This window comes from Paenibacillus sp. LC231 (assembly GCF_001860525.1).
GTDB lineage: Bacteria > Bacillota > Bacilli > Paenibacillales > Paenibacillaceae > Paenibacillus_AQ.
This window is the reverse complement of the sequence record NZ_JFOM01000011.1, coordinates 57,672-169,723: the sequence shown is the minus strand read 5'-3', so window position 1 is coordinate 169,723 and position 112,052 is coordinate 57,672. Positions and strand designations below refer to the sequence as shown.

General features: G+C 49.0%; 98 protein-coding genes and 3 pseudogenes (1 of these 101 only partly in view). 34 read left to right on the top strand and 67 right to left on the bottom strand.

Going from position 1 to position 112,052, the window contains the following annotated elements; all coding sequences use genetic code 11:
* Positions 1-260 precede the first annotated feature (260 nt).
* From AK95_RS07900 to AK95_RS07875, 6 genes are all read right to left on the bottom strand, one after another.
* Positions 261-3,041: an endo-beta-N-acetylglucosaminidase gene (locus AK95_RS07900; RefSeq protein ID WP_071219423.1), complete on the bottom strand. Its 2,781-nt coding sequence runs from the start codon at positions 3,039-3,041 to the stop codon at positions 261-263.
* Positions 3,042-3,173: 132 nt separating this feature from the next.
* Positions 3,174-4,694 carry an ABC transporter substrate-binding protein gene (locus AK95_RS07895; RefSeq protein WP_071219422.1) on the bottom strand — a complete coding sequence of 507 codons (1,521 nt, stop codon included), beginning with the start codon at positions 4,692-4,694 and terminating at the stop codon, positions 3,174-3,176.
* Between the two features lie 115 nt (positions 4,695-4,809).
* Positions 4,810-5,757: a carbohydrate ABC transporter permease gene (locus AK95_RS07890; protein ID WP_071219421.1), complete on the bottom strand. Its 948-nt coding sequence runs from the start codon at positions 5,755-5,757 to the stop codon at positions 4,810-4,812.
* A 21-nt stretch (positions 5,758-5,778) separates the two neighbouring features.
* On the bottom strand, positions 5,779-6,708 hold the full coding sequence (locus AK95_RS07885; RefSeq protein ID WP_071219420.1) for an ABC transporter permease: 930 nt from the start codon (positions 6,706-6,708) through the stop codon (positions 5,779-5,781).
* A gap of 469 nt (positions 6,709-7,177) precedes the next feature.
* The gene (locus tag AK95_RS07880) at positions 7,178-8,728 is read right to left on the bottom strand and encodes a response regulator transcription factor (protein ID WP_071219419.1); all 1,551 of its coding nucleotides are present in this window, start codon (positions 8,726-8,728) and stop codon (positions 7,178-7,180) included.
* Positions 8,725-10,626 carry a sensor histidine kinase gene (locus AK95_RS07875; protein ID WP_235613049.1) on the bottom strand — a complete coding sequence of 634 codons (1,902 nt, stop codon included), beginning with the start codon at positions 10,624-10,626 and terminating at the stop codon, positions 8,725-8,727. Before AK95_RS07875 ends, AK95_RS07880 begins: the two co-directional genes overlap by 4 nt.
* A 313-nt stretch (positions 10,627-10,939) precedes the next feature.
* On the opposite strand from AK95_RS07875, the gene AK95_RS07870 reads away from it, so the two are divergent.
* Positions 10,940-12,013, top strand: coding sequence for a hypothetical protein (locus AK95_RS07870; protein ID WP_071219418.1), 1,074 nt, complete (start codon positions 10,940-10,942; stop codon positions 12,011-12,013).
* A 106-nt stretch (positions 12,014-12,119) separates the two neighbouring features.
* On the opposite strand, the gene AK95_RS07865 is transcribed toward AK95_RS07870, so the two are convergent.
* The 3 genes from AK95_RS07865 to AK95_RS07855 all read right to left on the bottom strand — a co-directional run bounded on the left by AK95_RS07865 (position 12,120) and on the right by AK95_RS07855 (position 14,086).
* Positions 12,120-12,308: a hypothetical protein gene (locus tag AK95_RS07865; RefSeq protein WP_071219417.1), complete on the bottom strand. Its 189-nt coding sequence runs from the start codon at positions 12,306-12,308 to the stop codon at positions 12,120-12,122.
* Between the two features lie 29 nt (positions 12,309-12,337).
* Entirely contained in the window at positions 12,338-13,537 is a 1,200-nt protein-coding gene (locus AK95_RS07860; protein WP_071219416.1) for an ArsA family ATPase, read from the bottom strand.
* A gap of 63 nt (positions 13,538-13,600) precedes the next feature.
* On the bottom strand, positions 13,601-14,086 hold the full coding sequence (locus AK95_RS07855; RefSeq protein WP_235613048.1) for a MarR family winged helix-turn-helix transcriptional regulator: 486 nt from the start codon (positions 14,084-14,086) through the stop codon (positions 13,601-13,603).
* 203 nt (positions 14,087-14,289) lie between these two features.
* Here AK95_RS07855 and AK95_RS07850 point away from each other — a divergent pair, with 203 nt between their 5' ends.
* The 10 genes from AK95_RS07850 to AK95_RS07805 all read left to right on the top strand — a co-directional run bounded on the left by AK95_RS07850 (position 14,290) and on the right by AK95_RS07805 (position 25,421).
* Positions 14,290-14,676, top strand: coding sequence for a hypothetical protein (locus AK95_RS07850; RefSeq protein ID WP_071219415.1), 387 nt, complete (start codon positions 14,290-14,292; stop codon positions 14,674-14,676).
* A gap of 174 nt (positions 14,677-14,850) precedes the next feature.
* Positions 14,851-17,484: a family 16 glycosylhydrolase gene (locus AK95_RS07845; protein WP_071219414.1), complete on the top strand. Its 2,634-nt coding sequence runs from the start codon at positions 14,851-14,853 to the stop codon at positions 17,482-17,484.
* A 573-nt stretch (positions 17,485-18,057) separates the two neighbouring features.
* Positions 18,058-19,509 (top strand): AcpB/EbpR/MafR family transcriptional regulator, encoded by a 1,452-nt coding sequence (locus AK95_RS07840; protein WP_071219413.1) that lies wholly within the window; start codon positions 18,058-18,060, stop codon positions 19,507-19,509.
* 136 nt (positions 19,510-19,645) lie between these two features.
* Complete coding sequence (deoD, locus tag AK95_RS07835) at positions 19,646-20,356, top strand: purine-nucleoside phosphorylase (protein ID WP_071219412.1); 711 nt, start codon at positions 19,646-19,648, stop codon at positions 20,354-20,356.
* Positions 20,357-20,430: 74 nt separating this feature from the next.
* Positions 20,431-21,030 (top strand): ECF transporter S component, encoded by a 600-nt coding sequence (locus tag AK95_RS07830; protein ID WP_015738050.1) that lies wholly within the window; start codon positions 20,431-20,433, stop codon positions 21,028-21,030.
* A 44-nt stretch (positions 21,031-21,074) separates the two neighbouring features.
* Entirely contained in the window at positions 21,075-21,824 is a 750-nt protein-coding gene (locus AK95_RS07825) for an energy-coupling factor transporter transmembrane component T (RefSeq protein WP_074961816.1), read from the top strand.
* Positions 21,821-22,681 (top strand): energy-coupling factor ABC transporter ATP-binding protein, encoded by an 861-nt coding sequence (locus tag AK95_RS07820; RefSeq protein WP_071219411.1) that lies wholly within the window; start codon positions 21,821-21,823, stop codon positions 22,679-22,681. The genes AK95_RS07825 and AK95_RS07820 overlap by 4 nt, the downstream gene beginning before the upstream one ends.
* Positions 22,678-23,484, top strand: coding sequence for an energy-coupling factor ABC transporter ATP-binding protein (locus tag AK95_RS07815; protein WP_071219410.1), 807 nt, complete (start codon positions 22,678-22,680; stop codon positions 23,482-23,484). The genes AK95_RS07820 and AK95_RS07815 overlap by 4 nt, the downstream gene beginning before the upstream one ends.
* Positions 23,485-23,507: 23 nt before the next feature.
* Positions 23,508-24,461, top strand: coding sequence for a nucleoside hydrolase (locus tag AK95_RS07810; protein ID WP_083397561.1), 954 nt, complete (start codon positions 23,508-23,510; stop codon positions 24,459-24,461).
* 24 nt (positions 24,462-24,485) lie between these two features.
* Complete coding sequence (locus AK95_RS07805; protein WP_071219409.1) at positions 24,486-25,421, top strand: nucleoside hydrolase; 936 nt, start codon at positions 24,486-24,488, stop codon at positions 25,419-25,421.
* 42 nt (positions 25,422-25,463) lie between these two features.
* On the opposite strand, the gene AK95_RS07800 is transcribed toward AK95_RS07805, so the two are convergent.
* On the bottom strand, positions 25,464-26,063 hold the full coding sequence (locus AK95_RS07800; protein ID WP_071219408.1) for a uracil-DNA glycosylase: 600 nt from the start codon (positions 26,061-26,063) through the stop codon (positions 25,464-25,466).
* A gap of 292 nt (positions 26,064-26,355) precedes the next feature.
* On the opposite strand from AK95_RS07800, the gene AK95_RS07795 reads away from it, so the two are divergent.
* The 4 genes from AK95_RS07795 to AK95_RS07780 are packed head-to-tail and all read left to right on the top strand — an operon-like array spanning position 26,356 to position 29,660.
* Entirely contained in the window at positions 26,356-27,273 is a 918-nt protein-coding gene (locus AK95_RS07795; protein ID WP_071219407.1) for an ATP-binding cassette domain-containing protein, read from the top strand.
* Positions 27,266-28,045, top strand: a complete 780-nt coding sequence (locus AK95_RS07790; RefSeq protein ID WP_071219406.1) for an ABC transporter permease — start codon at positions 27,266-27,268, stop codon at positions 28,043-28,045. Before AK95_RS07795 ends, AK95_RS07790 begins: the two co-directional genes overlap by 8 nt.
* 10 nt (positions 28,046-28,055) lie before the next feature.
* Positions 28,056-28,727, top strand: a complete 672-nt coding sequence (locus tag AK95_RS07785) for a response regulator transcription factor (protein WP_071219405.1) — start codon at positions 28,056-28,058, stop codon at positions 28,725-28,727.
* Positions 28,728-28,748: 21 nt separating this feature from the next.
* The gene (locus AK95_RS07780; RefSeq protein ID WP_071219404.1) at positions 28,749-29,660 is read left to right on the top strand and encodes a sensor histidine kinase; all 912 of its coding nucleotides are present in this window, start codon (positions 28,749-28,751) and stop codon (positions 29,658-29,660) included.
* Between the two features lie 10 nt (positions 29,661-29,670).
* Here AK95_RS07780 and AK95_RS07775 read toward each other — a convergent pair whose 3' ends face one another.
* From AK95_RS07775 to AK95_RS07770, 3 genes are all read right to left on the bottom strand, one after another.
* The gene (locus tag AK95_RS07775; protein ID WP_071219403.1) at positions 29,671-30,447 is read right to left on the bottom strand and encodes an AAC(3) family N-acetyltransferase; all 777 of its coding nucleotides are present in this window, start codon (positions 30,445-30,447) and stop codon (positions 29,671-29,673) included.
* Positions 30,448-30,492: 45 nt separating this feature from the next.
* Positions 30,493-30,621 (bottom strand): hypothetical protein, encoded by a 129-nt coding sequence (locus tag AK95_RS35130; protein ID WP_268801959.1) that lies wholly within the window; start codon positions 30,619-30,621, stop codon positions 30,493-30,495.
* Between the two features lie 130 nt (positions 30,622-30,751).
* A complete protein-coding gene (locus AK95_RS07770; protein WP_071219402.1) occupies positions 30,752-31,306 on the bottom strand; it encodes a TetR/AcrR family transcriptional regulator in 555 nt (184 codons plus the stop codon).
* Between the two features lie 167 nt (positions 31,307-31,473).
* Here AK95_RS07770 and AK95_RS07765 point away from each other — a divergent pair, with 167 nt between their 5' ends.
* On the top strand, positions 31,474-32,922 hold the full coding sequence (locus AK95_RS07765) for a DHA2 family efflux MFS transporter permease subunit (protein WP_071219401.1): 1,449 nt from the start codon (positions 31,474-31,476) through the stop codon (positions 32,920-32,922).
* Between the two features lie 108 nt (positions 32,923-33,030).
* Here AK95_RS07765 and AK95_RS07760 read toward each other — a convergent pair.
* Positions 33,031-33,415, bottom strand: a pseudogene (locus AK95_RS07760) (TMEM175 family protein).
* Between the two features lie 202 nt (positions 33,416-33,617).
* Positions 33,618-33,842: a hypothetical protein gene (locus AK95_RS34095; protein WP_201259366.1), complete on the bottom strand. Its 225-nt coding sequence runs from the start codon at positions 33,840-33,842 to the stop codon at positions 33,618-33,620.
* A 119-nt stretch (positions 33,843-33,961) separates the two neighbouring features.
* On the opposite strand from AK95_RS34095, the gene AK95_RS07755 reads away from it, so the two are divergent.
* A complete protein-coding gene (locus AK95_RS07755) occupies positions 33,962-34,393 on the top strand; it encodes a MarR family winged helix-turn-helix transcriptional regulator (RefSeq protein ID WP_071219433.1) in 432 nt (143 codons plus the stop codon).
* 12 nt (positions 34,394-34,405) lie between these two features.
* Positions 34,406-34,840 carry a flavodoxin domain-containing protein gene (locus AK95_RS07750; protein WP_071219399.1) on the top strand — a complete coding sequence of 145 codons (435 nt, stop codon included), beginning with the start codon at positions 34,406-34,408 and terminating at the stop codon, positions 34,838-34,840.
* A 59-nt stretch (positions 34,841-34,899) separates the two neighbouring features.
* Here AK95_RS07750 and AK95_RS07745 read toward each other — a convergent pair whose 3' ends face one another.
* The 6 genes and pseudogenes from AK95_RS07745 to AK95_RS07725 form a co-directional block, all read right to left on the bottom strand.
* Positions 34,900-36,381 carry a serine hydrolase domain-containing protein gene (locus AK95_RS07745; protein ID WP_071219398.1) on the bottom strand — a complete coding sequence of 494 codons (1,482 nt, stop codon included), beginning with the start codon at positions 36,379-36,381 and terminating at the stop codon, positions 34,900-34,902.
* Positions 36,382-36,432: 51 nt separating this feature from the next.
* Positions 36,433-37,539 (bottom strand): HAMP domain-containing sensor histidine kinase, encoded by a 1,107-nt coding sequence (locus AK95_RS07740; protein WP_071219397.1) that lies wholly within the window; start codon positions 37,537-37,539, stop codon positions 36,433-36,435.
* Positions 37,527-38,198, bottom strand: a complete 672-nt coding sequence (locus AK95_RS07735; RefSeq protein ID WP_071219396.1) for a response regulator transcription factor — start codon at positions 38,196-38,198, stop codon at positions 37,527-37,529. Before AK95_RS07735 ends, AK95_RS07740 begins: the two co-directional genes overlap by 13 nt.
* Positions 38,199-38,337: 139 nt before the next feature.
* Positions 38,338-38,790, bottom strand: a complete 453-nt coding sequence (locus AK95_RS07730; RefSeq protein WP_083397559.1) for an SRPBCC family protein — start codon at positions 38,788-38,790, stop codon at positions 38,338-38,340.
* Positions 38,791-38,896: 106 nt separating this feature from the next.
* A pseudogene (locus tag AK95_RS33390) lies at positions 38,897-39,025 on the bottom strand (MerR family DNA-binding transcriptional regulator); the annotation flags it as partial.
* A 562-nt stretch (positions 39,026-39,587) separates the two neighbouring features.
* A complete protein-coding gene (locus AK95_RS07725; protein ID WP_071219395.1) occupies positions 39,588-40,508 on the bottom strand; it encodes an alpha/beta hydrolase family protein in 921 nt (306 codons plus the stop codon).
* Between the two features lie 159 nt (positions 40,509-40,667).
* On the opposite strand from AK95_RS07725, the gene AK95_RS07720 reads away from it, so the two are divergent.
* From AK95_RS07720 to AK95_RS07710, 3 genes are all read left to right on the top strand, one after another.
* Entirely contained in the window at positions 40,668-41,138 is a 471-nt protein-coding gene (locus AK95_RS07720) for a MarR family winged helix-turn-helix transcriptional regulator (protein ID WP_071219394.1), read from the top strand.
* A 261-nt stretch (positions 41,139-41,399) separates the two neighbouring features.
* Positions 41,400-42,218 (top strand): helix-turn-helix transcriptional regulator, encoded by an 819-nt coding sequence (locus AK95_RS07715; protein ID WP_071219393.1) that lies wholly within the window; start codon positions 41,400-41,402, stop codon positions 42,216-42,218.
* 102 nt (positions 42,219-42,320) lie between these two features.
* Positions 42,321-43,274: an aldo/keto reductase gene (locus AK95_RS07710; RefSeq protein ID WP_071219431.1), complete on the top strand. Its 954-nt coding sequence runs from the start codon at positions 42,321-42,323 to the stop codon at positions 43,272-43,274.
* 100 nt (positions 43,275-43,374) lie between these two features.
* Here AK95_RS07710 and srtB read toward each other — a convergent pair whose 3' ends face one another.
* From srtB to AK95_RS07675, 7 genes and pseudogenes are all read right to left on the bottom strand, one after another.
* On the bottom strand, positions 43,375-44,154 hold the full coding sequence (gene srtB, locus AK95_RS07705; RefSeq protein WP_071219392.1) for a class B sortase: 780 nt from the start codon (positions 44,152-44,154) through the stop codon (positions 43,375-43,377).
* 19 nt (positions 44,155-44,173) lie between these two features.
* On the bottom strand, positions 44,174-50,701 hold the full coding sequence (locus AK95_RS07700; RefSeq protein WP_071219391.1) for a DUF7601 domain-containing protein: 6,528 nt from the start codon (positions 50,699-50,701) through the stop codon (positions 44,174-44,176).
* A gap of 442 nt (positions 50,702-51,143) precedes the next feature.
* Positions 51,144-51,312: pseudogene (locus tag AK95_RS07695) on the bottom strand (phage tail protein); the annotation flags it as partial.
* Between the two features lie 38 nt (positions 51,313-51,350).
* Positions 51,351-53,645 (bottom strand): accessory Sec system translocase SecA2, encoded by a 2,295-nt coding sequence (gene secA2 / locus AK95_RS07690; RefSeq protein ID WP_071219390.1) that lies wholly within the window; start codon positions 53,643-53,645, stop codon positions 51,351-51,353.
* A gap of 25 nt (positions 53,646-53,670) precedes the next feature.
* A complete protein-coding gene (locus AK95_RS07685; protein ID WP_071219389.1) occupies positions 53,671-54,387 on the bottom strand; it encodes an ABC transporter permease subunit in 717 nt (238 codons plus the stop codon).
* Complete coding sequence (locus AK95_RS07680) at positions 54,384-55,229, bottom strand: ABC transporter ATP-binding protein (RefSeq protein WP_071219388.1); 846 nt, start codon at positions 55,227-55,229, stop codon at positions 54,384-54,386. Before AK95_RS07680 ends, AK95_RS07685 begins: the two co-directional genes overlap by 4 nt.
* Before the next feature lie 137 nt (positions 55,230-55,366).
* Positions 55,367-56,299, bottom strand: coding sequence for a LytTR family transcriptional regulator DNA-binding domain-containing protein (locus tag AK95_RS07675; RefSeq protein ID WP_071219387.1), 933 nt, complete (start codon positions 56,297-56,299; stop codon positions 55,367-55,369).
* Positions 56,300-56,737: 438 nt separating this feature from the next.
* Here AK95_RS07675 and AK95_RS07670 point away from each other — a divergent pair, with 438 nt between their 5' ends.
* From AK95_RS07670 to AK95_RS07660, 3 genes are all read left to right on the top strand, one after another.
* A complete protein-coding gene (locus tag AK95_RS07670) occupies positions 56,738-57,913 on the top strand; it encodes a sensor histidine kinase (RefSeq protein WP_071219386.1) in 1,176 nt (391 codons plus the stop codon).
* The gene (locus AK95_RS07665) at positions 57,900-58,544 is read left to right on the top strand and encodes a response regulator transcription factor (protein ID WP_071219385.1); all 645 of its coding nucleotides are present in this window, start codon (positions 57,900-57,902) and stop codon (positions 58,542-58,544) included. The genes AK95_RS07670 and AK95_RS07665 overlap by 14 nt, the downstream gene beginning before the upstream one ends.
* 153 nt (positions 58,545-58,697) lie before the next feature.
* Positions 58,698-59,591: a CPBP family intramembrane glutamic endopeptidase gene (locus tag AK95_RS07660; RefSeq protein ID WP_201259365.1), complete on the top strand. Its 894-nt coding sequence runs from the start codon at positions 58,698-58,700 to the stop codon at positions 59,589-59,591.
* Positions 59,592-59,774: 183 nt separating this feature from the next.
* Here AK95_RS07660 and AK95_RS07655 read toward each other — a convergent pair whose 3' ends face one another.
* From AK95_RS07655 to AK95_RS07625, 7 genes are all read right to left on the bottom strand, one after another.
* Positions 59,775-64,931, bottom strand: a complete 5,157-nt coding sequence (locus AK95_RS07655) for a CehA/McbA family metallohydrolase (RefSeq protein WP_235613051.1) — start codon at positions 64,929-64,931, stop codon at positions 59,775-59,777.
* Positions 64,932-65,079: 148 nt separating this feature from the next.
* A complete protein-coding gene (locus AK95_RS07650) occupies positions 65,080-66,189 on the bottom strand; it encodes an SGNH/GDSL hydrolase family protein (protein WP_071219383.1) in 1,110 nt (369 codons plus the stop codon).
* Positions 66,190-66,203: 14 nt separating this feature from the next.
* Positions 66,204-66,965, bottom strand: coding sequence for a Cof-type HAD-IIB family hydrolase (locus AK95_RS07645; protein ID WP_071219382.1), 762 nt, complete (start codon positions 66,963-66,965; stop codon positions 66,204-66,206).
* Positions 66,962-67,798, bottom strand: a complete 837-nt coding sequence (locus tag AK95_RS07640; RefSeq protein ID WP_071219381.1) for a carbohydrate ABC transporter permease — start codon at positions 67,796-67,798, stop codon at positions 66,962-66,964. The genes AK95_RS07645 and AK95_RS07640 overlap by 4 nt, the downstream gene beginning before the upstream one ends.
* Positions 67,799-67,827: 29 nt before the next feature.
* Positions 67,828-68,778: a carbohydrate ABC transporter permease gene (locus tag AK95_RS07635; protein ID WP_071219380.1), complete on the bottom strand. Its 951-nt coding sequence runs from the start codon at positions 68,776-68,778 to the stop codon at positions 67,828-67,830.
* Positions 68,779-69,076: 298 nt separating this feature from the next.
* A complete protein-coding gene (locus AK95_RS07630; protein ID WP_071219379.1) occupies positions 69,077-70,552 on the bottom strand; it encodes an ABC transporter substrate-binding protein in 1,476 nt (491 codons plus the stop codon).
* A 194-nt stretch (positions 70,553-70,746) separates the two neighbouring features.
* A complete protein-coding gene (locus AK95_RS07625; RefSeq protein WP_071219378.1) occupies positions 70,747-71,331 on the bottom strand; it encodes a YdcF family protein in 585 nt (194 codons plus the stop codon).
* Between the two features lie 329 nt (positions 71,332-71,660).
* On the opposite strand from AK95_RS07625, the gene AK95_RS07620 reads away from it, so the two are divergent.
* A complete protein-coding gene (locus AK95_RS07620) occupies positions 71,661-72,836 on the top strand; it encodes an ROK family transcriptional regulator (RefSeq protein ID WP_071219377.1) in 1,176 nt (391 codons plus the stop codon).
* A gap of 156 nt (positions 72,837-72,992) precedes the next feature.
* Here AK95_RS07620 and AK95_RS07615 read toward each other — a convergent pair whose 3' ends face one another.
* The 5 genes from AK95_RS07615 to pnuC form a co-directional block, all read right to left on the bottom strand.
* Positions 72,993-73,796: a hypothetical protein gene (locus AK95_RS07615; RefSeq protein ID WP_071219376.1), complete on the bottom strand. Its 804-nt coding sequence runs from the start codon at positions 73,794-73,796 to the stop codon at positions 72,993-72,995.
* A 149-nt stretch (positions 73,797-73,945) separates the two neighbouring features.
* The gene (locus AK95_RS07610) at positions 73,946-74,497 is read right to left on the bottom strand and encodes an NADAR family protein (protein WP_071219375.1); all 552 of its coding nucleotides are present in this window, start codon (positions 74,495-74,497) and stop codon (positions 73,946-73,948) included.
* 3 nt (positions 74,498-74,500) lie between these two features.
* Complete coding sequence (locus AK95_RS07605; protein WP_071219374.1) at positions 74,501-75,385, bottom strand: NUDIX domain-containing protein; 885 nt, start codon at positions 75,383-75,385, stop codon at positions 74,501-74,503.
* Positions 75,386-75,439: 54 nt separating this feature from the next.
* Positions 75,440-76,474, bottom strand: coding sequence for an AAA family ATPase (locus AK95_RS07600; protein ID WP_071219373.1), 1,035 nt, complete (start codon positions 76,472-76,474; stop codon positions 75,440-75,442).
* Positions 76,471-77,148 (bottom strand): nicotinamide riboside transporter PnuC, encoded by a 678-nt coding sequence (gene pnuC, locus AK95_RS07595; RefSeq protein WP_071219372.1) that lies wholly within the window; start codon positions 77,146-77,148, stop codon positions 76,471-76,473. The genes AK95_RS07600 and pnuC overlap by 4 nt, the downstream gene beginning before the upstream one ends.
* A 311-nt stretch (positions 77,149-77,459) precedes the next feature.
* Between pnuC and AK95_RS07590 the strand changes: the two genes are divergently transcribed.
* A complete protein-coding gene (locus AK95_RS07590; RefSeq protein ID WP_083397555.1) occupies positions 77,460-78,566 on the top strand; it encodes a PRK06851 family protein in 1,107 nt (368 codons plus the stop codon).
* A 426-nt stretch (positions 78,567-78,992) separates the two neighbouring features.
* On the opposite strand, the gene AK95_RS07585 is transcribed toward AK95_RS07590, so the two are convergent.
* Positions 78,993-79,355, bottom strand: coding sequence for a winged helix-turn-helix transcriptional regulator (locus tag AK95_RS07585; RefSeq protein WP_071219370.1), 363 nt, complete (start codon positions 79,353-79,355; stop codon positions 78,993-78,995).
* A 192-nt stretch (positions 79,356-79,547) separates the two neighbouring features.
* Here AK95_RS07585 and AK95_RS07580 point away from each other — a divergent pair, with 192 nt between their 5' ends.
* Positions 79,548-80,084 (top strand): dihydrofolate reductase family protein, encoded by a 537-nt coding sequence (locus tag AK95_RS07580; RefSeq protein ID WP_071219369.1) that lies wholly within the window; start codon positions 79,548-79,550, stop codon positions 80,082-80,084.
* A gap of 252 nt (positions 80,085-80,336) precedes the next feature.
* Here the strand turns inward: AK95_RS07580 and AK95_RS07575 are convergent, their stop codons facing one another.
* From AK95_RS07575 to AK95_RS07555, 5 genes are all read right to left on the bottom strand, one after another.
* Positions 80,337-80,999, bottom strand: a complete 663-nt coding sequence (locus AK95_RS07575; protein ID WP_071219368.1) for a DUF998 domain-containing protein — start codon at positions 80,997-80,999, stop codon at positions 80,337-80,339.
* A gap of 483 nt (positions 81,000-81,482) precedes the next feature.
* Positions 81,483-81,887: a VOC family protein gene (locus AK95_RS07570; RefSeq protein ID WP_071219367.1), complete on the bottom strand. Its 405-nt coding sequence runs from the start codon at positions 81,885-81,887 to the stop codon at positions 81,483-81,485.
* A 241-nt stretch (positions 81,888-82,128) separates the two neighbouring features.
* Complete coding sequence (gene rlmH / locus AK95_RS07565) at positions 82,129-82,608, bottom strand: 23S rRNA (pseudouridine(1915)-N(3))-methyltransferase RlmH (protein WP_071219366.1); 480 nt, start codon at positions 82,606-82,608, stop codon at positions 82,129-82,131.
* 269 nt (positions 82,609-82,877) lie between these two features.
* Positions 82,878-84,002 carry a cytochrome P450 gene (locus AK95_RS07560; RefSeq protein WP_235613046.1) on the bottom strand — a complete coding sequence of 375 codons (1,125 nt, stop codon included), beginning with the start codon at positions 84,000-84,002 and terminating at the stop codon, positions 82,878-82,880.
* Between the two features lie 77 nt (positions 84,003-84,079).
* Positions 84,080-84,658: a TetR/AcrR family transcriptional regulator gene (locus AK95_RS07555; RefSeq protein WP_071219364.1), complete on the bottom strand. Its 579-nt coding sequence runs from the start codon at positions 84,656-84,658 to the stop codon at positions 84,080-84,082.
* 265 nt (positions 84,659-84,923) lie between these two features.
* Here AK95_RS07555 and AK95_RS33385 point away from each other — a divergent pair, with 265 nt between their 5' ends.
* The 3 genes from AK95_RS33385 (at position 84,924) to AK95_RS07545 (ending at position 85,997) form a co-directional block, all read left to right on the top strand.
* Positions 84,924-85,085 (top strand): DUF3934 family protein, encoded by a 162-nt coding sequence (locus AK95_RS33385; protein ID WP_074961815.1) that lies wholly within the window; start codon positions 84,924-84,926, stop codon positions 85,083-85,085.
* A 57-nt stretch (positions 85,086-85,142) separates the two neighbouring features.
* Complete coding sequence (locus AK95_RS07550) at positions 85,143-85,595, top strand: HEAT repeat domain-containing protein (RefSeq protein WP_481855821.1); 453 nt, start codon at positions 85,143-85,145, stop codon at positions 85,593-85,595.
* Between the two features lie 108 nt (positions 85,596-85,703).
* Positions 85,704-85,997 carry a hypothetical protein gene (locus AK95_RS07545; protein ID WP_071219362.1) on the top strand — a complete coding sequence of 98 codons (294 nt, stop codon included), beginning with the start codon at positions 85,704-85,706 and terminating at the stop codon, positions 85,995-85,997.
* 107 nt (positions 85,998-86,104) lie between these two features.
* On the opposite strand, the gene AK95_RS07540 is transcribed toward AK95_RS07545, so the two are convergent.
* The 3 genes from AK95_RS07540 to AK95_RS07530 all read right to left on the bottom strand — a co-directional run bounded on the left by AK95_RS07540 (position 86,105) and on the right by AK95_RS07530 (position 89,357).
* Positions 86,105-87,139: a GTPase gene (locus AK95_RS07540; RefSeq protein ID WP_071219361.1), complete on the bottom strand. Its 1,035-nt coding sequence runs from the start codon at positions 87,137-87,139 to the stop codon at positions 86,105-86,107.
* 268 nt (positions 87,140-87,407) lie between these two features.
* Positions 87,408-87,575, bottom strand: a complete 168-nt coding sequence (locus AK95_RS07535; RefSeq protein WP_006207301.1) for a CxxH/CxxC protein — start codon at positions 87,573-87,575, stop codon at positions 87,408-87,410.
* A gap of 414 nt (positions 87,576-87,989) precedes the next feature.
* Positions 87,990-89,357 (bottom strand): S1C family serine protease, encoded by a 1,368-nt coding sequence (locus tag AK95_RS07530; RefSeq protein WP_071219360.1) that lies wholly within the window; start codon positions 89,355-89,357, stop codon positions 87,990-87,992.
* A gap of 1,119 nt (positions 89,358-90,476) precedes the next feature.
* Here AK95_RS07530 and AK95_RS07525 point away from each other — a divergent pair.
* Positions 90,477-90,740 (top strand): alpha/beta-type small acid-soluble spore protein, encoded by a 264-nt coding sequence (locus AK95_RS07525; protein ID WP_194540257.1) that lies wholly within the window; start codon positions 90,477-90,479, stop codon positions 90,738-90,740.
* Positions 90,741-90,965: 225 nt separating this feature from the next.
* On the opposite strand, the gene AK95_RS07520 is transcribed toward AK95_RS07525, so the two are convergent.
* The 5 genes from AK95_RS07520 to yycF form a co-directional block, all read right to left on the bottom strand.
* Entirely contained in the window at positions 90,966-91,769 is an 804-nt protein-coding gene (locus tag AK95_RS07520; RefSeq protein WP_071219359.1) for an MBL fold metallo-hydrolase, read from the bottom strand.
* 7 nt (positions 91,770-91,776) lie between these two features.
* A complete protein-coding gene (yycI, locus tag AK95_RS07515) occupies positions 91,777-92,526 on the bottom strand; it encodes a two-component system regulatory protein YycI (protein WP_071219358.1) in 750 nt (249 codons plus the stop codon).
* Positions 92,527-92,564: 38 nt separating this feature from the next.
* The gene (locus tag AK95_RS07510; RefSeq protein ID WP_071219357.1) at positions 92,565-93,845 is read right to left on the bottom strand and encodes a YycH family regulatory protein; all 1,281 of its coding nucleotides are present in this window, start codon (positions 93,843-93,845) and stop codon (positions 92,565-92,567) included.
* The gene (walK, locus tag AK95_RS07505) at positions 93,842-95,596 is read right to left on the bottom strand and encodes a cell wall metabolism sensor histidine kinase WalK (RefSeq protein ID WP_481855823.1); all 1,755 of its coding nucleotides are present in this window, start codon (positions 95,594-95,596) and stop codon (positions 93,842-93,844) included. The genes AK95_RS07510 and walK overlap by 4 nt, the downstream gene beginning before the upstream one ends.
* A gap of 74 nt (positions 95,597-95,670) precedes the next feature.
* Positions 95,671-96,402, bottom strand: a complete 732-nt coding sequence (gene yycF / locus AK95_RS07500) for a response regulator YycF (RefSeq protein ID WP_071219355.1) — start codon at positions 96,400-96,402, stop codon at positions 95,671-95,673.
* Positions 96,403-96,678: 276 nt separating this feature from the next.
* Here yycF and AK95_RS07495 point away from each other — a divergent pair, with 276 nt between their 5' ends.
* The 3 genes from AK95_RS07495 (at position 96,679) to AK95_RS34085 (ending at position 97,587) form a co-directional block, all read left to right on the top strand.
* Positions 96,679-96,975, top strand: a complete 297-nt coding sequence (locus tag AK95_RS07495) for a hypothetical protein (RefSeq protein ID WP_071219354.1) — start codon at positions 96,679-96,681, stop codon at positions 96,973-96,975.
* An 89-nt stretch (positions 96,976-97,064) separates the two neighbouring features.
* Positions 97,065-97,334 carry a hypothetical protein gene (locus AK95_RS34090; protein WP_162487555.1) on the top strand — a complete coding sequence of 90 codons (270 nt, stop codon included), beginning with the start codon at positions 97,065-97,067 and terminating at the stop codon, positions 97,332-97,334.
* Positions 97,318-97,587, top strand: a complete 270-nt coding sequence (locus AK95_RS34085; RefSeq protein WP_162487554.1) for a hypothetical protein — start codon at positions 97,318-97,320, stop codon at positions 97,585-97,587. The genes AK95_RS34090 and AK95_RS34085 overlap by 17 nt, the downstream gene beginning before the upstream one ends.
* A 241-nt stretch (positions 97,588-97,828) precedes the next feature.
* Here AK95_RS34085 and AK95_RS07490 read toward each other — a convergent pair whose 3' ends face one another.
* From AK95_RS07490 to AK95_RS07430, 13 genes are all read right to left on the bottom strand, one after another.
* On the bottom strand, positions 97,829-99,397 hold the full coding sequence (locus AK95_RS07490; protein WP_071219353.1) for a M23 family metallopeptidase: 1,569 nt from the start codon (positions 99,395-99,397) through the stop codon (positions 97,829-97,831).
* Positions 99,398-99,669: 272 nt separating this feature from the next.
* A complete protein-coding gene (locus tag AK95_RS07485; RefSeq protein WP_071219352.1) occupies positions 99,670-100,356 on the bottom strand; it encodes a hypothetical protein in 687 nt (228 codons plus the stop codon).
* 592 nt (positions 100,357-100,948) lie between these two features.
* On the bottom strand, positions 100,949-102,238 hold the full coding sequence (locus AK95_RS07480) for an adenylosuccinate synthase (RefSeq protein ID WP_071219351.1): 1,290 nt from the start codon (positions 102,236-102,238) through the stop codon (positions 100,949-100,951).
* A gap of 406 nt (positions 102,239-102,644) precedes the next feature.
* On the bottom strand, positions 102,645-104,009 hold the full coding sequence (gene dnaB / locus AK95_RS07475; RefSeq protein WP_071219350.1) for a replicative DNA helicase: 1,365 nt from the start codon (positions 104,007-104,009) through the stop codon (positions 102,645-102,647).
* Position 104,010: 1 nt separating this feature from the next.
* Positions 104,011-104,454, bottom strand: coding sequence for a 50S ribosomal protein L9 (gene rplI, locus AK95_RS07470; RefSeq protein ID WP_071219349.1), 444 nt, complete (start codon positions 104,452-104,454; stop codon positions 104,011-104,013).
* Entirely contained in the window at positions 104,451-106,451 is a 2,001-nt protein-coding gene (locus AK95_RS07465; RefSeq protein ID WP_071219348.1) for a DHH family phosphoesterase, read from the bottom strand. Before AK95_RS07465 ends, rplI begins: the two co-directional genes overlap by 4 nt.
* Before the next feature lie 11 nt (positions 106,452-106,462).
* Entirely contained in the window at positions 106,463-107,389 is a 927-nt protein-coding gene (locus AK95_RS07460; RefSeq protein WP_235613045.1) for a DUF2232 domain-containing protein, read from the bottom strand.
* Positions 107,386-107,688 (bottom strand): MazG-like family protein, encoded by a 303-nt coding sequence (locus tag AK95_RS07455; protein WP_174819218.1) that lies wholly within the window; start codon positions 107,686-107,688, stop codon positions 107,386-107,388. The genes AK95_RS07460 and AK95_RS07455 overlap by 4 nt, the downstream gene beginning before the upstream one ends.
* Before the next feature lie 261 nt (positions 107,689-107,949).
* On the bottom strand, positions 107,950-108,384 hold the full coding sequence (locus AK95_RS07450; protein WP_071219346.1) for a CBS domain-containing protein: 435 nt from the start codon (positions 108,382-108,384) through the stop codon (positions 107,950-107,952).
* A 223-nt stretch (positions 108,385-108,607) separates the two neighbouring features.
* Positions 108,608-109,594: an LCP family protein gene (locus AK95_RS07445; protein ID WP_071219345.1), complete on the bottom strand. Its 987-nt coding sequence runs from the start codon at positions 109,592-109,594 to the stop codon at positions 108,608-108,610.
* Between the two features lie 241 nt (positions 109,595-109,835).
* On the bottom strand, positions 109,836-110,807 hold the full coding sequence (locus AK95_RS07440; protein WP_071219344.1) for a D-alanyl-D-alanine carboxypeptidase family protein: 972 nt from the start codon (positions 110,805-110,807) through the stop codon (positions 109,836-109,838).
* Between the two features lie 213 nt (positions 110,808-111,020).
* Positions 111,021-111,986: an ABC transporter ATP-binding protein gene (locus AK95_RS07435; protein WP_071219343.1), complete on the bottom strand. Its 966-nt coding sequence runs from the start codon at positions 111,984-111,986 to the stop codon at positions 111,021-111,023.
* Positions 111,986-112,052, bottom strand: the final stretch of a protein-coding gene (locus AK95_RS07430; protein ID WP_071219342.1) for an ABC transporter ATP-binding protein. 908 nt of this gene lie beyond the right edge of the window; only the last 67 of its 975 coding nucleotides appear in the window; its start codon lies off the right edge, out of view; its stop codon occupies positions 111,986-111,988. Before AK95_RS07430 ends, AK95_RS07435 begins: the two co-directional genes overlap by 1 nt.

Genomic DNA, 112,052 nt, shown 5'->3' with positions numbered 1-112,052 from the left:
TCACTATATCGATTAAAAGTTTGACCTTTCTTCGCTGGCATAACAAAAATCCCCTCCGGTATCCAGTGTTTGAGTTCATTGTAACATGTCCTCTTTTTTCACTGTCTACCATCAGGGGATAATACCAAAATGACTCCATTATTTATCGACTATACGCGCCGGCTTAGGGCCTTAACGGCCGCTATGAGGAGCCCGGACGTTATCAACAACCCCAAAAAAAGAGCGTCCCCCTTATGGGAACGCCCTTCTAGTCATCCGAATTATTTCAAACCCAGTACTTCAAAATCATAAATCCGCGTAGCCGTGTCCCCGCCTTGCGTCGCCTTCTCTATCTGAAGACGCACGTACCGTGCGGAGGTAAGTTCGATGGCATGGCTGCTGACCGCTTTCGTATTGTCTTTGACCGATACCGCGTCCTTCCATTCCTTGCCGTCCGAGCTTACCTGAATGGTAAATGCCCGCGTATTGAACGCGGCCGGCTCGCCTCCGGCCTCCGCATGCTTGATCACGAATTCGCTGAGCTTATGCTCGGCTCCCAGGTCCACCGTCAGCCAGTGAGGCCCGTCTCCAACAGCACACCATTTGGTAGCGGCATTGCCGTCCACCGCAAATGCAGGTGCTTCCTTCTCATTCACGAAGCTGGATGCTGATGTTTCCTTGCCAAGAGCAAGGTTGCCCACGCCATTCTCCGCTTCCCGTGTAACCGTGATGAGCTTCTTCCGAACCAAGTCCTCGCCAACGCTATTGGTAGCGGTTAGCGTCACTTCGTACGTTCCTTCCTCCGAATATGTCACTTTAGGATTCTGCTCCGTGCTGGATGCTGGCTGTCCGCCCGGGAAGCTCCAGCTCCAGGACTCCGTCACTTCCGAGGAAAGATCCGTGAATTGTACCGTTTCTCCCGGTGCGATCAGCGTTTTATCCGCTTCGAAGGCTGCAACCGGCTTCGGATATTCCGGCCAGTCAAAGCTTACCGACGATGCTTTTCCTTGTTCGTAATGGCGGTTCACCGGAATCACGACCATCTTGGTTGCCTGCTCCTTCAGCAGTCGCTTCATTTCCGGCACGTAATATACCGTATTCCCCGTCATGCCCATCAGCTCGTACTTGCCGTCCGGATGAACCCGGTACACCTGGTAGTACATTACGTCCTCAGCCTGTTTCGGTGCCTTCCAAGACAATCGCGCATCTCCATAAATTCCGCCGCGGAAATCATTATCGATGACCTGAAGATCGGTCACCTGGTGCGGTTTCTTCGCCTTATCATTCACCTGAGTAACGGCCAGTTTTCCAATATTGGCCCGATAATCCGCTATATCCGCGGCAGATTCGAATTGCAGCGAGATTCCCACGATCGTGCGGCCTTTATACTTGTTCAGCTTAACGCTGCCCTGCTTCCAGTCCTGATCGGCGCCCGTGGCAGTCCACTTGCCAGGCTCGAAAAATTCATACCGATCCGGTGCATCGGAGAATGCCAAACCAATCTTCACCTTGGCGTCCTTCGCATTGTCCGCATAGACGAGCGATACTTCCGTCGTCGGTTCTACCGGGATATTCGCCTTATACAGCTTGACATGGGTAGAGGAGCCTTTGCTTACCGCACCCGCCACCTGAAGCGAGCTGCCTCCGTAGTAGGATTTGCTGAAGTCAAATCCAGGCTTGAGGGCTTCACCCTTGCCGTTAGTTTCCGTGATCCAGCGCCAGGTCGGCAAAATATCCTGCAGGCTCCGATTGCTCCAGTCTCTGCTCCGCATCACTTTGCCGTCCACCGCGAACATATGGCCGTTGCCGGTATTGAAATGGGTGACAAATTCGGAATCGGTGAGCACGGTTTTGGCAACCACATCATTCGCAATCCCTCTCCAGGCCAGCGGATCGGTCCCTTCAGGCAGCGAGGTATTAGCCGGATTCATGCCAGGTCCCGCCCAGAAGATCTGCTCCTTTTTCATATACTCCTCATGGGTTTCGGAGCTGTTGAACGCCCAATCGGGACGATAAATACCGAGGGAAGTCGTAGCTTTCTTGCCGTCCGGGAATACAACCGGCCAATTGAACTTGCCTTCGTAGCCCTTCGCCTCCACGTCGATGCCAGCGTATAGATCATACGGGCTGCGGCCAAGCTCCGCCGCTTTGGCCGGGGAATTCAGGAACGGAGTAATGTAGTCGTATTGGCCGTTCTTCTCATCCTTGTATTGCCAGCGGAAATCGATAAACATATGGTCGGAAACGCGCTGATTTCCCGCCTGGAAGAACATCTCGTTCTTATCCGTCAAAGCCCCCTGCCACTTCACCGGTCCTTCCTTGATCATGGAATCGTACCAGATCACTTCCATGCCCGGCGCTTTTTTCTGCTGAAGATACGTTAAAAACTGGGCCATCTTGGCGGCATCCTCAGGCGTTCCGCCCTGAGTCTCCTGATTGATGAACCAGCCATCAAATCCGTAATACTTAGCAACCTCAATCAGTTTGTCTGCAACCGGGAAGGATCCATCCTCCCGCTGCTTTAACAGATCATGCATCCACTGGATTTTGCCTCCATGCTCGGTTTGCGGCAAGAAAACGGTTCCAAAAACAGGTACGCCATTCTTGTGAGCCACATCGATCACGTCGGCGCTTGGCGGAACGATCAATCCTTCGCCTGCCGAGCCGCCCCACATCACCAGCTTGTCGATATACTGCCAATTACTGAACGTATAGGTATGGAACTTCTCCGAGCCTTGGGAAGGAGCTCCGCTTGTGCTTGGATACATGGAAGCGATCGATAAAACCTTCACTTCCTCCTTGGCATTGTTGTTTACCTTATGACCCTGGAGACGCTGATCCTCCAGCTTAACCGTTCCCCGATTAAATAGCGCATCCTTATCCGTGGACGGCGACCATTCCAGCAGCGTGTTCGGATACCAATATGATGAGTGAGGCTGTGCTGCTTCGGCTTCTCCAGCAAAACCCGTCAGGGACGCGGCCAGCACTGCCGTGCTCATCCATACCGTCATTCTGCGTTTCCACTGGGCTTTCGTTAAATAATCCGGTTTGATTCGTTTCATGGGAAAACCTCCTGTTTATTTCATGATTTCGTGGTGGACAATGAATGCGTTTTCCATCGAAAAGAAGGAATGACAGAGAGAAACGGCCGCTTTAGATCAGCCGTTTCTACCCCCTCATACACTTTTTATAGATTACTTGTTTTGAGCCTTCCACTCATCAAACTGCTTTTGAGCTTCAGCGATAACCTTGTCAATTCCAGCATCCTGGAACTTTTGTTTTGCTTTTGGCAAGTATTCTTCAGGATCGATGGAGCCGGTGTACAGCGCAGGAATGAATTCTTTCGCTACGTTGGTGATGGCCGCAACCTCCGTTTTTACCGGAGCCGTGTCGAAGTTAAAGCCGAACGTAGGAGCTACCACAGCCGAGCTGTTAAACTTCTCGAATGCTTCCCACTTGTCTTCAGGCTCGCCTTCATGAAGATACGTCAGGAACATATTACCGAGCGCAAATCCAGGCATGGCATAGTTTTCCTGCATAGCAGGCATATCTTCGATGTATGGTCCTTCAAGCTTCTTGTAGTGCGTGCCTTCCAAACCGTATTGAATCATATTGCGCAGTTTCTCATCCGTGTTCAGCAGGTTCAAGAACATCATCGCCCGCTCCGGATTTTTGGAGTAGGAAGAAATCGCCATCATCGAGCCCGCAGCGGAGCTGGTGTAAATGACCGGATCGTGCATCGGTCTTGTCACAATGTCATATCCTGCGTTTCTGGACCAGCCAAGCTCCGCGTATGGCTGTGTGATCTCGCGGTCCACGAGCCATTTGCCAGTTTTGATGTTATCAATGCCGTCGAGCGTCGCTACGTCCTCGCGCACATAACCCGCTTTATAATATTTGCGCATCGTGGTCAGAGCCGATTTCAGTTCAGGTGAATCCAGCAGATTCTCAAATTTAAAGTCTTTGGTGTCAAGGTACATCCCGATTGGAATTTCATCACCAAGCGGGAAGTCGACCGGCAAGTAAGGCTTAAAGCCTTTCGGTACGGCAAGCGGTGTAATATCCGCAGGCTCGTTCTCTTTAATCGTTTTCAGAAGCGGCTCCAGATCCTCAAGTGTTGTCACCTTGGAAATGTCCAGGTTGTACTTATCCAGATACTTCTTATTGAAACGCCATACAAACTGCTGTGCCAATTCCTTGTTGGCCGGGATGCCATAGTTCACGCCGTTCACCTTCGTTCCTTCCAAGAAACGAGGATCCAGCGCTTCCTTAATGCCTTTTCCATATTGATCAAGCAGATCATTCAGCGGCTTAAATGCGCCCTTCGCTGCATTTGGAAGATAATCGAACGCCCATGAGCTAGTGAAGGCGATGTCGTAATTCTCGCCGGAGCTTGTAATAACCTGCATCCGCTGGCTGTAATCGCCCCAGTCGATCATACTGATCTCGAGCGTTGCATTGATTTTTTCCGTCAAATATTTATTGATTTCCTCTTGTACCACGGGAAGATCCTTCTGGTTAGGCCCGATCATGTACATTTTCAGTTTGACCGGATCCAGCTTGGAAGCATCGACCGTGCCGTCGCTCTGAACGGCTGCCTCTTCCTTCGCAGGCTCGCCGGACTTAGCTCCTTCCTTGCTGCCGCAAGCCGACAATACAACCGTCAGCAGAAGCACAAGAGCAAGGGACAGTATAGAAACCTTTTTCTTAAACATGTGTTTTCCCCCTGTATCACTTAATGGTTAATGCTATATTGACACCGCTTACACACCTGAAACATCAAAGCCGGATTTCTCCGGCAGTGTGCGATGCGGGTACAACCATATGAAATTAGCCTTTGACCGAGCCTACCGTCAGGCCCTGGACAAAATATCGCTGGAAGAACGGATACGCCATAACAATCGGCAGTGTCGCCAATACGACCATCGCCATCCTTACCGTCTCTGTCGGCAGGCCGGTTGCTGCATCGAATGAACCAATATTCTGCGCATTCTGCGTCAGGAAATCCATGTTCTTCTCGATCTTCATCAGCATGAACTGCAGCGGTGGCGTTGCCTGTGGATTGTTATAATACAGCAAGGCATTAAACCAGTCGTTCCAGTAACCCAAAGAGCTGAACAAACCAATCGTTGCAATCCCCGGCAGCGAGACCGGCAGCACGATTCGGATAAAAGTCAGAAACTCGCCGGCGCCATCGATTTTGGCGGACTCAATAATTTCATCCGGAATCGTCGTTTGGAAAAAGGTTCGCATGACGATGATGGAGAACGCGCTCAGGGATAAAGGAAATATCAACGCCCAGATCGTGTTTTGCAGATGCAGGAACTGGGTCATCACGATATATCCAGGCACCATACCGCCCGAGAACAGCATGGTAAAGAATGCAAGGAAGCTGAAAAAGCCTCGAAATTCAAAGTTTCGACGAGACAATGCATAGGCATAAGTCGTAACCAATGCCAGACTCACCAGCGTTCCCAGTACCGTGACCAGAAGCGTTAAGCTGAATGAGGACAGCAGCTCGCCTCCCGTTTCAAAAATATATTCGTACGCCGCCGTACTGAACTGACTCGGCAGCAGCCTGAAGCCTTCCAAGACCAGCGTCTGTTCGTCGGTCAAGGAAATAATAATAACAAATAGAAACGGAAAGATACAGGAGAACGAGAAGATGCCGATCACGATATTAAAAATCGTATTCCACAATGGGGAGATGGCGTTGTAGTCTCTCTTCTTTGAACGCTTTGCCGGCTGATTCGCGGTTTGCGTGGATAGCTGCGTCATGAACGGTACACCTCCCTCGGATTAGAAGATCGCATGATCTTTTTCAATTCGTCGAACGATATAGTTGGCGACTAGAATCAGAACCAGCCCTACAAGCGATTGATACAAGCCTGCTGCCGTACTCATTCCGATGTCCCCCATATTGATCAGTCCGCGGTAGACGAAGGTATCGATAACATTCGTTACCGGGTAGAGAGCGCCCGAGTCCTTCGGAAGCTGATAGAACAATCCGAAATCGGAACGGAAGATGCCCCCGATGGCCAATATGGTCAGTATGATCATAAGCGGCTTCAAGAGCGGAATCGTAATGTACCGCGTTTGCTTCCACTTGTTGGCTCCATCGATAACAGCCGCTTCATAATAAGACTTGTCGATCCCTGTAATAGCTGCCAGGTAAATAACGCTGTTGTAGCCCACGCCTTTCCATATGCCGACAAAAACAAGAATGAAGGGCCAATATTTAGCTTCGGCGTACCAGCTGATCGGCTCTCCCCCGAAATAAGTGATGATTTGATTGAGCGTCCCTTTGTCTACGCTCAAGAAGGTGAACGCAAAATAACTGATAATAACCCACGACAAAAAATGCGGCAGAAACATGCCGGTCTGATATACCTTGGCCGTCCGCTTGTTGACAAGCTCGCTTAGCATGATCGCAAAGCCGACCGCAATGATCAGGCCCAGGATAATAAAAGCCAGGTTGTACAGAATCGTATTCCTCGTAATGATATAGGCATCATTGGTTGTAAACAGATATTCGAAGTTTTTGAACCCTACCCATTCGCTGTTGAACACGCTGGCAAAAAATCCGTCCGGGCTTATACGGAAGTCCTTAAACGCGAGAACGGTGCCGAACATGGGCAAGTAAGCAAAGATAAGAAACCAGATGGTTCCGGGCAGTATCATCAGCAGCATAAACCGGTTGCGTATAACCTTTTTGATGAACCCCGACATGAGCACTCCTCCTCTTCCCCGTTAAATACAAGTGATGCGACTGTTCTAGAAGATCCCCCATGATCTATGTCAATGCGGCTATTCTATCACTCACCCTAACTACTATCATTGTGCCAAGTAAGCGCTATCGCGCTCAAGTTGAAAAATACTAGAACGGGATGGATAAATTAAAGAATCCCTTATAAGTGCGTGTTCAAAAAGGCGGGTTTTCAGCACCGAGGCTTATGCTTCCGAAGTGCGTTTTTTCAAAACGCTTTAGGTTGGATGAAGCTAGGGACTGAGGAGCGGAGCGTACGTTTTGGGTACGTGAGCACCAGAAGGCCCGGCTGAATTCAAGATTCGATGCCGAGTTACTTCTTGACTCCCTTCGTGATCAAAAGATGACTTTTTGAACAACCTCTATAAAACAACAAAAAACAGGCCAAAGCTTATCAGCCCTGAGCCTGTCACTAGACGGTTTACGGTTTATTTAGATCCGATACATGGACCTCATTTCAGTTGGAGACACGCCCGTATACTTTTTGAACTGCCTGTAAAAGTACGAGCTGTCCGTATAACCTACGCTGAACGCAATATCCGCCGTCTTTTGATCGGTATGTAAAAGGAGCTGCGTAGCTTTCTCGATGCGGTACTGGTTCAAATAATCCGAGAAGCTTGCTCCGACCTCCTGCTGAAAAAGCTGCCCCAAATAATTCGGATGCATCTGCAGCCGCTGGCTCAGCGTCTTCAGGGAAAGCTCTTCCGGATAATGGTGCTGGACCTGCTCTACAAGGAACGAGACGTGCAGACTATAACCCTGATCCGCTTCTTCCAGGCGCGCAAGGCTGCGCTCGACGATACGCCACACATGATTTCGGAGTCCCTGGAGCGTATTAATCCGGTGCATTGGCGTAAACACCTCGCTGTAATCGGGGTTCTTCTCCATATCCTTCGCCGCGATCATCAGCTGGACTGCCGCATTCAAGCAGGTTCCCCGGGGTACCGTCGGCTCCCCGCTGTCACCGCCGAGAACGGACTCGATATAAGCCTGCAAGGACGGAACGTCTCCCTCGATCAGCAGCTTCGCGAACGTGTCGGGGCGAGCGGACGGCGAAGAAGCCTGAACGGTCTCCGGTTCCGCAGGCGGACTGTACAGCGTCATGTCATCTCCGGCAATCAGGCAGGCGTTGAAGTGGCTCTTCGCCTTCCTGTAGCTCTCCTGAATGTCTTTGAAATCATTGAATCCCGCATTTCCTTCGGAGCACCACATGCGCAAGCCAGTCAGCTCCCTCAGCTTGACCATGGCATTTCTCATACCCTCCCGCGCGGCATCCCTCCGTTCAGTCATCGCGACCGACATCACGACGATATCGTCATCCGCATCGGGGAAGCAGATCACCTCATGATCTCCCCCAAGCTCTTCCGAGAAAGCCCGGCAATACTCATCGGCTAGGCTGGTCAAGCGATAGAGCTGGGATACCGGGCGTTCGTCAGATATGAGCCGCAATACGTAAACCTGGTAAGACACATAATTCAGCGGAATTCCGAGAAGTTCGGCTCTTTGTTTTAATTCCGAGCTTTTGATGTCGCCGTTGACCCAACGCTGCAAAATATTGCTGCGGAGGATCTTCCAATCCTCCTCGGAGCGAAACCGTTTCAATTCCTCGCGCTCCCAATCGCCTCGGATATGCTTAATGGTGGCTTCCAGTTCCTCAATGTTGATCGGCTTCAAAATGTAGTTCTGAATGCCGAGCGTGATCCCCACCTTCACATATTCAAATTCTTCGTACCCGCTCAGCACAATGAATTTGGTGCGGGGATGTATTTCCTTTACCTTCTTGATCAGCTCGAGCCCGTTCATTCTGGGCATCATAATGTCCGTGATCAGCAGATCCACGGGCTCTTCTTTCAACCTCTCAAGCGCCTGTAACCCATCGTTGGCCGAACCAGACACATGCAGGTCGTAGTCCTGCCAATCCACAATGGTGGCCAAGCCCTGAGCGATCAAAGGCTCGTCATCAACAAAAAACACCTTCCTCATGTCGTCTCCCCCTTGCGAAGCATCGGTATTTCCATGCGGACCTCGGTTCCCTGTCCTTCCGTACTGTTTATAGTCACTCCGTAATCATTCCCGTAGTTCAGCACGATTCGTTCATGCACGTTCATCAGCCCGATCGAACGATGGCCCTTTTCGGGAGGCTGGAGAACCTTGTTCAGCGTGCCGCGGATTTGGGGCAGCTTTTCCTCCGGAATGCCCGTTCCATTGTCCGATACGACGATCACGACCCGGTCCCCTGCCCCATAAGCTCGGACTGAAATTTTATTGTTGTCTTCCAGCGGACGAAATCCGTGAACGATATAGTTTTCCACGATCGGCTGGACCAGCAGCTTGATAATGCTGGCACTTTGGATTTCCGGATCCACCTCGATCTCCGTCTCCAGCCGGCCGTCATAGCGAATGCGGAACAAATCGAGATAAACGGAACACATGTCCATTTCCTCTTCAACGGTAACCACCGTGCTTTTCTTTACCATGTTCTTGAACATGACCGACAAGCTGTATATCATTTGCCCCACTTCCTTTGCCCCCACAAAGTACGCCTTCATGCGAATGGATTCGAGCGTATTGTATAGAAAATGGGGGTTGATCTGGGATTGCAGGGCAACCAGCTCCGCGTTTTTTTGCTTGATTTCCGAGGTATACATTTTATCGATGTATTGCTCCAAACGGTCGCCCATGTCGTTAAACCGGCGGGAAATCTGCTGAAGCTCGTCTTCGCCGGACATTTGAATGCGCGTCGACAGATCCCCTTCGCCGATCCGGTTCATCGAGCGGATGATCCGCTGCACTTTTTTGGAGAACTTGCGAACGATCGTAAACGTAATCGCAAAACTGGCCGCCATAAACACCAGGGTGACCAGGATCAGTCCGGTTCTGAGACTCTCCGTGCTCTCTTCGATCAAAGATTGCGACACAATCCCCACCACTGACAAGCCCGCATTGCCGACATTCAAGATGTTGACCTTGGAGGGTTCGTCCAGCTGAACCCAGTCCCCGGCTTTCTCCTGCTCCAGGTTGTAGGGGTAGGTTTGACCGTAGTACTCGTCCTCCGAATCGTAAATCACGGTTCCCTGTGCGTTCAACACCAGGATCCGGCCTTTGACCGAAGCGCGGCTCTCCAGCCAGGATGAAATTTGCCGGGCGTCGAACTCCACATTCATCATTCCCACCCGATTCAGGGTCCACGGGTCCTTCAGCTCTCTCGAATAGGAATACGACCTTGGACTGGAGCCTCCGGATGAACGCGAGGACTCGTTCTGCGGCATGGTATCCCAGCTGTGCTGCTCCCGGCGGGCGAACCAGGTCTCCCACTTGTTCTTGGAGCCCGCTTCATTATTCAGCTGCTGGTTGGTCCGGCTGATATGCATGTAAAAATTGTTCGGATAGCTGTAGATCGACACGCTTTTGGCGCTTGATTCCTGCTCCAGATAATTTTTCAGCAAGTTATTGAAGGAGCGCAAACGCTGTTCTCCTGTCCTGGTGTACAAATCCAGGCGGTATTTCAGGTAACTCTCATATTCGTTGTTCAAAAAGTAGATCAGCTCATCGCTCAGCGTGGCATCTCCGTAAATCTGCTGAAATATATTCTGTATGCCCTCATACTGCCGGCTTAAATAAATATTCAGAACATGCGCGGATTTAAGATTCGCATCGGTCTGCTCACGGAGTATGCGCTGCGTCTGGTATTGATAAACCAGGGTTGCCGCAATCGCAAACAGCACGATCATGACGGTCGAATACAGCACAACGATTTTGTTGAACATTTTTCGCTTCAGATGATTTAAATAGAATTGGCGCAGTCTGAAAATATGAAACACACCCTGTTCTATAATGGTCACTTCGGCACCCAGTGTACACCCTTTCCGTAAACCCGGCAATTGAAATTTGCATCTTTATGAAGCTTAAAGAAATAAATCACGCGCTTTCGAGGAACACGAATGCGGCACTCCGCTTCATGCCACCGAACGCGGCATAAACGTATTCTAGTATGGAATTGATGAATTGCGAAGGCAGCAAGGAATGGCATCCCGTTCGTTCTGACCGAACGCAGCATAGGAATATTCAACTTCGAAGGAATGGAACGGGACAAGTCAGCACAACGCATTTAGTATCGAATAGCAGAGGAATGCCCTTCGATATGTTGAATATGTATATGGAACTAAATCATAAATGAAACCGAGGCTATGAAGGATGAATCTTCAATTACTATATCATGAATATCTGAATCAAAAATTCAATAGAGGATTACCGTCCGTTCCATTGGACGACTTTGAATATGGAATTCTTGAGGAAGATGGCGCAGCATTATTCTTTATCGAACGTAAAGATGTGGCCTTTGTTGAGTGGGCGTACGAATTGCAGCCCCGAGATCCCCATTATGTTGCGAACCCGGACTGGAAGCCTGTGCTCTCGGCTTTTTTCAACCATTTGGACGTCTATGATGAACTGGTACTCTTTTATCTGTTATTTACGATCAACAAGACAACGTCCATCGTAAGGAGCAATCCGATCAATGCCATGAATGATTTCATGAAGAACTATTGTTTCTTTCAGTTAGCTCAATTGGGGGAGACCAGAGGATTAAATGAGGAACAAAGGCAGCAATTAAGGGACTTCTTTTTCTTTTTCTACCTATATGCTCACCCGGTCAACGAGGAGACGCTCTACGCCTTTTCATTCATCGGGCAAGATTTGGTTCATACGAAAACCAATATCCGTATGGAGCAATATTTTATTGTATATCACGATTACTATAGCGAGATTCTCGACAAGCATAGAGATCAATTGTTCATCGCTCCGCATGAAATTCATGCCTGCAAGAATCTTACACTGGAGCTGTTAAGGTCCATGGAGGGTAAATCGCCAAAGCTAACCATGCCTTTGGAAGAAGGTTTAGACGCACTATTACAGCTGATCAATAACGTTGATGATATGATTCATATGAACGTCGAGAATAAAACAACGTTATTCGGTATGATGAGGGACTTTCTCTCGGACAATCGCTCAAACCCCTATCGCGATCATTGCTTCCGTATGCTGCTTCAGAATTACGTTTGTTATATCCTTTATTTTAAGTTTGATGAAATTGATGATTTGGTTGATTACTTTAAAGATACTCCGGTATGGTGCGAAGCGATTATCAATAACATCTTTACCGATGCCATCTTTATTCAGAAGATGATGAGGCAGAACCGGATCGATATAACCAAGTATCCGAACGTGATCAAATTTTTCAATGAGGAGGCCCGGAGGATTTATCTGTAAGCCGATGCACGGCCATTCCACAAGGAATGGCCCATTTGCTATGCACGACTATCGGAGCGCCATCGCCCGATCATACTTGAAGCAGCTTCACCTCATCCAATCGTTGCTACTCTTTTGAAATATTAATTTTGCGGGCTACAGGGGGGGCTTTTTCCTCCTCGATCGTGTCGATGACACTGTCGATCACGGATCGCGAAGCAAGCAGCCATTCCTTGACCGCGTTTTTTACATGCTCCTTGGTTTGATGTCGCTCAAGACTTTCCAACAAACGCTCCACTCGAAGCAGATTTTCCATCACTCGTTCCCTTCTAAGCTCTGCGCTTCTCATTGATCTTCAACCTTTCCTTGTGCAGTCAATTCCCGTTTGCCGAAACGGATGATAAGCCGGTCCTTCGCATACCTTGCGCCTATAACTTCGCGGCCCATCAGCGTTCTTGGCAGGATGACCTTGCGTTTGTAGGCGCCTGCATCTACCGTCAATTCGTCCCCTGTCTGCGTTAAATCAAGATCCGCCTTCTCGACAAAGGGAATGGAAAGCTCCAGCAGCATGTCTCCATCCTCCTCCCGGATCGTCTCCGTTCTACCACGGTACAACATGGCAGAAGGAACCTGCTCTCCATAAACGATATCCGCTAATTCTGCAAGAATAGGGAGTCCGATAACTTCCTTTTGCATCATAGGCGCCTTCAGAATCGGAAGCGGCTGAAAGTTCAATACGATTTCTTCTTCGTATTTCTTTTGAATGTCCCGCCAATGCGCGAAGAATCCTTTCCCTGCCTCATCCGGCAGCACCCGATTAACGATAATGGCATCTGTATTAAACCCGAACAGATTCAAATAGGTAAAGGAGCGCTTCGCTTCGGCAAGCACCATCTTCTCCGGATTCAGCACGATCCTGACCGACGTGATCTCCGGATCCAGAACGAGCCGCTGCATTTCCTCCAAGCCGCGTGCTAACCGCTCGATGCTGTCCAGCACGTCATCCGAAGGAAGATCGATATCCTTTACAATTTTGGCCACGGGCCGCACGATCTTGATCAATTTGCGTTCGGTCGGGAATATCTTCTCCAGCCACCAATTCAATACGTTTGGATAGCTTAGCAGCCGCAGCGTCTCTCCGGTCGGGGCGCAATCGACCACCAGTACGTCATAATGCCCGCTTTCAGCGTGTTCCTTGATTTTCAGCAAACTGAAAAGCTCCTCCATGCCTGGGAACACGAGCATTTCTTCTGTAGTGACATCTTTAAGCTGCGCTTTGTCGAGTAATTTCGTGATCCAGCCCTGGACGGTTCCCCAATTCCGCTCCGTCTCGCGGATCGCGTTCACTTCCTGCCCCCACAAGTTGTCGCTGATTTGAACGGGATCCGGTCCGATCGGTACCGCCAGCGAATCTGCTAAGCTATGTGCCGCATCTGTGCTGAGAATAAGGGTCCGTTTGCCTTGTTTGGCCATTTTCACTGCCGTCGCCGCCGCAATACTCGTCTTGCCGACGCCACCTTTGCCTGTGTAGATGATGATCCTCATATCTATCCGCTCCTTTTAATACGATTTCGTAGTAAATAGCCGGAGGAATCCGGCTTGAACCGGTTATTCCTCAATCTGAATCTTTACAGAGTAACGTTTCTTTTCTTGAAGCGTTACAGGTCCCCCATCCTGGAAGACTCTGGCTGCCTTGAACAGTAGTGTCGTGAATTGCTCCATTTCCTCAGGCGTAAATGCCGTCTCCAATCTGCTCAGCATCGCCATCATGATTTGCTCCCATTCCTTTGCCAGCTGCAGACCTTCCTGCGTCAGCGTGACGAGCTTAACCCGTTGATCTTGTGCAGACGTAGCCCGTGCAATCAAGCCTTTACGTTCAAGCCGTTTAGCTATGCTTGTCATCGAACTTAAAGGCGCTCCCATCTCGGAGGCCAGCTGCGACATCGTCAAATCTCCGCGGAGGAGCAAAATAAGCAGCGTTGACATATCGGAGCGAGTCACTTTTTGTTCAAGCTGAAGCGTATCGGTCATAAAAGCAAACGGACGCAGACCGGTCTTGAGGAAAAGGTCATATAGGTGTTGGATACCGGTCACTCCTTTTCGTACGATTTCGTAATATTACGTCTGCGCCTATTTTAATACGATTTCGTAATAATATCAATCACCTGCCGAATTTTTATACGATGTTTTTATTAGCAGGTAAAACCTGCGATTGACAGCACTTCATTCTCAGTGTTACATTGATTTCCAGTCATTACTACGAAATCGTATTAATATGTTGCTGGAGGTGCATGGATATGGATTGGAGTAGTATGGTTTTGGCAACGGCCGGTGTCATCGGCGGCGGCACGGCAGTGGCACACGGCATTCTCATGAAACGAGTGATCATGAAGCCGATGGAGACGGTTTTTGAAGCGGATGGGCGAATATCTGTGCCGCTGCGAAGGCTTGGGACGCTGCTTTTACATTTCAGCACATTCAACTGGTTACTCAGCGGGCTCTTTTTGATTGCAGCCGCGATCTGGTTCGGGCAGGAGGCAAGGCTCGTGACGGGTCTGCTAGCTGGCAGTTCTTTTCTGTACGGTGCAATCATCTCATTTTGGGTAATGCGTCGCCTTCATCCCAGCTGGATCTTGATGACCGTTGCACTCATTCTGACCGTCTTGGGACTAACGCTGCCATAGGCTCTAGTATATAGCAGTATTATGTAAACCCGAAATTATGGGGCCCAATCAAAAAAATGGTACCTATCCTTCTGATTATGAAATTCGATAGAATAAAGATATTCCTTCGATGTAAGCGTTTTCCATTACGCGCATAGTCTGGGAGAATCCATATTTTTTTAAGGGAGGGTATTTATGAAGCGATCTCAAATTTCGGAAAGGCGGTATAGGCAAAAGGTAGTGAGTCTGTTCTTGGCGGTCATGATGCTGGCTGGCATCGGCTTATCGCCGGCTTCGAAGGTTCAGGCAGCTGACGCTGCTGGAACCACCATCACCTCGATGTCTTATTTTTCAGCTGCGGACGGACCTGTCATCACAAAATCAGGAGTCGGGCAGGCCAGCTACGGTTTTGTCATGCCGATATTCAACGAAGGCTCTGCCACCTGGAATGATGTTGCCCAGGACCTGGGAGTAAATTTGAAAGTAAATGGCAGCTGGGTCGATATCGACAGTGTCGGCAGCTTTGTCTATAACCAGAACTGGGGCCACTGGAACGATGGCGGCTTTACCGGCTATTGGTTCACGCTCTCCGCCACAACGGAGATTCAGCTGTACTCCAAAGCCAATGGGGTCACGCTTGAATATTCACTCGTTTTTGAAAACATCAACAAAACAACCATCACGGCGATGACCCCGACGCAAGGACCGCAAATTACGGCAGGTTTTACGGGCGGTGCCGGCTTTACCTATCCGATATTCAACAATGACCCGGCCATTACCTATGCGGCCGTAGCGGATGATTTGAAAGTGTACGTGAAGCCTGTCAACAGCAGCCAATGGATCGATATCGACAACAATGCAGCCAGCGGCTGGATCTATGATCAGAACTTTGGTCAATTTACCGATGGAGGCGGCGGCTATTGGTTTAACGTCACGGAATCAATTAACGTCAAATTAGAATCGAAAACCTCTTCAGCTAACATCGTGTATACTATCACCTTTAATGAGCCGGTAAGAAACTCTTATGTCCTTACGCCTTATGAAGGAACGACCTTTACAGCTGATGCAAGCGGCGCTATCGGCATCCCGCTGCCTAAGATTGATGGGGGCGCTCCAATCGGCACAGAACTTGGCAATTTCGTATACCAGATTAACATCAACGGGCAATGGGTGGATCTGGACAATTCAAGCCAGAGCGGATTTGTATATGCCGCTAATGGCTACAATAACATGTCCGATGCCAACCAGTGGGGATATTGGGCCGACCATATCTATGGTCTATGGTTCCAGCCGATCCAGGAGGATATGCAGATCCGTATCGGCTATCCGCTAAATGGGCAGGCAGGTGGAAGTGTGGGCAGCAATTTTGTCAACTATACCTTGATTGGCAACCCGGATGCTCCGCGCCCGGATGTAACCGACCAGGAGGATATTCCGATCGGAACGCCAAGCGACTCTGCCATCGAGGGCATGAATCTCATCTGGCAGGATGAGTTTAACGGGACGACGCTCGATAACAGCAAATGGAATTATGAGACAGGTTATTATCTCAATGACGATCCCAATACCTGGGGTTGGGGCAACTCGGAGCTGCAGCACTATACCAATAGTGCGCAAAATGTTTTTGTACAGGACGGAAAGCTTAATATCAAGGCCTTGAATGAGCCAAAATCCTTCCCGCAGGATCCTAGTCGGTATGCACAATACTCCTCTGGCAAAATTAATACCAAAGATCATTTCTCCCTCACATACGGCCGAGTGGATTTCCGTGCCAAGCTGCCTACCGGCAACGGCATCTGGCCAGCGCTCTGGATGCTTCCGCAGGATCATGTGTATGGGACGTGGGCAGCCTCCGGCGAAATCGATGTGATGGAAGCAAGAGGACGATTGCCAGGTGCGACGAGCGGCGCCGTACACTTTGGGGGACAATGGCCGACGAACCGGCATCTTTCCGGTGAGTATCACTTCCCTGAAGGACAAACCTTTGCCAATGACTATCATGTCTATTCGGTCGTCTGGGAAGAGGACAATATAAAATGGTATGTGGATGGCAAGTTCTTCTTTAAGGTAACCCGCGATCAATGGTATTCCGCTGCCGCGCCGAACAATCCGAACGCCCCATTCGATCAGCCGTTCTACCTCATTATGAACCTGGCGATCGGCGGTACCTTTGACGGCGGCCGGACCCCGGATCCGTCCGATATCCCTGCCACGATGCAGGTGGACTATGTCCGTGTTTATAAAGAAGGGCAAGGCGGTGGCCAGAATCCAGGAAACGTGTCTGTTACCGGCGTAACGGTGAATCCGACCACGGCACAGGTGGAAGTCGGGCAGAGTGTTCAACTAAACGCCAGCGTGGCGCCGTCCAATGCAACGAATAAGCAGGTCATGTGGTCGGTTGCGAGCAGCGGCATCGCATCCGTGAGTGCAAACGGTCTCGTGACCGGGCTCGCTCCGGGCACGACAAACGTCACGGCGACAACCGCTGACGGCAATAAAACAGCCAGCGCCACGATTACCGTTGTACCGGCACCATCCACCGTGATCGTCATCGGTGATGAGGCGAAGGGCGTGAAGAAGATCGGCGATGACCTGCTGTTCTATGTCAATGGCGCGACCTTTGCCGATTTACATTATAAGATCAATAATAGCGGGCAATTAAACGTAGCCATGGCACCAACGGGGAACGGCAACTATACCTACCCTGTCAACAACCTGAAGCATGGAGATACCGTCGAGTACTTCTTTACCTATAACCCGGGGCAAGGAGCACTGGACACGCCTTGGCTGACGTATGTTCATGGGGTAACGCAAGGAACACCGGAGTAAACCGGGGAAGCTTTGACAGACATGGCGCTGCAGGTAAACCGGTGCCTGCTCCGGGTTGCAATCGCGCAATGTCAATGAAATCAGGGCAAACAGAAGGCCGTCGACATCATCGACGGCCTTTCTTCAGTTGATCAGCTATGTTTGGTTAGCTGATTCACTTGTCATCATATTTTTTTGCAAATAGCTCAATATTACGAATGTACACTCGCCTCTTCACTCACCTGTCTGGAATGCAAGACTTTCATGGCGTATCTTGCTATAGGCTGTGCGACCAACATTTCGCTGATCATTAGGTCATCAAGCGTTTTACGCCAACATGCGTTAAGTTTCTGATATACCGATTGATTAAAATCCCAAAGCCTATTACGATTACTTATAAGGATACTTGTCCCGAGGCATAGCTATCCTCCAAATAGAAAAAGCACATTGACCTGTAAGCCGCGTGAAACGGGATGCCTTCTGAACGTTTTGTGCGGCTGTTTATAAATACGAACATCCGTCCCATACTTAGGTTTATCAACAGGTGAGACGAATGTCTCTAACCGACTCGTTAGTAAGGGGGAATGCAGACACATGGAAAAGGAATTCATACTGACGCACAAGCTGCTGACCCTGCTCGATTCCGAATATCGCTGGTTCACCCTTGCCGAGATTGAAGAGCAGATTGGCGTATCGGACAAAACCATCCGTAAAATTATCGATGAAGCCAAGCAGGAGCTTCCTCCTTCCATTCATTTTGAAATTTCGCGTGGAAAAGGCGTCATTCTCCACTATGATAAACGAAATGTCGCTATTGGCGAGGTCATCTCCTCCATGTACAGGCAGAGAACCTTCTACCAGCTGCTCGCTGTGCTTTTTGCCGAGGGAGGGCGTTACTCGCTGGAAGAGCTGGCAGACAAGCTGTATATGAGTTCGTCCTCGCTGAAAAAGCTGATCATCCGGCTGAACAACCATGAATTGAAGCCATACCATTTGCGCATTGCGTATTCCATGCCAGAGGTCAAAGGCAGTGAAATCAGTATCCGTTATTTTTACTGGAAAATGTTTTACGATGCCTATGAATTTTCCGGCTGGCCATTTGCCGACATCGACCAAGCCCAGATCCATGAGTACATTACGGCAATCGAGTCGGAGAATGACATCGTGTATTTCCTTAACGCCAAGCGCAGCTTGTCGTTTCTGGCGGCAATCATGATTACCCGAGTGCTGCAGGGCAAATACGCGGATGTTCAGAGCGGGTCATATGACTGGGAGAATCGCATGCTTCACGACTCTGTTGCCACATTGGCCAGAGCGCTGGAGCAGCGGTACGCCATTCATTTGCCGCTGGACGAAATCCGGTTTCTGCAGGCCATGTTCAGCTTGGGCCAATACAATTATTATGATGAAACGAAAGTCAGCGCGATATTATCGAGAGAGAAAGCAAATCTCATGCAAATCGAGGAGGAACAATATCAAATCATCAATCATTTCCTCATGCTGGCACTTGCCGCGTTCCCTGCGATCGATATGAACGACCGGTTCATCTGGGAAATCGGGGATTTCTTCGAGAAGCTCCGGCTGGAAAATGCGCTTCCCGATTTAATCGCCATCTCGGCAAGCAGCCTGACGGAATATGTCCAAAGGGATTGCCGCCCCATGTACCAGATCGTAAAGAGCTGCATGCAGGAATGGAGCCAGCGCTACCCGGGCATTCAGTATAACGACTATCATCTGACGAAGCTGACGCTGTTGATCAGCTCCAGCTTGCGTTATAACAGCAAAAAGGCTTTCCTGCTGATCGGCGGGGAATTCTCCATCCGCCATTACGTCGCCAAGCTCATCAAGAATGAAATCGGTGACGAACTGATCATCAACACCTCCATTATGGAGGGGCTTACCGATGAAATGATTCAGAAGCACGGCATCGATTTTGTGATCAGCACGTTCCCCGTTGAGCTGCATACGGTGCCCGTGGTCATTATTTCAACGATACCAACCAAACGGGATTTAGAAAATATCCGCAAGGAATTAATGCAACCATGAGACCTCATGGTTGCATTTTTCCGTTAAGCTCCGTAACATTCTGGTCTTGGTTATCCCTCCGATTCTGACTATGATGAAGGCAGATCAATAATAAAGCGCTTTCTTAAAAGGGAGGCCAGTAAGCAGGAGGAGCAAGATGAGCATACATTTGGGAGCACAACAGGGAGATATCGCAGAACGCGTGCTGCTGCCCGGCGATCCGCTGCGGGCAAAGTTTGTGGCAGAGCACTTTTTGGAGGAGGTATATTGTTACAACGAAGTGAGAGGCATGTACGGCTACACCGGCCTTTATAAAGGCATTCCCGTTTCTGTCCAAGGTACGGGAATGGGCAACCCGACCATGAGCATATATGCGACGGAGCTGATTCAGGATTACGGGGTCAAAAAGCTGATCCGCATCGGTACCTGCGGCGCCATGCAAAAAGAGCTTCAGGTCCGCGACATCGTACTCGCCCAAGCCGTATCCTCGGACAGCAATCTGATGGAAAAAATATTTCATGGCTGCAATTACGCGCCAACCGCCGATTACGCCATGTTAAGCAAAGCGCATCAACTGGCTCAGGAGAAGCAGGTGAATGTCTTTGTCGGCAACATCTATAACTCCGATGAATTCTATAGGGAAACTTTGGACCGTCTTCATAAATTCATGGAGTTCGGCGTGCTCGCGGTCGAGATGGAAAGCGCCGCCCTATACACGCTGGCTGCTAAGTACGGCGTAAGGGCCCTGTCCATATTGACGGTAGGCAGTCATCTGCTGACCAATGAACGCTCGTCCCATCAAGACAGCGAGAAGTCCTTCCACGACATGGTCGAGGTCGCGCTCCATACCATTTTAGCGGACGAATAGTCTGCCGCAGGTTTGCTTGCATAACAAAAACGTTCGGATATCTTAACAGACTTTGCTCTAGGGGGAAAAAATCAATGGGAATCAAACGCGGATTTAAATATGATTTTTCGTTGTTGGCCATTTTGTTGATCCCGATCGGGATCGCCATCAACTTTGTCGGGGCCCAAATCATTCTGCTGCTCAAGCTGCCGATATACCTGAACACCATCGGAACGATTCTGACGGCCATGATCGCCGGTCCTTGGGTCGGTATGATTACGGGGGCCAGCACCAATCTTGTTGTCGGCATAACGAACCCGGTCTCGTTCGCATTTACGCCTGTACAAATGGCCGTCGGTCTGGTGGTCGGCCTGCTCTCGATGAGAGGCATGTATACGAAGCTGTGGAAAGTCATCTTGTCTTCATTCGCTGTCGTACTGACGGTTCTGATCGTGGCTTCTCCGATCCAGGTGCTGATGTTCGGCGGGGCGACCGGCAACTCTTCGGATGCCGTGGTTGCTACATTCCTGGCCTCCGGTCAGCAGATTTGGACAGCGGTATTCTCAACCAAAATCCTGGTGGAAAGCGTCGACAAAATCATCAGCAACGTCATTGCCTTTGTCATCGTGATGAAGATGTCCCCAAGATACTTGTCCAAGCTCAATTACGGTGCAGCTTTTATCAAAAAGAAATGACGTATAGTCCATAATGGATACGCTTTCATAAGGGAGGGGTTTTTGTGAATAACGAACGGTCCCTGTTAAGCCGTCTTTATCCAACAACCAAGTTTATGATTACCATCGCTTTATGTATGGCCGCATTTATCGTGCCCGGCTACGGGTTCAGCTACGCGATTCTGCCGATTTGTATGGTCCTGGCCTACTTTGCCGGCAGCTTCAAGGAGTTTTCCAATCTGGCGATCAAGGCACTGCTGATGATCGTTGTGTTCATCTTTATCCTGCAGAGCTTCTTCTACCCTGGCAACGACATTCTGTGGAGCTGGAGCATCTTCTCCATCAAGCGGGAAGGACTGGAGTTCGCCCTGTTCCTGACATCCAAAATCGTGGCGGTGGCCTCGGCCTTCATTCTGTTCTTCCGCATCACCAAGGTCAAGGATTTGGTCCATTCCCTGGAACAGATCGGCCTGCCGTCCAAAGTAACCTATGTCATCTTGTCGACCTTACAGCTCATTCCGGAGATGAAAAAGCTGACCCACGTCATTATGGATGCCCAAAAAACACGAGGCGTTGAAACCGAAGGCAGGCTGCTTGTCCGCATGAAGGCCTTCCTGCCCACCCTTAGTCCACTCATCCTCGGATCCGTGGCCAGCACGGAGGAACGGGTACTGACGCTGGAGTCGAGAGCCTTCTCGGCCAATGTCAAAAAGAGCAGCATCTACAAACTGGAGAAAACAAAGCATGACCGGCTGGTTCGAATGCTGCTGGTCGTACTGCTTGCTATCTTAATCGTCTGGAGAGTTGCGCTATGAGTATCATTACGATCAAGAATCTATCCTACCAATATCCGATCAGCGAGTCCGATGCACTCAAGAACGTGAACGTAACGATCGAAAGAGGCAAGCTGTATGCGCTGATCGGAGCCAACGGAGGCGGAAAAACGACCCTGTGCAACGTCATCCGCGGGTTTATCCCTCACTTCTATAAGGGAGATCTGCGCGGCGAGGTGCTGATCGAAGGCAAGGATATCCGCGAATGGGAAATGGGCGAGCTCTCCCAAAAAATCGGCTATGTGTTCCAGAATCCTTTTACACAGATCAGCGGCGTGAAGGATAACGTCTTTGAAGAGATTGCCTTTGGCCTGGAAAATCTGGGCATGGAACCCGAACTTATCCGGGAGAAGGTGGACCAGGTCATCAAGATGCTGGAGATCGATTATTTGCGGGACAAAAACCCGTTCGAGCTCTCCGGCGGTCAGAAGCAGCGGGTTGCGCTCGCTTCCATCATCGTCATGGAGCCAGATGTGCTCGTTATTGACGAGCCGACCTCGCAGCTTGATCCGAAGGGAACGGAAGAAGTGTTCAAGATTATCGAGCTGATGAAGAAAAAGGGGAAAACCATTATTCTCGTCGAGCACAAAATTGAGCTGATTGCCGAATATGCCGACGATGTCATCCTGCTGAACGAGGGTGAGGTGGCCATGCAAGGCAGCTCGAAGGAGATTCTTACTGATGAGCGTGCACTAGCGTTCGGAGCCGCGCTTCCCCAATATTCGCTGTTCGGCCTGGACATGCGCAAGCGGGGAATGGATCTCGGCAGCATCCCATTAACGGAAAAAGAAGCCATCTCAGCCGTGAAGACATGGATGAAGAAGGGGGTTAACGCATGAGCTTTCTTACGTTGACGAATGTTTCCTTTGCCTACCCAAACGGCTACAAAGCGGTGGACGGCGTCAATATGACCTTCCGAAAGGGCGAATCCGTTGCCATTGTCGGTCAGAACGGGGCGGGTAAAACGACCACCGTCAAGATGATGAACGGGCTGCTCAAGCCCTCCGAAGGGGATGTCGTCATCGACGGCTGGAATACACGGGATTATACCACCGCCCAAATATCAAGAAAGGTCGGCTATGTATTCCAGAACCCGGACGACCAGATTTTTCATAACGATGTGTACAGCGAGATTGAATTCGGCCCCCGCAAGCTGGGCCTATCGGAAGAACAGGTCAAAGCAAACGTCATGAAGGCGGCGGAGCTGGCAGGCGTCGTCCCGTTTCTTAAGGACAATCCGTACAATCTGCCCTACTCCATGCGTAAGTTCGTAACGATTGCCTCCGTTATTGCGATGGATTCCAGCGTCATCATTCTGGATGAGCCGACGGCAGGCCAGGATCTTCCGGCTATGGCGCGGCTCGCCCATCTGATTAAGGCATTAAACCAGGAAGGTAAAACCATCATTACGATCACGCATGATATGGAATTTGTCGTGAACAACTTCCAGCGGGTCATCGTCATGGCGAACCGTCAGGTCATTGCGGATGACGACAAGCGGGCCATCTTCTGGAATCTGGATGTGCTGGAGCAAGCGATGCTGAAGCAGCCGCATATCAGCAGGCTCAGCCACTCCCTGGATATCGGCCATAACATCCTGGCAATACCGGAGCTTGCGGACGAGCTTGCCAAGCATAAGTGAGGGAATAAGGGAGTGACAACGATATGGAGCAGGAGCAGGTGAAACACATACTCTTGGATGTGGATACCGGCGTGGATGATGCCCTGGCGCTCATCTTTGCCGTGAAGTCCAATAAGCTGCATATAGAAGGCATTACAACGGTATTCGGCAACGTAGATGTGAAGCAGGCGACGGAGAATACGCTCCGAGTGCTGCAATTGGCGCAGCCCCGCTACGAAATTCCCGTTGCCATGGGAGCGGATGCCCCTTTGTTTCGCCCTCGCCGGGAGAACGTAACCGCCATTCATGGAGCCAACGGCCTGGGCGGATATGAATTGCCGGAGGCGCGTCAATCGCCGGTGAACGAGAGGGCATCCGATTTCATCGTGCGGAAGGTGCGGGAACAGGCGCATGACATTACGCTGGTCTTCACCGGCAGGCTGACCAATTTGGCGGTGGCGCTCGCCAAGGACCCGTCGATCGCCCAGAAAGCCAAGCTGGTGCTGATGGGAGGAGCCATCAAGGTGCCGGGCAATATAACGCCTGTGTCCGAAGCCAACATCCACGGCGATCCCGAAGCGGCACACCGGGTATTCGAGTCCGGAATTCCGATTACGATGGTGGGCCTGGACGTGACCGGAAAGGCCAAGTTCGGCGAGGCTCATTATCAACAGCTCATGAGCGGCTTCACGGAGGAACAGGCAGAGTTAAAAGCTTTCATGCACCACATTTTCACCTTCAGCTTTGAGGCAAGCGACCGCTTGAACGAGGGCAGATATCGGCTGATGCATGATCCGCTGGCGCTGGCTGTCGTCGAGGATGCTTCCCTGGTGGAGATGGAGGATTATTACGTCTATGTCGAGACAAAAGGACGGGTATCTTCCGGTGCAACGCTGGTGGACTTCAGACGTCCGCAGTCACGGACCAATGCCTCTGTCTGCATGCAGGTCCGTGAAGAGTCATTCCTGCAGCATTATATTCGAACAGTGCTGTCATAACCGTCAGAGGAAGGAGCATGATTGATGCATCGAATCGTTTTGGATGTGGATACGGGCGTTGACGACGCGTTGGCGATTGCCTACGCTGTCCGATCCTCGGCACTCGATATCCTTGGAATAACGACCTGTTTCGGAAACGTACCGGTGGAGCATGCGACACGAAATACGCTCCATGTATTGGAGCGGCTTGGCGCAGCCGGGATTCCTGTTGCTATGGGGGAAGCCGCCCCCTTGTTCCATCCCTCGCTCAAGTCGTATCCCGTCCAGTTTCATGGCGAGAATGGACTCGGCAACTTGGCATTCCCCGATCCGGCAGCTAAGCCGGTCTCCACGTCTGCCGCAGCCTTTATGGTGGATCAGATCCGGCGGTATCCGAAGCAGGTAACGCTGATCTGCGTCGGCCCATTGACCAATCTGGCCGCAGCCATTCTGCAGGCGCCGGAGATATCGTCGCTGGTACGTCAGATTATCGTGATGGGCGGAGCCGTGGGCGTGGCGGGCAACCGCCAGATGCATGCGGAAGCGAATGTATACTCCGATCCGGAGGCGGCCCAGCTCGTCTTCCAATCGGGAGCTCCGATTACGCTGGTCGGACTGGATGTGACCATGCAGACCGAGCTCAGTCTGGAGGATATTCAGCGCTGGAGAGACCTGGATTCGGACCTGACCCGCTTCTTGGCCGACATGACTTCCTACTATATTGGAGGCTACCGGGAAGCCTATGGCCACCGGACCGGCTGTGCCCTGCATGATCCACTGGCGGTAGCCGTGGCGATCGACCCGAGCCTGATCGAGGTTCAGCCGATGGTACTCCAGGTCGATCTGGAAGGGATCCACTCCTATGGCAGAACCGTTGCCGATCTGCGTCCGCGTTGTACCGACCAGCCGAATGTCAACGTCTGCACCGGCGTCGACGCCAAGCGGTTCCAGGAGCATTTTATGGAGACCTTGATGAAATAAGCTGCAGCATAAGGAGTGAACGCCGGGTGCGTTCGCTCCTCTTTATGTTTCCTTCCCTGCTCTCTCCTCCCACTTCTCTCTCAACCCTTTCAAATCCTCGACAAAGAACCTTAGCAAATTGGGTCTTCTTCTTACCGCCAGCGGATGATAGGTAAAGCTAATCGGGATGCCCTGGAACTCATGCCAGCTTCCCCGCAGCTCCTTGACGGTGGCGTTCTCCTTCTCGGGGAACAATCCTTCGACTACGACATTCCCAAATCCAAATAGTACGAGCGGCTGCTTCTGAAGGAGCTGCGCCTGCAAATGCGGAAGGCATGCCGCTCGGGTTGCGGGCTTATCGTAAGCACGGATGGGCCGGCGCTTCAGCAAATAGGTGACGTAAACCGAGTTTATATCCATGCCCGCTTCCTTCATGCCGAGTTGAAGGGTTTCCCGGGTCCCGCACAAGAACGGATTTCCTTCCCGGTCCTCCCTGGCTCCCGGGTTATCCAGGATCATCATCAGCGTGCCTTGCGGATTACCTTCCCCCCAGATGACGCGATTCCGCTGTTTGCACAATTCGCAGCGTTCACAATGCTGCATATCTTCGGGCGCTTGCTCTTCTGGCAAGATGACGCAGGGATGATTCATTTCCGTAGACATGCCATTTCTTCCTTTCCGTTAACAAGCAATGGTTCCATTATGCCCACCTGCCACCTAATGTAAAAAATCCCCTCGCGTATTTCCGATCAACTGTATGGTGTTAGAGCCACACTCCCACACTCCCCCATCTCACTTATTCCTTTTCCGATGAATGGCCCTATTATGTCACCTATTCCCCCTGGCACAGTCAAGGCCGGAGTCCATTCTTTACACTTTTTTTATACTTTTCTGGTCCAAATATTTATACCTGCTGCTTATCCTATACCTATCAACATCGAAAGGATGATTGCGGATGTCGGATACGATTCTGAAAGCAACTAACATATCCAAAATATACGGCAAACACAAAGCCCTTGATAAAGTATCAATCGAGATTAAACGAGGGATGATTTACGGCTTGATCGGGGAGAATGGCGCAGGAAAATCAACGTTTATGCGCATTATCATGGGACTCATCACCATCGACGAGGGCGACATCGAATTGTTCGGGCAGACGGGGATGCAGGGATTGCAGCGTGCACGAAGAAAAATGGGGCAATCCATTGAAACGCCGGCACTTTATCCGGAATTAACGGCTCGGGAGAATCTGCAAGTCCAAGCGGCAAACGGCGGCGTAAGCGAGCGGGAGATTGACGATTTGCTTCGCTTAATGAACCTGGGGAATACCGGCAAGAAGAGAGCCAAGAACTTCTCCTTAGGCATGCGCCAACGGCTGGCGATTGCCTCCACCCTGATTACAAACCCCGAGTTCTTGATCCTGGACGAACCGACGAACGGCCTCGATCCGTCAGGAATGGTTGAAATGCGCGAAATCATTCAGCGATTGGTGACCGAACGCGGGATGACCGTCTTGCTATCCAGTCATTTGCTGGATGAGCTTTCACAGGTGGCTACGCATTACGGGATCTTGCATGACGGAAAACTGATCCGTGAATTTTCACGAGAGGAACTGGCAAACGAAACTCGCCAATACATTGAACTGGAAACTAATGAAGTCCATTCCGCCGTCGTGGTGTTGGATGATCTAGGGATCCGGGACTATGAAGTCATCAACGGAACCGAAATTAATATCTACGAACGCCTCGATGACGTTGCCGCCATCAACCGCTCGCTGGTTTTGGCAGACGTGAACGTTTTGCGAATCGGTACAACCAGACAAAAACTCGAGGATTATTTCTTGCAATTAACAGGAGGTGCCCCCCATGCTTAATCTGCTAACCGCCGAAAAAATCAAATTGCGCCGAAGCAAAAAACTATGGATCGTCCTGGGTATTTTATCTTTGCTTCCGATCTTCCAGGTCGCAAATAGCCTAACGGCCGTGCATTATGGCAACGAGCTCGTCCAACCTAAGGATACCGTCATCAATGGAGCGACAGGCATTCTGATGATGGAGAAGAATGGATTAACCATTTTACTCACCATCGGTGCTTTTATCAGCTTCTTGATTGGGGAAGAATTTCAGAATGGGACGATTCGAAATGCGTTGTCATTAGGTCGCAGCCGCACGCATTATTATTTGTCAAAATTCGTGGTAGCCGCGCTCCTCTCGCTCGTTGGTGTCATCATATTGACCGCGCTTGGCATGATCAGCTTTTCCATCGCGTTTGGTTTCGGCGAAGTTGCCGGGATTAACGATTACTTCAGCTATGCGATCCAAGCGTTTGTCACGCTGTACGTATTAATTCTGTCTAACGTATCGATCTATATGATGATTAGCTTCTTAACCAAAAATAGCGGCATCTCGCTGATATGGACTTTTATTTATACGATTGCGACTGGTTTTGGCGCTTCCATCTTCCTGCAAACCGAGCATTTCAAGCAGCTCACCTACTGGTTTTCGTTATCCTTCTTGTTCTATTCCGATTTCGCCAAACCGGCGGATATCGGCAAGTTCCCTGAGATGATATTGGTCAGTCTCATCACGATCGTGTTATCATCAGCTATAGGAATTCTTCGGTTTACACGAACTGACATAAAGTAGGTCGATATGTATGCCAGCGATATTAATCATTGAAGACGATACAGCCATTCATTCACTCATCAAGGAAGCCTTGGAGCTGCATGGTTTTCAAACGCAAAGCGCCTATTCCGGAACGGAAGGGAAGTTGCTGTTCGAGCACCATCCGGTTGATCTGGTTCTCCTAGATTTGATGTTACCGGGGATGGATGGAGATGAACTTCTGGAGCACATTCGGCAAAATTCAAATACGCCCGTGATTGTGATCTCCGCAAAAAATGACCAGCATTCGAAATTGGAGCTGTTGACGCACGGGGCCGATGATTACATCACGAAGCCTTTTGATGTGAAGGAACTGCTTGCACGAATTCACATCCAATTGCGCCATGCAGCCAAAGCTTCAGCCGGCCCTGTGGATGAAATCCGTTACAAGAATATCAGCGTAAACCTAGACACGCGTGAAGTGACAATCAATGAACAGGCGGTTCATCTTACTGGAAGGGAGTACGCTATACTTCTGTTATTCTTAGAGCACCCGCAAAAAGTATTCAGCCGCGCCAATATCTACGAAAGTGTGTGGAACGAGCCATTTTGGGGCAGCGATAAAACGATTAACATGCATATCAGCAATTTACGAAATAAGCTGAACACAGGTGACTCGAATTACATTAAGACGGTATGGGGCATCGGCTTCAAATTTGATTAAAGGGGAAGGAGCGTGAATGGGATGTGGGGATGGATCTTTGTCTTCCTGGCCTTCTCGTTTCTTCTCTATATTTACTTCTTAAAGCGGGAACTGCGGAAATTAAAACATGCGGTCCAAGAGATTCCAACGAACGCCAGCTATGGCTCCAGACTATATGTGGATTTTCGCCAAAAGGCCATCATGGAGCTGGTCGATGAATTGAATCAGATGATCGATGCATTTGAAGAAAAAAATCGTGAGGCTAAGCGGATGGAAGAGAATGTGAAGCTATCCATCGCAGGGCTCTCTCATGATTTACGGACGCCGCTCACATCCCTCCACGGCTATGTTCAGCTTTTCCATGCAGCCACAGATGAGACAAAGAAGGCGCAATATCTTAAGATTATCGAACATTCTGTACGACGTCTGATAGAAATGACCGACCACTTTTACGACCTGGCACGCATTGAAATGAATCAAAAGGAAATGGCATGGTCTTCGCTCTCTCTCTCCAACTTGGTTGAAGAAATCTTCTTGTCCTTCTATGAACAATTTGAGGAAAAGCAGATTGCTCTCCAATTTCCCGAACCAACCCATGACCGGCATATCATTGCAGACCCGTTATTGATGACGCGCGTCATCCAAAATATCGTTCAAAATATCCTTCGTTATGCCAACAGTCAAGCTGTGATCAGTTACCGGGATGAGGGCAACGATCTAATACTTAGCGTTAAAAACGATATCAAACCCGACAGCAAAGTTGCCATCGAAAAGGTGTTTACGCGTTTCTATACCGAGGTCGTCAGCAGAACGAACACGGAATCCAGCGGGATCGGCCTTTATCTGTCTAAACAGTTAGTTGAGAAGATGAACGGGAAAATGGAGGCAGCGCTGCAGGACGGCTGGTTTATTCTTAACATCCGTCTTCCCATTCATCGAAGTCACATTCGATAAAAGTCCTCGTCTAAACGTTGTGCATGGTGTGGTCCAAGGGATGATGATCCGAGAACAAATCCGGATTGTCCTTGAGCATTTCCGTAATGATTTTCGCAACTTTAACGGCATCACAGACCCTAACAACGGCATCGCCAAGATGCCCCTTATGCATCGCTCCCCGACTTTCCAGAACCTCATCGACCTTCCAGAAATGCTCCGACCACGACAACCCGCAATGTCTGCGGGAAGGTACAGCGATTTCTGTTCCATCCGGTAATACGGTGTACAGCATCTCATGGTCATCCGTTAACCTGCCCGGAATGTCCACCCACTCTTCGACTCCATGAATAAAAGTGTTGCGCTTTAAATCAACCCCAACTAACAAGATGGTCGCCCCTCGGTCGAGCAGCTTCCCCCACGCAGAACCTCTAGCGCATGGCGTATCAAAACGATGATCGTCATTTGTGAACGCTATGGCATCCTGACCTAATGCCGCCACGGAATGCGTGGGATGCAGCGAGCGCACCACATCAGGCCGTTTGCGGAAAAGCTCGGGTAAGATCCCGACACAAGAAGGTGACTGATCCACGTAAAATTTTGGATTATCCCCATTGATATAAGACCACGTGTGGGTGGGCAGCACCAGCAGCCCATCCTTCATATACGCTGTGAGAGCATCGAGAACCGTGTCCGCGCCACCCTCAACATGCCCCATACTCTTCATGGAAGAATGGACCAAGAGCGTCCCTTTGCCGTCAATGCCCAGCTGCTCTAATTGCTTCATTAAGCTTTCCCATGTATGCATGTTCTTCTCCCCCCACGCCAGGATATCAAAAACTGGCTGTCACTATTATTTTTCGATGATTTCCCAGTGCAGCTCGGCGGATGTATCGGTTAATAATTGCTGAAGCGATGCATGAGCATGTTCGACCGTGTTCGCCACAGCTCCTTGCCGCTGTTCCTCGTAAATGGTGATCACCGATCAACTCTCCATTGGATAGGCTTTTTACGAAAGATACGTCCATGATATAGAGGGGTGGGAATATTTGCAATGTTTCTATGAATATTGGTTCTAAAGTTGCCAGCTTCGCCTCTTTGCGCCTAATCGGTTACAAATACTTTCTTTTATACATCAGGGTAATTTGATCCGCTATGTATTCAGCGCTATGCTCGGTACCATCCTTAATCCACCACATAATAATCCCGAGAAGTGATGATGCCACAATATCAACGGAGGCAACCCCACTTGTGGAATTGATGTTTCTTGCGTCTCTGCGTTGTTTGATCGTATTTTTCAACAGGTTCGACAAGTGGGTTTTGAAGCCCGTATGCTCAACCAATACAGCGAAAATTTTCCGGTATTCATAAAAATAATTTAAAAATGCAATCAGCTGCTCCCGTTCGTTTCGGCTCTTCACTTGTAATAGCGGCTCGACTTTCATGGACAAGTCGTCAAAGATTTCATGCACGACCTGGCGCAGCAAATCGTTAATATCCTCATAATGCAAATAAAACGTGGCACGATTTAGCTCCGCACGGTTTGCAATTTTTTGGACGGTTAATTGAGAAACTTCCTGATTGTCGGCCAGTAATGAAAAAACGGCCTGTTTCAGCAGCTTTTTGGAGCGAATAGCTCGTGGATCCACTCTTTTATGTTCAGGCATGTCATCCCTCGATTATCGTTTATTTGTCACTTCATCGACCGATCTTCACCATCTGTCGTTTAGTCGACAGTTTCAGCAGAATTGCAAATAGGAATCACTCTTCAATGCTGATAAGATATATTTTATTGACACCGTGTCGAAAAAGCAATGAAGAGAGGACAGCAGCCATGCAAGAAGACATAAAGAAAATAAATAAAGGGATATTACTTACCATCTTAATCCTTGGTTGTTTCTTATCCACGCTCAATCAGACGCTGTTGAATGTCGCCTTAAGCAATCTAATGGATGTATTTGATGTCACGGCAGCCACCGTACAATGGATTTCAACGGGATTTATGCTGGTTAACGGGATATTGATCCCGATTACGGCCTATTTAATGAAACGCTTTACAACGCGTCAATTATTTATAAGCGCCATGTCGTTTCTATTAGTTGGTTCGATCATCTGTGCGGCGGCGCCCAGCTTTGTCGTGCTCTTGTTAGGACGGATGATCCAAGCAGCCGGTGCAGGAATTATCATGCCGCTCATGATGAGTGTTGTGCTCGCCATCTTCCCCGTTGAAAAACGCGGCAGCGCTATGGGACTGCTTGGACTGGCCATGATTTTTGCTCCGGCTATTGGGCCAACGCTCGCGGGATTTATTGTCGAATACCACTCTTGGCGGTGGTTATTTATCGGTCTCATTCCACTTGTCATCATAGTCATCGCATTGGCATTCAAGTATTTGGTCAATGTATCCGAAACAGCCAAGTCAAAGCTTGATGTGGGAAGCGTTCTTCTATCAACCGTCGGATTCGGCTTTATTTTATACGGCTTCAGCAGTGCAGGCAGTAAAGGCTGGGACGATGCCATGGTCATCCTGTTCTTAGGCATCGGGATCGTGGTAACGGCCATATTCTGTATACGGCAAATCAAGTCCGATGATCCCCTGTTGAACCTGTCTGTCTTCAAAAATAAAATCTTTACATTAACGTCTCTTATTAACGTACTTGTCACGATGATGATGTACGCGGACATGATCTTACTGCCTATTTATCTGCAGGATGGTCGTGGTTTTACAGCATTCGATGCAGGACTGCTCTTATTGCCGGGTGCGGTTGTCAATGCGCTGATGTCGCCTGTCACCGGCAGATTATATGACCGTTTTGGTGCGAGGCCGCTGTTCATCATTGGTTTGCTGTTTATTATTCCATCCATGTGGGCGGTAACAGATTTATCTGAGTCAACCACGTATATGTATTTGATGATTCGTACCATTTGCTTGCGAATCGGATTAAGTTTCATCACCATGCCACTCAATACGGCCGGACTCAATGCACTGCCCAAACACCTCGGTACGCACGGTACGGCAGTGAATAATACCGTTCGCCAAATTGCCGGCGCCATTGGTACTGCCGTCGTGATTACGATTTATACCGTGCAGGCAACAAGCCATGCAGCTGATGTGATGCAGAACAATCCTACAACGACTGCTGAGCTCCTTAAATCCCTCACATCCATTTTAGGGGCAAGCGACGCCTATTATTTCATGATGATTCTCTCGGTTGTCGCGTTGGTTATAACATTATTTATGCCTATGAAAAACAAAACCATGATCGAACAAAAGCAATCGTAGTTAGCAAGGAAGACCCTCTATTATAACCAACGCTAACTATCATTGCAGTGTATAAACCAAAAAAAGCTCTTCGAAGCCCGCCCGCATGCGAGAATCGAAGAGCTTTTCTTAGTGACTTCTCAGAACGTGCTCGATTCGCTTATCCGGCATGAACCAGATCACGGCAACAAGTACGAAAAAGAAGCCGGATATCCAAACACTCACATATGCGGTCAAGGCCGCAATCAAGTAGAGTAAAGGAGATAGTTTCCCCTTCCAATCTTTGCCCATCGCTCCGACGAATGGGGAATCCCCGGAATGCTGGTTCATAGTCATACGCTGAAGCAGCCAGTACGAGAACGCCGCTAGTAATAGAATAATACCGTAAAGCGCAGTTGGTCCCGACATATACGAAACTGAGAATATAGCTAACAATTTTTGGGCCAAGTCCGATCAGCGCATGCCAGTCATGGCCTTCCGGCACTTTGAATTCCAGCGCCACGATACCTCTCATGAAACATCCCCGTCACTTATTATGGTCTCCTCGCTGTTTGTAACCACAAGTTTTTTAGGCATCCTTTGAGGGATTGCCTTTGAGATCGCTTTGTTCGACTAACGTCTCCTTTTAGTAGGTCCTTCCATGACCGCATACGTCACCGGGGCAACTCTTCATCAACGGTTACTATAGGGCGAGTAGGCACTGTCGTTTCGGGTGGTTACCGCTCATCAGGCCCCTTACTTGGTCTCAATACAATCCAGTGGGATGGCGCTCTCTTCCAGAGCCGCACGAGCTGCCAGCCAGCTGGAATCGTCGAGGTGCGAAGGTAGTCCAACGTGAGCCACTGAATCAGGGCGACTCGTTCTGGGCTCTCGTCCGTCGTCTCCGCGATGCTGTATCCGGGGATTTCAAAAGTTGTTGCCCATTTGACATCAGCAAGCACAATAAAGTATCTTGTTAATAGAGAATCTTGATAATCAAGATTTATTTAAATTCAAGGAGGACTATCGTTTGCCAAATAATCGACTCGAACAACCCACAGAGCAACAGGAAAAACTTACGATGGGCATGCGCGGATTGGGAACCAGAACGGTACTTTACCAGCAAAGTGTAGCTGCTTCCCTAGGGCTATATAATAATGACTTTTTATCTATCGACATTCTGCATGAAAAAGGCCCCGTCACTGCCGGCGAGCTGTCAAGACTAACCGGGCTGACAACAGGCAGCGTCACCTCTTTAATCGACCGACTAGAAAAAAACGGCTTCGTACGCAGGCAACCGGATCCCCATGATCGCCGAAAAGTGATTATCGTCCCTCTTTATGAGAATAAAGAAGATGTCAGTGCTACGTATCTCCAGCTTCACGCAGCGATGGTCAAACTGGCTTCCTCATATTCGGATGAAGAGCTTGAGCTCATTACACAATTTCTAAACAAAGCAAGCCGCGTGCTAGAGGAGCAAATTCATCATCTTAATTCAAACACTAAACGATAAGGAATGAGTCATATGGCTGTATTAGCTATCTATGCTACGAAAACAGGTGCAACCGAGCAATGCATAAAAATTCTTGCAGATGAAATTCCACATTGTACGATTTGCGATATTCAAACAGAGAAACCGGCAATTGAAAATTTTGACAGCATTATTTTGGGTGCCGGAGTTCGAGACGGGAAAATATATAAGCCCATTCGCGATTTTATCAAAAAAAATCACCAAGAATTGTTGGGAAAGAAAATGGGCTACTTTATTTGCAATGAAAAACCAAAGGAAACAGAAGAAATAATAGTGCGGAATATCCCCGTTGATCTGAGAGAAGCCGCGATCTGCATGGAATCGTTTGGCGGCTATAAGGCCTATGCTGCACCAAAAGAAGGCACCGATCAACTGAAAGGAATTTTCGTGGATAAAATAAAAGAATTCTCCGGAAAATTCAAGCACTAGAAAAACTATTGTTTCTAACGACCCAGGTTTCATACGGATTGAGGTTACCTTGAAGGGTTTCATTGATAAGGTGAGGTGGTTATTCCCTTCATCTTTTTTGCTTGATAATACAACCTGAAACGGCATACCATAACCGTTAAATTTACAAGCGATAATACAACCAGCCATATGATCAGTGATGACATGGCCGTCCATAGTCCATACCAAGGCAATACTCGCCCGGCGCCAATAAATGTTGCTAACGGCGACAGAAACAAGAGTATCAAGATAGGCAGCAGTCCTCCGGCTAATGAAACCATCAATTTCCCGGTTGTCATGGCCTTTTTGCTTCGATGGATACGATAGAGCCTATATATCCCCCAAGCCATCGTCGCAAGCACCAGCAGAATCATAACCGCCTCCATGTTTTTGCTGTTGACAATCGTCGATTCGGTCTTTTCTCCCTTCATAATCTTTGCGATTCCGTCGACAAAAGCCGAATAACCGACAAAGGCGTTTAAACCGGAGTCAAACATCATCGCAATCCCCAGCCGCTGATCCAAATAGATCGTCTCTTCCGCCTTGTACGTCCATAAAATTCCGCTATGGGAAATCGTCCGGCCCCCCTGCTCATCCTCTTCCGCAAGCCACCCCATTCCATACGGGCCCTTCTGCCCGGCCGTTTGGTACTGCTCCATCAGCTCTGGCGTAAGAAGCCTGCCATTATATTGGGCGAGCATCCACTTGGCCATATCTTCGGCAGTCGAAATCATACCGGCGGGCCCGTCAACGAACCAAGACGGTTCAGACTGGCTTACAGGATGGCCTAGCAATACATAATGCCCTCGCGGAATGGCGGAATTCTCATTGATCTGCCGTGTGTTGCTTACATTCAAGGTATCTCTCATTCCCAGAGGCTCAAAGATATGATCCTCCAAGTAATCGGAGAAGTTCTGTCCGCTCATTGTCTCGACCAATAAAGCCAAATATTGATAGTTCGGGTTGTGGTAGCTATAGGCTGCTCCAGGATCATTCGCCAGCTGAACCGTGTTCAACGACTCGTTAACCTGTCGGAGCGATTGATATGGGGACGAACGGGTCATGTCGGGATTCACCTTGTCATTAAGACCGCTTGTCTGGTTGAGCAAATCCCGAACGGTAATATCCCGAATGCGCTCGTCCTTAGGTGCAAAGTCGAGAAAATAAGATGCGTACGGCGCATCAAGCTCGATTAGTCCATTGTCCACCAGCTGAAGGACAGCCAGTGCCGTAAAAGATTTGCTTAACGAAGCAATAGGAAAGGGGGTGCGGTCGTTTATATCACGGCCATCTGACATAGCGCCGTATCCTTGCGTATAGAACACCTCTTCGTTATGAACGATGGCAAGGGCCGCACCCTGAATATGATTGGCGCTCATCGTTTTTTTGACGTACTGATCGATTTCCTGCTGGACTTCGGCTTTGCTTCGGACTTCAACGGCGGAAGCGGGTCTGGCCAGGATGCCCATCAATAGCAGGAAACAACTCAAGACCAGCCACATTTTCTTCTCTACGGTTCTCATACCAGCACTCCTTAATTCATGTTAAGGAAAATGCTAATCGATCTTTTTCAACTATTTATCAACTCCGTACAAAAAACTTGCCGTTACGTTTCCACCGCCATGGAGGCCGTTGGCTACCTGCAGACTACCCTCATGCTTTTCGCAAAGAACTTTGCAAATGTAAAGCCCCAGTCCGTGATGTTCATTGGCATCCCATACCTCTCCTCGATAAAAAGGAAGTACGGCCTTGCGGAGCGCCACTTCGGAAAAACCTGCGCCGTCATCCGCGACGGTTATAGAAAAGAAGCCCTTGCCGACGTTATAATGAACGCTTACGTGACTAGAGGCATATCGCGCTGCATTTACGATCAAATTCTCAAAAACCTGCATCGCCAAATGGACATCGACGGTTATTTCGTTCGCTTCCGCGGCAATGGATGAACCGAAAGTCTTACCATTTCGTCCAGTAACTTGGCGCGCGCTGTCATTCAGCAAGGAGATGAGTTCATCCGTTTCAATCCTACGGCTCTGTACCGGCATATCCTCCAGCTTCTGAATAGAATTCATCGCCTCCGTGTAGCTTTCAAGACGGACGATATGCGCCTGCATCGTTTGAATCGTGTCCAAGAGTTTCTCCTCGGATATCTTGCGCTCCGGCAAGTAAGCGGTCAGAAACTCGGAGTACCCTTTCAGAACGGATAGAGGCGTTCTCAGATCATGGGCAAAAATAGCGTTAAGTTGCTTCCGTTCCTCGACCGATCGCCAGAGCGTTTGGTGGTTTTTCTCCAACTGACCGCGCATGTTCTCAAATACACGGCATAATTCCCCCATCTCATCCCGGCTGTCGTAAGAAATATGAAACCCCAAATCGTTCGCCGAAATTTTCTCCGATGCCTGCATCAGGATTTCAAGCGGTTTTTTCAGTTTCCACCGATAAAACAAGCTGCCCATCAGGACGATGCCGACGGCAACCGTTAACAGGACAACCGCAACGAGGGAAGGCAGCAACCAATCGTTCACGGAAGAATAGCCGGCAAACCGCAACCGTATACTTTCCGCCCATCTAAACTCCAATGTGATGACGACTAGAACGGCGATGAGCGTAAGGCAGCATAATAGGATGAACGATTGCAGCAAGGTTAACCGCTTCAGGCTCAGCCAGTTTATCATTTTCGCCATTTGTAACCCACTCCCCATACCGTTTCAATCCTGTCGTCGAAGCCATGCTCTTTCAATTTGACACGAATTCGCCTGATATGCTCCGCTATTACGGCGCTGTCGCCTTCGCCGTCCAGTCCCCACACTTTTTCAAAAATACGCTCTTTGTCGAACACCATTCCGGGATGCATGGACAATAGCTCTATAATATCGAACTCTTTTTTGGCCAAGGGAATTTGTACATCGTGGATGTAAAGCGCGCGAGCCGAATAATCAATGGCCAAATCTTCGCTAAACCTTACGGACGTTTTCGTTTGGCTTCGCATCTCCCTGCGCAAATGTGCCTCTACCCTCGCGCCCAGCTCATGAAGGCTAAACGGTTTGGCTATATAGTCATCCCCTCCGGCCTGAAATCCCGATATTTTATCCGCATCCTCGCCGCGGGCGGTTAGAAACAGGATCGGACAAGACACAAAATGCCGGATTTTCCTGCATAATTCCAGACCGTCAAGCTCCGGCATATTAATATCCAGCAACACAAGATCCGGTTGATTCTCTATTTGCCGCAGCGCCTCACTGCCATCCTTCGCCGTCATCACAAAATACCCGTTTATTTCAAAGTAATCCGTGAGCAGTTTGCGAAGATCGGCTTCATCATCTACGATCAGTATCTTTTTCATAAGCCCTCTCCGCCTCCCCTATCAACTTCTCTGGATCCAGCATAACAAAAATCGCCGTCCGATTCCCGGTAGGGATCGTGAACGGCGACAATTTTAGAGTCACTACTTATGTAGCAGCCTTTTTGGGTAAATGCAGAGATCACTTTACAAAGCTATCGGCCAGTTCCGCCAGCACCTTGCCAAGCCGGTCAAGCTGCTGTTCATTAGCTTCTATGCAGATAGGCTTAGCTTTTTCAAACTCCTCTTTTTTCTTGAAACGTTGACGGAAGGTGACCTTGGTCCGGCCATCGATGTCCTCGAAGGTAGCCGTTACCCGAAATTCGTGAACGTTTAGATGATCAATCACGACCCGCTCCGTCGGCACGAACTCAACAAAGACATTATGGTTAGGATAATCCACGCCATCTGGTCCGTGCATGGTGAACTTCCACGTACCTCCCGGCCTCATATCGCACTCGTGAAACGTATTCTTAAAGCCTTTCGGTCCCCACCACTTTGCTAATAAATCTGGGGTTGTCCATGCCCGAAACACAAGCTCCTGTGAGACATCGTACTCGCGCGAAGCCATAAGTTCATTCTCACCTAATATCAATGTTCTTACCTCCCCTTCTACTATCTTGCTCAGTGTGTCCAACATGTTGTATGTACCGTGCTCTCGTATTTCCGGCGTATCATGTTCGTCAAAGAATGCACCTTGGCCTGTGGCCGGATTCCGTTTGCCCCAACGGAGTGAACCACCCGATTTGATCATAAAACCGCAAGGTTCGTACGGTAAGCCTCGTCAGCTTGGCAAGGCGCCCGACCTTCCAATGTCGCTTCTGAACCATCCCCACTCTTTGGCGCTAGCTATGTACCGGTATCTCTATTGTAAAACGTTACGTTACGTAAGGTTCAAGTGAAATCGGGGCGCTCTGCCAGAATTTTTTTGCGCTCTAATTTTTGAACACAAGCTATTGGTCCAAGCTTATGACAGCGACATACAATGTCACTACAAGCTCGCAACGAGAGCACCCGCGATAACGGCTGGTCGCGCAGCACATCGACTTCCTAAAGATGAAATCCCCTCTAAGTGGAATGACTGAGTACATGCGCAGCAAAAGTTTGAATGTAACCTGAGGAGACAGAGACATGGGTATTGTGGGAGCCATGTCGCATTATTCATAATCTGGCTCAGCTTAATGAGCCTATCATCATAAAATTGCGAAAGGAGCTGCTGCGGCAGCTCCTCCGTTATATTGTTAAAATATTTAACAATCTATCTGGTAACGACTTCTTTTCTGGCATTTCCTTTGAGCATGTCCTTCAATGACCGTATACGCCACCGACGTTCCTCTTCATCCACGGCTGCTATAAGGGCGGGCCTGACGGGTCGATGCGAACGTCAGTCCCTTATTTGGACTCGATGCGCCCCAGGTGGATGTCGCTCTCTTCTAGAGCCGCGCGAGCTGCCTGCCAGCTGGAATCGTCGAGGCCGAGCTCATTTCGAAGATAGGCCAACGTGATCTGCTGGATCAAGGCGACTCGTTCGGGGCTCTCGTCCGTCGTCTCCGCGACGCTGTAGCCGGGGATCCCGCCAAGCGAGTGCTCGGCTCCGAAGAGGGTGAGCAGGCTCTTGCTGCCTGGGCTCAGGAAGTACGGGTCGGTGAACCAGTCCGGCCCCCGAGTGGACAGTTGGGACTGGTCATGATCTCCCGCTACCACGAGGGTCGGCGTGCTCATCTCGGCGAAGCTCGGGTTCATGAAGGGGAAGTGCTCTGCCGCGAACGGACTCAAGTCAGCACCACCCTTGCCAGTCGTGGCAAGCAGCACGCCCGCCTTGATTCGTGAGTCGGACATATCCTCTCCCGGCTCGCCGTGGGTATCAAGGACTCGTGCGCCGAGCAGCATGCTCACCGTCTGGCCTCCCCAGGAGTGTCCGGCTGCGGCGATACGGCTTCGATCGAGGCGTCCACTGAGACCGGGGACGGAGGCTTCAAGGTGATCAAGCTGGTCGAGGATGCGCTTCATGTCCTCAACTCGGAAACGCCAGATCCGTGGCGTACGGGGATCTTCAGGAGGAAGGTTCAGCGTCCTCGAGTCAAGATGGGTAGGTTGAATGACCACGAAGCCGTGAGCAGCCCAGTAGTCGGCCAACGGACCGTAGCCGTCCAACGACCAGCCAAAGCCGTGCGAGAAAACGATAATAGGCAATTTATTCCCTATGGCGGGCGCAGACACTCGCACTTGCAGATCTTCGCCACGGCCCGGGGCTGATAGGACTACCGGCTTCACCGAAACGACTGGAGTAGGCACACTAACTTTAATTTTCATAATAAATGTTCCTTTCTTGAAAAAAGATTAGCCAAACCGTTACGGGGAGAAAGCGGTCAAGCTGGTTCCTGAAATAAACCGGCAGTTCCAGTTGATATGTCAACCTTCGTCAACTGTAGCATATTGTAGTTGACACGTCAACCATGCTATGATGTTCCTATGAACAAGAACGAGCTAAACCAAGAGGAAATGCGAATATGGCATATGTGGAAGGGCTCCTTTCAGTGCATCTTCGGTCGCGTAATAAAAGAGATGTCCGAGCAGACAGGACTGTCAGAGGGTGATTATGGGGTGTTGGATCGGTTAGTCCTTTTGGGGAACGGCAACCTTCGCCAACAGGAATTAGCCGACTCGATGGACTGGGACAAGAGTCGACTGTCACACCATTTGACGCGGATGGAAAAACGCGGACTTGTGATGAGGAAGCCGTTAGACACGGATCGCGGTGTTCAAGTCATCATCACTTCTATTGGAGAAGCGGCATTGGATGATGCCCGTCCCATAGTTTCCAAGGCAATACGCAAATATTTCCTTGATCATTTAACTGATCAAGACATTGAGTCGATTACCAGGCTTGCGGAGAGTACAAAAACAGGGTCTTCCGCGTCTAGTAAACCACCTACGCCGTGACCCGTTTTTTGAAGTCATTCCTTCAGTGGATAAGTCAATCGTACTCAATAAATAGAACTCTCCAGACGCGGAGAGTTCTTTCTTTTTTTTATCCATATACTTCGCCTTGGCGACAGTTAATCTATTATCCCTAATTATTTTTGCCGCATCTTCATTAACCACATCGAGAGTCTATATATAGTAAAATATTATCGTAGTTCTACAGCGATTATTTGTTATCAAATGAAGCTCAATACCCAACATTCAGGTGGTGATCGATCTATGACTGTGACTAACAGCAAAGCAAAAGCAATGGGAGCGTTTCTCAAATCACGCAGAGAACGACTTTCACCGGAGGATGCGGGCCTGGAGTTCGCGAGCGGACAACGGAAGACGCCCGGACTGCGGCGCGAGGAAGTCTCCTTACTAGCGGGCGTGAGCGTCACCTACTATACGTGGCTGGAACAAGGGCGAGATTTAACTCCGTCTAAAGATGTGGTCGACAGCATCGCCCAAGCACTCCGATTATCTCCAGCCGAGAAGAGTCATTTATATCAGCTCTGGAACCCGCATGCATTCGAGACGCCTTTTGCGGGCCCAGCCGTCGTAGATCCGCATATGCAGAAGATTATAGATCAATTGACATACCCCTCTCACATCACCAATGAGAGAAGCGAAGTGCTAGCTTGGAACAAGGCAGCTCAGGAGACGTTCACCGACTTTGCTTCCATTCCTGTCCAAGATCGTTATTTCATGCGTTTGTTGTTCGAAGATACGGAAATGCGCAATCGCATCGTGAATATAGAAGAATTCTCGAGATATTCGGTGGGCGTGTTCCGAACTTATTACGATAAACACCGCGATGATCCTTGGTTTGAGACGGCAGTAGAGCATCTTACTCAGAACAGCCCCGAATTCGATCGATTGTGGGGACAATACGATGTTCAACTCAAAAAGGTCAACCGGATTGTTTTGCAGCCCCCCGGTACCCATCAACCTGTTGCTTATGATATCCATTCCTTGGTGAATTTGTCTGACCGCCCGGATATCCACATCTGCATTTACACCCCGGCTACAGAGGATCCGGGTTCTGACCGTTAATATTTTTACTAGTAAAAACGTTGTGTGGTTGCCTTGGTAAGGATCGATTAGAATGGGCTCATATTCGAATAATCCTAACGCCAGAAATGAGGGGTACCTATGCTGCAGCAAAGAAAACTAGGAGAAGAAGGACTTGAAGTGTCGGCCATCAGCCTCGGGACGATGATGATGCCTGACAACGACGAATCCGTGCGTACGATTCAGGGAGCATTGGATATGGGCGTGACGATGTTTGATACAGCCGACCTTTATGGGACGGAATACACGCTCGGGCGGTTTGGGGGAAATGAAAAGCTTGTCGGACGTGCACTTAAAGGTCGGCGCGATGAGGCCGTTATCGCCACCAAATTCGGAATCACGCATGGACAAGGTCCGAAAGGGGATCCCGCCTACATCAAGAAATCCGTTGATGCCAGCCTCTACAGTCTGGGACTGGATTACATTGATCTCTATTATCAGCATCGCCCCGACCCCAATACCCCTATCGAGGAAACAGTCGGCACGATGTCTGACCTCGTAAAGCAAGGGAAGATTCGATACATCGGATTGTCGGAGGCGCCAGTCAATATTATCCGACGGGCTCATGCGGTACATCCCTTAACCGCAGTCGAAACCGAATATTCCCTATGGAGCAGGGAAGTGGAGGACGAAGTTCTCCCGGTTCTTAGGGAGCTGGGTATCGGTCTAGTCCCTTACAGCCCGCTTGGCCGCGGCTTCCTGACCGGCCAGATCAAGAAATTTGAGGATTTGCCGGAAGACGACTATCGGCGCTATTACCCGCGATTCCAAGGCGAGAACTTCGCCAAGAACGTTGAAGTTGTCTCCCTGATCGAAAAAATGGCCTCTCAAAAAGGCTGCACCCCCGCCCAATTGAGTCTAGCCTGGCTCCTGGCACAAGGCGAGCAGATCGTGCCGATTCCGGGAACGAAACGATTGGACCGCGTGCAAGAGAACCTTGGAGCGCTGCAAGTGACGCTGTCAGCCGACGATCTGGCGGAGATTGAACGTATATCCCCCAAGGGCGTGGCCGCAGGCGGCCGCTTCGGCGCCTTCTGACAAGCATCCGAACTTTCTGCATCAGAATAAAGCCTAAAAAAATCGCGTCCTCCAAAGGAGAACGCGATATAAAACAGCTTCACTCTTTATTTCAACATCGTCATGAACGTTTTCTGGCGACCACCGCTAACCGGCCGTTTTCGGTCGAGTACTCGCACGTGGACAATACAATAAGCTTGTCGCCATACCGGGCTGTTACGCCCGTGTCATAAAGAGCGAGTTTTTTGATATTCTGAACATACGAATCGAACTCGGTAGGCGTACTTACATTCTCAATCTGGTAGTATTTAAAAACGTTGTCCGATTTGCGATAAACTTTTGACAGAATAACGGCAACAATCTCATACTCTCCCTTTTCGTAAAGCGTGCTGAACTGGAACGTTGCATGCTCTTTATAAAAGCTTTCGTTCTTGTACTTCATTAAATCTTTAAACATCCAGCCGCTTTTCATGTGATGCCCATGAATCAGCATAATGTCCGAACCTTTGGTCCGGCTATGCGCGTCCATAAAAGGGAGGCCGCCTTTGTTTTCCTTTTTATCGAAATCATGATTGAGGTAGTACTCCGCATCCTGTGGATTCTGCATGACCGGGTACTCAATTCGGGTGCCGTCCATCTTCAGCCAGCCGACGATGTCCGAGTTCCTCTCGTAAAGTTCTCGAAATTCGGGAAGCATGACCGGCTCATTCGCTTTATTGAACAAAACGGAGGGGGATGCAGCCCCTCCGCCTTTGTCCGATCCTTCCACCCAAGCTGTTGCCAGCTCTTCGATTTTCTGCTTCTCAGCATAATCCCGCAGGAAAATTCTCGCAACATTGACGAGAGAAAATACCAACACAAGGAAAGAAACGGCGATAAGAATTTTTTTGGTTTTGCTCATTTTCTTACCGCCTTTCCGATCATTGGATGTGCTTTTTCTTCTTGTTTCCGAGTAGACAGAACCCGATTGTCATCAAGGACATCAGCGCCAAAGCCATATAGAAGATTGGCGATACGCTGTTGTCTCCGGTTTCCGGAGCATCGTCCAGTTCGTTATTTCCATTGCCCGCACCCTTATCGGCTAAGTCGCTGACATCAGGCACGTTGTCGATGTTGTTATTCCCATTGTTGACGTTGCCAGGCTCGGAGCCAGGTTGGTCAGGAACAGGGCCTGGGTTTTCCGGCTCTGGTGCTGGGTTGACAGGACCTGGGTTCTCCGGCTCTGGTGCTGGGTTGACAGGGCCTGGATTCTCTGGCTCTGGTGCTGGGCTGACAGGACCTGGATTCTCTGGCTCTGGAGCTGGGCTGACAGGACCTGGGTTCTCCGGCTCTGGTGTTGGATTAACAGGGCCCGGATTCTCCGGCTCTGGTGCTGGGCTGACAGGGCCCGGATTCTCCGGCTCTGGTACTGGGTTAACAGGGCCCGGATTCTCCGGCTCTGGTACTGGGTTAACAGGGCCCGGATTCTCCGGCTCTGGTGTTGGGTTAACAGGGCCCGGTCCGCCGCCGGTGTTTATCGGCTTCATCGGCACGTCGTATCTTACAATGTCAAAATCGACAGAAATCGTATCACTTCTGTAAGTCTCGTATCCGTCCTTCGTGACGATCAGATAATAATCCGCTTCAGGAAACACCATGTACGCATAGAAGCCATTTGCGTCGCTATCTTGCTCCGGGCTCTTGTTGTCGTGCGGAGCAAAATTCGGAACTGAAGGAAGCGTTACTTTCGTATCCGGAATACGGCCGTTATCTCTATTCCGCTTCGTATCCGCATAATACAGTGTAACTTTGGCTCCGGCAATTTTCTTGCCAGTGTTAGCATCTCCTGTCGTTTCATCATAAACCGTACCGTAAGGGTCGACCAATTCCTCGGAAATATTCAGCTCTCCGTTAGCCTTCACGTCCAGTTGCGTCACTTTGAGGAGCAATTCTTCGCCGGTCTCGGCTTTATAGCGAACTTCCATGGTGTACTTCTGCTCGCTTAGCCCTTCCACGGAGAAGGTTCCGTTGGAAGCCATCGGAAACGCCTTGGGACGACCGTTCTCCTGAATATAATTGCCGTCCTTGTCCTTCAAATAGATATGCATCTGGCTGGCAAACGAATTGTTGAATAGCGCTGTTGTTCCATCCAACTGCTTGAACAGAACGATCCCTACCGCCGTAATGTCCGCCGGAACGGTCTCGTCCGTCACGCTGCCGTCTACTTTTGCTTTTTGCGTGAACTCGACAGGAACATCCTTCCCGCCTACCCGATACACCCTAGTATACGTGATCGTATAGTCGGTATCCGCCTCGGCAGGGACGAAATATTCACCCTGCTCATTCGTCCAAATCTTCTGCTGTTCGTTGTTCTTCTTGTTCGTCACGATGATTTCCGCGCTCGGAATGACTTCTCCTGTGTTGTTGTCACGCAGTACGCCTTCCAGATACGGGCGGGTATTGGCAAAGTGCGCTTCAGCCACTTTTTTCTCCGGAATGGTACCTGTGCGAACGAAACTTTCAGGATCCGTCACATAGCCGTCTTTCGTATAATCATCCTGGGTCACCTCATACTGGAGATACGTCGGAAGACCTTCTATAACGATCGTCTGGCCGTCGGTAAGCTCGAAGGTGTCTCCGCTCGTAATCGTTCCCTTGCTGCCGTCCGACTTCTCATAGGCGTAGGATTTGTCCGATCCCTCGCCTGTGAAGGTGAGCGTGTACTGGAACGGCTTCGACTTGTCGTCGTCTTTGCCTTTAACCGTGTTGCTGATGAGCAGGCCTCCTTCGATGACTCGCACGTTCGTGAACGGGGCGTTTTCGTCGTTGCCTTCCATGACTCCGGTATAATATCGTTCCTCAGGGTTGGTCACGTATTCGTCGGCGGTGTAGTCCTTCTCGGTAACTGTGTATTTCAGACCTTCAGGCAGACCCAAAATATCCAGCGTCTCTCCATGCTTGAGTGTGAAGGATTCGCCAGACTTGATCGTGCCCGGTGTACTCGTCGCGCCATCCGACTTCGTATACGCGTAGCTTCCATCCTTGCCTGCTTCTTCAAAGATGACAGTATACTCGAACGCCTTCGTCTTGTCGCCGCCATTGCCCATGACCGTATTGCTGATCGTCAGCTTGTTGACGGTCCGATCATTGGTAAAGCCCGCTTCGCGATCGGCACCCGCCATGACTCCCTCATCAGATAATCCCACAGGGGTAGTCGTGTAGCCATCATTCTTGTAACTGTCCTGGGTGATCGTGTATTTCAAGTTGTCGGGAAGATCCTTAATTTTAAAGATCTCGCCATCCTTGAGCGTGAAAGTATCGCCGGATTTGATCATGCCCGTTGTGCCGTCTGAATGCTCATAATCGTAGGCTTGATCCTTTCCTGCACCGTCAAAGGTCACCGTGTACTTGAACGGCTTGTCCAGTTCTGCGCCGTCGCCGGTTACGGTATTGCTGACGGTCAGATCGTTAACGTATCTCTTGTTGACAAAATCTGCTTTATGGTCGCCTTTATTCACGATTGTGCCGGACAGCTCTCTCGTCTCCGGCTCAGTTGTGTAACCGTCAACGGTCGTATAATCGGCCTCGGTTACGGTATAGACGAGATCCGCAGGCAATGCCGGGAGCGTCACAGATTCCCCGTGCTTCAGGGTAATCTTGTCTCCGCTCTTGATCTTGCCATACGTATTATCTGGCTTCTTATAGGTGTACTCTCCGTCCTTGCCTTCGCCGGTGAAGGTCACGGTGTACTCGAACTCTTTGTCCGGATCGCTGCCGTTGCCTTCCACCTTATTGCTGATGGTCAGCTTACCTTGGGCCGGCGTAGGCACGACCAGCGGATTAGTGCTATCTACCAGATTGCCGTCCACCCAGATAGGGTTAAATGGTGTACTAGACACACGCACGTTATAAACTCGCTCGGTAGGCAGATAGGTCGTCTCGTCGATCCAGGTTTCCTTCAGATCGTAAAGTCCTACCTCGACGTTAAAAATCAGCTCGCCTTTGCTGTCGGTAACTCCCTTGATCGGAGCGCCCTTCTTGTCAAGAGCTACCGTACCGTCCTTGTTATACAGCGTAAACTCTACGCCCTGCAGCGGCTTGCCGTCCGGATCGACCTTTTTCAGCTTCAGAATAGGCTGCCATCCGGCACCGCCACTAATGTCTGCACTTTCTACCGTGTATTCCGCATGGCTGCTGACATCCTTTGCGGCATCGTCGCCCATCATCTGCACATTGTTGCCCGCCTTGTCGCCGACACCGAGTACAGTGCCGTCGATTTCAGTCTGGTAGACGAACAGATACAGCTTGTTCGGGTTCGCCATCTTGAAGGTCAGAGTCGTTGTCCCGTCTGTCTCCTTGTTTGCCGCCACCTTGACCTCGCTGTCCGGAGCGTACAGATCAAGAGCCTCGCCGTCCTGGGCCAAAGCTCCGCTAGCCGTTAGCTTGGCAGGATAGACCGCCATATCGGGAGCCCGGAGCGAGAGTCGGTCAAATTCATCATTGCGCAGTTTAAGTCCCTTGCCTAAGGTATCCTGCAAGTAGGCGGTATCCTTCACGGTAAATGGCGGGGCATATTCCACGGTCCACTCCAGCACCCCAGGCGCTGCTTTTTTCACTGTTTTGTTTATGGACTTTGACGGAGGAACGATGACTTTACGCTGAATGGGCGTCTTGTTATCCCGCTCGACGTCGACTACCGTATTCTCGTCTCCCCATTTGATGCGCAGCTCTGCCTTGTTATATACCGTCTGTTCTGTCTGGCCGGCATCGGCATATTGCTTGAGGGTTGCAGCCGTTGGCCCCGCCTTCACCAAAATCACGTAGGGCTGGTCCAACTTCGTAAAGCTAAACGTCCCCGCGTTGCCTGCGGCAGAAAAGCTTACCAGATTTTCGGGAGCGGCAATAGGTACACCAGCAGTAGCGTCGACCCTTAACCCATAATCGGCTCTTGCCCCTTGATAAATCTCAAATGCTTTCCCCTCGGAATATGGCTTAAACTCCCAGCCCTCGGGGAGGATGTCGACCACCTGAATATTTTGTGCGACATGCGTGCCGCCATGCTTGGCCATTTCCTCGGTTTTGATTCCGTTGGCATTGACCGACAAACGGAAGGTTACCGTGTTGCTCGACCGGTCATAGGCCGCTCTTGTCCAATAGTCCTTCTCATTTCCGGAGTAGATAAAACTGTTGACCTGATTTGGCGCAACATTATCTTCCACACCGGTTGCCGGGTTCACCGGCTTTGACGCAAAGAGCATGCCCTTGGTCAGCATGCCGCTGTTGAAGGCGTTATTGTTCGAACCTGCGCCCATTACATAAGTTCCACCGTCGAACAGAGATACCTGATTGTAAAAATTAGTCCCGAAATTGTGTGCAAAATGCTTCCAGTTCGTCAAGTAAGTATTAAAGGTATACGTATGTACCTTCTCTCCGGTTGTAAGGCCGGTGACGGCCAGGATCTCGGCGACGACCTTGCCATTTTGGGTAATTGTGTAGACTTTTTCGGTTAACCCATCGGCAGAGCTAAAGGAACCTGGCTTATACCGCTGCCAGTATCTTGGATTTGCCGTATTTTTGGTTCGTATTGCCGTCAAGAGTGCCGAATCGATGGGCGGGCTGACCTGAACGTTATTCCAGTCAATGTCGCTTCCATCTCCGTACACGAGCAGGTCATAGATGTTGCCGTCCGGCATCGCGTCCAGCGGCTTAACGGTCACCTTCCATCCTAAAGTACCTGATGTCAAATCACCGCCGTTGGCCGTCTTGCTCAGGCTATTGATCGCTTTGGTGACCATCGCCTGGTCCGTTACCCCGATGTCGTTGTTTTGCCCGTTCCCGTCCGCCTGGTCCAGATTCCACTTGGCGGTAGCCTTGTTAGTAAAGCTGGTTTGCGTGCCGGTAATGTCGGTGACAATGACCAGTCTCACCGGGCCGTCCACATTTCCGAAGGAATAGACATCGTCTGCGGGCTTCGTCGTAATCGTTTTTATACCCGACCATGCATTTGCTTCAGATTTCTGAAACGTTGCAGACTTGAAGGTGAGTCCGGCAGGGATGGCATCCGTTATGACCAAGTCTTGCAGAGGCTTCCTGTTGTATTTGGCATTATGGTTAACCGTAATGGTCCATGTAATGGTGTTATCCTTGTAGTTCTGCACGCCATCCTTCTGAATCCAGACGGGCTTAAGCGCAACAGTCCACAGATTACTTGCTGCCAGCTCCGTATTGTCCGCTTTCAACAATTTTACTGGACTTGTTGCCGTACCAGTTGTCGCACCATTACTTACTTGTTGTGTCGAGCTGAGGTCCCAGCTATTATCATTATACCGATAATGATTATAATATTTTTCCTTTGGAATCCAGGTTTCGAAGATGACGGTTGCCGTATCGCCGATATTGTCAGGGAAGGTGTAGGTCAGCTCGCCCCCATTATAGGTCGGCGTTGCTCCTGCCACAACATTGTTAGCGGCATCCTTTACCTCAAAGGAACCTGTCACATAATTGCCTACATTAGTCAGATCATTGGAAAAGATCATTCCGTCTAGCGGCAGCTTGATGTTGACGTCGTCCATGTCAGTCGCGGTGACGATCGCCTGCCATTTAACTTTGCCGGCTTGAAAATCGGTGTTGGATATCTCCACCCTGGCTCGTTGCTGCGTATAGCTAGCAAAGCTGTCCGTGTTACTGTTGGAGCGCAAGCTGATGCTGTACTTCGCTGTAACTTCCGGGTTTTCCAACATATAGCCGCTCCCGAATAAGGCGAGGGGCTTGGTCGTGCCGTAGTCCATGCCCGCCACGTCTGCCTTTGCGGTGGTGTCGAAGCGGAAGTTAACGTTTGTCCCCTGGAGGAATAGGCTATCGTCGCCGTCAAAAACGACCTTAATGCTGGTCTCGGTGAAATAAGCGGTGCCCAGCTTGTAGTTTTGCCCGAACAGGGTGACGTCCAGAACTTTTGTGGCGTTCGTCAAGGTTACGCCCTTAAAATAATCCGCTTGCTTTAACTCAATGAAGTCGCCCTTCTGGATGTAAGTGTCCGGATTCTTTTCATCCGTTTCACTATCGCTCCGCATCGGCACACGAAGAGTTTCCGACGTGATTGTAAAAGTCTGCCTACCGTTGATCTTGTCAACGATCGGGTCGTAGCCAGGAGCTGTAGTAGACTTTATCTCACTCGAAGGAGTCCCTTGGGAAACCGTCAGCGGAAAAGGGGCGTTTTTGCCCATGAATAAACTCGTCTTATCCGTCGGCCCCACCGCTAACGGCGTGATATCCGGGGCCCCATATACCGCTTCGGTTACCGACGGTTCGGTCGCGTCCGGCGAGCCAACCTCGCTGACTGTTACCGCCCCGGAATCGCTCAGCACGCTCTCCGCATATGCAGCAGCAGAGAACATCACCGTCTGCAACGCCAGCAGAACAGCTAGGCAGAAAGCCATTACAGATTTTCCTACACTACGTTGTCGTCTCAATGCAAAATTCTCCTCCACTCCCTAAATTTATGGCGACATCCAGATCATCCACCCGATATAACGCTCAAGCGAATAGACATATTTCATTGCTTGATCCCAGCGGCCTGCACATCATAAAGTCTTGCAGAATTCCACAAGAACGAGTAAGTTGCCGTTGGAGTGTAGGGTATTGATCAGGCTTAGTATCTTTTCTCCTTTCCTCCGACATTTTTCGCCATTAATTAATGAAAAATCACATATTACGCCAATTCTCTACAGCGCACTCTTCATTTTACTAGAGCTACCTATACAAATTCTCGACAACCATTCGGCAAAGAAGCAAGTTTATGAATGGAAGCACTTCTGTAAATAAGCCAAAAACACGCCGAATCGGCGTGTTTTCTTTGATTGGTTGCTTTACTTCGCCAACTGGAAAGCATAAAGCGTTATATAAAATATTCTCCTTAATGACGAAAAACGTGCCCCGGGTAGGTTCCGGCCAGTTTGGACTTCTGCCTGACAAACTTAAACTTCTCCTCCAACTCCTTGGGTACCTCCATCCCTTCGGAAAGCTTGAAGCCAACCGCCCGCTTCTTCAGGTCGTCGACCGTATACATCACGTTAACCCCCAGGCTCTGGAACATGCCGTTACTTAGAGTACGGTTCCCGATCAAAATTCTGACCACCCGAATACCGGCCTCAACATCTTGCGAATCCAATAAGCGATGATCGTCCCTGGGTTCCATGAACCAGGATTCTGCAAGTACTCCATGTATTGATCGTTAATTATATAAGTCCATGTGGAAGTAGGGCTCTTCAGCCCGAACTCTTCCCACTTCGCCGGATCGTTCGATCCTCCGAGCTTTACGAGCATATTTGCCGAAGCTCTATTTATTTTAGCCGGAATATGCTCGAAGGCCTGGATGATTTGCGTATGAAATTCGTCGATCGGATTGCGGTTAGCAAGTTTCGTCAAATGGATGCTTTCGCGAATGTATGAAACATATTCTAGATGCTCAGCCCAGAACTTGTCGATATAATAAAGCCGTACCCGCTGCTCCGAAGGGCTCATCGGCGTCTCGCCTTTCAAAATTTCGAGCCGTTCCGCGTATAGAATACGTCGCTGTTCCTCCACCATATCCGAATAACCGTTCAGTTCCTGGCGGATATGGAAGTTCTGGCCCATCATAACGCGCTGAATATGCGTAATTTTGCTGTAGAGCACCGACTCTCCGAGTGCTTCGTCCTGCCTAAGATCACGATAGATGGGCGGAATCGCTTTATCGATACCAAACTGAAGGATCAAATCGTCCTCCAAGCTCACAAAAAATATGGAAGCCCCTGGGTCGCCTTGGCGGCCAGAACGCCCGCGCAGTTGGTTGTCGATCCGCACGCTTTCGTGCATATGCGTACCAATCACGTATAACCCGCCCAGCTTGGCGACAACTTCTGCCTGCGTGAGGTTACCTCCGCCGAGCTGGATATCGACGCCGCGTCCCGCCATATTCGTAGACACCGTCACAGCACCGATTTCACCCGCTTTGGCGATGATCTCTGCTTCTCTTGCGTCGTTCTTCGCATTCAGAACTTGGCAAGGTACGCCGGCAGCCGCTAGCGCCTCTGCCAGCATGTCAGACTCCCCAACGCTTGACGTACCAATGAGAATCGGACGTCCCGCCCTATGGACGGTCGAAATTTCTTGTACAAGCGCCTTAAGTTTGGCTTCTTTATGGGTATAAATCCGGTGCGGATGGTCGATACGTATGTTTGTCCGGTTCGGCGGAATTTGCACGACTTGCAGTGCATAAATATTTTCGAATTCCATTGCGGAAACGTGCGCGGTAGCCGTCATTCCGCTAATCTTCGGATATAGGCTAAGGAAGTGTTGAAGGGTGATCGTACCGAGAATTTTCCCGCCGGCTAAGGACTGCAACCCTTCTTTGGCCGCAAGAGCCGCTTGAAGCCCATCCGGCAAATGTCTGTTCTCCGCCACGCGGCCGGTATATTCGTCAATCAGCTCGATTTTACCGTCCCGGACGATGTAATCGACATCTTTTTTCAATAACGACTCCGCATGCAACGCGCAATTCAACGACGATAACAAATGGCTATTATGGCTTTCGTACAAATTGCCGCATTCCAGCAGCGATTCCACTTTCGCAGAGCCCGCTTCATTTAAATAAACATTCCGCTTGAACTCGTCGAAATCGTAATGCTCATCTTGCTCAAGCTGCCTAGCCACTTCTGCGAAACGAATGCCATCGCTGCCGGAAGATCCCGGCTCGCCGGCGATGACCAGCGGCACCCGCGCTTCGTCGAGAAGCAGCGAATCTGCTTCGTCGACGATGACGTAGTGGAAAGGACGGTGCACGGTATCGGCTTCGTCTAGGGCGATCGTGTCCCGCAAATAATCGAATCCCGCCTCTTTGGCCGTCACATAGGTTATATCCGCGGCGTACGCTTCTCGTTTCTCGGACAGGCTCATGCCCGCTTGAACCGATTTTACCATTAACCCGAGGAAACGATAGATCGGGCCCATCCACTCCGCATCTCGATGTGCCAAATAATCGTTAAAAGTCAGCACATGAACGCCTTCGCCTGTTAGCGCATTTAGATAAGCTGGCATAACAGCAGAAAGCGTTTTTCCTTCGCCGGTATGCTGCTCGATCAAAAATCCCTCGTGCAGAGCGATGGCAGCCATGATCTGGACAGCGTAAGGCTGTAATCTGAGCGTTCTCTTCGCTGCCTCGCAGACTAGCACATAGGCATCAACAAGCAGCTCGTCCAAAGGCGTCCCTGATTTTGCTTCTTTTTGCAGCCGGAGGGATTCGGCTTGAAGCTGCCCATCGTCCCAGGCTTCCAAACTCCGTTTCCTGATGAGCTCCGCTTGGTCCCGATAGACTTTCAGCTTATTCTGGGTAACGCGATCTTTGAATTTTTGCATCAACTTGGCGGCTAGATTCATCGGAATTTGATCCCTCCCAGGTTTCCTACTCATCCTTTAAACGTCGTTGGTACAAAACAACTGATGCAATCGTAAATACAACCGTCCATGCCAAAATAATGAGGAGGGGCTTTAATAAGTCTCCCGTTGTAAAATGTGTATTGCGTATACCTAGCAAATGCAAAAGTTGAATGCTGGGTGTAAACTCCAGCGCTTTGAAAATCGGAAAATCATCCATTAGTAACATTCCCCCATATGGTACCGCAGTAAATACGATTAGCACAGGGATTATAGAGAAAGATGCTTCAAGCACCGTCTTGGAGAATAAACCAGAAATCGTCCCGGCCGCTGTGTATAGAATAATTGAAAGAAGGATTGCTGCCACAAACGCCCATATACTAACTGGCTCATAGCCAAATAGATACGTAGCAATGGCCAAAATAACAACAGACATGACAAAGACTAAACTACTTTTACCGATTAAAACATCCACAGTCGTGGCCGGAGTCATCATTAATGATCGTAAAGTGTTACGCTCCTTTTCTTCCGCAATCAAGCAAGCTTGTGCAAAACTCGGCAGCATTACAAACGAAGTATTTAGAATTAAACCGAAAGTTGCAGTCGTCAAATCCGAGGGGGCACCTCGAAGACCCAATGCCATAATAATTGGAAAAATCAACAAAAGGGAGACGGCATAATTTCGTGAAAACTCTTTATAATCCTTCACAAATATCGCTCGCGCACGTTTCAATGAGATACTCATAGTAACTCACTTCCTGTCATTTTAATGAAGATATCACCCAGGCTTGGCTCTTTCGTTTCCAATCGATCAATGAACCCTTGTTTCATCCAATCGGCTACTTGATCAGCCGTTCCATCATTAATCGGGAGCTCGTAGGCATGCCCATTGATTAACTCAACACAAACTACGTTTTCTCGATGCTGTTTTTTAAGTTCCTTGGGTGAGCCGATGGTTTGAATTTGTCCCCGATACAAAATCGCTACTCGATTACATAGCAATTCTGCCTCGACCATATCATGCGTAGTTAAGAAGATCGTTGTCCCTTTCTCATTTAAGTAGCGCAAGCCTTTATGAATATGTGTTGAGTTTACTGGGTCCAAAGCCGAAGTAGGTTCATCCAAAAATAATAATTCTGGCTCATGGATGACCGCGCATGCCAATATGACACGCTGACGCATCCCTTTCGATAAGAGATTGACTTTCTTTTTGCGCTCTCCGTTTAAGTTCACAAACTGCAGCACCTTATCGATTGAAGATCTGGGAAGATCATACAATTGGCGATACAGCTCCAAATTTTCCTCAATCGATAATCTTTCATATAATCCGCTGTTATCCGTCAAAATGCCAAAGCGCATCTTCTGGGCAGACCGCTGCATCCTCTCCGCCGGCTCGTTAAATACGCTTGCCTGTCCGCTTGTCGGATTTAATTGCGCCGTTAAAATCTTTATTAATGTCGTTTTTCCTGAACCACTCGGACCTAGGAAACCAAAAATTTCACCTTTCGGAATGGAAAAGGACACGTCTGCTAACGCATCCTTATTTCCAAATCTTTTTCGAATATGTTCGACCTGGATAACAGCCATTAACACCACATCCTTAAGTTGTTCGCTTAAGTATATAGGGATTGCATATCTCCAGCCATCAAAATCCGCCGAAATGTAGCTGTTATCGCCTGAATTGTACCGCTTAATGCTTGAATGGTCGACAATTTCCCCGGAAATTAAATGTTGAGAAGCGCTTTTAAATCTTGCAATTTTGAACGAGATAACGGGACCACGGCATCTTGACCCGTATTTAAGCGCAAGCTGTAGCTATTCTTCGTCCATGTAATAATCTCTCTTACTTTTTGCAGATTAACGATGTAGGATCGATGACACCTAAAAAAACCGAAATTTAACAACCTCTGCTCGAGCTCGGTTAGCGTCAAAGCACAGACATAATTTTCTCCACCTACATGCACAAGGATTGAACCATCCATACTTTCTATGTAATCGACTTCAGGAGGATCAAATAAAATCACCTTGTCATTTTTTTTCGTATAAATCTTCTGCAAGGTGATATTGCCCCGATCTTGTTCCGCTTCCTGATTATTATCTTCCGAGTCCCGAATATCCAATGGATGAAAACCGAGCTCGTTCAATCGATAAATGGCATCACAGGAAATAAGGGCATCCTCTAAATTCGAGGTTAAAATTAAAATCTGCTTCTCTTTCGAAAGGTCATCCAAAATTCGTTTAAAATGACGACGGTCTTCTTCTTCCAAGTAAAAGTAAGGTTCCTCCAATACAATCGTAGGCTGATGCGCAAAAAAGACACGCAGCAATGTCACATATATCCTTTTCGATGAGCTTAGATCCCTGATCCTTACCTTCCGCTCTTCTTTTAAAGCAAAATAATTCATTAACAGAGCGACACGGTCATTCCTCTCCGTTACACGGATTAGAAAAACGATCAGCTCTTCCACCGTTAAACGAACATACTCGTTTTGCCCAGCTCGAAACAAATAATATTGGGAATGATGCGTCAATTGATTCATTAAAAGCTGCTTTCGCTTCAAGTCCGTTATAATACCGATCGATTGGTTCGATGTCATATTTAATTCGATCTTCGGTAGAAGTAATTTCCCATTATCATAGATTGGTTGAAATTGCATGCCGTCCTCCCGGTCAGTACCGCTATAGGATATATATTACAATTATAATGTTGGGATACTTTTTTGTCATAGATATCAACAAAGGTCGGGAAAATACGATGAGAGAGGATTGTTCATGTTACCACGCATTCAAAATTTGGATCGGCTTACACTCAGCGCTAGATCATAAACGTATTTATGGGGCGGTTCTCCAAATCCATGCCCCGCAAGGATAGCCACAAAAAAACTTGCCATTACTTATGACACGGTTCACCTTAACGGAGCAATCGGCGAAAATAATGGCCACCTAAACGGTGCCTCCTAAACTGGATCAAAAGAAGCCTTAAAAAAAGCCTCCACGTAAATGTCGACCTTCTTTCGTCTTCCTTCGATATGAATCGATGCAACCTTCTTTTTAATCTTCACCCAAGTTTTTTAGATTTCCTGTATGATGATGTTATGAAAAGAATATTATCTTTCATGGATTGGGGTATATTCGCTCTTCGTTTATACCATTATATTTTGCTGTTGTCCCGGGTTCTGGCAGTAAGTGAGTTTTCGAACCGAACATTATTAAACGTGATCTGGCTGAGCATAGCTCTTGTCGTCCCTTTGCTGTTCTGGTTTCCTGGGCGCCGGATGAACAAGGTCTGGTTTTGCATACTGGAACTATTGCTTGGCGGTTCTTATTATGTGAATTCTGTCATTCATCCGGATCTGACTTCAAAAGCGGACTATTTGCTGCCGAGTCTTACAATGGGGTACTTATTGACTAAGCAAACCCTTTGGATCATTCCCTTACTTGTTTTTATTCCCTTTTCCTTTCAGTCTTTCCTAAGATTATCTTGGGAGCAAACCCTAAGTATCGGAACAGACAATCTGCTGTTCTGCTTCATTGGTATGTGGGCAAGCTTCGTAGCCAATGCGTATGATCAGAAGAATAAACTGGCAGCCGAAGTGGAGCATCAAAATAAACTGTTAACTCACTACTCGGCCGAGATCGAGAAAATGACTTTGCTTGAAGAGCGCAACCGCATGTCCAAGGAGCTTCATGATACACTGGGGCATTCCTTTATCTCACTCATTCTGAGCCTCGATGCTTCTATTGCCCTTATGGATAGCAAGCCTGCCGAAGCCAAAGATCGGTTAATTCGCTTAAGAACATTGGCAGAGAAAAATCTGGACGAAATGAGGAACATCGTACACGAGATGGGGGAAGAAGAGGAATCCAGTCTGATCCGACAGGTTGAATCCCTAGTGGTCCGTTTCCGGGAGCACACGGGTACGGCCCTGACATGGAGTCTGCCGGAGACAGAGTGCTCCATACGTTTTGAGGTACGGCATGCGATCCTTCGGGTTATCCAGGAGTCCTTTACAAATGCACTAAAACATGGAAAGGCGTCTCAACTGCATCTGGAGCTTAGATTTTCTGAGAGCCATCTGCAATTGTCCATTCGAAATAACGGCAAACCGATCGACAAGCTAAATTATGGCTTCGGCTTGACCACGATGAAACATCGGGTTGAGCGGTTGGGAGGCAGCCTACACCTATCATCTGTGGAGGGAACTCCAGTGATAACCGAAGTCCGATGCGAGATTCCGCTGAAAGGAGTGATGCCGTATGGTGAAGATTAAAGTGCTGCTGGCTGATGATCAAGAGTTAATTCTCGAGAGCTTACATATCGTGTTATCCATGGAACCGGATTTGGAAATTGTCGGTTTAGCCAAGGATGGCGAAGAAGCCATAAAGGGCTGCGAGCAGTTTATGCCGGATATTGTGTTGATGGATGTCAACATGCCTGTCATGGACGGCGTCGCTGCAACGGCCCTGATTAAAGAGCGGATACCTGCAACCAAAATCATCATGCTGACCTCCCATAAGGAAGTAGAACATGTGTTAGCGGCTTTAAGCTATGGAGCAGAAGGATATCTACTCAAAGCCATTCATCCCAGAGACCTGGCTGCAGGCATACGGGTGGTCCATGCGGGAGGGACATTAATTTCGCAGGAAATGGCGAGTAAAATGATCAAGAACATGAACAATACCACCCCTGCGAAAAATAATGAATTTGGGCTCACTGCCCGTGAAGTCGAAGTGCTGCATAAGCTGGCTGCTGGCCTGCGTAATCAAGACATTGCCGAGGCGCTGTATCTTAGTGAAGGGACGGTCAAAAATTATATCTCCACGATTTATTCGAAGTTGAATGTGAAAGGAAGGCGGGAGGCCGCCCGTAAAGCCCGAGATTCGGGATTTATGGATCATTAAAAAGCCGATCCCCAAGAAGCTGGTAACCTATTAGGGTTGCCGGCTTTTTATGAATATAGCCATAGAATAAATTATGACAAAAGCGCACTGTCTCTTTATGACTTTTTCAGCCTATACTCATAGCATCTAACAACAGAGGAGGCGATGAAAGACATGAAGAAAAAAATGTCTAAAAATAAAGAGCTGCTGCAGAATGGCAGGAAGTTAAGTGCTTGGAGTTCATTTTGGCGTTTTCCAATCGTCTGGATGCTTGTGGGAGCTATCGGTATTGTTCTTATCGATACGTTGTTCCGACAGCTGACTGAGCGAGTGGATGGGATGATTTCCCTTGTCCTTACACTAGTGATGGGGTTGCTGGCCATCATGGTTTATAAGCTCACACTGACATACCTAGCCCGGCGTTCCACTCCAGAGATAGCTAGGCAACGCGCAGGGATTGAAGCTGTCCTTGGCGTACTTACCGGGACAATCTTTATCGCAGGGTCCGTCTTTATTATTATGGCTCTGGGAGGGTACTCCTTTCAGTGGGCAAGTTCTGCGAATGCGGGTTCTGTTCTCATATCCTCCATTGGAGCAGCTTTAGGAGCAGCCATTATCGAGGAACTTATCTTTCGTGGACTTATGTTTCAAGCCATTGATAAATTGGGAGGGAAACTGCTCGCACTTGCTGTGACCTCACTATTCTTTGGAGTTGCCCATCTTGGAAATCCAGGGGCAACATTATGGAGCGCGTTCGCCATAGCCCTGGAAGCAGGTGTTCTGCTCGGAGCGGCCTTCCTGTGGCGGCGGAACTTATGGTTTGCCATGGGGCTGCATTTTGCATGGAATGCCATTGAAGGAGTGCTAGGCATTCCTGTTTCCGGACACTCAGCTCCCGGTCTATTTACTGTAGAGGTGAACGGTGCCGCACTTCTCACAGGGGGCGATTTTGGACTTGAAGGTTCCATTGTTCCGGTTGTAATCAGTCTTCTGATCTCCATTCCAATGCTAATTGGGGCTGCACGTTATCGAAGGGTTAAGGCCCGGAACCTTCCTGTATCAAAGTAAACGACTGACCTGATCCCTCCTAAATAAATTTCAGATCTAGAAAGGACGCTGTACCCACCAATATAAATCACTTGCAGACATAAATCGAAATGAGCCCGGTATAATTACCGGACTCATTTCATGAAACTGCCCAATACATATGATATCTGGCCATTTAAGGTCACTTCACAGGTGGAGCAGCCTCTATTTCATTAAAGGCTTCGACACGGATACGAGAAGCTCGCTACCGCCTGAAATGACCGCCACTTCAGGCGGTCCAGGAGGGTGCGGCATCTGGTTCGCGATCCACCGCTCCCCCGTTCCGACAAAGGCCGAAGATGTGAACGGAAGCGTGACTTCCGCATCCATGCCTTGGGTGACCCCCTCCATATCGATTTGCTTCTGAGTCAAGGTTAGCTCATAGGATGAAGTCAAACCATCATACTCTGCCGTGATGAGTACGGTTCCTTCCGAAATCGCCGTTACTACACCGCTAGCGCTGATCTCCGCTATAGTTGGATCACTGCTTGTATAGATGACGTTTGTCCCTACCTTTTCACGGCTTCCATCGCTATATACTGCGGTAGTCACCGTATGATCACTCTCGCCAACGACCAGTGTAGACATTCCTTCGAGCTCAAGCTCAATCAGGCTAACCGGCTCTTCTTCATTACCTTCTGATACCGATTGTAAAACAGGTCGTTTAGCCATACCGTCCCATCTCCAAATCGCGTTAAAGTCCCACCCTAGCCTGTCGGTATAGGTGGATGGAGTCTTTATTTCAGTTTCAGTTAGGCCTAATCCTTTAAGGGTTGTTAATGCTCCTTCAGCGACACCTTCTTTATTCACTATCATGCCGTCAAATGCATAATTATTTTCGAGCGTAGCGGTGTGCCCCGCAAGAACTCGTCCCATCACCCGGTTTGCCATCGTTGGCGCCGTAACCGAAGGGCTCAAGGCAATGACATTTCTGACGACCGTATCATTGTATCCGTATCCAGTCACTCCGCCCGCATTGCTTGTCATCGCTCGAATGGTTCCAGACGCATACACGTCTTCCGTTAGGCTGCCTGAGTTCGTAATTCCGATTAGGCCGCCGGCCTGACTTACCTGAGCGGTCACATCGGCGGTTGAATAGCTGTTTCTTACGATACCATTAGAATAGCCTACTAGCCCCCCCACTGTGCTGGAGCCTGTAATGGAGCCTGTTGAGAGACTATTCTCTACCTCGCCATTGTTCGTATTGACGAGTATGCCTATTCGGCTCCCGCCAGTGACGCTGGCATCGATCATAGCTATATTTTTAATCACTCCGCCATTGAGATGGAATAAGCCGCCATTTTCTGATTTGAAATTGGTTAAGGATTTATTGTTCCCATCAAACGTGCCAAGGAAAGGCGTGCCCTTGAATAAGGGCTCAAACAGCTTTCCTTCAAAATCAAGATCATTCTCTAGTATATAATTTTCATTTGGGAATTCGGATATCGTCTCTAATTCTTGAATCGAACGAATGATGTAGTACCCATCTTCATTCCGATCCAGCTTCGGCTTTGGAATATGGTCTTCGTTAATTACCTCCAAATTACTTTGCAGTAATGGACGCTTGGCATCTTCATTCCAGATCCAGACCGAATCAAAATCCCAACCGAGGGTCTCCATGAAAAAAGCTGGCTTCGTGAATGCTTCTGCACCGACCCCCTGTCCTTTTTCATTGTTTGGATCAGGAACCGTAACGTTCTCACTGCTAACAAACATATTTTCATCGGCGTAATTATTGACTAGAGTTGCCTTCTCCCCAGCTAACACTCTGCCGACAATTCGATTCGATGCCGTACCTGTAACAATCGATGGATTAAATGCCATACTATTTTGAATGACCGTATTGTTATAACCGTATCCGCTGATGCCGCCAGCATTGGATTCTTCTGCTATGACGGCTCCCATGGCATAGACCTGTTCTGTTGTACTCCCCCTATTCGTAATCCCGATCATGCCGCCGGCTTGCTTGCCTCGTGCATGGACTCGAGCTGTTGAATAACTGTTTCTAACGATACCGTTCGAGTAGCCCACAAGACCGCCAACTGTAGAATTGCCTCGAATAGATCCGGTACTGTAGGCATATTCCACGATTCCATCATTCTGATCCACCAGGATTCCAACATTGCTCCGGCGTACATCAATGTCTGCATGGATGATTCCTACATTTCGAATCGTCCCTTCATTAATGGCAAAGAGGCCTGCGCCGCCTGAGGAGATCATAACGTCTGTAATCGTATGCCCTTGCCCATCAAACGTACCCGTAAATGGAGTACCATTCGAGCCAATGGCTTCGAAAAACACGCCCTTCCCATCAATGTCCCGGTCTAAAATAAAATGTTTGTCCGGGAATTCATGCATTTTATAAAGCCCACCGGCACTTTTGATTTGATAGGGGTTGCCTTCCGAACCATCGCCCAGCATTCCTTCTTTCGCTATGAACGGGTCCGTTAACGGCTCTTGATCGGTTGGATTATTAACCAATTTTACGATGATGGTATGTTCATCGCCAAATGCAAGAGGGTTATCAAATAAGATGATTTGTTCTCGTCCGAGATGTTCCAGCGTTGCTTCTTGAATAACCGTTTCCAACAGTTGTTCACCTGTATGATCCCGCTTTTCCCCGATCACGGTGACACGTTCAAGCGAGCTCGGGTAATTCAAGACCCCAACGCCCTTCAAGACGTTATTTTCTACAATTGCGCTCGTTAATTCCAAATAATTAGCAGGTTGTTTAATCGTAAATGAATCAATCTCAACACCGTCGCTGTTGTAAGCTTTCAAGGTGAGCGATTGATCGTTTGATTCTAAAATAACACCCGTCTGCTTATTTTCATCATATACGATATGATCCCAGTCAAATGATTTGTTATCATAGAACGTTGGACCTGATGAACCAACGGTCACAAAAGTTGTTCCTAAATTCATCGCTTCTTCCGATGTATCCTTTACACCGTCTCGTATGGTTGTCCGTTTATACACATGATCATGACCGCCAATATACAAACTAACGCCAAGCCGTTCAAATGCTTGAGACAATTTCACTCTCATCATGTCCATACCGGTCTCATCGCCGGATTGACCGCCATAATAAGGATAATGCCCCATAACGATTTTCCACTTCTTGTCGGTTGCCCGCAAATCTTTTTCCAGCCATGACAGCTGCTTGTCGAAATCCACCACAGAATTCAGAACAGCAACGTGCATATCGCCATAATCAAACGAATAATTCGTTTCCTGGTAACTGCCTTCACCGTTCTTCGGCAGGTTGAAAAAACCGGAGAACGGCACGAGCTTCCGTTCCGTCGCACGTTCACGGTCCCCGACAATGTGAGCAGAAACTAGTCCCATATCGTTGTTGTAAATGTTCTTAAACACATCATCCCAAGCATACATATTGCCGCCGTTCTCGACCAAGTCCCCGACTTGGATCACCGTCTGTCCGTTTGAATTTTTCTCCAGCAGAACGTCCAGCATATTGTTGAAGAGCTGGAAGCTTTCCGGATTTCGATCCGGAACTCCAAGATCCCCCATCACATACATAACGGCTTCCTCTGAAGCTGGTGCGGTCCTAAAGCTATAGCTGCTGCTCCAAGGTCCAGTCGGTGACATTCCATACCGATAGTCATACGTAGTCCCTAAGTCGAGATCTGTTAAATTCGCTTCATGAGCTGCAAGCACCCGATAGTTACTCTTATCATACGTATCACCATAGGCCGCTTGAAAATAAGAGACTCCCGCTTGTACCACTTCCGCATGGTCCCATGTCGCCGTCGACTCCAGTTTATACTGAACATACGACGTTTCTAACGCCTTATCCGTTACTAGATTTACTCCTACTTCACGTTCGCTTGCACCTACATTAACCATGGGTTGGAATTCATTTAAAATGTTATCAGCGTCCAGCTTTTGTTGATCAACAAGCAATCGAATAAGTTCAACACGCGTATTTCCTTGAGCGTCGGTCGCTACATACTTAATGAAATAGTCTCCATACATATCGACCTTGAAATGCTGATTTAGAGCGGCTACTTCTCCTTTATCATTTAAAACGATGGCTTCCACAGATAAAGATTGACCGCGATGATCCGTCGCCGAAGCGCCCAGCACTTCTACTTGGTCCCCAAGCTTAATGGTGTCCGGATATTGCCCATGTACCGTAATTTCAGGCGCGTGCACCGTGCCCCTCGTTTCATCACCAATCCAAATTGGGGCACTTACAGCTTCTTCACCGTCTGCTTGAAAAGCTCTAACGATGAAATAATCCCCATCTTTAGTTGCTAAGGTTACTTCCTTTTCAAATTTATTACTGGCAATATTGCGGTACTCCTTGAGAACTTCTCCGCTGTTTTTGTAAATAACGACTTTATCCAAATCATCGTTAACATCAGGGTCATTCATACGTACGAAAAGATTGATTTCTTTTGTATCGGCCGGAAGGATCGCCCCCATCATCTGACCTTTTGCGGAAACTGCCATTTCTAGGTTCCGATCAAATGATACATAGGTGCGATGGTTTCGCATCGCCTCGAAAAGACCTTCTCTTGTAAGGTTATCTCCCCACATACCGGTCACATGGGGCTGAACCATCCCCCAATTTCCTTTGTGCTCGTCTCCGCCAAACACAGGAGAAACATGCCAGCCTTGATCTAATGCCTTGGTATAGACTGCAAAATCATTGGAGGATTTGTATTCGATCATATTAAGGTTTCTGTCAACGTCTCGGTTATAATGTTTAAATTCATTGAAACTCCAATTACCTGACAAGCGTGGATGATTAAACTGAGCAATCGCATGAGGATCTTGGGCAAGTCTTGCGTAAAAGGTTGGCAAATCATATTTGATGTCGCTCCAGCCCCAAGTGCCATCCGCGCCTACTCCATGTGTTCTTGCAAACCATGGGGCATTAAATAGGTTGATATGACCCGATTCATCATACCAGGTCACCTCCGTACCAGGCAGCGTAATAAATTCGTTATCACGATTGTGAGCATCGGATTGCTCATGCAGCAGCTTGTATTCTTTTGAATAAGCGTCTTGAACATTCGTAATAAAATCACTGCCCGTACTGATGTCATAAGTCACGTCGTGTTCAGTCACTGCAAAAAAATCAAAGTCTGTATTAGCTTTCACAAAATCGTAAGCATCATTGGGCAACAATATCCCGTCACTGAGAGATGTATGGGAATGCATGTGACCTTTGAACAGTGAAGCTCCTGAGTACTTAGCCCTCTCTTTTTGAGAAACAACTTCTTCTTTATCTGAAGACGCGAATACATTAATGCCGTAACAAAGACTAACAACCCCCGCAATGAAACAAGCCATCACAATAAAAGGCAGACTTCTTCTTTGGGACTTCAATCAAAATCCTCTCCTTTTTCGGCTTAAATGGTAATACAGGTGTGTGACTGATAGACAAACAGCCCCTAACCAAAAAATGCAGTCTGAAGGCTGTTCATAACATCTATCTTGTTCATCGCAGTCGCAGCAATGGCTTAATGATAGGTGCAAGCGACTGTGCCATGCGCAAAAATCCGAGGTCCGTTGGATGTGTTCCATCTACCGTACAATCATTGACAAAATCATCGCCCAGCAGCTTCAAGCCGTCAACGAAATGGATATTACGGTCTCCTACTGTCCGCCTCTGTTCCACATTCTCAATTTGGATCAGCCTGCGGCGATCATTAAGCTCCCTCCTCTCCATATAGAACTGGTCTTCGGCAGTGCTAATCCTTGAGACTACTAGTATAGGAACTTCGGGATGTCGCTTTCTCAAAATCTGGATGAAGGCAGGCAGCGTTCGTGCGATGTTTCCGGCCTCGCCCGTATTCCCTTCATAATCAAGGATAAATAGAGCCGGATCATCGATTTCCGACATGATCTGCGCGAGCTCCGGCTCGCCCTTTCCATTCCCGGAGAAGCCTAGATTTACGAACTCCACCGGAATCATACGGCTGAGAATATTAGAATAAGCCATACCCGGCCGGGAGGCGCATCCCCCTTGCGTAATCGAAGTTCCATATATAATGACGGGTTTACTGCTTGCATAGGCAGGCGCATCGCTTATGACAGCATCCTGATCTACACCGATCCATACCTCTTCTACCCCTTGGTAGAGCGGCAAGTTTAAGGTGACGGCTACATCTTTTTTCGTATCCCACTGATAAAGCTGGGATTCATATTCACTTTCCGTTGGTTTGAATCTAGCCGTGGTGATAAAGCTCTGCTCTCCCGGCTCTCCAAGATAGCAGTCAACCCCGCACTGCCCTGTAGGCGGCATATGATACATATTGGCCGGTCCGGCAAGACGCACCCTTATGACCAGCCTTGAAGAATTGGTGCGAAAGCGAATTTGCCCACCTGCCGTACAATAAGCAAGCGTATCAACCGCAGGCGGCAAGACAGCCCCGGAAGCCAAGGGCAGGCGTCTGTATATCCCATCCTGCGCGAGCCAAGGAAAGCCCGCGATGTAAAAGGGCGCTTCAAGCGGAGAATGCCATCTCAGCTGTTCGCCATTGGTTGTCTTTGGGTATATCGTTCCGCCCAGTTGATCTAAGTTTATCTCTTTCGATTGAACGGTCATCTATTTCTACTCCCTCACATTTGGAATACAAATTTCCGAATCGCCTGAGCAACGCCGTCCTCGTTGTTGGTAGCCGTCATAACGTCCGCTATCGATTTGATATGCTCTTCACCGTTGGCCATCGCCACACCGAGACCTGCCGCCTTCAGCAGCTTCGCGTCATTATCACTGTCTCCCATCGCAATGACATCGGACATCGAGAAGCCCAGCATCTGGCAAACCTCACGCACTCCACTTTCCTTGGTAGTTCCTTTAACTGATATCTCCATATTCGTAGGGGCCGAACGGGTAACTTCAAGCGTCCCCCATCGGAGCAGCTCCTCCTTAATTTCCGCGAGCTTCTGTTGATCATGGCTGCCGATGCCGAATTTCATCCAATCCCGCTCGAACATCTCAGGCGTCCAATCCTTGTCGCCCGTCAAGCTCTCCACGCTGTAGCCCCAGTACCACTCGGCCTGTTCGGCAGCAATGGCGTGCATATGGCGGACCGTATCCCGGGGGAGGAAGACTCGCTTCTTAAGCCTGCCCGGCCCCTCCCAAATTTCCGCGCCATTGAGCAGCACCATCGGGGAATCAAGCCCCAGCTCATCCCAGAAGCCCTGTGCAGTTTGCAAGCCTCTTCCGGTGGAGAACATCACTTTAACGCCCTGATCCTCGGCATATTGAAGCCACTTTTTGGTCTCTTCCGTAATGTGCTTTTCATCCGTCAGAAGAGTCCCATCAAGGTCCAAGGCAATCAGCTTATATTTCGCCTTCACTTGCTGCACCGTATTCATCCCTTCACCGCTCCCATGGTCGCGCCTTCCATCAGAAGCTTTTGGAATAAGATATAAATAATAATGGACGGTACCATCGCAATGGTTACACCGGCAAACAAAGTTACCCAATCCGCAGTAAACTCCATTTGCTTATTCGCAGAATACATTTGCACCGCAATGGGATATTTCTTGGGATCGCTCAAATAGATAAACGGCGCTAAGAAATTGTTATAGAACCCTAGGAACTTGAATACGCCAACGGTTACAATTCCCGGTGTAGACAAAGGAACAATAACACGCCAAAACTTTTGGAATAATGTAGCACCATCCATCGTTGCGCTCTCCTCAAGCTCCATCGGCAAAGAGCTCATAAACCCTCCGAGCAGCATAAGGTAGAACACGCTTTCCCCCAGACTGGACAGGAGAATTAATCCCGTCAAACTATTGGTTAAATTCAGTTCCCTCATCACTACATACTGGGGTACAAGCGCATTGATGCCAGGCAGGAACAGGGACAACATAATCAAGCCCCAAATCAATTTTCTACCTTTGAACTGCATTCGAGTAAGCGCATAGGCGTTAATTGTCGTAAAGAAAAGCCCAAGCACCAGACTTCCGCCGACATAATAAAGGGTATTTAAGAGTGATTGCCCAAAACCGTATTGATTCCAAGCCTTCGAATAATTCTGCCATCTTGGTTCCGAAGGCAGCGCCCATATATCTTTAAAAAACTCAGGATTGCTTTTTAACGATTCATAGATAACCCAGACTAAAGGAAATAATATGGTCAACGACCAAGCATAAAGCAGCACACGCCACACAACGTCCATAAACGTTCGTTTTTCCTTCAAACTTTATCCCTCCGAACTTCATATGGAAACTAATACTCGTAGCCTTTGTTCGGCACAAATTTATCGATTAACAGCTTTGCCGTTACTAATATGACGAACAGGATCATACCGACTGCGGAAGCGTAGCCGTAATTCCGATACTCTACGCCAAAAGCCAAGTTAAACATGTAGAGGCCGATGACATCCGTCGACCCGAATGGGCCCCCATTTGTCATAATGAGGATGATTTCAAAGCCCTTCATCGTGCCAACGATCAGAAACAAAGCGCTGACCCGAATAATTGGCGTAACAAGCGGCATTGTAATTTTAAACAAGCGCGACATATGTCCGGCCCCTTCAAGAATCGCCGCCTCGTACAATGACTTTGGAATCGCCAGCATCGCATTGGCAAAGATAATGACGTACAAGCCGACGCCGCCCCATACCCATGCCGGGATAATCGCTGCAAGCGCCGTGTTTTCATTGCCCAGCCAATAGAAATTACCGGTATCAATGCCAATGAACTTTAGAAGCCCATTCAGCAAACCGTACGATCCGTCATAAATAAAAGCCCAGAGGAGCGCGACTACGACCGTAGATAACACATTCGGAAAGAAAAACAATATCTTCAAAAACTTATTTTCTTTATACGATTTATTTGTAATTAAATAGGCAAGTATCAAAGAGATGATAATAACAAAGAAGGGCACCGTTATCATTAAAATCAAGTTGTGCGTAAGCGCGCGCCACACGTATTTATCTTGAAATGCGGTGACGAAATTGGACAGCCCCACAAACGTTGCATCCGTAAACCCGTCCCAATTGAGCAGCGCATAATAAACGGATAAAATGTTCGGAAACAACGTAAAAAGCAAATATCCGCCAAAGGGAGGCACGATGGCTATGAACAGAAATATCCACTTCTGCGTATTCGCTTTATCTAGACCCATACGCTTGCGCATAGGGGCTTTTGGTGTCGTCACAACGGTTGAATCTGACACGAGAGGTCAACTCCTATCTTACTAGACGTTTATAAGAGGTTGTTCAAAAAATCGCCTTTTGATCACGAAGTGAGTCAAGAAGTAACTCGGCATCGAATCTTGAATTCAGCCGGGCCTTCCGGTGCTCACGTACCCAGAACGTACGCTCCGCTCCTCACTCCCTAGCTTCATCCAACCTTCTCGGTGCTGAAAATCCGACTTTTTGAACACGTACTATAAGTCATTTTCAGCGTGTAGCCTATAGGTCGCAGAAGTTAAAACGGAAGAGCGAGATGAATCCTCCCCGCTCCATCACGTCTTATTTTTTCTTTTCAGCCTCTACTGCTTTCTTCAGCAGTTCTTCAGCTTGCTCCAGAATCGGTTTCGGATCCTGCATACCCATAGCAAATTTAACAATATTCTCATTCAATAATTTTTCCGCTTGAGCAAGATTCGGATCCGAAATACTGATAGACCGGCTTGCTTTATAAGTTTGAGCATTATTATCCGCAATGTACTTCAGAACAGATTGGGCAGAGCTGGAAAGATTAGCCGTTCTGGCAGGGTCTTCCGTCAAATCCTTGCGCATTGGCAGAGCGCCTGCTTTTTCAGCAGCAAATTGTTGATTTTCAAGCGTAACCATCCATGTGATCAATTCTTTGGCCCACTTTTTGTTAAGCTCCGGCTTAGCTGCCCAGATATAGTTGAAGTTTGAAGTTCCGCTTCGAATCCAAAGCGTTTGATTGGTGTTATCTCTGAAAGGAACAGCCATAAAGCCCCAATCGAAATCCTCAGGTGTTGCTTCCTTCATCTCATTCTCGACATGAGTCCCTGTCGATACCATCGCCGCTTGCCCCTGAATAACCTGCATTTGCGATTGCGTATGGTTCAATGCCGGAAGTCCTTCTGCAAAATATCCTTGTTGGCCAAGCTCGTAGATGCGCGTCCAGGTTTCAACCGTCTCCGGATTTGTGTATTGCGGCAGACCATAGGTTCTATAATTTTCGATAAATTCATCGACATGACCATTGATATCAGCCAGCTCAAAATTTTTGGCTGTTCCGAAAGCCCAGTTATGATAGCTTGGATGAATACCCGGGAACGTTATGGGAGCAATGCCGTCCGCTTTAATATCTGCTAGAAGCGCTTTAAATTCATCCCATGTGTTCGGGTTTTGGTTCCAGCCATGCTCTTCGAATAGCTTTTTGTTAAAAAACAACCCGCCAAAGCTGCTCGCCGTCGTGAATTCATACCTTTTTCCATTGATCAGCTGCGTTGACTCGTACATACCCGGCATCATAAGATCCTTGACCTTTTTGTCCGGCACGTCTGGAAGAGGGTATTCCCAAATGTCATCCATTGGTTCAAGCTTGCCGGCTTCAGCAAGCCCCACGATACCTCCCGCTGGATCCGTATTAAATAGATCAAACATGTCATTATCATTGCCTGCAGAGATTTTTGTAGAAAGAATCGTCTTCATATCGGCTGAAGCCGTGATGTCTATTTTGACATTTGGATACTTGGCTGTGAACGATTCAACTGCATAATCGAACCACTCCCGGCCATATCCTCCTACAAAGAAGCCTACCTTTAGCGTTACTTCCTCATTCTTCGGCAATCCATTCTCGTAAGTCTCTACCTCTGCAGATACACCTGGCTTATCCGACCCAGCAGGAGTTGTACTTGGGCTAGCCTCGTTCTTCCCGCTGTTTCCACCGCAACCAGCCAGCATAGCTAAAGATAATGCTGCTGCAACACCCGTGCTCATGAATCGTTTCATTTTTCCATTAAACATTATTTCGCCCCCGTTAATTAATAAATAAATTGGATTAACTATTTAAGCATAACTATGTTTTGTTAATTACCAATCAAATCCGGGTAAATAATTTGTAAACAACTTTTGGCTTATAGCCACTTAATCCTCACCTCTCATATATTCTGTAAACGCTTACATTCTAATCACTTGTCGGCCAGTTGTCAACCACTTTGTCAATTGTTTTGATCATTGATTTCTTGCCTGATAATAGGGAGCGTTAATCGAAACGCCCGAATTTCCAAAAATGTTAATTTGAGCTGGAATCCCACAATACTTCTAAGGCTTCGATTAGCGCTGAAACCGCCATTCATGCCAAGACGATGCATAATATACTTCGTGCGGCGGACATGAAATAAATTGGTTATGATCATAAAAGATTTTAGCTGGTACTGCTCCATCAATTGCTTGCTAAAGATTAAATTCTGAACGGTGTTGTGTGACTTGTCTTCTTTTAATACTCTTTTCGCCGGAACGCCCTTCTCAACCAGATACTTCTTCATTAGCTCTGCCTCCGAGCGACGTGAACCAACGGCTCCCCCCGATACAATGATGTATTTGTGCCCATACTGCTGAAATCGTTTGTAAGCCTCATCCAGTCTTTCCTTAAGCAAAGGGTGTATTCGGCCGTCTTTAGATACATAGCCAAGTACAATAAGCGCATCTGCTTTACCAGGTTGTAATATAACTGCATGCAGCCAGCATATGTAAGCCAGCACCGTCATCGCTGCGATTGCAATTATCCATCCGATCCATACCATTACTTACTCCTCTAGGCGTCATTTTCTGTATTTAATCAAATCAGTTTACAAATATAATATCTTTTTTTATAACAATGTCAATACAATCTGTTTCGTTTTTTAAGTATTTTTGGAATATAACTTCTCACATTGATTGTGTTCTTCTGCATAATACCGCCATCTATCGTCGTTTTTATGAAAATTTAAATGATATGCTCGTTGAATTAAACGAACTTGCAACTTTTATTCGCCTCGTATTAATGCTACACTTGAAGCAAAGTATGTTCCTAATTTGTCAAATGTTTTGAATCTATATTATATAAAACGTTGTTGGAAAGAGGATGCATATTGTGAGTGATTCGGTTAAACAAACCAGCCATATGTTATTAAAATCAATTAATCAGCAGAAGGTTCTTTTTCTCATTTATTCAGAGGGGCCGATCTCTCGCGTAGAGCTTGCGGAAAAGACTGGACTAAGCAGACAAACAGTAACCAATATCGTGAATCGCCTGTTGAAGGAGAAAATAATCGTGACAGGGGAGCTTATCGACTTGGAGGCAGGAAGCGGAAGGAAAAGAGTCGGCCTTCATATCAACAGCGGCCATTTTTATGCCATCGGGCTTGAGCTCGCCGGCAAATACATTCGCGGAAAAGTGTTCAACCTGCGTCAAGAAGCTGTCGCATCCGCAGAACGCACGAGCAACAAATATGGTTCTATCGATGTGCTGATGCAGCTGTTGCATGAAGTTATCGACGAGCTGCTCACCCAGGTGCCCAACACCTCCAAAGTAAAAGGGATCGGAATCAGTATGCAGGGCCTGGTAGATTCTCAGCATGGCATCGTTCTGCGGACACCCGGCATAGGCGTTCATCGCCTGCCGCTCAAGCAGCTGCTTGAAGACCAATATAGCATCCCCGTGTATATCGAGAACGATGTCAATCTTCTCTCTGTCAACGAGAATATGAACGGCTGCTTGAAGGATTCTAATAACAATATTACCATCAAGTTTGATTATGGTACAGGCGGCGCGATTGTCCATGATAAACAAATTATAGCGGGATCAAGCTTTGTTGCAGGTGAATTCGGGCATTATAAAGGCTTCTATGGAGAAGATGCCTATCCATGCCATTGCGGCAGATCCGGATGCTTAACGACATTGGCTTCCAGCAGCGGACTTAGTGTTTCCATCAAATGCACACTAGAGGAGTTCGCAGAAGGCATAAGAACAGGAGATCCTAAGTTCCTTAGCTTATACGAAAAAATTGTCGATGGCATCGCGATCGCCGTTACCAATATCATTACATTTATAAATCCAGACAGTCTGCTTATAACGGGCCGAGTCATTCATACCATCAGTCCCGAAATGTTCAACGAGATTAGAGCCAGGGTGATGCACCAGTTGCCTGTGACAGTTAATAACGTACAATTGATCTACCTTCATAACAAACCGGATGAAACCAAGCTTGCTGCCGGGTTAGTTATTAAACGCGCATTTGAAATACCGCTGGATACCTTATCTCTTTAATTGACCCCGTTTTTGGATGTCATTCCTAAAATGGATACGTCGCTCGTACGCAATAAACAGAACTCTCCAGACTCGGAGAGTTCTTTCTTTGTTATACATATCCTTCGCCCATATCGACAGTACGCTGTTATTATCCCTAGTAGACGCTTTTGTGCGCTAGTGCGTCGATTCCGTTTGCGTATCAACTCGGCAAGTTAGATCAGCCAGTCGCCGTATCTCGTCACTTAACCTTCGATTGACAGGATACACTTCTTCTATGAAATTTAAAATGCGAAGTGCCGATTCGGGAACATGATCGTATCCCTGTATCATGTCTCCTATGATTTCCGCAAAACGCGGGTATCTCCGCTCTAACCGTCTCTCATTGCCGAATGGGTCTGGATAGTAGTCCACCTCTTGCTCCAGCAGATGGAGCACGGATAAAATCCTGTCTATTGCGTATCCTTGAACAAACCTCGTCGCGGATAGACGCTCTCCCCTAGCATAGCGACCGAGCCCCACGTATAGATTGGTTAAGGCTTCATTCAAAGGAAAGTCCAAGGAATCCACTTTTAGGCTGGGGATCGGGTTGGAAGGTTTGGCGATTGCCGTATTGGCATACATAGGGTCCTTCCAAATGATCCGACCTTCCGTATAGGTGGCGTTCACAAGCTCCCATTCCTCGAATACAGCATATTCCCCGAAAATACCGTCCTCGAACAGGACCTTGTAACCAACATCCGAATTCTTAAATGAATAGGCAAGAGGGTGTACGTCCTCGAGCCAATCCAACCGGTCTATATATCTGTTTTTCTCCCCGGGCTTTACAATGACAAAGAAATCTAAATCCGAATATTCATCCAACCGTTCTGTCTCGACTCCAACGGAACCAACTCCCAGTAATAAAAGAGCTCCCCCCTTGCGTTCGAGCGACTTGCCGATCTCGCCCAGCCGCTGTAACAGCGATTCTGTTCTCAACATTACGAATCCTCCCTTGTTTTGGAATGCAAAAAGGGTCCAACCCACTTCTCAGCGAGGTTGAACCCGAAGGTTGCATTGCCTTTATTATCCTACCGTGAAATTATCACGTATTCTAATTGCTGTCAATCGAAAGACTTCCTGCCAAAAAACTATCTCTGCAGCAACTCGTCCCGCGCTTCGGTCAGCGCGAACCCCAGCAGGTTCTGGCCCCGCCATTTCACGGGATTCTCCGCATCCGGATTGGACTGGCTCATGCCGATCCCCCAAATGCGGTCCTGCGGGCTGGCTTCGACGAGGATACGGTTCTTCGTCGACTTGAGATAGTCGCCAAGCTCCGCATTCTGCGAAAATTTGGCCAAGCTGGCTCTTTTGACGATGCCATAGCATTCCTTGTCCCAAGTATCCTTGTCAAAGTTTCGGACCGCGCGCCCATAAGCCTTCATCTCCTTGGGATGCTTAGCCGTAAGGATCGACTCCAGCATTTCGTTGTCGCCGAACAGCCTTGCCTTCTCAGCCATCATAAACTGCTCGGCACAGGAATACTCCGTCCCCTCTACCGTGAACGGGCACATCCACCACTGGCTGAAGCAGCTTTTGTCGACGCTCCCGTCCTTAGGCGGCGTATGGCCCCAAAAGAATACATACTTGAACGTTTTTCCTTCGTTATAAGCTTTTCTTAGCTCATCGAGATTGTAAATCATCGGTTATTCCCCCAGTTTTCTCCGATACAAGCGGGATGGCCGATGTCCCGCATTTTCGGTGTAATGATCAGTCTCCGCCACGAGATCGGCCACCTTCCGCCGGAAGGCCGCCTTCAATAGCTCTTTATCCATAATGACCTCATAAACCTGCTGCAGCTCCGTCAATGTAAAAAGCTCTGGCATTAAGTGCAGCGCAATATCGGTATAGCTCACTTTTCCCCGCAGCCGCTCGATCGCGCATGCTATAATCTTCGCGTGGTCGAAGGCCAAACCGTTATTCGATACGATCTTATATTCCGTGCTGGTCGATGTCGTCTTCACGGTCAACGTCCTCGCCACGATCGCCGAAAGCTCCTCTTCACCGCTTAGCTTGAGTTCATACTCCAGCGTCTTGACGTATCCGTCCTCCATCAGCTCTTTCTGCTCCCGCAGCAGCCGATAGGAGACCTTGAACCAAGCGGCGTCGGCCGCATCGTCTCCCGCCTTAAGCTCCAATTTATCGCTGTTGATCAGGGCCATGTAGCTGCAGCTCATCACCCAGGTTCGGGGATCTCGCCCGATATCACTGAACGTATACAACTGTTCCAAATAAACGTCGTCCACGCCGGTTTCCTCGCGCAGTTCCCTTGCCGCAGCCTGCTCAGTCGTCTCGCTCGGCTGGACAAAGCCGCCAGGCAGCGCCCATTTACCCAGGAAGGGGTGACCTCCCCTGCGGATGAGCAGGATGCGGAGCTCTTTTTCGGGTAGTTTCCGATAACTGTCAGCCGCCTCATCCGTAACCGTGAAGATCACCATATCGGCTGCCACCGAAGGTCGCTCGTAATCTCCTGCCCGGTACTGCTCCAAAAATTCGCGTTCCGTAAGTCCGTCCCGATCCAACAAGTCCAATGGGGGCGCCTCCTTGTTTTTTGATTCTAAATGGGTTGTGGTTATGGGTTCATTTTACTCCCTGCCTGCATCTAATTCTAACCGTTTTAGCTCCCCGAAATAGTTTCGATAGGGCTCGAACTTCGCCAGCACCTCGTCTGCCTTGCGTATACGTTCTTCCAGGCTCCCCCGCAGCGTAATGTAGGGAATGCGCCGCTCCTTCAAATCCGCGATAATCTGTTTATGAAAAACATGCCGCTTCTGATCCCCGCTTCGATCCCACGTATCGTCGTAAGGAATATCGTCGTCGCACAAGAAGAACAGATCGTAGCGCTGCGCGTTCTCCAGAGCAATCCGCGTTAATCCCTCCGGTGCCCGGCCGTGGTAATCCATGGCGAACATATACGTCGTAATCGCATTGGTATCGACAAACAGAAATCGGTTCGCCGCAAGCAAAGCCTGCTCTTCACGCTCGATATGGCCCAGAGCGATTTCATCAAACGCCTCCAGACCTATTCTGCGGTCCACCTGATGCTCGGTCCAATAATCGCGCCCGTATTCACTCGCGTAGGTCGTGTTATACCGCCGTGCCAGCGCTTCGGTGATCGTCGACTTCCCCGTCGACATCGCCCCGACAAATACCACCTTCGTGATTAAGTCCCGGTACACGATATCACTTATGAACTCCCTGTGCTTATATGGGTCGGAACGAATCATCGTTGCAGAGATCGGAACCCGCTCGCGGGCTTCATCGACCCGCCGGTCGACCGAGCCCAAAGCAAGACTCATATGCCTGCCGTAAAACTCGCTCGAATAAAAATGCGTTACTTGCTCCCCGTTCAGTAAACGGAGGATATACTGTTCTTCCCGAATCTCATGCTCCCTGTCATCCGAATACCCATCCGGTCCGTCCCAAGCTTCGATGACCCGGACTGCCGGGTATAGTCGTCGAATCCAATTCGCCCGAATATGAAGCGGGATCGGCGTGACCGTTGTCTCGTAAATGACCACGATTAACTCATCGACCTCCTGCAGTGCCGTTTCGATCATGAACTGATGCCCTTTATGCAGCGGGGCAAACTTCCCCAGCGTTAATCCGAGCGTTTTCATGCCGCCACCTCCTTGGCCCCTTTGTTCCAATTGTAATAGCCGTATACCGCATTAACCAAATACGCGCTCCACATGACGATCATCAGCATGCCTTCGCTGCTGCCCTCCAGCAATCGAATCGCCCACAGCAGCACCGTAAACAAATTCAACACAATATAGACCAGCCATTGTTCCTTGAATCTGCGGACCATTAAAAAGGTGGCCACAACGGACAGCACCGTCGTAGTAGCGTCGATGTAAGGCGAGTTCTGTCCCGGGATGAACGAAAGCCCAAATCCCAGCAGCAAACAGCCTAAAACGCAAACTGTCCCAACGAGAAGCAGACCTTTAAGTTCCATTTGGCGCATGATCAGCTTGCCGTCTTGGCGATGATTTTTCCACGTGTAGAAGCCAATGACGTTCATCGGAACGAAGAATAGCAGATTCAGCATAACCTCTCCAAACAACCCGTTAATATAGGCCAGATAAGCGTAACCGATGGTATTGTACATGCCGAAAACATAGCTCATCAGATTGCCCTTCGCCGCAAGCACCACGCATAGCACCCCAGTAATAAAAACGGTAAAACCGAATAAAGAGTCCTTAGAAATCACCGTAAACCCCACAGCAATCGAGGTAAACAGTGCCAACCACGCTATTTCGAACAGATTCCAGCCACGCGCAACCTTTTTCACATTACATCCCTCCGCTTTCTCCACTTATTTATAGAACGAAGACACATAATTACACTTAGTATTATTTTGTTAATAACACTTTGTTACTATCAAACTAACAGAAAAACCTGCGCAGGGCAAGTGAAATCTCCCCATTTATCGCAGGCTTGATCTTTTAACTTCTGTAGTCCCTTCAACAATTAGCAAAAATCATGGGAGAGGACGAACACCACTTGTTACAATGCGGAATATACAAATGAATAGGCACTATCCCAATCATGCTTATTCTGTCTACTTTGCGAATCGGAATAGGCACAAAGGAGGGTTTAGGTTTGGTACTAAAATCATCTCACTATTTTGCCCGCGGCAACACTGCGCGCGGGGCTCATTTCTTGTATAAGTCCGCATTTGGTGGGCTGAACAAAATATTTGTCCTTGCGGGGCCCCAAGGCACGGGGAAATCGACGGTCATGCAAAGCTTGGCTGATAGCCTGCTGGACCAAGGCTTGCATGTACAATGCTTCCACTCCCCTCTCTGTCCCGACGAACTGGATGGCATCATTTGCACGGAATTGAAGGTTGGTATTGTCGACGGGCGAGTCTGTAAGGGGATTTCGGATAGCGCGGCGGGTGAAATCGTCTTTATCGATTTTGAGGAAGCGTTTGATGACAGCCTTATTTTACCGGAACACTTCATCACGATAGAAGATCTTAAAGGCGAGCTTGAGAGAGCCTATTCAAAAGCGTATGAAACGTTCGAAACGGCATTGCGGATTCATGACGAGTGGGAAAAATTTTATATCGAAAATATGGACTTCTCGAAGGCCGACCAGCTTGCACAGGATTTGATTCAAGAATTATACGCCGGTCATGAAAGCGATACGTCAACCGCTTCGCGTCACTTGTTTTTCGGAGCTGCGACTCCGAGGGGGGCATTCGATTTTATTCAAAGCTTGACCGCTCAGCTGGAAAGACGGATTTTCATCAAAGGAAGGGCGGGATCCGGCAAATCGACGCTGCTGAAAAAGCTTGCCTCCGCTGCCGAACAGAAAGGAATCGACGTTCAAGTGTTTCATTGCGGCTTTGATCCGAACAGTCTGGATATGCTGATATTCCCGGAGCTTCAAACAGCGATCTTCGACAGTACCGCTCCGCATGAATACTTCCCCGATCGGGACGGGGATGAGATCCTAGATATGTACACACGGACGATAGCCCCTGGTACCGATGAAGCCTATGCTGCCGAAATAGCCGGTATCAAAGCACGCTATTCGGCAAAAATGAAAGAGGCTACCTCCCATCTGGCGGAACTCGAAGCCATCGATTCTCAGATTAAGGCCTACTATGTTGCGGCCACCGATTTTTCGATCGTAGAGAAACTCCATCTGCAACTACAGTCGGAATTGAATGCACTGATCGGCTCCATTCAGCCCTCATAATAAAGATCCCATGGGCAGCGCTCAAACGCTGCACGGATACGGATTTTTCGGCCGGGAGCCGGACGTTTATGCCAGGGTGGCGGCCATGTCATGGGGAATAAAAGCATTAAAAATGAGCTAGCGGAAACGTACCGCCAGCTCTTTTTCGTGCCGTATCATATTGCAGACATGTAAGTATAAAATGACGGCTCAGTCGCTAGATCGGGAACCTCTCGCGACTCCCGACGCGAGGTTCTCGGCCAACATCGGTCAGATTTATTCTCGTTCTCCTGCCGCATATTCGCCGGATTATCCGCAATATTAGCCGGATGCAGCAATTTCCCGCTCGATCGTTCCCCTCTACTATAGAGATTGCCACACGGTTCACGCAAGTCCGGGCAGGAAATCGATTCCAAATTCAGCCCTTTCTAATACTTGTTAGCATAATCACATTACTTCATTATCACCTTGGCCCTTTTCATCAGTCTTATTCCGTAAATATGCGCCATGCTCCTGTGTCCACGTCCACATTGCGGCGAAAATCGGCTGCAAACCTAGCCCACTCTCCGTAAGTTCATATTCGACATGTAGTGGTATGCCTGGGTAGAGCGTACGTGTTATGATTCCTTTTTCCTCTAACAGTCGCAAGCGATCTGTCAAAGTTTTCGGACTAATGGGCTGCAACCTCCGGCGTAATTCCCCGAAACGCCTGGTTCCGTTAAATAATTCGAATAAAAGAAGAAGCGTCCACTTTCCGTCCAAAATCTCCAGAATCGGTTCAACGGTACCAGGGCAGGTACGATCCATCATCGCGATCACTCCATAGTTCATTTTTTGAAACTATTGCACATAAATGTAACTACTTTTCAAATGTACCATAAATCGATTACCATGTGAATGGAAAGGGGAGACCCTGAAGGATGATTAAAGCCATACGAACATCCAAATCGGGGAATCGTGCTAACCTGAAGTTAACAGAATCGAAAATGAGGAGGACGTTTAATGAAAACCACTTTATGGGCAACCCTAACTGCGAACGGCAATTATGCACAATCTAGCCCGGATAACCCACCGAAAAAGGAAGCGTTGGAAGACTTCGCAGCACAAGCAAAAGCAGCAGGAAATTTCATTGTCGGACGTAAGACGTTTCAGGAAATGTCAGACCCAAGCCGAGTCTCCCAAGAGGAACAGGTAAACACGGAAGGTCCTTTCGCAGGGATCGACATCGTTGTATTGTCTAAGAACATTGAAAACATTCCCGGCATAACGGTGGTAAAGTCGCCACAAGAAGCAATAAGCTACCTCTCACAGAAAGGACACCTAACCGCTCTCATTGGCGGCGGTGCGGATATTCACAATTCGTTTTTAGAACAAGGTCTTGTAGACGAAGTGATTTTCAATGTGGCGCCTGTATTAGAGGGTAAAGGGTTAAATCTGCTAATCGACAAGGACAATTACCGTTTCAAGTCTGTGCGATTGCTAGACTGCAAACCTCTCGGCAGCGATGTCGTTCAGCTGCGATATGCGATTGACCGATAGATGCCAAATTCCTTCAGTTTCTCTACTTATCCATTATTTACGTTTATTTAGGTCCGACATTAATGTTTGTATCCTTGACTTTTTGTCTACAAATAACAGCAGCCCCCTCTGCCAAATTGCAGAGGGGGACTGTTGTGCAACTCATATCTCTATGCCTTTCATGATCTATTGGACTCTGTAAACGGACCATCCAATCTCCTCATCCCCTAGCGTGCTAGTATGATTATGAATAATTAAGCAATGGCATATCAATCAAGCGAGTTCGCTAAGAAGTTTACCTGACAATGCCGAGACCCATCCGAACGCAACCAGTCCTGCGCACCCCATGATGACACCGGTCCACACCCCTGTCCCCATTCCTCCCGCAATTAGAAGCGGCGCGACTACCGCCGTTGCAACCGAATACCACTGCCACCTTTTCTCCCCCAAGCGCGCGAATCGAATGGAGAGTATAATACTGGCCGCTATAAGGCAAATGAAAGCCGTAAAGAATGCGAAGGAATGGATCGCTGCCTCCGGACTCATTGTAACTGGGATCCCTTCAGGAGCACCCTCAGGGAATCCGAGTCCCGGATCTGGGCGGAATAAGCCGGCCAGCGCCATGCCAGCTCCATACAGTCCGATCAATATCGGCCCCCACAATCCTCCTGTTTCACCTCGCAATAATGATCGCATACCCGCAGCACCCAATAATGCCAGAAGGCCGGTAATGATAAATGCGATGCTTTGGATCCACCCCCAATCTCCGAGCGTAAGCGTACTGATTGCATGCCGTCGGATATCGAAGCCAGTCCGCGTAAAGATCTGAACGACCGACACGAAATAGAAAAAAGGTGCGGAGATCACGCCGGCGGTCAACAATCGCTTTGAGGCCGGCTTCTTGTGCTTCTTGTTAGGCTCGAACTTGAGTTGCATACGTAAACCTCCGTTTTATATTTGATTTACAGGTTACTTCTTCGTTCATCTTTAGCGCTCCTTATCATTTGATCTAATACGTTTGCCATAAGTCCGCGAAGATTAAATCATTCACACCTCAACTCGATCTAAGACTCTGTGCCTTGTACGGCATGATTTCGTTCGCTCTGTTAATACAACGAATTAGTGACGGTATGATCGACAATTGGACCGACCTTTTCTCAAAATATCGTCCAAATTAATTCCTTTCTCTGAAAAAATCAAAAAGCACCCCTGAAATGTGTTTCGTCAAATTCAGAGGTGCCTCCACTAATTAATACTCGATTACTTGATTCTATTAAAATGCAACAACTTTTCCGGATCCATCACGACATAAACGTTTGAAGCTGATCCTGTAAATAATCAAACGTAATCGTATTCTAGGCATACCGTTGATTTCACAAATTACACAACGGCAAGTTTTAAGGCCAGCCTTACTGCCCGTCAATGTCTACCTCTAAACCGTTTAATCGCATCCTCGGTCACCGGCTCGAAGAGGTTAAGAAGGTTGCCATCGGGATCGCGGAACAGCATAGAACGGTTCCCCCACGGCATCATGGTCGGTTCCTTTACCCAATGATCGACAAATGGCTTCAAGCGCACATATTCGGCTTCGACATCGTCGACGCGGAACTCAATAATGATAGTGCGATTATTGGCCCCCACTACGGAACCGGCGCCGAATAGCTGCGCCGTCTGGGAGTGGCCGATGGCAAGGGTGCATGATGGCATAACGAGTTCGGCAAATACGGGTGCGGGTCGCTCCGCCGAAACCCCCATGACTTTCTCATAGAACTCGACGAGACGATCCACGTCGTCCGTAATGATGCGTACAGAAGCGAAATTCACAAGATATCATCCTTCCTAATAATAGGTTTGGCTGTGTCCCACAGCCGTTGTAAAACATACTTTTTCCTTATCTATCTCCTTTACATTTACATGTCCAATTATAAAAAAATGCTACTGACAACGTTATGTCAGTAGCATTTTAGCATTCTTTGGGCAGCTCCATCACGATGGCCGACAAACGATCTATTTTGTTCATTCACTGCTCCCTTGAAACGTATTACTGTACAACAAAAACTTGCCGTTACTTATGATACGGCTCCCCCCGATTAATCTTCACCGCCCGGTAAATCTGCTCCACCAGCACCAGCCGCATCAGCTGGTGCGGCAGGGTCATCCGCCCGAAGCTAAGCTTCGTCTGGGCGCGCTTCAAGACGTCCTCGGAGAGGCCGTTAGAGCCGCCGATGACAAAAGCCACGTTGCTGGTCCCGTACGTGCCCAGCTTGTCCATATGGGCCGCCAGGTCCTCGCTGGACCACAGCTGGCCGCCGATCGCGAGGGCGATGACATGGGTGTCTGGCTTGATATGGCTGAGAATGCCCACGCCCTCCTTCTCCTGCACTTGGCGCATTTCCGCTTCGCTCATGTTCTCTGGCGCTTTCTCATCCGGCACTTCGTGCACGGACAGGCGCACGTAAGGCGCAAGACGCTTACTGTATTCGGCAATGCCCTGCACCAGATACTTCTCCTTCAACTTGCCTACGCATACCATCTGTATATTCATGGCGTATTTTCGCTCCTTAAAGTCTGCTGTTATGTCGTTCATTCTAACATTGTACCGCCACCAATTAAAGGACATACACAGCCCCCGACCCGCCTTCCTACAGCAAGCTCCCACATTTCCTTTTCAATACAAAATCAATCCAGCAGAGCATTAGAGTTTTGAGAATCGCCAACTCGTTTACTTCTAAGCTTGCTCGACCGAGTTTGACCAACTTACATCAATTATCGAAAAAAAACCACTCTCCCTAAGAGTGGCTCTTCTCTTCCTATCTATTTTAAAATGATCGGCAGCTCTTTCAGCGCGAACATCATCGTGCTATCCATCCGTGCCATTTCTACCGAGCGATCACGACGAAATTCGGGATAACGGTCCAACAAGGTCTGAAGGGCAATCCGGGACTCCATACGGGCCAGCTGGGAGCCCATGCAGTAATGGATGCCGCTTCCCAGGCCCAGATGCGGGTTCGGGTTACGGTGGATGTTGAATACATCCGGCTGATCAAACACATCCTCGTCATGGTTGGCTGAGGCCATCCAGATATAAACGTACTGCCCTTGCTTCAGCTCCTGCCCCCGCAGCACCGTGTCCTGCTTTACGCTGCGGAACATCACTTGTACAGGGGAGAAGTAACGGAAGACTTCCTCTAATGCCCCTGGAAGCAGCGCTGAGTCTCCAAGCACCTCTGCACGGACCTCAGGCAGACTGTCCAAGGCGAGCACCGCCGATGAGATCAGATTGGTTGTCGTTTCATTACCCGCTACGAGAAGGAGAATACAGAACCCGATAATCTCCAGTTCGGTGAGGTGTTCATTGTCAATACGCGCCTCCACCAGCTTGGTGATTAGATCCTCCTGCGGATGGCGACGGCGATCCTCGGCGATCTCCGAGAAGTATTCGCTCATCTCCCGCTGACACTGATAATAAGCCTCCCCATTGTCACCCACCAACGCGTCCGACCAGGCCTTGAACCGTTCCCGATCTTCCATCGATACGCCGAGCATCTCCGCGATCACCGTGATCGGCAGCGGGCTTGCGAGATCGGCCACGATATCCATCTTCCCCTTCTTCTCCGCTTCGTCCAGCAGGGATGTCGTAATCTCCTGAATCTTGGGAGCAAGCGATTCGATCATGCGAGGCGTAAAAGCATGGGATACCAATTTACGCAGCTGACGGTGCTTCGGAGGATCCTGCCGAAGAACACTGGATTCAATGGGATCATCGGTAGAAGAGCCCCCTTGGGAAGAGAACACTTCGTAATTCGTGAAGACGGCTTTGACATCCTCGTACTTAAAGACATTCCATGCTCCATTGCCATCCATCGTCGTTACCGGAGATTTCGTTCTCATCTGGCGGAACCATTCCAGCGGGAGTAAACCGTTCTTATTCCATTCCATGCTTAACACCTTCGCTTTCCATCGCAAAATTTGAACTGACTGGTCAGTAATACATAATTAAAAAAAGAAGGCCCTGCTCATTCAAGCGATATAAACAGGCCTTGGGTAATCATTGTGAAGGCAAACCGCTCCAAATCGTCCCGCGAATACCGATCTTGATGATTCAGGTAATAATTGCAGGTACTCTCCAGCGTACCGACTATGCTGGCAGCGGCCAAGTCGGGATCAACGGCACGGCACAGGTTCTCCTCACACTGCCCTTCCTCAATCATCCTTGCCAGAAAGCTTAAATAATTCCTTTTCAGCTCCTTTAACTCATCCAGGACATCCTGCTCGATACCGTTCGAGATCTCATTAAACACGATGTGCGAGAAATGGCGGGATTCGAGAAACAGATCCAGATGATGGCGAATCGTGCGCTCCATCTTCTCCTTCATTGGCAGGGAGGAATTCAGATCTGCCTCCGTCCGCTGCATGATATCTTCGAAGCCCTGTTTCACCACCGTCTTGAAGAGCTGGGATTTACCCGGGAAGTTATAGTACAGAGTCCCCTTGGCGACCTGTGCGCGGGCGGCAATCTCGTCCATGCTTGCGCGGTGATATCCGTTCTCGGAGAATACTTCAATGGCTGCTTGGATAATTTTATCTTTGCTCACAGTTGGATCGGCCCTTTCACATCTATATTTCAGTTCATTGTTCTTGTCCTGACTGGTCAGTTCAAAAATAAGATACCACGCTGGGAAAAATTAGTCAACCGAAAGACATGCCTACACGAATACCGGAATTCTTGCCCTTATATTTCGATTCTTATGCTGATTTCCGTGGTATCCTATACATATGGCCCAATACAGTGTATATTTCAACAGTGCTGGTAAACAATCAGCATATAGGAACAAGAATATACCGTAACGGAGTGATTGATTGAGTAAATCCAAGGGCAAGGGCGGAACAGGCAGAGGCACGGGCAAGAAGGGCTGGAGCCGCTGGGATGCAAGTGCGAGAAGAGCGAAGAGTAAACCTAAACCTTATACCAGTAAAGGGGCCAAGCAGGCAGACGGTACATCGGAAAGCCGAGAATCATAAAGGTACCCCATAATGAACATATGGTACAGATCGACCTGATACATCATAATGAAGGAGATGAACGGATTGGACAATCAAGAATTGATAGCGGATATGCCCGAGAATTATGAGGAGCTCAAAAGCTCCGCCAACCGGAACGCCAATTGGAGAGAACGTTTAGATGCGGTGGAAGCGTTAGGAAATTGGAAAAATCAGAAATCCATTGATATTTTGTTGCATAGACTGAATACGGATGCGGTTTATCAGGTGCGAGAGGCAGCCTATCGTAAACTTCTGGCCTTTGGGGAGGACGTGCAGATGCCGGAAAGACCCAAAGGCGAGCTGATGAAGGACGTTTCGAAGGTGCTGCTGCGCATCAAAAAAAGCCTTCCCCGTGACCACACGTATGAAGACTTCAAAGAGAAATTAAAAAAAATGAGGGTCGACATCTACGACACGTACGAAGGTGACAAAGGCGCTGATTTTGATCACTGGCTGGAGCAAACCTGGTCCTCGTTATTAAGACGATAACAGCGCGTCAAGCCTTCCGGAGCTGACTATGTATATGAGAAATCCGGTTATGTTATACTGAACACAAATATTAGTTATAGGAGTGGTACTCTGAGAAAGCAAAAGCCCATGTCGTTTGATGATCTGTTGAAGGAATTACAAGGCCAAAAATCGGTACAGGAGGATCCGGATAACATCTCTCTGGAAAAGCTGTTCAATGAATCGTTTATGCGTAAACATTCATCCCACAGCAGTTTTGGGGATTTTGTCGTAAAAGGTAACTTCCAAGTGGAAACGCACGAAGATATCGATAACATTCCGGATGAACTGTTTGACCGTCATGTTTCAAGAGAAACCGATTTTCCGGATTGGAAATCGATGCTGGAGCAGGCAAAAGCTGATTACGCGGCTGCCATTAAGTAAATCAATGATAATGTTGCTGCTATCTCGCAGCTATGATCAGGGGCCCCAAGGCCCCTTTTTCTATTCCATTCGCCATCTGTGCTGGCATATGACATGATCCTCCACGCTCACTCGGACTTGGATTCCGATTCCGTCTCCGCCTTATCCCTGAACTTCTTATAGAGCTTCGTAATATTCGCCGTATTGATCTCGATATTGTGCTCGTACGCGTATTTCACCGCATATCCCAGCGCCAGGGTGGTGGCACCCGCTACCGTCGCTCCGGCAACCGATCCCGCTCCAGGGAAAACCTTCACGATCTGCCGAAAAATGCTCTTGCCGATATTGCCGAATATCGTAGCGATGACCAGTTCCTTCGCCGTCTCTTTGCTGATCGGCCTATTGTACAGCACCGCAAGCCTGGTAAGCAGGCTCACCTGAATGCCGGTAATCGGAATAATATCCGATCCCGGAATAGGTGATGCGCCTACCGCTCCTGCCGAGATCGAGGCTCCGATGATCCATCCGTTGGCAGTAGCAGACTTCTCCTTGATGCTTTTGGCAAAGAGAATGTCTTTAGACTTTTTTTTAAGCATCTCCAGAATGCTGCTTCGCAGCCGGTCGATATTCTCACCCGTCCGTGAGGATACCGGCGCAACCTCATAGCGACCTCCGGTCTCCTTCTTGATCCGCGCCACCAGACGGTCGATCTCATCTGCAGCGTCAATTTTGTTCAGCACGATCAAGATGTTCGTGTTCACGGCCTGAATCATCTCGAAGGACTTCTTCTCCGCCTCGGAGAAGACAGTGCCGGCAGCGTTCAGGAAGAATAGAACGATATCCGCTTGTTTATAGTATTTCAAGGTTATCTCTGAGTTCGCGATGTTCACATCATTCAACCCGGGTGTATCTATGAAGTAAATATGTTCCTTGTACTTATGCGGTTTAATTTCCGTCGTTTCTCCAGGCTCTGCCCCGACGCCAGCGACCTCTTCACCTACGATCCGGTTCATGGTAGAGGACTTGCCTGTGTTCACATCACCAATCAGAGCGATGAGAATTTCCTGCTTCAGCTGACGGTTGATTTCATCCATTTCCTTCTCATATGCCTCATCAGCTGCCCGGCTGATCTCGTCTTCCCATGATCTTCTGTAGTCACCCATTTCTGATCGTCTCCATTCACGATAGGTTATCGCGCCTCGTTGTAATCTATACATCCATCATACACTATGAAGGTCTGTACAACGAAGCCGGTTGCTCATTCCAGAGACAACGATCGGAATGTTTGGCCATACTTATTACTTACCTCTTCGTCCACTCCATGAAAAGGCTGTTCATGAAGGAAACCGCTCCCCAAGAAAGTCTAAACAAAAAAAGCGTGAATCATCACGCTTTCTCATTCGCATTATTTATTTAATTAACATGTTCACGTTACACAACTAAAAACTCAGCATGCTTCTCGCACTCCGCGCACTTCACCGGTGGGTCCCAGTCCGAAAACTCGGTCTCCTTCAGATCAACAATATCCGGGGCATCCTCATATTCATCCACGAAATTTTCGATCGCTAGTTCCACATGTTCCTTGCATACGACGTACATTCTATGCATCCTTTCTATCTTTCGCCTCATGTTGTGTTTATCTTCAAACCAGTATAGCCACTCTTCTGTTCTACCACACTCTACGAGAAAAAGAAATGTTTTTAACCCATTTGCTCATCCCGGCCGGATTTCAATCCACAAAAGCTTCCTATCTATCCATGGATTTCACATCAAAAGTCCTTATTACCACCATTATTTCAATGCGGACAGCAAAAAAGAGCGTAATCCACGCTCTTCTTCGCGGCCGTTTCACGGCTCTTATCTAACCTTTTTCAAATCTCTCTATATTGGATACTATTCAACGCTAACCATTATATATACCCATGAAATGATGCACGAAACAATGGACAAGCACGTTCACCCTAAAAAATCCGCAGTGATTCAGGGCCAACCACGTCACCGATCCAGCCTGCCTTATTCTCCAGGCTTTTCTTCCAGCTTCACCTTCAGCGACTGCAGCTTGCCGTCACGATAGAAGGTCACGTCCAGGTCTTTGCCTACCTTCGTGTTATAGTAAAGGTGCTTGCGCAGCTCCAGCGTCGTCGTAATCGGCTTGCCATCCAGCTTGACGATCACGTCATTCAGCTGCAGACCCGCATCCAGCGCAGGTCCAAGCGCATCCAGCACGACCACGCCTTCGGTTACCGTCTTCGGCAGCTTGAGGTCCTCTTTCTCTTTCTTGCTTAGCGGAGCATACGGATTACCCAAGTCCACGGTATATACGCCGAGATAAGGGCGTGCAATATGCCCCTTCAGCATCAGCTCGGTTACAATCTCCGTAATTTCATTGACCGGAATCGCAAACCCAAGCCCTTCTACGCCGGTGTCCGCGATTTTCATCGTATTGATGCCGATAACTTTACCGTTCAAATCCACTAGAGCGCCCCCGCTATTCCCCTCGTTAATGGCGGCGTCGGTCTGAATGACCTCCTGCTCCCAATCATAGATACCATCCTGGTTCAGGGATACCGGTATTACGCGGTTCGTGTAGCTGACAATCCCGGATGTGAGCGTGTCACCCAGGCCGAGCGGGTTGCCGATGGCGATGACGGTTTCACCGAGGCGAAGCTTGGAGGAATCCCCAAACTCTGCAACTTCTCCGATGCCTTTACTGTCAATTGACAGAACGGCAATATCACTAACTTTGTCTGTGCCGACCAAGGTCGCCTTCTTCTTCTCGCCGCCTACCAGCACAACCTCCAGGGAATCGGCACCATCAACCACATGGTTATTCGTAATCACAAAGGCTTTGCCCTCGAGTTTCTTGAAGATAACGCCAGAGCCCAAGGTGTCTTCCTGTGAGCCGCCGAAATCATTTCCGAAATCAAAATCCTCACCGAAGTCGAATCCCTCCGGAAGCTCAAAATCCCCTTCTTCCTCTGGCAGGGCACCGAAATCCTCTTCCAACCCTTCTCCCTCAAGACCTTCCTCTTCTGGCATTGCGGTCTCTTTATGTGTCAGCACACTGACAACAACCGGTCGGACCTTCTGAGCAACGCTAACAATCCGTTCATAGGGATCCCCATCGGACTTGGACAGCTGATGGCTGCCATTAATCAAGGTAACCGGTGAAGAGGTCGCAGGATGGCCTGTTATGAAGCTAAACAGCATCACCGCAATCAGAGCACTGCACACAGAACTGATCGCGGAAATCTGGAATGTGGATAAACCCTTTTTACGGCGGGTCGTCCGCCACTTCGTTCGCTCAGGTCGGTCCTCGCTGGTATTTTTGCTCCGTCTGGAAATTTTAGTTGAATAGAAATCATCGTCAAATAATCCCATTGCGATCCCTCTCTCCCCTTGGTTGCTACGCGTCAAGATACTTTACCAGCTTCAGACCCTCCGCCATTACCGACTGACCTATGAAATCATCTTGTCGTCATAACAACCTGCCCTGTACCGAGTGTATCTAGCTTCCTATGAAATCGGCAGCGTGCCACCTGTTAAATATCTCTCTACTGTAAAGACTATTCAGCGGCCCAAAAAGTTGCATTTTTAAGCATTCTATTTGAACTTTTATCGAAATATCGCTCTACCAACCATATTTCAATCCATTGCCTGAAATCTGGTTCCATAAAAGGTATGTATTCCCACCCGACAGTTCAAAAAAAACCCTGTATTCTTCTATTACCACAAACAGGGCGACTTAAGCGCGAAACATCTGTTTTTTCTAAAAAGAGATGGGAAAACTTGGGCCATCCTTATTTTAAAAATGCAAAATGCCTAGTGCCTTGTTCGATGCAAGTGCTTAACAGAAGCATTCAGACCTTCTAGTCTTCCTATTGTACCACACGAACAGAGGTTCACGTCAGCTTTCTTTGATAAAAACAAATGCCAAATTGATGGCAATTTTAAGGGTCGGTACAATGACAGATTCTTCAATCCATAACAACGAATAGTCAGGATGAACATATTAACCTTGTATACGTAACAGCCGACCAAACGGTTCCATTATGAAGGGATTTTCTCTAATGATCCAAATTCCTCTCTTCCGGCATATCCGCTATTCCCAACTGCCTGCCACCCTCATTCGCGCACTCCCCCCTAACTACCGGACAATTGTGTAAAGAAAATGGCAAAAACCGTCGGTCTTGCATGACGAAATCGATCCCTTTTGAACCGCAACGTTGAAGGAATCTCCGGGACCCACACATCATTCCTATTTTTGGATTCCCCGCAACTTATTCTTCCTACACCATCCATTGAAAAAATACTTCCAGCCCCTCCTTACGCTTTGCTCCTACAGACAAGATCGGCCTATCCCGTTTCCACTACTCGAATGCCTCGGTTCCATTCTCTTCAGCTCTCCCTCATGTTTGAACTGGTTAGGTTATCCATTCATCTGTCGGTGCCCCGCAGGGAATGTTATGAAGGGGAAACTATTGCAAGGAGGGTTATGGGATGGCAAGAAGATCAAGACGGCGCCGGAGTCCCGAAATGCAGCAGTTCATGACCGACGTCATGCGGAACGAAGGCTATCAAGTGGACCCGCAGAGACAGCAGGACGTCAAATATGAGGTGGCCAAGTCACTCGGTGTCCCTCTTAAACCGGGCGACAACAGAGACCTGACCACCGAGCAGGCCGGTAAAGTCGGCGGTGCGATTGGCGGTTCCATGGTCCGGGAGATGGTGCGTATGGCACAAGAGAGTCTTAGCAAGCGTTAGAACGAGCCTCGTCTCTCGGAACTCAGTATCCCTTAAACTGCAAAACAGCCCCACGTCATAGTTCCCTATGATCGTGGGGCTGATCTTGTTATGCCTATATATTGATAACTAATAGTAAAATTGCTCAAAAAGGAATGCTTCATTGGTAAGAATGTCGTTATCTAAACTCCCTGTGCGTACGGTGTATGATCCGGGGCATGCCTTGGATGGCTGTCGACCATATGCCTATTCGCCGACCTTATCCCAAGGGGTCGGGCGGTCATAATACGTATCACACAATTTAAACTCGCTGTCCTTGAAGAAACAGCCGCGGTCCTCCATCGTATCGCGGACGGTCATTCTCGCCAGCTCCATCATGTTGTGATCCAGGCTGAGATGGGCCAGATACGTTCGTTTGGTATCCCCCGTCAGCAGCTCGCTTAAGGCATCGCCTGCCGAATTATTCGACAAATGTCCCATATCGCCGAGAATCCGGCGTTTGGTATTCCACGGATAGCGTCCCATCCGAAGCATCTCGATATCGTGATTGGCTTCGAGCACCAGGACATCCGATCCATCCAGCGCCTTCTTCACCTTATCGCTGACATAACCGAGGTCCGTCGCGACGCCCAGCTTCTCGTCGCCGTCATAGAAGCAATAACCGACCGGTGCCGCAGCGTCATGGGATATTTCAAAAGGCTCCACCCGCAGTGTGCCAAAATCCTTGACCTCATGACTCTCCAGCACAATCCGGTTCTCTTCCGCAATCTTGCCCAGCGACTTGCTCATCGCTTCCCATGTTTTCTCATTCGCATAGATCGGCAGATTGTATTTGCGCGCCACCGCGCCAAGCCCCCGGATATGATCCGAATGCTCATGCGTGACCAGGATCCCGTCGATTTCTTCCCCCATCATTTCGCGTTCTTTCAACAACTCATCGATGCGCCGTGCACTTAAGCCCGCATCAATCAACAGTGTCGTATCCTCATTGCGGACAATGGTCGCATTGCCCGTTGAGCCGCTCGACAGCACGGAAAATGAAATCCCCATAGTCTTGTTACTCCTTTGTCGTATCGCTTTTTGGCGTCAGCACGTCCCCGCTGATCCCTTGTACATAGATCATCTCGCCATGATCCAATGTAAACCGCCAAGTTGGTGCTGCTAACTGGTCCTCCGTATTAAACAACTGTCCGTAATAGCCCAGCTGAATGTCCCTTACCGCCGAATCGGGCGGGATGAAGTTACGTTCAATGAGCGTTTCCAAAGCCTTGGATGCGGGCAGAACCTTTTGTTCCTCCATATCGTCGGTTGGCATAATCTCAAACACCGGCTCCCGGTACGCATGGATCTTCTGGGATTCGTAAATGAACTCCAGCTCCACATTGAACAGCGGCCATTCCTTCTGCACCAGCGGCCGGAAGACGATGATATTCTCTTTATCCGACTGCGGATCATGGCGATAATTCCCGAGATCCTTGATCTTACCCTCCAGCGCATTCCGCAATTCCTTCTCATCGGCATAAATCAGCTCCGTGTCAATGGGCTGCTCCAGCCCTACCGGCCCTCCCTGCGCTTCCGCGCTGTAGATATAATTAATCTTGGGAAGCTGCGGCGTTTCCGTCGGAATCGGACTCAGCAATTGAATCCTATTCTCCTCAATCACCTGCTGCGTGCTCTCGGAAAGCGAGGTGAAATCCAGATTGGAGCCGACCTGCTCGCGGTAATCCATCCAGAGCTGATAGCCCAGCACCAGATTCAGCAGCAAAAACGCGTAAATCAATACATTTTTGGCACGGCCCCAATCCATGATGTTCCCTCCTTATGATTCAATAACGATCTCTATCATTACTCGAGTGTGATAACTGACCCATTCTGGAGCTCTAAGGCCCATACAGGCTTAAGCAGCAACCCTTCTCCCGCACGCACCGGTAAATAGGCAGGATCCAGACTGATAACCACATTCTTTCCCTCCATATAAGGCTTCAGCTTCGCCTCCAAGGCCTCGCCACCTGTCAGCTTCACCATCTGTTTCTTCAAGGCAGCAGACTCAAGATATAACAGCGAGCGCTCATACGAGGTCACCGTCCCCTGCTGTAAATCCAATTCCATGACGCCATACTGGAAGCCCGGTGTATTCAGGATCGGGAATCCGCCATAGTACTGCTGGAACTTTACCAGCGTCCGATCCTCGGATTCACCCGCCTTAGCCAGCCTGTACGTGCCATTCCAGCCCCCGTGCTGATTCACGAAATCGATGGCCGACAGCACATCCTTGCCGGGGCTGCTCTCACCGGATGGCGGCGCAGCCGGATCGGTATAACTGATCCATTTTTGCCCCTGATCCACCTGCAGGCTCCGTTTACTGTCTGTATAAATCTCGGAGCCGTCTTTTTCCCGGATATTGCGCGTGATGCTAGGGTCAAAGAACAGGCTGCGCTGCATCTGCTCTACCGTATATTCGCCAATGGGCAGTTCCATGCTGACCATATTCAGTTCCTTCGCCGGGGTATAATACCGGCCATCCACCATCTTATAAGGCGTCCAGCTCAGCCCGAAGTCCACCAGCTGATCCACATCCTGGACGGTCAAATCCGCCTGCGCGGCTTCGTAGACCACATCGCCCTCTGTACTGAAAAACATGACATGGATCTTCGCTTCGCCTTCCACGCTGTACAGCCATATTTTATTGATGCTTTCCCCTTCAAACAGGGTGTCCGGGACGATCTGCATCACTCTTTGGAGCAGCGTAACCGGAATGCCCGAATCAAAGCTCAGCTCAATGCCCCGATTCTCGGAGCGAACCTTAGCCCAGTCGATGTTGCTGACCATCCGACGCTGGAAATTATCAAATGTCCGGCCTTTGAGCCGGTTATACACAAGATTGTAGAACGTATCGTTCGGATAGAACACCGTATGTTGGTCTTCGCCCAGATGAATGATCATCTTGTCGGGAAAGAGCAGATTCTCGGCCTTTTCCTCCGGGCCCATTTCTTCTGTTCGGATATAGGCGTTCTTGGATTGCACAACCGAATCACTGCCCGGAAAGCGGAAAATCAAAACGTAACTCTGCAGCAAACTGCCCACGACCAGCACAACCAACAGAATGGTCTTTAATCGCTCCTTCACGTTAATGCCCTCCCCTCGTTATCCAGGGGCAAGGTGAAGGTCACCGTGGTGCCTTTCTCCAGCTCGGATTGAAGCGTAATAAAACCTCCATGTGCCCTGACAATTTCCCGGGCAATGGATAATCCGAGACCTGTTCCGCCTAAATTGCGCGTCCGGGCCTTATCCACCCGGTAGAAGCGCTCGAAGATCCGGTCCAAATCTTTCTTCGGAATGCCGATCCCGGTATCCTTTACCGATAAGGACAGCATGCCTTCCTCCGTTATGCTCGCATCCATGGTGATAGTGCCTCCGTCTGGCGTATATTTAAGGGCATTGGATATCAGATTATCGAGAACCTGATCAATACCGTCCCGGTCCAGCATAGCTGTCGATACGCCCGGTTTCACCTCAATAATGGTGCGGATATGCTTTTGTTTCATTTGGAATGAGAAGCGGTCCTCAACGTCCTCCAGCATCTCCACAATGTCCGTCGGCTCCTTATGCAGAGCAGCCTCCTTGGAATCAAGCCGTGACAGATGCAGCAGGTCCGTTACCAGCCGGATCATCCGTCCGGTCTCATTCTGGATAACGCCGACAAAACGCGGCCCCATCTGTTTATCCTCCAGCGCCCCATCCTCCAGCGCTTCGGTATAACTCTTAATGGTGGTCAGCGGCGTACGCAGCTCATGGGATACATTCGCCACGAACTCCCGCCGCGACGCTTCCAGCTTCTCCTGCTCCGTAACGTCTTGCAGCACCGCAATCGTACCGGTGATGCCGATTTCCCGCCGATGAATCGGAGTAAAGGTTACACGCATCATGAACGGTTCGCTGCCCTCGCGCGGCACAATCTCCAGCAGTTTGGAATCATGCCCTTCGCTGCGCGCCAGCGCCTCCGATTCGGACTCCTCAAGACCCAGGAGGGAAACGATATCGTGTCCTGCCAGCTCTTCTCCCTCCACGCCCAGCATTTCCCCGGCGCGCCGGTTCATCAGGATGACACGTCCCGCTTCATCGGTTGCGATAACGCCGTCACTCATATTGGTCAGAATCGATGCCAGCTTCTCTTTCTCTTCTTCGTTCTGCGAGAGGGCTTCGCGCAGACGGCTGGTCATATAGTTGAACGCCTGGCTGAGCTGGCCGATCTCATCGCTGCCGAACACCGGCGTTTTCTCGGTAAACCGGCCGTCCGCGACGGCCCGGGCATGCTTGGTCAGCTCCTTGATCGGGTTGGTGATCGTATGCGACAGGATGACGCCAAGCACCGCCGTCAAGCCAAGGGCCAGGAGAATGCCCGATATAAAAATATTGTTGATCCGCTGCATCGTGCTGTACAGCTCGCTCATGCTGGCTACGATATAAATCGCGCCGACGATTTTCTCGTTGTACATGACGGGCTTGGCCACCACTTTTTTGCGGATGTTATCATCATCGATAATATACTCTTCATTATCCTGTATACCCTGCAATGCCCGGCTGACAACCGTCTGCGTGTTCTTCGTGTTCACGTAATCGGCATGGGAGGGCAGCGAGGTCGTCAATACCCGTCCGGTGGAATCCAGTACCTGAATCTCGGCTCCGTTCAGATTGAACAGATTGTTCACCATGACGCGCAGGCTATCATACGGGTCCTCCTCCGTAACATTCTCGCCGCCAAGGGTCTTGGCCGCCAGAACCGACATCAGCTCTGCGCGTTCCTGCAAGTCCTTCGTGAAATTGCTGGTCAGCGAGTTCTTCATCGCACTGACAAAATACACCCCGATCAGCTGCATCGCGATCAGTATGAGAAGGACATAAATGATGATGACCTTCGCCTGAATGGTGCGGAAGAAGGACAGCCACTTCATTACAGGCCTCCGTTTTTAGCGCTGCGCATCAGGTAGCCCAGTCCGCGCCGAGTCAGAATATATTCCGGCTTGCTCGGATTCTCTTCAATCTTCTCGCGAAGTCGGCGAATCGTAACATCCACGGTCCGCACATCGCCGAAATATTCAAACCCCCATACCGCCTGCAGCAAATGTTCACGAGTCATCACTTTACCGGCATTCCGGGCCAAATAATACACCAATTCGTATTCGCGGTGCGTCAGATCGAGCGCTTCCCCGCTTTTATATACCATGTACATATCGGTATCAATAAACAGCTCAAACAGCCGTAGGCCTTGTCCGCCTGCACTTGTGCCGCCTGTGTTATCCGCTGAGTTGTCCGGCTTTTGCTGACGGCGCAGATGCGCCTTTACGCGTGCCAATATTTCTCTGGTGCTGAACGGCTTCGTCACGTAATCATCCGCGCCAAGCTCGAGTCCAAGCACCTTGTCAATCTCCCCGTCCTTTGCCGTCAGCATGATGATCGGGATCTGCAGGTTCGCGGCACGTACCTCGCGGCACACATCCATTCCGTCTTTTCCGGGCAGCATCAAATCAAGCAGCATTAAATCCGGCCGCTTCGTAAGCGCAATCTCCACCGCGCTAATGCCATCAAAAGCGCAGATGACCTCATAGCCCTCTTTTTCCAAGTTAAACTTTAAAATATCGGCGATGGGTTGTTCGTCATCCACCACCAGAATGGTTCCCTGCATTGTCCTGTTCACCTCATACCTTCACATAAAAAGGGTGTTCAAAAAATCCCTCTTTGAACTCACACTTAAACGGTCTTCTTCCCATTTTACCACACCTGCCGCCGCTACACACCCACCGCTCCTAACAGCTGACCCGATTCAGTGGGTGGTTTTCAGCGGTTGAAGTTTATAACTATACTGGATTATGATGGAATATAGCTTTCGAAGGGTGTTCATCCATCTTATTTAAGTTAAGATTGAGAGCTCAATCTATAAGTACAGGGAGGGGTTGTTTGGATGGAAAGTACAAATATAGTTACTCATTTTAGACCCATATATATTCTGTTTATCCTCATTCTGATCATCACATTGTTCATCATGATTTTTCGGAATCGCCCTAAAGTAATCAATGGTTTTACAATCGCAATAATTACCCTTATTAGTTTGGCAGTATCCGCTCATCTGACCTATCAAATAGGTTACCTTGCAGATGAATTGGGAACCGGCGGCGACGCTGTATCCTTTAATATGTTTATTGCAGTAGCGATACTATCGTTGGTTAATCTCCTAGTCTACGCCTACAAAAGAGAATAGTTTTTATTGATGTGTCCCACCCACTCCGCCTCCCAACGGCCGCCCCGATTCAGGGGGCGGCCACCCGCTTCGCAGCGGAAAGCACGGGGATGGATTCGACAGATAAGGGAAAACCTTCGGCAGCAGCGAGCGGTGTCATTCGGAGAGCGGTAGCGATCGCCTATGGATTCGGAAAATCTCAGCTTACGCAACATTCCTATTTTCCGAATTCAACAGCGACGGAGAAGGATACCGCTTGCGCCACCACTGCGGATATTTCCCGTTCTGTCCCATCCACTCCACCTCCCAACTGCCGCCCCGATTCAGGTGGCGGCCACCCCCTTCCCGGCGGAAATGACGGGGATGGATTCGACAGATAAGGGAAAACCTTCGGCAGCAGCGAGCGGTGTCATTCGGAGAGCGGTAGCGATCGCCTTTGGATTCGGAAAATCTCAGCTTACGCAACATTCCTATTTTCCGAATTCAACAGCAACGGAGAAGGATACCGCTTGCGCCACCACTGCGGATATTTCCCGTTCTGTCCCATCCACTCCACCTCCCAACTGCCGCCCCGATTCAGGGGGCGGCCACCCCCTTCCCGGCGGAAATGACGGGGATGGATTCGACAGATAAGGGAAAATATCTTGGAAGACGCCTTTGGGAGTCTTTTGTTACCTCATAAAATTCAATTCAGACAAAGGGCGGACAACAGCGGCTGGAAAGATATTTCCCGTTCTGTCCCACATCCCCATTACATCCACCTGTTTAAGACGCAAAGATGGCCGCCCCCGTTAAGGAGCGGCCATCTTCACTATTATGATATATGAACCAATAATGGCTTATGTCGCATTGGTTTATCTAGTATAACACAGAACTACAGATAATTCATCGGATTTTGAGCAACTCCATTTTTTTGTACTTCGAAATGGAGATGAGTTCCAGTAGAACGGCCCGTATTGCCCATGACGCCCAGCTTGGAGCCTTGTCCAACAGATTGTCCGTTGCTTACGGAAATCCTGCTCATATGCCCATACAGGGTGCGGTATCCATTGCCGTGATCGACAATGACGACATTGCCGTAACCGCTCTGCTGACCGGCGAAGACCACTCTGCCCGAAGCGGCAGCCATAATCGTGCTTCCGCCAACCATATCGACACCTTCATGGCTTCTTCCCCAGCGATGACCGTAGGAACTCGTAATGCGTGCCCCGCTGACCGGCCATGCGAACATGCTGCCGCTGGATTTCTGGGTCACCGTTGCCGCTTTTTTCTTGGGCGCTACCTTGGTGCCTTTATACACCACTTCCGGCAGGGACTCCTGAACCACCTGTTGGCCTGTCCATTGCTTAGAGATGACCTTGCCGTTCTCTTTGGTTACGATGTAATCCACGGTTTTGACGCCATCCCGCCCGGGACGAACGACCTTTCGTTTCCCCAAAGGAAGCTCGCTGCTCTTGCGGACAATCGTTTCCGGCTTGCTTGGCTGCTTCTCCGACACCGTCTCCACCGTTCTTACCGTCAGCGGTGCTTCCGGTTTCGTTACCTGCAGCTCGGCCCCGATCTGAACGTATTTCTCCTCCAGTCCGGGATTCAGCGCCATGACGTCAGCAGACTTCATGCCAAAATGCTGCGCAATTGAGGAGATCGTATCTCCCTCTTTCACCGTATATACCACCGGCTTGTCCTTCGTGCCCGTAAGCACTTTAACCGCTTCTTCCACGTCCAGCACCTTGTTCGGGTCGGCCTTCGTGTTGGCAAGCGAGATCTTCTCCTTAATCTCCACGGACTGAAGCCCGCTTCCGTCATCGCTCTTCTTGCTCGATGCCGATGCGGACGTCTTCGTGAAAGCGACCCTCTGGGTCTTCTCCTCCTGGGCAGCTGCGGGAGCGAACTTCAGCTTGGCCGCTTCGACGGCAGCTTTGGCTGCCTGCTGATCCTTCACGATGGCAACTGTCTTGCCGTTCACCTTCAGCTCTACGCCGCGGGCATATGCCTTCAGCATGTTATCCAGCTTTTGGAGAGTCTCCTCGCTGTTCACCTCTGGTTTAAAGGAACGATCAGCCTTCGTTGTAATGCCGTCGGTGTGAAGCACCATAAGTACGTCAGGGTGCTCCTGCTGATACTCCTTTTGCTTCTCTTTGAGCAGCTGGTCAAGCTGGGCATCATCTTGAATGGTACCGATCGCTTTTCCATCTACATACACATGATAGAACGGAACCGTATTCGCGTTCACATACGCTTTTCCGCCCGTATATATCGTTCCTGCTATGAGCAATGCCCCTGCCGATATCCAAATCCACCTGCGCGGTGAAGTCCATCCCCGTTTTTGTGGATTCGACGGCTCCGAGGGCTCTCGATTCGAGTTGTTATTGTGGGCAGAATGATCGGCTGCTTGCTTCCGCAAGAGGCTGTCCATCCACCGTTTCCCCTTAGAACCTTTCATGTCTCTCTCCTTTAAGCCTTGTTCATATGTAAGAATCTGTTCATTTGAACTCGCTGACTTAGTATTGATTATGACACAACCTGTCAAAAGGTATCAAAATTTTAACCTTTTCGATCTTCGTATACTTTAACATAGCCATTACAATCATTTCAAGTTTACGAAAACAGCGAAAAACCCGCGCTGGGCACGGGTTTCCTGATTTTCCCTACTTTATAACCTCCGCAAGTCAGTGACAAAACAGTGACAGTACGGGCCTAATAGTCGTTTTACCGTTATTCTTTAAGCATGGTGATCAGTTTATCGAATTCCTCGGCATTCAAATATTTGGATATGCCCTGCTCGATGTCCGCAAGTTCCGCTGCAGTCAGTCCATCCTCCATCGCCGCAGAGATCTTCTGCATTTCCGATTGGGGCAGTTTATTCATCAGCAGGGTAAAAATCTCTTCTTTCTCCTCTGTTGGCAAACTGTCCTTCCGATCCACAATTTCCCCCGGCGTCATCACAATCTCCTGATCTTCCAGCGAGGAATCGTTAGGCTGCTCTGTCGTGTTCGTGCCCATTACCGGCAAGGAATTGTCAGGTGCCTCTTCATCAGCTGGCGGCTCACCCGTCGTTCCCGCCGGGTTCGAATTCGCTTCGTCATCCTCTTGTGCCCCTCCATCACGATCCAAGCCGCTCCCTGGCGTTGGTTCATCAGACGTGGCATCCTTATCTTCTGCCCTATTGTTATCCACCGCGGGGTTGACACTACCGACATCTGGCTTGGTGCCGGAGCCCATACCGAGCATCGACTTCATAATACCTCCAACCCCCATCGGCTCCGTCTCCAGCTGAATGTTAAAACTGGACAACACCGATTGAATATAGGCATTGACCACGATGCCTGTTGTCACAATCGTGAGCGTGCTCACCAGGATGGCGGTCAGGCTAACTTTCAGCAGCCATTTCGTCCACTTCATTCGTATTCCTCCTTCCTCATACATGCTCTGAAATGACATGGCGATGATTGCTTTCTTTTTCCAGTATTGACGGCTCAGAATCGCTTCAATCCTCTTTCCCTCATTTTTTCTACTTCCATTTGATATATTTCATGATTCCGTTAGTTATAGGCCCATTCCAAAATAAAAAAACCGGAACCATCCCTAGCAACCTAGTAGATGAATCCGGTTTTTATTATGCTGGATCGTGTACCTTGTCCAGCTCTCAAGAAGGCCACACGCCTCATTGAGTTCATATGGTTTCTGTCCCCCTATATTGATCTGACTGCATATACCCGCTGCCTTTAGCCCCAATTCCAAATTATCAGCGTGCTGTCCTCTATGTCTCTCTCCATTATAGGGTGGATGGACAACCGGCTAAGGGATAATATTCTTCAAAGGAAGGGACAAATTTTTCCACATTTAGGCATCAATGTTATCGCAGGATGCGTTCTGGTCTCCACCTTCTTTGCCAAAAAGAAAAACCCGCCGACACTATCATCGGCAGGTTCATAGACCTATCTTATCATTAAAGTTGAACTTCTAGTCTCTCTACTCTTGGTCCAACGCTAGATTATTTCTCGTAAATCGGAAGCACTTGATTCGTCTGCTCCCGGTTGCGGCCCACTGAGAAGATGGCAATCGGAATACCGGTCAACTCGGATACGCGCTCTACGTAGCGGCGGGTGTTCTCCGGCAGATCCTCCAGCGTTTTGGCGCTGGTAATGTCTTCACTCCAACCTGGCAGCTCTTCATAGATCGCTTCGCACTCGGCAAGCATTTTCAGGCTTGCTGGGTAGTGCGTAATCTCTTCGCCGCGGAATTTATATGCGGTACAGATCTTAACGGTCTCAAGACCGCTCAGCACATCCAGCGAGTTCAGTGACAAGCCGGTAATTCCGCTCACACGGCGGGCATGGCGCACAACTACGCTATCGAACCAGCCTACGCGGCGAGCGCGTCCGGTTACCGTGCCGTATTCATGCCCTTTTTCCCGAATATACGCCCCAATTGCATTGTCCAGCTCCGTTGGGAAAGGTCCATCCCCTACACGGGTCGTATAGGATTTAGCCACACCGATCACCTGCTGAATCTTCGATGGTCCTACACCGGAGCCGATACATACACCGCCGGCAGAAGGATTCGAAGACGTAACGAACGGGTACGTGCCTTGGTCGATGTCCAGCATGACGCCCTGCGCGCCTTCGAACAATACTTTTTGATTCTCATCGATCGCATCATTCAGGATGACGGAAGTGTCACGCACATATTTACGAATGATTTCGGCGTATTCCAGGTATTGCGTTAAAATTTCTTCAACATCGAGTGCTTCCCCGCCATACACCTGGGTAATGACTTGATTCTTCTCCTTCACCAGATGGCGAAGCCTAAGTTCGAACTCTTCAGCATCCATCAGATCTGCGATCCGGATGCCGTTACGTGCAGCTTTATCCATATAGCAAGGGCCGATCCCCTTGCGGGTTGTACCGATTTTGTTCGGACCTTTGCGGTCCTCTTCCAGAGCATCCAATACCATATGATAAGGCATGATAACATGAGCACGATCACTGATTACCAGATTATCCGTGCTGAACCCGTTATCATGAATATAATTAATCTCTTCAATAAGTGCAGCCGGGTTAACGACCATACCGTTTCCGATCACACAGGTTTTATCTTTATAGAATACTCCGGATGGAATCAAGCTAAGCTTGAATTTTTTACCGTCAATCAGAATGGTGTGGCCGGCATTGTTGCCGCCTTGGTAACGGGCTACCACGTCAGCGCTTTCAGCTAAATAATCCGTGATTTTCCCTTTCCCTTCATCTCCCCATTGTGTTCCCACAACGACTACCGTTGACATATTCATTCCTCCGCTCGGGCTGTTACACCCTTAATATTTCGCGAAACACTGTGAAATAACCTTTACAAACTGATTAAATTTCAACCTCACTGCACTAAAGCAGCAATACCAGTGTAACAGTCCCCATTTTTAAAGTCAAATACAAAAACGAACAATCGCACATCAGTGTGTACGATTGTTCGGAATTAGGACAAGATTATCGAATGATTGCAGCATTATTCGGGGAACCGCCATAAGAAAAACGACTGTCGACATACTTTCTCAGAAGACAGACCGCGGTTAGAGGAATCTTTTCTTACGATATCAGGAAGGCCCAAGCTTCGAAGTTTATACTTGATATCTTAAGAAATGCCCTTTACTTACAACCAGCGGCAGATGTCTGCCTGGTCGGTTAACCTGTAACGCGTCATCCGGCAGCAAAGGCATCGGCATGCGTTCGTTCGTAATTGACGAATTTATTAAAGTTCTTCAGGAAGACCAGTTCCACCGTACCTACAGGACCGTTACGCTGTTTAGCAATGATGATCTCGATGATGTTCTTCTTCTCGGTTTCCTGATTGTAATAATCATCCCGGTACAAGAACGCAACGATATCGGCATCCTGCTCGATCGAACCGGATTCCCGAAGGTCACTCATCATCGGACGCTTGTCCTGACGCTGCTCCACGCCCCGGCTGAGCTGTGACAGCGCGATAACCGGCACTTCAAGCTCACGGGCAATTTGTTTAAGCGTACGCGAGATCTCGGATACCTCCTGCTGCCGGTTCTCCCCGGCCTTGCCGCGTCCATGAATGAGCTGGAGGTAATCGATCAGGATCATGCCAAGACCCTTCTCTTTTTTCAGACGACGGCACTTCGCACGAATATCGGCAACCGTAACACCCGGTGTATCATCAATGTAAATCTCGGCTTCCGACAGGGCTGCGATGCCCATCGTAAGCTTGGACCAATCCTCATCACCTTTGAAATCACCGTTACGCATGACCCCTGCATCCAGGTTAGCCTCCGCACAGATCATACGCTGTACGAGCTGCGGCGCTGACATCTCCAGACTGAAGATCGCCACGGTTTCTTTGGCACGAATGGCCACGTTCTGAGCAATATTCAATGCAAACGCGGTTTTACCTACGGAAGGACGGGCAGCCACGATGATCAAGTCGTTGCGCTGGAATCCACTTGTCATTTTGTCCAAGTCCACGAAACCGGATGGAATTCCCGTTGTATTCCCCCGGTTCTGATGGAGAACCTCCACCTTCTCGAATACTTCCATCAGCACGTCGCGGATCGCAATAAATCCGCTGCCCGTGCGTCGATTGGAAATTTCGAGAATGCGCCGCTCCGCCTCGCTGAGCATACCGGATACATCTTCTCCTCCGGTATATCCTTCACTGACAATCTGTGTTGCGGTGCGAATCAACCGCCGCAGCATCGATTTCTCTTCGATGATCTGGGCGTAATAATCCACGTTCGCAGCCGTCGGAACCGCATGGGCCAGCTTTGCTAAATAGCTGACACCACCGACCTCTTCCAGCTGCCCTTTATCTTGCAGGAGAGATGTAAGGGTCACCAGATCGATCGGTTGATTGCCTTCCCCGAGCTGCACCATAACTTCATAGATCATCTGATGCGTTTTGTCGTAGAAGTCCTCGGCCTGCACCCGCTCCATCGCTGTAATCAGCGCTTCACTTTGTAGCAGAATGGCACCTAGCACCGCCTGCTCTGCCTCAAGGTTCTGCGGGGGGACCCGATCGAAATAGAGTTCTCCTCCCATATTACTCCTCCGTAATTTGAACCTTGAGCGTCGCCTTGACGTCAGGGTGCAGCTTCACCGGAATCTGGGTAACACCCAGACTGCGGATCGGATCGCTAAGTTCAATTTTGCGTTTGTCGATTTTGATCTTCTGTCCTGCCAGCGCTTCAGCAATTTGTTTGCTGGTAATGGCGCCGAACAGACGGCCGCCTTCTCCAGCCTTAGCTTTCAGGACAACCGTCATCTCTTCCAGCTTTTTGCCGAGCGCCTGTGCTTCTTCCTTCTCCTGAGCCTTGCGCTTCTCCTCGGAAGCCTGCTGCTGCTCCAGTGTTTTCATGTTGCCGTCGGTTGCCGGACGAGCGACCCCACGCGGAATCAGGAAGTTTGTTGCATATCCTTCCGAAACTTCCTTCACTTCACCTTTCTTGCCTTGACCCTTCATATCTTTTATGAAAATGACCTTCATTCAAATAACCCCTCTTTCGCTTCGATGTCCTTCAGTACTTCCATCAACTTCTCCTCGGCTTTCTCAGGCGTCGTATCCAGTTGTACTGCGGCGTTCGTTAAATGTCCGCCTCCCCCGAGACGTTCCATAATCATCTGAACATTCATCTTGCCCATGGAGCGGGCGCTAATGCCAATCTTGCCGTCTGTGCGTTCGCTTATGACAAACGATGCCTGCACATCCGTCATATTCAGCAGCATATCCGCCACTTGAGCGATCAATAGCTGCGGCATGGGCTCCCCGCTCTTCGAAACCGCAATGGCGATATGGTCATATACCATTCTAGCATGTTTCACGATTTCTGCCTTCGCTATAAATTCTGTCAGATCTTCCTTGAGTACCCGCTGAATCATCATTGTATCGGCTCCGTGACGACGCAGGAAACCGGCAGCCTCGAACGTTCTCGATCCCGTGTGGAGGGCAAAATGCTTCGTATCCACCGTGATCCCTGCCAATAAGGCCGTTGCCTCAACCGGTGTAAGGGATACCCGTTCGTGAATATACTGCAGCACCTCCGTAACCAGCTCGCAGGTTGATGAGGCATACGGTTCAAGATAGATCAGCACCGCATCGTTAATAAACTCTTCTCCGCGCCGGTGATGATCCATTACAACGACCCGGCTTGCGCGATGAACCAGCCGCGGTTCCATCGTCATGGAGGCTTTATGCGTATCAACCACAACGAGCAATGTATGCTCTGTCATGATTTGCATCGCTTGTTCGGTAGAGATGAATCGATTCATCAAGGCTTCGTCCTTCCGGACCTCTTCCATCAGCCTCGATATGGACGGATTCATGCCCTCCATCACGATATAAGCCTCCACTTTATACATCTGAGCTGCTTTCAACACGCCGATTGCAGCGCCGACCACGTCCATATCCGGCAGCTTATGACCCATGATGATCACTTTGTCGCTCTCCTGCATCAAATCACGCAGCGCATGGGAGATAACGCGTGCTCTTACGCGCGTCCGTTTCTCCACTGCATTGGATTTACCGCCATAGAAGGAGAGCCTCTGGCCCGCTTTGACAGCTGCCTGATCTCCGCCACGGCCCAGTGCCATATCCAAACTGGATTGTGCCAACTGCCCAAGCTCCGTGATGTCGTCTGAACCGAAAGCAAGACCAACGCTTAGCGTCAGCGGTACCTTCAGATCGGCGGTCATCTCCCGGACTTCATCCAAGATGAGAAAGCGGCTGTTCTCCAGCGCATCAAGCGACCTGTGGTTGAGCATCATCAAATAACGGTCCGAGGAAAGTCTCCGCAAATAGACGTTAAATTCACGCGCCCAATCGGTAATCTCACTGGTTACCTTCGCAATCAGTGCCGTCCGCTGTTGATCATCCATCCCCTGCGAGGCTTCATCGATGTTATCCATCATAATAATGCCCAAGGCCAATCGCTCATCCTCATACCGCTGCCTCAGCACGGCCAGCTCGGTAATCTCATCCAGATAGATTAATCGCTCATCCGGAATGACCGTTGCTCCATAGAACTTATCCTCGTGGGAGATCTCCAGACGAATTTCTTTCGGCAGCTTCTCCTTGTTATCCTTCTTCTCTTGAGTTTCCTTTATCGCGACAACCAGCTGGGGAAACAGTTCCTCTAAGGATACGCCGACCAACGACTGCTGCGGAAACATATTGACCACGAATTGGTTATGCCACTCCACGGTCTTGTCCTCGCTGTACAGGACGATGCCAAAAGGCAGCACGCTGACCGCTTCGCCTTCGACCCGCTGAATCCGAAATGACAGATCCCCAATATAATCGACCAGCTCGCGGCGGAATTTCATCTCCGTCTTCAGCATGGCATAGCCGCCTGCCACCGCAAGCAGCAGACCTACCAGCCCCAGAATGGTATTGTAGAACGACAGAAAAATAACAAGCAGAAGCACCAGCGCAAAAGCCCAGACGGTATGATAGCCGTGCCAGCGCTTCTGCAGAAATTTAGGCATGACTCATCACCCTATCTTTTGGTTTTACTAAACGCCTGACGAAGTGGAAATGCCAGGTCCAGGATTCCGATAATCATAGCCGGCGGGAACAGCACAATCGGTATAGCCGTCAAAAGCGGTACAATCGGATGCCACTTCCGTTCGTGAGTGAGATAGTAGAAGAACCCCAGCGCTTGAATCATGAAGCAGATCTGCAGCAAAGGCGTAGCGTTTGCCACGATCATCTTCATGAAGGTATTGTCCGAATTAACGGTTGCTATGTTGATGAAGAAGATGAGCAAGTAGTACCAGATCAGGGAACGCGGCAGCATCCATTCTCTAGCTGGCTTCAGGCGCGGCACGGTCAAGCCCATACTGCCCAGTGTAGGACGAGCCAAAGCATGGGTTACCACCGTCATGAGGAATGAGCTGATAATCATCGCAAATGGAACCAAGCGCATCGTTTGATCCTTTATTAACTGTGTATCGAGTTCGGTACCAAGGAACTGTCCTCCCAGGCCTCCTTCTACACCCATCTCAGTGAGCGGAGCCGTCGTCATCTTCACAATCTCATCCACATACTCCGACAGATTTAATTGGAAGAAGGCGGTGCTGATCATGAGCAGAAGAAGCATTTCCACAAGCATGACAGCCATTCCATACTTCAATACCTGCATAGCTGCCTTCCGCTTCCGGTACAAATACCCCATGACAATCCCCGGAATGGCAAAATAGATCGCAAATAACACATAAATAGGGTGAATCAGAAGCGCGATCAGCCACACTGGCACCACATGCATGATAAATGATTTTGTATTCAAAGCCGTAAACAGAATCGCAACCGGTAGAACTAACAAGAAAGCCGTTACGATCGAAAAGGGTGTGAGTAATGATAGCAGCAGAAGCAAATAAATAACGCTCCATACCGCCGTAGTCCAGCGCAGTTTCAATATGTTCACCTCTTACGCAAATGTTCTTCGAGCGCGGAAATATCCTGGTACCAATCTTCCAGCTGATGTCCTTCCTGCTTATGCTTTTTCAATTTCTCTAACAAGAGATCGTCCAAATCCCGATAGGTCAAGCCGAGCCTTCGGCCCAGTATGTATGAGCTCATCATCAGGCTTACCAAACTGTCTCCAACCTTTGTAGTGCTGCCTTCCCATAGAGCTTTGAATAAGCGGGATACATTGTCAATTACTTCGGTTTTGAGCCATTCAATCACTTTGGCACGTTTAGCTACATCCAAGTCCTTCGGCATATTTGGCATATCCATCTCTCCCTGAAAACAGCTTTATTCTCCATTATAGCATAAAAAAAAGCCGCCCACACAAAGGCCCATGCACCCTGTCCATCCTTAGTCCCAGTTGGCACTCGGTAACCCACCTTCTCTTTGTACTCCGTTCGGGCCCCGGTTATTCCTCCACGCTTTTTCGCTGCAGCTCGGTTCGATAAAAATAGGGCGTGTTACCCACATTGTCATCGTGGTCCCACGCCCTTGTTTATTTTCAAGCCTGCTTGATTATGATGCTCCGTGGGACTCCATTGTCTCCTTGGAGACAATTCGTTCACAGTACTCTATGATGAGGCTTCTGCGTACAATTCCGATAAAGCGGTTCATATCATCCACGACAGGTACAAAGTTTTGCACCTTGGCCAGATTGATCAGATCCTCCATCCGGGCGTCAATCGACACCGGCTTGATATCCATACGAAAAGGAACATCCTTCAGCAAAAATTTCGAAGCGTTCTCAAAAGTGATTTTGCCTTCCGAATTCTTCATATGCCATAACAGGTCACCTTCGGTTACAGTCCCTGCGTACTGACCGTTCTTATCCAGTACGGGCACAGCTGTATATCGGTGAAACTCCATCCGTTCCAGCGTCTGCCTGAGCGTAGAATCCAGTGTTAAACAGATCACTTCCTGCTTCGGTAACAGAAAAAAAGCGATATTCATAATGCGTTATCCTCCTTATGACTCCAACCTCTGAAGTCATGTTAAGTAACCTTCCTGATTTAAAGCCTAGGTATGCAGGTTACTCCTTCCCCTATCCATACTCATACATACGTTAACTTCGCCATTCTGATTCCTTATATAGGGCACAAAATCAGCAGCCATCCGACTGCTGATTGAGATGAAGCAACGTACTATGACATCATCCGGGTGTACCGGTGTTTATTTATTTCAACTTTTGCTTCTCAGCATCTTTGGGCTGCAGCAGTTGATCAGCCGGCGTATCGGGGTTCATCCAATTGTCAATTAGATCCCGGGCTTCCTGCACGTCTTCCATGTCGGGCTCGTTATAATAGACGCCGCCAATTTTCATGCCTTCCCCCATGATCGTATAGCTGGTCATATCCACTTTGCCACCAGTCAGCATCTGCTTCGCCAGGTCAATAATGAACTTAGGCTGCATATCGGTCTGGAAATTATCACCCATGATCTCAATCAATTCAGGCACCTTGCCGATCTGATCAAGCTTCATCACCCGCTTGGCCGCTACGTCCAAAAACACTTGCTGTCTCTTCGCACGATTAAAGTCGCTATCTTCCCGATAACGGACATAATTCAAAGCTTCTTCGCCGTTATAAATCGGTTTGTTGGCTTCAATCGTGAATTTCTCATGGTCTCTGCCTTTGTTGACGATATCCTTGCCGATCGGCAGTTCCACGCCCCCAATGGCATCAACAACATCCTTCAAGCCCTGAAAATTAATGGAAGCATAATAATCAAGTTCTTCTTCGAAAAATGCCTCCATCGTATCTTTGGCCATTTGATGACCGCCAAATGCAAACGCGTGGTTAATCTTATCTTTCTTGTCCTTGCCAATAATATCGACATACGTGTCCCTTGGAACCGAAATTAAGAGCACTTTGGACTCCATTGGACGTACAACCGCATAGATCAACGTGTCCGAACGCGCAGGTTCATCCTCACGCTGGTCACTCCCGAGCAGCATAACCGAGAACGGCTCGCTCTGAAGTACGACAGGTTCGGGTGTCTTGTCGCTCTGGAGCGGTTTATACGATTTCTGTAATGATTCCTCTACATCCTTTGCCATAAACAGATCAAATGCAACAACCGCTAGCTGCGTTCTGAACAAAAATGCGGTTGAGCCAAGCAGTATGACCAAAGCGAGAGTAATATATATTGATTTCCTCTTCATGAGTTCAATTCCTTCTTTATTATAAAATAAATTAATAGATAAGTCAGATCGTTAAAGGTCCTTGCTTGCACCTCAAGCTACTTGGCTCCCCCTCCTCTCCTTATTAAACGGGAACTCCTCCCGTTGACTCACTTCATATCAGTAGGCCAGTTTCGCACATCATCTATTGTAAACCAGATTATTGTCAAATGTGAACCCTTCGCGGGCAGTTCTATAAATCTACCAAATCTTCAGCGATCTGCTAAACAGGTCTCTTATCATGCGTAAGAGCGGCTGAGATCCCCGAATATTGAAACCAGTCATCCAGCCGCTCTCTCCATGTTAACGTTTTGGCGAATCCGTAGTCAAATAGCTTGCGCGTCTCTTCAAATCTTGCTTCTTTGGACTCGGTACCCATGACAACGGCAACAAGCCGACTGCCTTGTTTCTCCGCAGTACCCGTGAAGCAGTATCCTGCATTTGCCGTATACCCTGTCTTTAATCCGTCAGTGCCTTCATAGGAATAAGGACCTCCTACCGATGGCAGCATCCAATTGGTATTGCTTAAATATAAATTCCGTCCGCTGATCTTGGTTTGGGTCTTGCTGGAGGTGCTAAGAATATCCGGGTGGCTTCGAATCAAATGTGCTGCCAGCTTGGCCGTATCCTCTGCGGTCATCGCCGTTTCTCCATCCGATGACCAGGCTTGATCGTTGGCTGTGTTTCGCTCGACTCCCGACGCATTCACGAATCGTGTCGCGCTGGATAAGCCAATCTCTTTTGCCTTGGCATTCATTTTTCGGACAAACGCTTCCTCGGAGCCTGCAAAATGCTCAGCAAGCGCTACGGCCGCATCATTGGCTGAATAAACCGTTATGCTCTGGAACAATTCGCGTACCGTCACAATTTCGCCGGATTTCAAGGCGATTTTAACGCCGCTTACGTCGCTTGCGGTATCGCTTATCTTGACTTCATCGTCCCAGGATCTCTTTCCGGTCTTAATATCATCCAGGATGACCAACTCGGTCATCAGCTTGGACATGCTTGCAGGCGGTAAGGGTACATCGCCATTTTCGCTGAGCAAAATACGCCCGGTGTTTAAATCCATCAAGACAACCGCTCGCGCGTCCACCTTCGGTTTAAACCCCGCTCGTTCTATATTTCCTATGACAACCGCCCCAATCGGGACGATGATTAACAACATCATGACCAGCCAAAGCCACCGTTTTTTCATAGAATTAGCCCTCCATAATAATAGACGGATAAAAAGGGCTTTTGGTCTGCTTTTTTTCGAAAATTTTATTTAGGAATTTTTGTAAAATGGTCCGTTGGTCCTCTAAAATGAAAAAGACCCCCACCCGTCCGCAGACGGAGGAAGTCCCCCTAGAAATTTTTATCTAATAATCGCTCTGGTTGCTGTCAGAAACTTTAGATATGAAGAGTCATATTAAGCGTAGTGACAAGCAACAAAGTGATTGTTACCCATATCGCGATACTCTGGAATCTCCTGCTTGCACAGGTCTGAAGCCAGCGGACAGCGAGTATGGAACTTGCAGCCGGAAGGCGGGTTCGCCGGGCTTGGGATGTCTCCCTGCAGTACGATCCGATCGCGCTTCAGCGTTGGATCCGGTACTGGCACAGCCGATAGCAAGGCTTTTGTATAGGGATGCAGCGGGTTGCGGAACAATTCTTCCTTGCTGGCCATTTCCACCATCGATCCCAGATACATTACCCCAATTCGGTTGCACAAATGCTCTACAACACTGAGATCATGTGAAATGAACAAGTAAGTCAACTGTTTATCGCGCTGCAAATCACTAAGCAAGTTGATGATTTGCGCTTGAATCGATACATCCAGCGCGGAAACCGGCTCATCCGCTACAATAAAGTCTGGATTCAGAATCAATGCGCGGGCAATCCCGATCCGTTGACGCTGTCCACCGGAGAATTCATGCGGGTAACGATCATAATGATAGGCAGCAAGGCCGCAAATCTCAAGTGTTTCAATCACACGATCCTTAAGATCCTTACGGTTCACTAAGCCATGGTCAATGAGTGCTTCACCGATCGCTTCGCCAACCTTGATTCTTGGGTTCAGGGAGCTGAAAGGATCTTGGAACACGATCTGCATCTTCGGACGCAGTGCACGCATTTTCTCTTTGGACAAGGTATGGATATCCTGACCATTAAAGATAACCTTACCTTCCGTTTTCTCCAGCAGACGGAGAATGGTTCGGCCAATGGTGCTCTTGCCGCAGCCGGATTCACCTACAAGCCCGAAGGATTCACCTTTGTTAATGGAAAAGCTGACTCCGTCAACTGCTCTTACATTACCCACCGTCCGCTGCAATATGCCGCCGGTGATGGGAAAGTATTTCTTCAAACCATCGATTTCGATCAGTGCTTGACTCATTACGCTTTCCCCTCCTCTTCATACAACCAGCAAGCGACCTTATGGCCGTTAGGATCCGTACCGAGC

What these genes read in the sequence shown, in the direction of transcription:
- AK95_RS07815 (WP_071219410.1), top strand. Translation starts at nt 22,678, where the DNA reads ATGAGCTTTCTTACGTTGACGAATGTTTCCTTTGCCTACCCAAACGGC.
- AK95_RS07465 (WP_071219348.1), bottom strand. Translation starts at nt 106,451, where the DNA reads ATGCCTAAATTTCTGCAGAAGCGCTGGCACGGCTATCATACCGTCTGG.
- AK95_RS07885 (WP_071219420.1), bottom strand. Translation starts at nt 6,708, where the DNA reads ATGTCGGGGTTCATCAAAAAGGTTATACGCAACCGGTTTATGCTGCTG.
- AK95_RS07660 (WP_201259365.1), top strand. Translation starts at nt 58,698, where the DNA reads ATGAAGAAAAAAATGTCTAAAAATAAAGAGCTGCTGCAGAATGGCAGG.
- yycF (WP_071219355.1), bottom strand. Translation starts at nt 96,402, where the DNA reads ATGCAGGGAACCATTCTGGTGGTGGATGACGAACAACCCATCGCCGAT.
- AK95_RS07480 (WP_071219351.1), bottom strand. Translation starts at nt 102,238, where the DNA reads ATGTCAACGGTAGTCGTTGTGGGAACACAATGGGGAGATGAAGGGAAA.
- dnaB (WP_071219350.1), bottom strand. Translation starts at nt 104,009, where the DNA reads ATGGGAGGAGAACTCTATTTCGATCGGGTCCCCCCGCAGAACCTTGAG.
- AK95_RS07545 (WP_071219362.1), top strand. Translation starts at nt 85,704, where the DNA reads ATGTCGTTTGATGATCTGTTGAAGGAATTACAAGGCCAAAAATCGGTA.
- walK (WP_481855823.1), bottom strand. Translation starts at nt 95,596, where the DNA reads ATGCAGCTGATCGGGGTGTATTTTGTCAGTGCGATGAAGAACTCGCTG.
- AK95_RS07900 (WP_071219423.1), bottom strand. Translation starts at nt 3,041, where the DNA reads ATGAAACGAATCAAACCGGATTATTTAACGAAAGCCCAGTGGAAACGC.
- AK95_RS34085 (WP_162487554.1), top strand. Translation starts at nt 97,318, where the DNA reads ATGGATTCGACAGATAAGGGAAAACCTTCGGCAGCAGCGAGCGGTGTC.
- AK95_RS07715 (WP_071219393.1), top strand. Translation starts at nt 41,400, where the DNA reads ATGACTGTGACTAACAGCAAAGCAAAAGCAATGGGAGCGTTTCTCAAA.
- AK95_RS07655 (WP_235613051.1), bottom strand. Translation starts at nt 64,931, where the DNA reads ATGGCTTGTTTCATTGCGGGGGTTGTTAGTCTTTGTTACGGCATTAAT.
- AK95_RS07830 (WP_015738050.1), top strand. Translation starts at nt 20,431, where the DNA reads ATGGGAATCAAACGCGGATTTAAATATGATTTTTCGTTGTTGGCCATT.
- AK95_RS07685 (WP_071219389.1), bottom strand. Translation starts at nt 54,387, where the DNA reads ATGAGTATCTCATTGAAACGTGCGCGAGCGATATTTGTGAAGGATTAT.
- AK95_RS07610 (WP_071219375.1), bottom strand. Translation starts at nt 74,497, where the DNA reads ATGATTTACAATCTCGATGAGCTAAGAAAAGCTTATAACGAAGGAAAA.
- AK95_RS07670 (WP_071219386.1), top strand. Translation starts at nt 56,738, where the DNA reads ATGAAAAGAATATTATCTTTCATGGATTGGGGTATATTCGCTCTTCGT.
- deoD (WP_071219412.1), top strand. Translation starts at nt 19,646, where the DNA reads ATGAGCATACATTTGGGAGCACAACAGGGAGATATCGCAGAACGCGTG.
- AK95_RS07665 (WP_071219385.1), top strand. Translation starts at nt 57,900, where the DNA reads ATGGTGAAGATTAAAGTGCTGCTGGCTGATGATCAAGAGTTAATTCTC.
- AK95_RS07850 (WP_071219415.1), top strand. Translation starts at nt 14,290, where the DNA reads ATGGATTGGAGTAGTATGGTTTTGGCAACGGCCGGTGTCATCGGCGGC.
- AK95_RS07810 (WP_083397561.1), top strand. Translation starts at nt 23,508, where the DNA reads ATGGAGCAGGAGCAGGTGAAACACATACTCTTGGATGTGGATACCGGC.
- AK95_RS07585 (WP_071219370.1), bottom strand. Translation starts at nt 79,355, where the DNA reads ATGATGGATCGTACCTGCCCTGGTACCGTTGAACCGATTCTGGAGATT.
- AK95_RS07790 (WP_071219406.1), top strand. Translation starts at nt 27,266, where the DNA reads ATGCTTAATCTGCTAACCGCCGAAAAAATCAAATTGCGCCGAAGCAAA.
- AK95_RS34090 (WP_162487555.1), top strand. Translation starts at nt 97,065, where the DNA reads ATGGATTCGACAGATAAGGGAAAACCTTCGGCAGCAGCGAGCGGTGTC.
- AK95_RS07780 (WP_071219404.1), top strand. Translation starts at nt 28,749, where the DNA reads ATGTGGGGATGGATCTTTGTCTTCCTGGCCTTCTCGTTTCTTCTCTAT.
- AK95_RS07750 (WP_071219399.1), top strand. Translation starts at nt 34,406, where the DNA reads ATGGCTGTATTAGCTATCTATGCTACGAAAACAGGTGCAACCGAGCAA.
- AK95_RS07455 (WP_174819218.1), bottom strand. Translation starts at nt 107,688, where the DNA reads ATGCCGAAGGACTTGGATGTAGCTAAACGTGCCAAAGTGATTGAATGG.
- AK95_RS07720 (WP_071219394.1), top strand. Translation starts at nt 40,668, where the DNA reads ATGAACAAGAACGAGCTAAACCAAGAGGAAATGCGAATATGGCATATG.
- AK95_RS07435 (WP_071219343.1), bottom strand. Translation starts at nt 111,986, where the DNA reads ATGAGTCAAGCACTGATCGAAATCGATGGTTTGAAGAAATACTTTCCC.
- AK95_RS07735 (WP_071219396.1), bottom strand. Translation starts at nt 38,198, where the DNA reads ATGAAAAAGATACTGATCGTAGATGATGAAGCCGATCTTCGCAAACTG.
- AK95_RS07540 (WP_071219361.1), bottom strand. Translation starts at nt 87,139, where the DNA reads ATGGGTGACTACAGAAGATCATGGGAAGACGAGATCAGCCGGGCAGCT.
- AK95_RS07755 (WP_071219433.1), top strand. Translation starts at nt 33,962, where the DNA reads ATGGGCATGCGCGGATTGGGAACCAGAACGGTACTTTACCAGCAAAGT.
- AK95_RS07520 (WP_071219359.1), bottom strand. Translation starts at nt 91,769, where the DNA reads ATGGGGATTTCATTTTCCGTGCTGTCGAGCGGCTCAACGGGCAATGCG.
- AK95_RS07630 (WP_071219379.1), bottom strand. Translation starts at nt 70,552, where the DNA reads ATGTTTAATGGAAAAATGAAACGATTCATGAGCACGGGTGTTGCAGCA.
- AK95_RS07865 (WP_071219417.1), bottom strand. Translation starts at nt 12,308, where the DNA reads ATGGAAAATCTGCTTCGAGTGGAGCGTTTGTTGGAAAGTCTTGAGCGA.
- AK95_RS07575 (WP_071219368.1), bottom strand. Translation starts at nt 80,999, where the DNA reads ATGCAACTCAAGTTCGAGCCTAACAAGAAGCACAAGAAGCCGGCCTCA.
- AK95_RS07625 (WP_071219378.1), bottom strand. Translation starts at nt 71,331, where the DNA reads ATGGTATGGATCGGATGGATAATTGCAATCGCAGCGATGACGGTGCTG.
- AK95_RS07495 (WP_071219354.1), top strand. Translation starts at nt 96,679, where the DNA reads ATGGAAAGTACAAATATAGTTACTCATTTTAGACCCATATATATTCTG.
- AK95_RS07440 (WP_071219344.1), bottom strand. Translation starts at nt 110,807, where the DNA reads ATGAAAAAACGGTGGCTTTGGCTGGTCATGATGTTGTTAATCATCGTC.
- AK95_RS07650 (WP_071219383.1), bottom strand. Translation starts at nt 66,189, where the DNA reads ATGACCGTTCAATCGAAAGAGATAAACTTAGATCAACTGGGCGGAACG.
- AK95_RS07535 (WP_006207301.1), bottom strand. Translation starts at nt 87,575, where the DNA reads ATGTACGTCGTATGCAAGGAACATGTGGAACTAGCGATCGAAAATTTC.
- AK95_RS07820 (WP_071219411.1), top strand. Translation starts at nt 21,821, where the DNA reads ATGAGTATCATTACGATCAAGAATCTATCCTACCAATATCCGATCAGC.
- AK95_RS07580 (WP_071219369.1), top strand. Translation starts at nt 79,548, where the DNA reads ATGAAAACCACTTTATGGGCAACCCTAACTGCGAACGGCAATTATGCA.
- AK95_RS07530 (WP_071219360.1), bottom strand. Translation starts at nt 89,357, where the DNA reads ATGGGATTATTTGACGATGATTTCTATTCAACTAAAATTTCCAGACGG.
- AK95_RS07890 (WP_071219421.1), bottom strand. Translation starts at nt 5,757, where the DNA reads ATGACGCAGCTATCCACGCAAACCGCGAATCAGCCGGCAAAGCGTTCA.
- AK95_RS07645 (WP_071219382.1), bottom strand. Translation starts at nt 66,965, where the DNA reads ATGAATACGGTGCAGCAAGTGAAGGCGAAATATAAGCTGATTGCCTTG.
- AK95_RS07560 (WP_235613046.1), bottom strand. Translation starts at nt 84,002, where the DNA reads ATGGAATGGAATAAGAACGGTTTACTCCCGCTGGAATGGTTCCGCCAG.
- secA2 (WP_071219390.1), bottom strand. Translation starts at nt 53,645, where the DNA reads ATGAATCTAGCCGCCAAGTTGATGCAAAAATTCAAAGATCGCGTTACC.
- AK95_RS07550 (WP_481855821.1), top strand. Translation starts at nt 85,143, where the DNA reads ATGAACGGATTGGACAATCAAGAATTGATAGCGGATATGCCCGAGAAT.
- AK95_RS07765 (WP_071219401.1), top strand. Translation starts at nt 31,474, where the DNA reads ATGCAAGAAGACATAAAGAAAATAAATAAAGGGATATTACTTACCATC.
- AK95_RS07775 (WP_071219403.1), bottom strand. Translation starts at nt 30,447, where the DNA reads ATGCATACATGGGAAAGCTTAATGAAGCAATTAGAGCAGCTGGGCATT.
- srtB (WP_071219392.1), bottom strand. Translation starts at nt 44,154, where the DNA reads ATGAGCAAAACCAAAAAAATTCTTATCGCCGTTTCTTTCCTTGTGTTG.
- AK95_RS07615 (WP_071219376.1), bottom strand. Translation starts at nt 73,796, where the DNA reads ATGTTGAGAACAGAATCGCTGTTACAGCGGCTGGGCGAGATCGGCAAG.
- AK95_RS07525 (WP_194540257.1), top strand. Translation starts at nt 90,477, where the DNA reads ATGGCAAGAAGATCAAGACGGCGCCGGAGTCCCGAAATGCAGCAGTTC.
- AK95_RS07795 (WP_071219407.1), top strand. Translation starts at nt 26,356, where the DNA reads ATGTCGGATACGATTCTGAAAGCAACTAACATATCCAAAATATACGGC.
- AK95_RS07740 (WP_071219397.1), bottom strand. Translation starts at nt 37,539, where the DNA reads ATGGCGAAAATGATAAACTGGCTGAGCCTGAAGCGGTTAACCTTGCTG.
- AK95_RS07600 (WP_071219373.1), bottom strand. Translation starts at nt 76,474, where the DNA reads ATGAAAACGCTCGGATTAACGCTGGGGAAGTTTGCCCCGCTGCATAAA.
- AK95_RS07485 (WP_071219352.1), bottom strand. Translation starts at nt 100,356, where the DNA reads ATGAAGTGGACGAAATGGCTGCTGAAAGTTAGCCTGACCGCCATCCTG.
- AK95_RS07840 (WP_071219413.1), top strand. Translation starts at nt 18,058, where the DNA reads ATGGAAAAGGAATTCATACTGACGCACAAGCTGCTGACCCTGCTCGAT.
- AK95_RS07860 (WP_071219416.1), bottom strand. Translation starts at nt 13,537, where the DNA reads ATGAGGATCATCATCTACACAGGCAAAGGTGGCGTCGGCAAGACGAGT.
- AK95_RS07445 (WP_071219345.1), bottom strand. Translation starts at nt 109,594, where the DNA reads ATGAAGAGGAAATCAATATATATTACTCTCGCTTTGGTCATACTGCTT.
- rlmH (WP_071219366.1), bottom strand. Translation starts at nt 82,608, where the DNA reads ATGAATATACAGATGGTATGCGTAGGCAAGTTGAAGGAGAAGTATCTG.
- AK95_RS07800 (WP_071219408.1), bottom strand. Translation starts at nt 26,063, where the DNA reads ATGTCTACGGAAATGAATCATCCCTGCGTCATCTTGCCAGAAGAGCAA.
- AK95_RS07895 (WP_071219422.1), bottom strand. Translation starts at nt 4,694, where the DNA reads ATGTTTAAGAAAAAGGTTTCTATACTGTCCCTTGCTCTTGTGCTTCTG.
- AK95_RS07490 (WP_071219353.1), bottom strand. Translation starts at nt 99,397, where the DNA reads ATGAAAGGTTCTAAGGGGAAACGGTGGATGGACAGCCTCTTGCGGAAG.
- AK95_RS07680 (WP_071219388.1), bottom strand. Translation starts at nt 55,229, where the DNA reads ATGGCTGTTATCCAGGTCGAACATATTCGAAAAAGATTTGGAAATAAG.
- AK95_RS07450 (WP_071219346.1), bottom strand. Translation starts at nt 108,384, where the DNA reads ATGAATATCGCTTTTTTTCTGTTACCGAAGCAGGAAGTGATCTGTTTA.
- AK95_RS07785 (WP_071219405.1), top strand. Translation starts at nt 28,056, where the DNA reads ATGCCAGCGATATTAATCATTGAAGACGATACAGCCATTCATTCACTC.
- AK95_RS07770 (WP_071219402.1), bottom strand. Translation starts at nt 31,306, where the DNA reads ATGCCTGAACATAAAAGAGTGGATCCACGAGCTATTCGCTCCAAAAAG.
- rplI (WP_071219349.1), bottom strand. Translation starts at nt 104,454, where the DNA reads ATGAAGGTCATTTTCATAAAAGATATGAAGGGTCAAGGCAAGAAAGGT.
- AK95_RS07675 (WP_071219387.1), bottom strand. Translation starts at nt 56,299, where the DNA reads ATGCAATTTCAACCAATCTATGATAATGGGAAATTACTTCTACCGAAG.
- AK95_RS07745 (WP_071219398.1), bottom strand. Translation starts at nt 36,381, where the DNA reads ATGAGAACCGTAGAGAAGAAAATGTGGCTGGTCTTGAGTTGTTTCCTG.
- AK95_RS07870 (WP_071219418.1), top strand. Translation starts at nt 10,940, where the DNA reads ATGAATCTTCAATTACTATATCATGAATATCTGAATCAAAAATTCAAT.
- yycI (WP_071219358.1), bottom strand. Translation starts at nt 92,526, where the DNA reads ATGGATTGGGGCCGTGCCAAAAATGTATTGATTTACGCGTTTTTGCTG.
- AK95_RS07805 (WP_071219409.1), top strand. Translation starts at nt 24,486, where the DNA reads ATGCATCGAATCGTTTTGGATGTGGATACGGGCGTTGACGACGCGTTG.
- AK95_RS07880 (WP_071219419.1), bottom strand. Translation starts at nt 8,728, where the DNA reads ATGAGGAAGGTGTTTTTTGTTGATGACGAGCCTTTGATCGCTCAGGGC.
- AK95_RS07845 (WP_071219414.1), top strand. Translation starts at nt 14,851, where the DNA reads ATGAAGCGATCTCAAATTTCGGAAAGGCGGTATAGGCAAAAGGTAGTG.
- AK95_RS07725 (WP_071219395.1), bottom strand. Translation starts at nt 40,508, where the DNA reads ATGAAAATTAAAGTTAGTGTGCCTACTCCAGTCGTTTCGGTGAAGCCG.